The 114,446-nt window shown below is 53.5% G+C and carries 117 protein-coding genes and 3 tRNA genes (2 of these 120 cut by a window edge); 60 read left to right on the top strand and 60 right to left on the bottom strand.

From position 1 onward, the window contains the following. A protein-coding gene (locus tag PED39_07910; GenBank protein WII07507.1) for a replication factor C small subunit crosses the window boundary here: on the bottom strand, positions 1 to 742 show its 5' portion. Its footprint begins 218 nt before the window's first position; only the first 742 of its 960 coding nucleotides appear in the window; its start codon is at positions 740 to 742; its stop codon lies off the left edge, out of view. 111 nt (positions 743 to 853) lie between these two features. Here PED39_07910 and PED39_07905 point away from each other — a divergent pair, with 111 nt between their 5' ends. Together PED39_07905 and PED39_07900 are read left to right on the top strand one after the other, a co-directional pair. After that, entirely contained in the window at positions 854 to 2,041 is a 1,188-nt protein-coding gene (locus tag PED39_07905; GenBank protein ID WII07506.1) for an AAA family ATPase, read from the top strand. After that, positions 2,031 to 2,951 carry a TIGR00269 family protein gene (locus PED39_07900; GenBank protein WII07505.1) on the top strand — a complete coding sequence of 307 codons (921 nt, stop codon included), beginning with the start codon at positions 2,031 to 2,033 and terminating at the stop codon, positions 2,949 to 2,951. The genes PED39_07905 and PED39_07900 overlap by 11 nt, the downstream gene beginning before the upstream one ends. Positions 2,952 to 2,959: 8 nt before the next feature. Here PED39_07900 and cysS read toward each other — a convergent pair whose 3' ends face one another. After that, entirely contained in the window at positions 2,960 to 4,429 is a 1,470-nt protein-coding gene (gene cysS / locus PED39_07895) for a cysteine--tRNA ligase (protein WII07504.1), read from the bottom strand. An 87-nt stretch (positions 4,430 to 4,516) separates the two neighbouring features. On the opposite strand from cysS, the gene sstT reads away from it, so the two are divergent. After that, positions 4,517 to 5,755 carry a serine/threonine transporter SstT gene (gene sstT, locus PED39_07890; protein ID WII07503.1) on the top strand — a complete coding sequence of 413 codons (1,239 nt, stop codon included), beginning with the start codon at positions 4,517 to 4,519 and terminating at the stop codon, positions 5,753 to 5,755. 52 nt (positions 5,756 to 5,807) lie between these two features. Here sstT and cysE read toward each other — a convergent pair whose 3' ends face one another. The 6 genes from cysE to PED39_07860 form a co-directional block, all read right to left on the bottom strand. Continuing rightward, complete coding sequence (gene cysE, locus PED39_07885) at positions 5,808 to 6,440, bottom strand: serine O-acetyltransferase (GenBank protein ID WII07502.1); 633 nt, start codon at positions 6,438 to 6,440, stop codon at positions 5,808 to 5,810. Positions 6,441 to 6,495: 55 nt separating this feature from the next. Next, positions 6,496 to 8,067, bottom strand: a complete 1,572-nt coding sequence (locus PED39_07880) for an AMP phosphorylase (GenBank protein WII07501.1) — start codon at positions 8,065 to 8,067, stop codon at positions 6,496 to 6,498. A 7-nt stretch (positions 8,068 to 8,074) separates the two neighbouring features. Then, the gene (locus PED39_07875) at positions 8,075 to 10,006 is read right to left on the bottom strand and encodes a phosphoadenosine phosphosulfate reductase family protein (protein WII07500.1); all 1,932 of its coding nucleotides are present in this window, start codon (positions 10,004 to 10,006) and stop codon (positions 8,075 to 8,077) included. A gap of 74 nt (positions 10,007 to 10,080) precedes the next feature. After that, on the bottom strand, positions 10,081 to 12,834 hold the full coding sequence (locus tag PED39_07870; protein ID WII07499.1) for an InlB B-repeat-containing protein: 2,754 nt from the start codon (positions 12,832 to 12,834) through the stop codon (positions 10,081 to 10,083). A 115-nt stretch (positions 12,835 to 12,949) separates the two neighbouring features. Beyond that, complete coding sequence (locus tag PED39_07865) at positions 12,950 to 14,212, bottom strand: UbiD family decarboxylase (GenBank protein ID WII07498.1); 1,263 nt, start codon at positions 14,210 to 14,212, stop codon at positions 12,950 to 12,952. Positions 14,213 to 14,295: 83 nt separating this feature from the next. Then, the gene (locus PED39_07860) at positions 14,296 to 14,580 is read right to left on the bottom strand and encodes a hypothetical protein (GenBank protein ID WII07497.1); all 285 of its coding nucleotides are present in this window, start codon (positions 14,578 to 14,580) and stop codon (positions 14,296 to 14,298) included. A gap of 161 nt (positions 14,581 to 14,741) precedes the next feature. On the opposite strand from PED39_07860, the gene PED39_07855 reads away from it, so the two are divergent. Then, complete coding sequence (locus tag PED39_07855; protein WII07496.1) at positions 14,742 to 16,421, top strand: glutamate--tRNA ligase; 1,680 nt, start codon at positions 14,742 to 14,744, stop codon at positions 16,419 to 16,421. Positions 16,422 to 16,493: 72 nt separating this feature from the next. On the opposite strand, the gene PED39_07850 is transcribed toward PED39_07855, so the two are convergent. The 3 genes from PED39_07850 to PED39_07840 all read right to left on the bottom strand — a co-directional run bounded on the left by PED39_07850 (position 16,494) and on the right by PED39_07840 (position 20,687). Continuing rightward, positions 16,494 to 18,449, bottom strand: a complete 1,956-nt coding sequence (locus PED39_07850) for a leucine-rich repeat protein (GenBank protein ID WII07495.1) — start codon at positions 18,447 to 18,449, stop codon at positions 16,494 to 16,496. Between the two features lie 191 nt (positions 18,450 to 18,640). Then, positions 18,641 to 19,297 carry a metal-dependent transcriptional regulator gene (locus PED39_07845; GenBank protein WII07494.1) on the bottom strand — a complete coding sequence of 219 codons (657 nt, stop codon included), beginning with the start codon at positions 19,295 to 19,297 and terminating at the stop codon, positions 18,641 to 18,643. A gap of 103 nt (positions 19,298 to 19,400) precedes the next feature. After that, positions 19,401 to 20,687 (bottom strand): serine hydroxymethyltransferase, encoded by a 1,287-nt coding sequence (locus PED39_07840; GenBank protein WII07493.1) that lies wholly within the window; start codon positions 20,685 to 20,687, stop codon positions 19,401 to 19,403. 191 nt (positions 20,688 to 20,878) lie between these two features. On the opposite strand from PED39_07840, the gene ribB reads away from it, so the two are divergent. Genes ribB through ribH form a run of 4 tightly spaced genes read left to right on the top strand, consistent with a single transcriptional unit; the run spans position 20,879 to position 22,896 of the window. Beyond that, a complete protein-coding gene (ribB, locus tag PED39_07835; protein ID WII07492.1) occupies positions 20,879 to 21,586 on the top strand; it encodes a 3,4-dihydroxy-2-butanone-4-phosphate synthase in 708 nt (235 codons plus the stop codon). Position 21,587: 1 nt separating this feature from the next. After that, positions 21,588 to 22,013, top strand: a complete 426-nt coding sequence (locus PED39_07830; protein ID WII07491.1) for an FAD synthase — start codon at positions 21,588 to 21,590, stop codon at positions 22,011 to 22,013. After that, entirely contained in the window at positions 22,010 to 22,480 is a 471-nt protein-coding gene (ribC, locus tag PED39_07825; protein WII07490.1) for a riboflavin synthase, read from the top strand. Before PED39_07830 ends, ribC begins: the two co-directional genes overlap by 4 nt. Positions 22,481 to 22,485: 5 nt before the next feature. Then, on the top strand, positions 22,486 to 22,896 hold the full coding sequence (ribH, locus tag PED39_07820; GenBank protein WII07489.1) for a 6,7-dimethyl-8-ribityllumazine synthase: 411 nt from the start codon (positions 22,486 to 22,488) through the stop codon (positions 22,894 to 22,896). A gap of 54 nt (positions 22,897 to 22,950) precedes the next feature. Here the strand turns inward: ribH and PED39_07815 are convergent, their stop codons facing one another. Then, positions 22,951 to 23,352, bottom strand: coding sequence for a hypothetical protein (locus tag PED39_07815; protein ID WII07488.1), 402 nt, complete (start codon positions 23,350 to 23,352; stop codon positions 22,951 to 22,953). A 258-nt stretch (positions 23,353 to 23,610) separates the two neighbouring features. On the opposite strand from PED39_07815, the gene PED39_07810 reads away from it, so the two are divergent. After that, positions 23,611 to 24,171, top strand: coding sequence for a manganese efflux pump MntP family protein (locus PED39_07810; protein ID WII07487.1), 561 nt, complete (start codon positions 23,611 to 23,613; stop codon positions 24,169 to 24,171). On the opposite strand, the gene PED39_07805 is transcribed toward PED39_07810, so the two are convergent. Both PED39_07805 and PED39_07800 read right to left on the bottom strand, forming a co-directional pair. Beyond that, the gene (locus tag PED39_07805; GenBank protein WII07486.1) at positions 24,157 to 25,161 is read right to left on the bottom strand and encodes a hypothetical protein; all 1,005 of its coding nucleotides are present in this window, start codon (positions 25,159 to 25,161) and stop codon (positions 24,157 to 24,159) included. The genes PED39_07810 and PED39_07805 overlap by 15 nt on opposite strands. A 90-nt stretch (positions 25,162 to 25,251) precedes the next feature. Further along, positions 25,252 to 26,466, bottom strand: a complete 1,215-nt coding sequence (locus tag PED39_07800; GenBank protein WII07485.1) for an FprA family A-type flavoprotein — start codon at positions 26,464 to 26,466, stop codon at positions 25,252 to 25,254. Positions 26,467 to 26,554: 88 nt separating this feature from the next. On the opposite strand from PED39_07800, the gene PED39_07795 reads away from it, so the two are divergent. Genes PED39_07795 through PED39_07785 form a run of 3 tightly spaced genes read left to right on the top strand, consistent with a single transcriptional unit; the run spans position 26,555 to position 28,296 of the window. After that, positions 26,555 to 27,370, top strand: coding sequence for an EFR1 family ferrodoxin (locus PED39_07795; GenBank protein WII07484.1), 816 nt, complete (start codon positions 26,555 to 26,557; stop codon positions 27,368 to 27,370). A 4-nt stretch (positions 27,371 to 27,374) separates the two neighbouring features. Beyond that, positions 27,375 to 27,764 carry a hypothetical protein gene (locus tag PED39_07790; GenBank protein ID WII07483.1) on the top strand — a complete coding sequence of 130 codons (390 nt, stop codon included), beginning with the start codon at positions 27,375 to 27,377 and terminating at the stop codon, positions 27,762 to 27,764. A gap of 52 nt (positions 27,765 to 27,816) precedes the next feature. Continuing rightward, positions 27,817 to 28,296, top strand: a complete 480-nt coding sequence (locus PED39_07785; GenBank protein WII07482.1) for a DUF308 domain-containing protein — start codon at positions 27,817 to 27,819, stop codon at positions 28,294 to 28,296. 49 nt (positions 28,297 to 28,345) lie between these two features. Here the strand turns inward: PED39_07785 and PED39_07780 are convergent, their stop codons facing one another. Next, positions 28,346 to 29,230, bottom strand: coding sequence for a hypothetical protein (locus tag PED39_07780; GenBank protein ID WII07481.1), 885 nt, complete (start codon positions 29,228 to 29,230; stop codon positions 28,346 to 28,348). Between the two features lie 44 nt (positions 29,231 to 29,274). Here PED39_07780 and PED39_07775 point away from each other — a divergent pair, with 44 nt between their 5' ends. Beyond that, positions 29,275 to 29,835, top strand: coding sequence for a hypothetical protein (locus PED39_07775; protein ID WII07480.1), 561 nt, complete (start codon positions 29,275 to 29,277; stop codon positions 29,833 to 29,835). Between the two features lie 57 nt (positions 29,836 to 29,892). Here PED39_07775 and PED39_07770 read toward each other — a convergent pair whose 3' ends face one another. From PED39_07770 to PED39_07750, 5 genes are all read right to left on the bottom strand, one after another. Next, a complete protein-coding gene (locus PED39_07770) occupies positions 29,893 to 30,174 on the bottom strand; it encodes a peptidylprolyl isomerase (protein ID WII07479.1) in 282 nt (93 codons plus the stop codon). Between the two features lie 25 nt (positions 30,175 to 30,199). Further along, the gene (locus tag PED39_07765; GenBank protein ID WII07478.1) at positions 30,200 to 31,735 is read right to left on the bottom strand and encodes a hypothetical protein; all 1,536 of its coding nucleotides are present in this window, start codon (positions 31,733 to 31,735) and stop codon (positions 30,200 to 30,202) included. Positions 31,736 to 31,782: 47 nt separating this feature from the next. Next, complete coding sequence (locus PED39_07760) at positions 31,783 to 32,799, bottom strand: pirin family protein (GenBank protein WII07477.1); 1,017 nt, start codon at positions 32,797 to 32,799, stop codon at positions 31,783 to 31,785. 61 nt (positions 32,800 to 32,860) lie between these two features. Continuing rightward, positions 32,861 to 33,883, bottom strand: a complete 1,023-nt coding sequence (locus tag PED39_07755) for a tRNA-dihydrouridine synthase family protein (protein WII07476.1) — start codon at positions 33,881 to 33,883, stop codon at positions 32,861 to 32,863. 4 nt (positions 33,884 to 33,887) lie between these two features. Next, complete coding sequence (locus PED39_07750; protein WII07475.1) at positions 33,888 to 34,850, bottom strand: hypothetical protein; 963 nt, start codon at positions 34,848 to 34,850, stop codon at positions 33,888 to 33,890. Positions 34,851 to 34,947: 97 nt separating this feature from the next. Here PED39_07750 and PED39_07745 point away from each other — a divergent pair, with 97 nt between their 5' ends. Genes PED39_07745 through PED39_07730 form a run of 4 tightly spaced genes read left to right on the top strand, consistent with a single transcriptional unit; the run spans position 34,948 to position 37,790 of the window. Beyond that, complete coding sequence (locus PED39_07745; GenBank protein WII07474.1) at positions 34,948 to 36,099, top strand: homocysteine biosynthesis protein; 1,152 nt, start codon at positions 34,948 to 34,950, stop codon at positions 36,097 to 36,099. A 1-nt stretch (position 36,100) separates the two neighbouring features. Next, positions 36,101 to 36,505 (top strand): 4Fe-4S binding protein, encoded by a 405-nt coding sequence (locus PED39_07740; GenBank protein ID WII07473.1) that lies wholly within the window; start codon positions 36,101 to 36,103, stop codon positions 36,503 to 36,505. Continuing rightward, positions 36,502 to 37,197 (top strand): UPF0280 family protein, encoded by a 696-nt coding sequence (locus PED39_07735; GenBank protein WII07472.1) that lies wholly within the window; start codon positions 36,502 to 36,504, stop codon positions 37,195 to 37,197. The genes PED39_07740 and PED39_07735 overlap by 4 nt, the downstream gene beginning before the upstream one ends. A gap of 47 nt (positions 37,198 to 37,244) precedes the next feature. After that, positions 37,245 to 37,790, top strand: coding sequence for a flavodoxin family protein (locus PED39_07730; protein WII07471.1), 546 nt, complete (start codon positions 37,245 to 37,247; stop codon positions 37,788 to 37,790). A gap of 41 nt (positions 37,791 to 37,831) precedes the next feature. Here PED39_07730 and PED39_07725 read toward each other — a convergent pair whose 3' ends face one another. After that, positions 37,832 to 38,500 carry a hypothetical protein gene (locus PED39_07725; GenBank protein ID WII07470.1) on the bottom strand — a complete coding sequence of 223 codons (669 nt, stop codon included), beginning with the start codon at positions 38,498 to 38,500 and terminating at the stop codon, positions 37,832 to 37,834. Positions 38,501 to 38,687: 187 nt separating this feature from the next. Here PED39_07725 and PED39_07720 point away from each other — a divergent pair, with 187 nt between their 5' ends. Next, complete coding sequence (locus tag PED39_07720; GenBank protein ID WII07469.1) at positions 38,688 to 39,479, top strand: universal stress protein; 792 nt, start codon at positions 38,688 to 38,690, stop codon at positions 39,477 to 39,479. 73 nt (positions 39,480 to 39,552) lie between these two features. Here the strand turns inward: PED39_07720 and PED39_07715 are convergent. After that, a tRNA-Thr gene (locus PED39_07715) sits at positions 39,553 to 39,629 on the bottom strand. Positions 39,630 to 39,808: 179 nt separating this feature from the next. Here PED39_07715 and PED39_07710 point away from each other — a divergent pair. Next, complete coding sequence (locus PED39_07710; protein WII07468.1) at positions 39,809 to 40,507, top strand: peptidylprolyl isomerase; 699 nt, start codon at positions 39,809 to 39,811, stop codon at positions 40,505 to 40,507. An 82-nt stretch (positions 40,508 to 40,589) separates the two neighbouring features. Here PED39_07710 and PED39_07705 read toward each other — a convergent pair whose 3' ends face one another. Both PED39_07705 and PED39_07700 read right to left on the bottom strand, forming a co-directional pair. Further along, entirely contained in the window at positions 40,590 to 40,736 is a 147-nt protein-coding gene (locus PED39_07705; protein ID WII07467.1) for a hypothetical protein, read from the bottom strand. A gap of 152 nt (positions 40,737 to 40,888) precedes the next feature. Beyond that, positions 40,889 to 41,701: a DUF6293 family protein gene (locus tag PED39_07700; protein ID WII07466.1), complete on the bottom strand. Its 813-nt coding sequence runs from the start codon at positions 41,699 to 41,701 to the stop codon at positions 40,889 to 40,891. Positions 41,702 to 41,999: 298 nt separating this feature from the next. On the opposite strand from PED39_07700, the gene PED39_07695 reads away from it, so the two are divergent. Further along, positions 42,000 to 42,077 (top strand) — tRNA-Arg (locus PED39_07695). Between the two features lie 55 nt (positions 42,078 to 42,132). Here PED39_07695 and PED39_07690 read toward each other — a convergent pair. Both PED39_07690 and PED39_07685 read right to left on the bottom strand, forming a co-directional pair. After that, the gene (locus PED39_07690; protein ID WII07465.1) at positions 42,133 to 42,798 is read right to left on the bottom strand and encodes a hypothetical protein; all 666 of its coding nucleotides are present in this window, start codon (positions 42,796 to 42,798) and stop codon (positions 42,133 to 42,135) included. Between the two features lie 4 nt (positions 42,799 to 42,802). Further along, positions 42,803 to 43,801 (bottom strand): hypothetical protein, encoded by a 999-nt coding sequence (locus tag PED39_07685; protein WII07464.1) that lies wholly within the window; start codon positions 43,799 to 43,801, stop codon positions 42,803 to 42,805. 50 nt (positions 43,802 to 43,851) lie between these two features. On the opposite strand from PED39_07685, the gene PED39_07680 reads away from it, so the two are divergent. The 3 genes from PED39_07680 to PED39_07670 all read left to right on the top strand — a co-directional run bounded on the left by PED39_07680 (position 43,852) and on the right by PED39_07670 (position 45,499). Then, a complete protein-coding gene (locus PED39_07680) occupies positions 43,852 to 44,889 on the top strand; it encodes an NAD(P)/FAD-dependent oxidoreductase (protein WII07463.1) in 1,038 nt (345 codons plus the stop codon). A gap of 71 nt (positions 44,890 to 44,960) precedes the next feature. After that, positions 44,961 to 45,182, top strand: coding sequence for a YdbC family protein (locus PED39_07675; GenBank protein WII07462.1), 222 nt, complete (start codon positions 44,961 to 44,963; stop codon positions 45,180 to 45,182). 137 nt (positions 45,183 to 45,319) lie between these two features. Then, on the top strand, positions 45,320 to 45,499 hold the full coding sequence (locus tag PED39_07670) for a hypothetical protein (protein WII07461.1): 180 nt from the start codon (positions 45,320 to 45,322) through the stop codon (positions 45,497 to 45,499). Positions 45,500 to 45,524: 25 nt separating this feature from the next. Here the strand turns inward: PED39_07670 and PED39_07665 are convergent, their stop codons facing one another. From PED39_07665 to PED39_07655, 3 genes are read right to left on the bottom strand one after another with little or no spacing between them, the layout of a single operon-like run. After that, positions 45,525 to 45,731, bottom strand: coding sequence for a hypothetical protein (locus tag PED39_07665; GenBank protein ID WII07460.1), 207 nt, complete (start codon positions 45,729 to 45,731; stop codon positions 45,525 to 45,527). Position 45,732: 1 nt separating this feature from the next. After that, entirely contained in the window at positions 45,733 to 46,131 is a 399-nt protein-coding gene (locus PED39_07660) for a pyridoxamine 5'-phosphate oxidase family protein (GenBank protein ID WII07459.1), read from the bottom strand. 5 nt (positions 46,132 to 46,136) lie between these two features. Then, positions 46,137 to 46,502 carry a PAS domain-containing protein gene (locus PED39_07655; protein WII07458.1) on the bottom strand — a complete coding sequence of 122 codons (366 nt, stop codon included), beginning with the start codon at positions 46,500 to 46,502 and terminating at the stop codon, positions 46,137 to 46,139. A 124-nt stretch (positions 46,503 to 46,626) separates the two neighbouring features. Here PED39_07655 and PED39_07650 point away from each other — a divergent pair, with 124 nt between their 5' ends. The 9 genes from PED39_07650 to PED39_07610 all read left to right on the top strand — a co-directional run bounded on the left by PED39_07650 (position 46,627) and on the right by PED39_07610 (position 57,237). After that, positions 46,627 to 47,562 (top strand): NAD(P)/FAD-dependent oxidoreductase, encoded by a 936-nt coding sequence (locus PED39_07650; protein ID WII07457.1) that lies wholly within the window; start codon positions 46,627 to 46,629, stop codon positions 47,560 to 47,562. A gap of 38 nt (positions 47,563 to 47,600) precedes the next feature. Then, positions 47,601 to 48,653 carry a deaminase gene (locus PED39_07645; protein ID WII07456.1) on the top strand — a complete coding sequence of 351 codons (1,053 nt, stop codon included), beginning with the start codon at positions 47,601 to 47,603 and terminating at the stop codon, positions 48,651 to 48,653. Position 48,654: 1 nt separating this feature from the next. Continuing rightward, complete coding sequence (locus PED39_07640) at positions 48,655 to 49,092, top strand: universal stress protein (GenBank protein WII07455.1); 438 nt, start codon at positions 48,655 to 48,657, stop codon at positions 49,090 to 49,092. Beyond that, complete coding sequence (locus PED39_07635; GenBank protein WII07454.1) at positions 49,093 to 49,932, top strand: CBS domain-containing protein; 840 nt, start codon at positions 49,093 to 49,095, stop codon at positions 49,930 to 49,932. Between the two features lie 5 nt (positions 49,933 to 49,937). Beyond that, positions 49,938 to 51,638: a glycine--tRNA ligase gene (gene glyS / locus PED39_07630; protein WII07453.1), complete on the top strand. Its 1,701-nt coding sequence runs from the start codon at positions 49,938 to 49,940 to the stop codon at positions 51,636 to 51,638. A gap of 156 nt (positions 51,639 to 51,794) precedes the next feature. Continuing rightward, the gene (locus PED39_07625) at positions 51,795 to 52,970 is read left to right on the top strand and encodes a CBS domain-containing protein (GenBank protein WII07452.1); all 1,176 of its coding nucleotides are present in this window, start codon (positions 51,795 to 51,797) and stop codon (positions 52,968 to 52,970) included. A gap of 78 nt (positions 52,971 to 53,048) precedes the next feature. Continuing rightward, positions 53,049 to 53,588, top strand: coding sequence for a GNAT family N-acetyltransferase (locus PED39_07620; protein ID WII07451.1), 540 nt, complete (start codon positions 53,049 to 53,051; stop codon positions 53,586 to 53,588). 60 nt (positions 53,589 to 53,648) lie between these two features. Next, a complete protein-coding gene (locus PED39_07615) occupies positions 53,649 to 56,258 on the top strand; it encodes a valine--tRNA ligase (GenBank protein WII07450.1) in 2,610 nt (869 codons plus the stop codon). 34 nt (positions 56,259 to 56,292) lie between these two features. Then, the gene (locus PED39_07610; protein WII07449.1) at positions 56,293 to 57,237 is read left to right on the top strand and encodes a DUF1848 domain-containing protein; all 945 of its coding nucleotides are present in this window, start codon (positions 56,293 to 56,295) and stop codon (positions 57,235 to 57,237) included. A gap of 2 nt (positions 57,238 to 57,239) precedes the next feature. Here the strand turns inward: PED39_07610 and PED39_07605 are convergent, their stop codons facing one another. The 3 genes from PED39_07605 to PED39_07595 form a co-directional block, all read right to left on the bottom strand. Beyond that, positions 57,240 to 57,869, bottom strand: coding sequence for an endonuclease III (locus PED39_07605; GenBank protein ID WII07448.1), 630 nt, complete (start codon positions 57,867 to 57,869; stop codon positions 57,240 to 57,242). A 35-nt stretch (positions 57,870 to 57,904) separates the two neighbouring features. Beyond that, positions 57,905 to 59,317: a DEAD/DEAH box helicase gene (locus tag PED39_07600; GenBank protein ID WII07447.1), complete on the bottom strand. Its 1,413-nt coding sequence runs from the start codon at positions 59,315 to 59,317 to the stop codon at positions 57,905 to 57,907. A gap of 118 nt (positions 59,318 to 59,435) precedes the next feature. Further along, positions 59,436 to 60,947, bottom strand: coding sequence for a DEAD/DEAH box helicase (locus PED39_07595; protein ID WII07446.1), 1,512 nt, complete (start codon positions 60,945 to 60,947; stop codon positions 59,436 to 59,438). Positions 60,948 to 61,054: 107 nt separating this feature from the next. On the opposite strand from PED39_07595, the gene PED39_07590 reads away from it, so the two are divergent. Further along, positions 61,055 to 61,129: transfer RNA gene (locus tag PED39_07590), tRNA-Gly, on the top strand. A 16-nt stretch (positions 61,130 to 61,145) separates the two neighbouring features. On the opposite strand, the gene PED39_07585 is transcribed toward PED39_07590, so the two are convergent. The 5 genes from PED39_07585 to PED39_07565 all read right to left on the bottom strand — a co-directional run bounded on the left by PED39_07585 (position 61,146) and on the right by PED39_07565 (position 66,858). Next, positions 61,146 to 61,397: an ACT domain-containing protein gene (locus PED39_07585; GenBank protein WII07445.1), complete on the bottom strand. Its 252-nt coding sequence runs from the start codon at positions 61,395 to 61,397 to the stop codon at positions 61,146 to 61,148. A gap of 180 nt (positions 61,398 to 61,577) precedes the next feature. Beyond that, positions 61,578 to 62,318, bottom strand: coding sequence for an amino acid ABC transporter ATP-binding protein (locus PED39_07580; GenBank protein ID WII07444.1), 741 nt, complete (start codon positions 62,316 to 62,318; stop codon positions 61,578 to 61,580). Further along, positions 62,305 to 64,929 carry an ABC transporter permease subunit gene (locus PED39_07575; protein WII07443.1) on the bottom strand — a complete coding sequence of 875 codons (2,625 nt, stop codon included), beginning with the start codon at positions 64,927 to 64,929 and terminating at the stop codon, positions 62,305 to 62,307. Before PED39_07575 ends, PED39_07580 begins: the two co-directional genes overlap by 14 nt. After that, entirely contained in the window at positions 64,874 to 65,425 is a 552-nt protein-coding gene (locus tag PED39_07570) for a transporter substrate-binding domain-containing protein (GenBank protein WII07442.1), read from the bottom strand. Before PED39_07570 ends, PED39_07575 begins: the two co-directional genes overlap by 56 nt. Before the next feature lie 209 nt (positions 65,426 to 65,634). Beyond that, entirely contained in the window at positions 65,635 to 66,858 is a 1,224-nt protein-coding gene (locus tag PED39_07565; GenBank protein WII07441.1) for an isocitrate/isopropylmalate family dehydrogenase, read from the bottom strand. A gap of 146 nt (positions 66,859 to 67,004) precedes the next feature. On the opposite strand from PED39_07565, the gene PED39_07560 reads away from it, so the two are divergent. Further along, entirely contained in the window at positions 67,005 to 67,406 is a 402-nt protein-coding gene (locus tag PED39_07560) for a pyridoxamine 5'-phosphate oxidase family protein (GenBank protein WII07440.1), read from the top strand. A gap of 36 nt (positions 67,407 to 67,442) precedes the next feature. Here PED39_07560 and PED39_07555 read toward each other — a convergent pair whose 3' ends face one another. From PED39_07555 to PED39_07540, 4 genes are read right to left on the bottom strand one after another with little or no spacing between them, the layout of a single operon-like run. Further along, entirely contained in the window at positions 67,443 to 67,607 is a 165-nt protein-coding gene (locus tag PED39_07555) for a hypothetical protein (GenBank protein ID WII07439.1), read from the bottom strand. Next, positions 67,607 to 68,974: an adenylosuccinate lyase gene (gene purB, locus PED39_07550; protein WII07438.1), complete on the bottom strand. Its 1,368-nt coding sequence runs from the start codon at positions 68,972 to 68,974 to the stop codon at positions 67,607 to 67,609. The genes PED39_07555 and purB overlap by 1 nt, the downstream gene beginning before the upstream one ends. A gap of 54 nt (positions 68,975 to 69,028) precedes the next feature. Beyond that, entirely contained in the window at positions 69,029 to 70,531 is a 1,503-nt protein-coding gene (locus PED39_07545; protein WII07437.1) for a PH domain-containing protein, read from the bottom strand. Between the two features lies 1 nt (position 70,532). Beyond that, on the bottom strand, positions 70,533 to 71,051 hold the full coding sequence (locus tag PED39_07540) for a PH domain-containing protein (GenBank protein ID WII07436.1): 519 nt from the start codon (positions 71,049 to 71,051) through the stop codon (positions 70,533 to 70,535). A gap of 268 nt (positions 71,052 to 71,319) precedes the next feature. Between PED39_07540 and PED39_07535 the strand changes: the two genes are divergently transcribed. The 5 genes from PED39_07535 to PED39_07515 all read left to right on the top strand — a co-directional run bounded on the left by PED39_07535 (position 71,320) and on the right by PED39_07515 (position 76,426). Further along, complete coding sequence (locus PED39_07535) at positions 71,320 to 72,303, top strand: phosphoserine phosphatase (GenBank protein WII07435.1); 984 nt, start codon at positions 71,320 to 71,322, stop codon at positions 72,301 to 72,303. A gap of 364 nt (positions 72,304 to 72,667) precedes the next feature. Further along, positions 72,668 to 74,029: a signal recognition particle protein Srp54 gene (locus PED39_07530; protein WII07434.1), complete on the top strand. Its 1,362-nt coding sequence runs from the start codon at positions 72,668 to 72,670 to the stop codon at positions 74,027 to 74,029. Continuing rightward, positions 74,026 to 74,619, top strand: coding sequence for a tRNA (pseudouridine(54)-N(1))-methyltransferase TrmY (trmY, locus tag PED39_07525; protein WII07433.1), 594 nt, complete (start codon positions 74,026 to 74,028; stop codon positions 74,617 to 74,619). The genes PED39_07530 and trmY overlap by 4 nt, the downstream gene beginning before the upstream one ends. After that, a complete protein-coding gene (yjjX, locus tag PED39_07520) occupies positions 74,585 to 75,574 on the top strand; it encodes an inosine/xanthosine triphosphatase (GenBank protein ID WII07432.1) in 990 nt (329 codons plus the stop codon). Before trmY ends, yjjX begins: the two co-directional genes overlap by 35 nt. After that, the gene (locus PED39_07515; GenBank protein ID WII07431.1) at positions 75,575 to 76,426 is read left to right on the top strand and encodes an FAD-binding protein; all 852 of its coding nucleotides are present in this window, start codon (positions 75,575 to 75,577) and stop codon (positions 76,424 to 76,426) included. Between the two features lie 3 nt (positions 76,427 to 76,429). Here the strand turns inward: PED39_07515 and PED39_07510 are convergent, their stop codons facing one another. The 5 genes from PED39_07510 to PED39_07490 form a co-directional block, all read right to left on the bottom strand. Beyond that, a complete protein-coding gene (locus PED39_07510; GenBank protein ID WII07430.1) occupies positions 76,430 to 76,897 on the bottom strand; it encodes a peroxiredoxin in 468 nt (155 codons plus the stop codon). 8 nt (positions 76,898 to 76,905) lie between these two features. Further along, entirely contained in the window at positions 76,906 to 78,564 is a 1,659-nt protein-coding gene (pheT, locus tag PED39_07505; GenBank protein WII07429.1) for a phenylalanine--tRNA ligase subunit beta, read from the bottom strand. 64 nt (positions 78,565 to 78,628) lie between these two features. Beyond that, on the bottom strand, positions 78,629 to 79,783 hold the full coding sequence (gene hmgA, locus PED39_07500; GenBank protein WII07428.1) for a hydroxymethylglutaryl-CoA reductase (NADPH): 1,155 nt from the start codon (positions 79,781 to 79,783) through the stop codon (positions 78,629 to 78,631). Positions 79,784 to 79,843: 60 nt separating this feature from the next. Next, positions 79,844 to 81,646 carry an AAA family ATPase gene (locus tag PED39_07495; protein ID WII07427.1) on the bottom strand — a complete coding sequence of 601 codons (1,803 nt, stop codon included), beginning with the start codon at positions 81,644 to 81,646 and terminating at the stop codon, positions 79,844 to 79,846. A gap of 26 nt (positions 81,647 to 81,672) precedes the next feature. Continuing rightward, the gene (locus tag PED39_07490; GenBank protein ID WII07426.1) at positions 81,673 to 82,710 is read right to left on the bottom strand and encodes an ATP-binding protein; all 1,038 of its coding nucleotides are present in this window, start codon (positions 82,708 to 82,710) and stop codon (positions 81,673 to 81,675) included. Between the two features lie 209 nt (positions 82,711 to 82,919). Between PED39_07490 and PED39_07485 the strand changes: the two genes are divergently transcribed. Beyond that, on the top strand, positions 82,920 to 83,525 hold the full coding sequence (locus PED39_07485) for a MarR family winged helix-turn-helix transcriptional regulator (protein ID WII07425.1): 606 nt from the start codon (positions 82,920 to 82,922) through the stop codon (positions 83,523 to 83,525). Here the strand turns inward: PED39_07485 and PED39_07480 are convergent. Then, on the bottom strand, positions 83,500 to 83,913 hold the full coding sequence (locus PED39_07480) for a hypothetical protein (protein ID WII07424.1): 414 nt from the start codon (positions 83,911 to 83,913) through the stop codon (positions 83,500 to 83,502). The two genes, PED39_07485 and PED39_07480, sit on opposite strands and share 26 nt — an antisense overlap. A gap of 58 nt (positions 83,914 to 83,971) precedes the next feature. Here PED39_07480 and PED39_07475 point away from each other — a divergent pair, with 58 nt between their 5' ends. After that, a complete protein-coding gene (locus tag PED39_07475; protein ID WII07423.1) occupies positions 83,972 to 84,601 on the top strand; it encodes a hypothetical protein in 630 nt (209 codons plus the stop codon). On the opposite strand, the gene PED39_07470 is transcribed toward PED39_07475, so the two are convergent. Next, entirely contained in the window at positions 84,602 to 85,093 is a 492-nt protein-coding gene (locus tag PED39_07470; GenBank protein ID WII07422.1) for a hypothetical protein, read from the bottom strand. 78 nt (positions 85,094 to 85,171) lie between these two features. Between PED39_07470 and PED39_07465 the strand changes: the two genes are divergently transcribed. From PED39_07465 to PED39_07440, 6 genes are all read left to right on the top strand, one after another. After that, the gene (locus tag PED39_07465; GenBank protein ID WII07421.1) at positions 85,172 to 85,462 is read left to right on the top strand and encodes a hypothetical protein; all 291 of its coding nucleotides are present in this window, start codon (positions 85,172 to 85,174) and stop codon (positions 85,460 to 85,462) included. Positions 85,463 to 85,466: 4 nt separating this feature from the next. After that, the gene (locus PED39_07460) at positions 85,467 to 87,215 is read left to right on the top strand and encodes a hypothetical protein (GenBank protein ID WII07420.1); all 1,749 of its coding nucleotides are present in this window, start codon (positions 85,467 to 85,469) and stop codon (positions 87,213 to 87,215) included. A gap of 66 nt (positions 87,216 to 87,281) precedes the next feature. Next, entirely contained in the window at positions 87,282 to 87,878 is a 597-nt protein-coding gene (locus tag PED39_07455; GenBank protein WII07419.1) for a TATA-box-binding protein, read from the top strand. A 271-nt stretch (positions 87,879 to 88,149) separates the two neighbouring features. Then, on the top strand, positions 88,150 to 88,548 hold the full coding sequence (locus PED39_07450; protein ID WII07418.1) for a hypothetical protein: 399 nt from the start codon (positions 88,150 to 88,152) through the stop codon (positions 88,546 to 88,548). A 100-nt stretch (positions 88,549 to 88,648) separates the two neighbouring features. Then, positions 88,649 to 89,572 carry a hypothetical protein gene (locus PED39_07445; protein ID WII07417.1) on the top strand — a complete coding sequence of 308 codons (924 nt, stop codon included), beginning with the start codon at positions 88,649 to 88,651 and terminating at the stop codon, positions 89,570 to 89,572. A gap of 104 nt (positions 89,573 to 89,676) precedes the next feature. Then, entirely contained in the window at positions 89,677 to 90,033 is a 357-nt protein-coding gene (locus PED39_07440) for a hypothetical protein (GenBank protein ID WII07416.1), read from the top strand. Here the strand turns inward: PED39_07440 and PED39_07435 are convergent, their stop codons facing one another. Genes PED39_07435 through PED39_07425 form a run of 3 tightly spaced genes read right to left on the bottom strand, consistent with a single transcriptional unit; the run spans position 90,034 to position 92,940 of the window. Further along, positions 90,034 to 90,828 (bottom strand): hypothetical protein, encoded by a 795-nt coding sequence (locus PED39_07435; protein ID WII07415.1) that lies wholly within the window; start codon positions 90,826 to 90,828, stop codon positions 90,034 to 90,036. It abuts the gene before it with no gap. A 20-nt stretch (positions 90,829 to 90,848) separates the two neighbouring features. Further along, complete coding sequence (locus PED39_07430) at positions 90,849 to 92,054, bottom strand: aminotransferase class I/II-fold pyridoxal phosphate-dependent enzyme (GenBank protein WII07414.1); 1,206 nt, start codon at positions 92,052 to 92,054, stop codon at positions 90,849 to 90,851. 43 nt (positions 92,055 to 92,097) lie between these two features. Continuing rightward, the gene (locus PED39_07425; protein ID WII07413.1) at positions 92,098 to 92,940 is read right to left on the bottom strand and encodes a Fic family protein; all 843 of its coding nucleotides are present in this window, start codon (positions 92,938 to 92,940) and stop codon (positions 92,098 to 92,100) included. Between the two features lie 352 nt (positions 92,941 to 93,292). Here PED39_07425 and PED39_07420 point away from each other — a divergent pair, with 352 nt between their 5' ends. After that, the gene (locus PED39_07420) at positions 93,293 to 95,521 is read left to right on the top strand and encodes an adenosylcobalamin-dependent ribonucleoside-diphosphate reductase (protein WII07412.1); all 2,229 of its coding nucleotides are present in this window, start codon (positions 93,293 to 93,295) and stop codon (positions 95,519 to 95,521) included. 15 nt (positions 95,522 to 95,536) lie between these two features. Here the strand turns inward: PED39_07420 and PED39_07415 are convergent, their stop codons facing one another. From PED39_07415 to PED39_07400, 4 genes are all read right to left on the bottom strand, one after another. Next, positions 95,537 to 95,923: a DUF2085 domain-containing protein gene (locus PED39_07415; protein ID WII07411.1), complete on the bottom strand. Its 387-nt coding sequence runs from the start codon at positions 95,921 to 95,923 to the stop codon at positions 95,537 to 95,539. Between the two features lie 198 nt (positions 95,924 to 96,121). Continuing rightward, a complete protein-coding gene (locus PED39_07410) occupies positions 96,122 to 97,507 on the bottom strand; it encodes a hypothetical protein (protein ID WII07410.1) in 1,386 nt (461 codons plus the stop codon). A 1-nt stretch (position 97,508) separates the two neighbouring features. Further along, positions 97,509 to 99,149, bottom strand: coding sequence for a type II/IV secretion system ATPase subunit (locus tag PED39_07405; protein ID WII07409.1), 1,641 nt, complete (start codon positions 99,147 to 99,149; stop codon positions 97,509 to 97,511). A 72-nt stretch (positions 99,150 to 99,221) separates the two neighbouring features. Beyond that, positions 99,222 to 99,719: a hypothetical protein gene (locus PED39_07400; protein ID WII07408.1), complete on the bottom strand. Its 498-nt coding sequence runs from the start codon at positions 99,717 to 99,719 to the stop codon at positions 99,222 to 99,224. 114 nt (positions 99,720 to 99,833) lie between these two features. On the opposite strand from PED39_07400, the gene PED39_07395 reads away from it, so the two are divergent. From PED39_07395 to PED39_07375, 5 genes are all read left to right on the top strand, one after another. Then, a complete protein-coding gene (locus PED39_07395) occupies positions 99,834 to 101,732 on the top strand; it encodes a U32 family peptidase (GenBank protein ID WII07407.1) in 1,899 nt (632 codons plus the stop codon). Positions 101,733 to 101,802: 70 nt separating this feature from the next. Next, entirely contained in the window at positions 101,803 to 101,985 is a 183-nt protein-coding gene (locus tag PED39_07390) for a transcriptional regulator (protein WII07406.1), read from the top strand. Between the two features lie 88 nt (positions 101,986 to 102,073). Then, positions 102,074 to 102,466 carry a hypothetical protein gene (locus PED39_07385; protein ID WII07405.1) on the top strand — a complete coding sequence of 131 codons (393 nt, stop codon included), beginning with the start codon at positions 102,074 to 102,076 and terminating at the stop codon, positions 102,464 to 102,466. A gap of 11 nt (positions 102,467 to 102,477) precedes the next feature. After that, complete coding sequence (locus tag PED39_07380) at positions 102,478 to 102,888, top strand: hypothetical protein (GenBank protein WII07404.1); 411 nt, start codon at positions 102,478 to 102,480, stop codon at positions 102,886 to 102,888. Between the two features lie 34 nt (positions 102,889 to 102,922). Then, positions 102,923 to 103,708: an alpha/beta hydrolase gene (locus tag PED39_07375; protein ID WII07403.1), complete on the top strand. Its 786-nt coding sequence runs from the start codon at positions 102,923 to 102,925 to the stop codon at positions 103,706 to 103,708. A gap of 29 nt (positions 103,709 to 103,737) precedes the next feature. Here the strand turns inward: PED39_07375 and PED39_07370 are convergent, their stop codons facing one another. From PED39_07370 to PED39_07350, 5 genes are read right to left on the bottom strand one after another with little or no spacing between them, the layout of a single operon-like run. Beyond that, positions 103,738 to 104,262 carry a 2-oxoacid:acceptor oxidoreductase family protein gene (locus PED39_07370; GenBank protein WII08390.1) on the bottom strand — a complete coding sequence of 175 codons (525 nt, stop codon included), beginning with the start codon at positions 104,260 to 104,262 and terminating at the stop codon, positions 103,738 to 103,740. A 5-nt stretch (positions 104,263 to 104,267) separates the two neighbouring features. After that, positions 104,268 to 105,023, bottom strand: a complete 756-nt coding sequence (locus PED39_07365; GenBank protein WII07402.1) for a thiamine pyrophosphate-dependent enzyme — start codon at positions 105,021 to 105,023, stop codon at positions 104,268 to 104,270. Next, entirely contained in the window at positions 105,023 to 106,084 is a 1,062-nt protein-coding gene (locus tag PED39_07360) for a 3-methyl-2-oxobutanoate dehydrogenase subunit VorB (GenBank protein WII07401.1), read from the bottom strand. The genes PED39_07365 and PED39_07360 overlap by 1 nt, the downstream gene beginning before the upstream one ends. Before the next feature lies 1 nt (position 106,085). Next, a complete protein-coding gene (locus PED39_07355; GenBank protein WII07400.1) occupies positions 106,086 to 106,295 on the bottom strand; it encodes a 4Fe-4S binding protein in 210 nt (69 codons plus the stop codon). Then, positions 106,296 to 106,970, bottom strand: coding sequence for a hypothetical protein (locus tag PED39_07350; protein ID WII07399.1), 675 nt, complete (start codon positions 106,968 to 106,970; stop codon positions 106,296 to 106,298). Between the two features lie 90 nt (positions 106,971 to 107,060). Here PED39_07350 and PED39_07345 point away from each other — a divergent pair, with 90 nt between their 5' ends. The 7 genes in view from PED39_07345 to PED39_07315 are tightly spaced (at most 10 nt apart) and all read left to right on the top strand, a layout consistent with a single transcriptional unit that may run on beyond the window. After that, positions 107,061 to 107,615, top strand: a complete 555-nt coding sequence (locus PED39_07345; protein WII07398.1) for an XRE family transcriptional regulator — start codon at positions 107,061 to 107,063, stop codon at positions 107,613 to 107,615. 9 nt (positions 107,616 to 107,624) lie between these two features. After that, positions 107,625 to 109,289, top strand: a complete 1,665-nt coding sequence (locus tag PED39_07340) for an AMP-binding protein (GenBank protein ID WII07397.1) — start codon at positions 107,625 to 107,627, stop codon at positions 109,287 to 109,289. A gap of 10 nt (positions 109,290 to 109,299) precedes the next feature. Further along, positions 109,300 to 109,875, top strand: a complete 576-nt coding sequence (locus PED39_07335) for a helix-turn-helix domain-containing protein (protein WII07396.1) — start codon at positions 109,300 to 109,302, stop codon at positions 109,873 to 109,875. Then, a complete protein-coding gene (locus PED39_07330; protein ID WII07395.1) occupies positions 109,872 to 111,512 on the top strand; it encodes an AMP-binding protein in 1,641 nt (546 codons plus the stop codon). The genes PED39_07335 and PED39_07330 overlap by 4 nt, the downstream gene beginning before the upstream one ends. Continuing rightward, positions 111,509 to 112,948 carry an MBL fold metallo-hydrolase gene (locus PED39_07325; protein ID WII07394.1) on the top strand — a complete coding sequence of 480 codons (1,440 nt, stop codon included), beginning with the start codon at positions 111,509 to 111,511 and terminating at the stop codon, positions 112,946 to 112,948. Before PED39_07330 ends, PED39_07325 begins: the two co-directional genes overlap by 4 nt. Before the next feature lie 4 nt (positions 112,949 to 112,952). Next, complete coding sequence (locus PED39_07320) at positions 112,953 to 113,522, top strand: XRE family transcriptional regulator (GenBank protein WII07393.1); 570 nt, start codon at positions 112,953 to 112,955, stop codon at positions 113,520 to 113,522. Continuing rightward, positions 113,519 to 114,446, top strand: the 5' portion of a protein-coding gene (locus PED39_07315) for an AMP-binding protein (GenBank protein ID WII07392.1). 749 nt of this gene lie beyond the right edge of the window; the window shows 928 of its 1,677 coding nt (coding positions 1-928); its start codon is at positions 113,519 to 113,521; its stop codon lies beyond the right edge, outside the window. Before PED39_07320 ends, PED39_07315 begins: the two co-directional genes overlap by 4 nt.

Here is a 114,446-nt window from a genome sequence, read left to right as displayed (position 1 = left end):
GCATGTCACGGGCCTTGATGAAGTTCCCGTCGAGCGCTGTCTCGATCATCTCCTTGACCGCCTGAGGGTTGGCCATTCCGGTCGTCTGGTAGATGACGTCGAGGTCGATCTTCTTTCCGAGGGATGCGGCCACCTGGAGCGAGTTGACGGCACGCCTCATGTCCCCTCTCGCCACGTGGATGAGCCCGGTCATCGCATCGTCGTCGATGTTCACGTTCTCGTTCTTCACGATCATCTCGAGGAACTCCTTCACATCATCCGATGTGAGGGGCTTGAACCTGAACACCGCGCACCTGGACTGGATAGGGTCGATGATCTTCGATGAATAGTTGCATGAGAGGATGAAACGGCAGATGCCTGAGAACTTCTCCATTGTCCTCCTGAGAGCGGCCTGTGCATCCGATGTGAGAGCATCGGCCTCATCCATGAAGATGATCTTGAATTCTGCTCCTCCGAGCGGAGCGGTCCTCGCGAACTCCTTGATCTTTCCGCGGACCACATCGATTCCCCTCTCGTCGGAGGCGTTGAGTTCGATGAAGTTGCCCTTCCACTCGTCCCCGAACATGGATTTGGCCAGTGCCAGAGAGCATGTCGTCTTCCCAGTTCCGGCAGGGCCGGTGAAAAGCAGATGGGGCATGTTCCTGGACTCGACATAGGCCTTGAGCCTCTCGGTCACATGCTTCTGTCCGACAACATCGTCCAGGTTCTTCGGCCTGTACTTCTCCGTCCAAATCTCATTCATCGGAATCATCTACCCATAGCAGAGCTTATAAAAGATTTTATTGGGCGAAGGTATGGCAGAGCCAATATCAAAGTGGGTTCCTAGCAGCAACAAACCATGGAAAGGTGCAAAATGTTCGAGAAATCCTCCACCATCATCAGGGATGCTTCCAAGTTCGATTATGACTACGTTCCAAAGAACCTGGTCAAAAGGGAGGGACAGATGCATGAGCTGGAGAAGCTATACCGCCCCTTCGTGGAATCCGGCCGTGCCTGCAACGCATTCCTGATGGGTACGGTGGGAACTGGTAAGACTGTCACCGCCAGGAAGTTCTGCCAGGAGATGACCGAGTACTGTAAGGGAAAGGGCATGCAGCTGGACACGATCTACATCAACTGCAGGAGCAACAACTCCGAGAACGCAGTCCTGCTGACGCTCATCCGCCATTTCGATCAAGGCCATCCGGACAGGGGATTCTCCAACGAGGAGCTGGCCCGCACACTCAAGGTCCACCTCCTGAAGAACAAGAGGCCCATAGTTCTTATCCTGGACGAGGTAGACATCCTTCTGAAGAAGGGCACCGTCGACCTGATCTATCAGATAACAAGGCTATCGGACGAGGTGGAGAAACCTGCGCCTGTGTCGCTGATCCTGATCTCACAGGAATCGATATTCCCGCTATTGGACGATGCCTCTGTATCCACATTCCGCCGTGCATCGACCGTCAAGTTCAACAAGTACGTCTACGACGAGCTCAGGCAGATCGCATCCGAGAGGGCCGATGAGGCACTGTATCCCGGTAAGATATCCGATGATGCTCTCGACCAGATAGCCGAGAGCTCAGAGGACTACGGCGACGCCAGAATGGTGATCGAATTGCTGGAGAAGGCTGCGGTCATAGCTGAGGATGATTCCCTCGGAGAGGTCACGGTGGAGAATGTCCGTGCCGCCAAGGCCCTGATCTACAGCGTCGTATCGGAATCGAAGATCAGCACACTGGACATCAATAGGAAGGTCGTTCTTCTGGCGGTCGCCCGTGCGATGAAGCAGAACGTATCCATCCCGATCACTGCCGCAGAGAAGACCTATGCCATCGTGTGCGAGGAATACGAGCTCACGGCCAGGAAGCACACCCAGTTTTGGATCTACATCCAGGACCTCGAGAAGGTCGGACTAGTTCGCACCAAGGTCTCTTCGGACGGAAAGAGCAGGACAACGCTGATCTCCTTGCCGGATATCCCTTCAAAGGCACTGGCGGCGAAGGTCGCTGAGATCATAGACTCCGAATCCGGAGGCCGCGGTGAATTCTATGAAATGTGACCAGTGCAACGCCGAGGCCGTGACTTTCATCAGATACAACGGCATGCATCTATGTGCCCAGGATTTCTCCAGATTCGTCGAGAAGAGAGTTAAGAGGGAGATCCGCAAGCAGATCAAGGTCTATCCCGGGGACAACATCGCCGTAGCGGTGTCCGGAGGGAAGGACAGCATGGTCACTCTCAAACTGATCTCCGATGTCTTCGGTCCCCGCAACAAGGTCACCGTGCACGCCATAGTCATCGATGAGGGCATAGATGGATATCGTCCTCCCAGCGTGGAGATCGTGAGGAAGTTCTGCGAAGGTACGGACATCCAATTCCATCTGCGTTCATTCTCGGAGCTGGGAGTCACAATGGATGCCATCGCGCCGCTGTCGAGGGACAGCAGCCCGTGCACTTACTGCGGGGTATTCCGCCGCAGGCTCATGAACGATGAGGCCAGGAAGATAGGGGCCAAGTATCTGGCGACAGGACATAATCTGGACGACATGGCTCAATCGATAATGATGAACTTCGTCAGAGGGGATGTCGAGAGGCTTGCCAGGATGGGTCCCCATGAGAGGGTGCAGCCCGGGCTCATTCCGAGATTCCTTCCGTTGAGATTGATCCCAGAGAAGGAGAGTCTCCTCTACGCTCTGGTCAACGACATAGAGTTCTGGGATGGCGAATGCCCATATTGGCAGGAGGCGCTGAGGAATCAGTACAGGAGCATCGTGGATGAGCTGGAGGACAGGTCTCCCGGATCCAGGCACAGCATAGTGTCCTCATATGATACGCTGCGTCCGATGCTCTACAAGGAGTACACTACATCGAATCTGCACATGTGCAAATGCGGAGAGCCTACCGTAGGTAGGAGATGCAAGTCATGCGACCTGCTGGCCGATGCCCAGAAGAAGATCGCAAAGCTCTGAATCCGATATCAGATCTTCTTCCACTTGGCCCCGTCCTTGGAATCCTCAAGGACCACGCCTGCATCCTTCAGCCTGTCACGGATCATGTCGGCCAGATCGTACATCTTGTTCTTCCTGAGCTCTGCACGGAGGTCGATGAGGATGTTCATAACATCGTCCAGGGTACCGTCGTCGGCACCGTCTTCCGCGGGGATGATGTTGAGGATACCGTTGAACTCGTCCAGGAGCTTCAGGTGCCTCTCGGCTGCCTTCTTGCTAAGGGTCTTCTCGTTCATGGCCTTGTTCAAGGCCCTCACCATCTGGAAGATGACCTCTATCGCCTGGCGTGTGTTGAAGTCATCGTCCATGGCATCCTTGAATCCCTGCCTGTAGGACTCGATGGAGTCGCAGCAGTCATCTGCCTCGGCATCTCCTTCGGGAGCTGTCTTGATGTAGGATTTGAGATCCTTGTAGCAGTTGATGATCCTGGAGTCCGCCGCTTTGGCCTCCTCCAGCATGTCCTCTCCGTAAAGAAGGGGACTCATGTAGTGGGTGTTGAGGAAGTAGAACCTGATGGTCTGCGGATCGTACTTGGCCGCGACATCCTTGACCGTGAAGAAGTTGCCAAGAGATTTGGACATCTTCTCCTCCTTGGTCATGCCGTGTCCCTTGACCTGGAGCATACCGTTGTGCATCCAATAGTTGGCCAGGGGTTTGCCCGTCACCGCTTCCGTCTGGAGGATCTCGTTCTCATGGTGGGGGAAGATAAGGTCGTTGCCTCCGCCGTGGATGTCGATCTGCTCGCCGAGATACCTGCCGATCATCGCAGAGCATTCGATATGCCATCCGGGCCTGCCCTTTCCCCAGGGGGAATCCCAGGAGCACTCTCCGGGCTTGGCAGCCTTCCATACGGCGAAATCCATGGGATTCTTCTTCTCCTCGTCCATCTGGACGCGTCCAGAGGACGACATGTCCTCGAGTTTGGATTTCACGAGCCTGCCATAGTCCTTGACCTTGTCGATTGAGAAGTACACGCTTCCGTCGCTGGTGACGTAGCCGAATCCGTTGTCGATGATCTTCTGGACCATCTCGATGATGTCTCCGATGCACTCGCTGGCCTTAGGATAGATGTCAGCCTTGTTGATTCCCAGCTTGGCTGCGTCCTCGAAGTACTTGTCGATGTATCTTGCCGACAGCTCCAAGGGATCAATCCCCTCCTTGGCCGCCCTGTTGATGATCTTGTCATCCACGTCGGTGAAGTTGGTGACGTGGGTGACCTGATAGCCCTGGTATCTGAGGTAGCGCACAACGGTGTCGAACACGATCATGCACCTCGCATGGCCCATGTGGATGTCGTCGTACACGGTGACTCCGCACACGTACATCTTGACCTTGCCCGGTTCTATCGTCTTGAACTCCTCTTTGGAGTTCGTTAGTGTGTTATGGATCATCAAAGACATCTGATCGATGTGGTATCCTGAAAGAGGTACATAACTCATTTGACGGTAGGAGATGGTTCCAGATACTGAATCTGTTATACCCGCCAACGGGGAAGTTTATATTATAGCATAAGACCGTTACAATCCATGGATTTCAAGGCTATTTGGGAAAAATGGACCTCTATCAGCCTTATTCTGCGTATCATCGCTGGATTGCTGGTAGGTATCGCCTTGGGATTATTGATTCCCGGGCTCCCTTACATAGACCTTCTGGGAGTGGCATTCGTTCAGTCCCTGAAGTCAGTGGCACCGATCCTCATCATGGCGATCATCATCACATCGCTGATCACCAGGAGCACAGGTCTCGGTTCCAGATTCAAATCTGTTATCGTTTTGTATTTCCTCAGCAGCGTAATAGCGGCAGCGGTATCGGTCGTCGTGTTCTACATAATGCCCGTCGCGCTTCCTGTCATCTCTGAGGAACCTGTAGGAGCCGTAACAACATTCGAAGCATTCCTGGACAGCATCATCAGGAAGATCCTGGTGAACCCCATCGATGCGTTGGCCAACACCAACTATCTCGGTATCCTGTTCTGGGCCGTGCTCATCGGTATCCTCATGAAACCGATCGCGACCAAGCACACCGCTGATCTGAGTCAGAACATCACGGATATGCTGTTGAAGGTTATCTCGATCTTCATCCAGTTCGCTCCCTTCGGAGTACTCGGATTGATCTACGAGGCGCTGTCCAACAACGGACCCGAGCTGTTCGTCGATTACGGGGCATTGATCCTGATCATCGTACTGAGCATGGTCTTGGTCATGTTCGTGACCAACCCGCTGATCGTGGCAGTGGCCGGAAAGAGGAATCCGTATCCTCTTCTGCTCACCTGTCTCCGTGGAAGCGCAATCACCGCATTCTTCACCAGGAGTTCTGCCGCTAACGTGCCCATCAACCTTGCACTCTGCGAGGAGATGAAACTCGACAGGGACTTCTATTCCACGTCGATCCCTCTGGGATCCGCCATCAATATGTGCGGTGCGGCAATCACGATCAGTATCCTGGCCCTCACAGCGGCATACAGTATCGGAATCGCAGTCCCGATCGAGCAAGCCATCGTCCTCTGTATCATCGCTACGCTTTGTGCATGCGGTAGTTCCGGAGTCGCAGGAGGATCCATCCTTCTGGTCCCGATGGCCTGTGCCATCCTGGGAGTGCCTGACGATGTGGCCGCTTACATGGTCGGAGTCGGATTCATCATCGGAGTCATCCAGGATTCCCTTGAGACCGCTCTCAACTCCTCTTCGGATGTTCTGTTCACCGCCACGGTCGACGCGAACAACAAGAAGAAGGCAGCCAAGGCTGAAGAAACTGCTACAGAATGATTAAACCGGCCTGCCAGCAGTCCGCTGGCGGGCCATCTTATTGTTTTAGAACTCACTTCTTGAGCTCGGCGATCTGCTTCTTGAGTTCCTCGATCTCCTTGCGGAGCATGACGATCTCATCCTCTTCCGGATCCGGAAGGTCGCAGTGCATGAGCTCGCAATTGACCTTGACTCCCTTGTGCCTGACCACTTTACCGGGAACTCCAACTACTGTACAGTCGTCAGGAACATCGTTGAGGACGACAGAACCCGCACCGATACGTACGTTGTTCCCGATGGTGATATTTCCGAGAATGGAAGCGTTGCACCCGATAACTATGTGGTTACCGAGGGTGGGGTGCCTCTTGCCTTTGTTGGTGGAGACTCCGCCCAGTGTGACTCCCTGGTAGAGGGACACATCATCACCGATGATGGTGGTCTCTCCGATGACGACCCCGGTCGCATGGTCGATGAAGAACCTCTTTCCGATGGTGGCTCCGGGGTGAATGTCGCATCCCGTCAGCTGGTGGGCCTTGTAATTGATCTCTCTGGCCTTCTCCTTCTCGCCTTTCAGCCATAGCTCGTGGCTCTCCCTGTACATGCTGACTGCCTGGAGTCCGGTGTGGTATTTGATCGCGTCGTTCTCATCGATGAGAGCGGGATCATTCTCCATTGCCGCCGCAAGGTCGTCGGGGTCTACTTTCATGAACTGGTGTATCACGGTTCAGATTATAACGTTTGATGGGCGATTCCGACGGATTTCAACAAGAGGATTGCTGATCTCTGTAGCGGATAAGGTCCAGAATCTCTTTGGAAGGTATTCTCCTGAGGATGATGTCCGATGGTACGCTGGACACAGGACGGTCCCTGACCTCCATTGGACGGCGCGATCTTGCCGAATCGATGGCGCGGTTGAGTTTGGATTCGTTCTCCGCATAGATGCGGAACAGGACATCGCCTTCCTTGACCTCATCACCGATCTTGTGAAGTATCTCTATGCCGGCCCCCAGGTCCGCAGGTGCTCCTGCTCCTTTCGCTATCGCCACCATACTTGAATTGTCGACGAACTGGACACGGCCGTTCCTCTTGGCATGGACATCCTTGACGAACTTTCCAGGGGACAGGTCGTCTGATTTCAGATCCGGGCGGCCCTTCTGTGCCTCAACGATCTCCAGGAATTTCCTGTGGGCGCGACCGGATCTGAGGATCTCCTCGGCCATAGCTCTTCCGTCCCTGCAGCCCTTCATCTCCATCAGTATGCCCGCGATGCCGCAGGCCTTCTCTGCAACCGATCCTTCGACAGTCCTGTCCTCGAGTACCTTGATGCACTCCTTGGCCTCCAGGATGGGGCCGATGCAGCTGCCGATCGGCTGGTCCGCATAGGTGATCGCGCACTCCACATGCATCCCCAGGATCGTACCGAGGTCGATCATATCTTTGGCCAGACTCTCCGCGGTCTCCATATCAGGGACCTTGGCTCCCTTTCCGGTCGGGATATCTGTGAGAAGATGCGTGGTGCCTATGGCGACCTTCTTGCTCATGATGGATGCCATCATGGTCGGTCTGGGGTCGATCCCCATGGGACGCTCGGCCTTGATGATGAAGTCGCCGACTGGAGCGTAGTCTTTGTTACCGCAGGCGAATACTCCGCCGGTCTTTGCCATAGCGGATTTCAGTTCCTCGTCATTGAGTTCTACGTCGCAGAATGTATCGACGTAATCGGATGTTCCGCAAGCGCTGCTTATGGAACGCGATGAGAATTTGGGAATGATCATTCCACTGCTGGCCACAATTGAAACTACTATGGGGGTGATCTTGTTTCCAGGAACCCCTCCCAGACTGTGGAAGTCAAAAACGGTCTTGGAACCGAGGTCGACCGTGGTGCCTGTGGCCGCCATCGATCTGGTCAGATAAGCTACCTCAGAGAGGTCCGAATTGTTGACGTTGAATGATGAGACGAAGGCGATTATCTCCTTCTCAGAAAGGTCTCCGTCCATGATATCCTGGACGATGGAGTCTATCTCCTCCCTGTCCAGTTTTCCACCATTGATTTTCTTGCGTATGGAACGGGCGGATTCCGGCATCGGGGAGTAAACGACCTCCACCTCGTCTCCGTCCTCCGCATCGCATTTCTTCATGAAGGTCGCAGGCATCATGACTACGCCTTTCTGGATGTACGTGTCCGTGATGACGACGGATGTGACCACTGAACGGTTGCTGGTGATACGTACGCGGTCTTCAGGTCCGACACCGAGCTTCAGGCAGTCCTCGGAGTGCATCATCACGGTCGGTTCGGAGACCCAAATATCTGATGTGTGGGCGGTAAGCTTCATGTCACATTCACTGCTCGAACTCCTCTCCCCTGGCAAAGTTCACCGAGGGGCATGGTCCGAAACATTCTCTGCAGAATATGCATTCGTCTTCGTGTATGTGGACCTTTCCGTCCTCCATGTAGAGGGCTTTAGGTCTGCATCTGGCAGCGCACAGTCCGCATCCTACGCACTGCTCTCCGCGCATGATCAGCTGGAAGACGTGGTCTATCGTTCTCCTCGCATCGAGTTCGGATCCGGACTTGCTGATGATGGATCCTTCCGCGTAAAGGGTGGCCCCGCCGAGCTCCAGGTAGTCGCCCTCCACTTTGTCGGGGACGATCCAGGTTATGGCGTGGCAGAACGGACGGACCTTCTCCAGGTCGATCGGTCTGGATAGCGCTGCCTCGATGCTGTATCCGATGACGCAGGGGGAGTAACCGTCCTGCACCTTGATCGTTATGGGGCCCTTCTCGGGCGCCTTAGTCTGTTTGGTCAATTCCGATACCTCCTTTCCTGAGACCCTCTGGACTTCCTCCTTGATCGAGTTGGGGGCGCTCTTCCACCTCCAAAGACCGTACTCCTTCCATTCCTTGGGGAGGCCGCGGTCGTTCATGTACTCGTCCAGGTACTTGTCCCACTCATCCCATCTTTTGCTGTTGCCCTTGACCGCATCGAATTCTGCAAGGTCCGAGGCTGGGCATAGGAAGCAGCCTATCCTGTCCAATCCTCTGGTGTACCATACGTTGTAGGGCTCTTTCTTGTAGAAGATGTAAAGCCATACGTGCATAGCGCTCCAGTTCTGGATCGGGGACGCTCCTACCTGTCCCGGAGTCCAGGGGTTCCTCCAGACCCTAGGTTTGGAGTTCCTCTGTTCAGATTCGTATTTCCTCTGGCCGATGAAAGACAGGACACCGTCGGGATAGTGTTTGTTGATAGCGCCCACGGTGGGGCCGAGCTTGTTGGTCTTGCAGCACCATCTGTAGTCCTTAGCAGGAGGTCCGAAGTACACCAGGTTACCGAAGAAGGCATCTGTGGGAGCCTTCTCCTCGATCAGTTCGAGGCCGTGCCTCTCGCAGACCTCGTGGACATGCTGTACGGTCTCGTCGAATTCGAGACCCGTGTCGACGAACAGAACCGGAAGCTTCAATCCGGCATCCAGCGTGAGCAAAAGCGATGCGAGGCTGTCCTTGCCTCCGGAGAACGAGACCATGGCGGGAAGGTCGTTCTTCTCGATGGTTTTCTTGATGAAACTCGTGGCCTCTTCGACTCTTCTCTGGATGACCCCTTCGTTAGCTTTGACCGCTGCATCCCATGAGTTGGGCTTGTCGGTGAGGTCGCGGAACTCTTCTGGTCTGTACCATCTGGTCCTGACAGCCACACCTTTAGTGGATTCAACCATCTCAGGACCTGTCATCTTCGCCATTCCGGTGGCGATGACCTCCCTGTCTGGTGTGACGATGATTATCTCGTCACCGAACTTGATATCGGGATCAGCATCGACCACTCCAGGCGCCATGAGGTTCTTGCTCTCCCTGATGAACGGAACGGCCTCGGGATCGCATACGACGTATCCTTTGGAGTAATTCTTCCCGATGCGGTATGCGCCCTGCATCCTGGCAACGAACTTCCATCCTGATCCCATGTCGTATCTGAACGATGCTATGACAGCACCGTCGATGACGACCTCATCCATCCTGTCCAGGGACGGGGCCTTGCTCAGGATAACCACATGTCCGTCAGGGATGACTGCCATGCCGCATCCCTGTCCGTAATCGCGATCCAGGATGCTCCTGAGAAGATCAATGTCATGCTGGAAGGCGGGTCTTGAATCCCCGGGGGGCGTGAGAACGACTTCTTCCGTGGCAGATCCGCAGACCGGGCATTTCTCCTTCTCCATGATGGGGAGGTTGCATTCAAAGCACCACCTAAGGTGGTTCTTACCCAGTCTGATCGCTGCCATATCGCTCAGCGTCCCCTAGGGAATGGGGGTATAAAGCGTTTGCATGGTATCCTGGACCAGCCAGGATAACGTCTTCAAGCCCTACGGATATGCATCACGAGGACAGTCGATATAACGACCGCAACTATCGCGGCAGCGCCTATCGTCAAGGTTCCTTTGCTGACCCCTTCGGAGGGCGTATCGCTGAACACCGGCAATCCATCGTCGGAATCGGGTACGACCACCATGCTGGATCCAAGAGGCTCCCATACGGCATAGAGCTCAATATCGGAATCTATCCGGAGCATGTCGTCCACGATCTCCCCGTCAGCTTCTGTGCTCCATCCCTTGAAGGCGTAACCCTCTTTCTCCAGTTCATCCAGCTGCACGGTTTCGTTCATCGGATGGTACTCGCTCTCGACATTGCTGCCGTCATGCAGCGTCAGTTGCATCATCCTCTCCCAAACGGTATAGAGGATGGTGTTCTGAGAGGGTGCGACCGCGTCATTGATGGAGTATTCGGCAATCTCAGCTGTGCTGTCGCTGCTCCATCCCAGCAAACGGTACCCTTCCTTCTCGGGGACGAACACGGAGCTCAGCTGATAGTCCGAGCCGGATTGGACATTGGTGTTGCTCAGGGTTGTCCTGCCATCCATCAATCTCAGGGATACCGTGGTGATGACCGCGCTCTGCGGCATTACAGGAGTCTCTGAAATCTCTGTCTGGGCTGCAACGGATGAGGACCGTACGGTCCATACGTCATAGAGGTCTATGCTTCTGTTGACGGCGATGGTGTCTCCCGCGACATAGTTGGAATCGCCTCCCGAAGTCAGTGACCATCCGTTGAAGGTCGCCTGTTCTCTGGCCATTCCGTTGGGAACGGTGTAAGATTCTCCGGGGCTGACAGATGTGGATGTGGTCCTGCCGTTGTAGTAATGCAACGTAACAGTGTATCTCCCGTTCTCAGTCCAGACTGCATACAGGTCGGTATCGGCTGTGATCTGCAGAGAGCTTCCATCCCCGACCTCCGCTGCACCGTTGAGGGTCCTCGACCATCCCGTGAGTGAGAAGCCCTCCTTCACCGCATTGTTCGTCCCTACAGTGACCACGGTCCCCCACGCGACGCTGCTGTTCTCCAAGTACACATGGTGATAGGAGAGGCGGAGCATGACATTTCCCCAAACCGCATTCAGGTATACATCTCCGCTGAGCGGGACGGTGTCGTTCTTGTAGTATTTCGTTCCTATTTCCTCTGCCAGCCATCCCTGGAAGGTCTTCCCTTCCGCGGAAGGATTGTTCACCGTTATGACGATCGATCTGCCGTCGTATCCGGTTATAGTGTCCAGCACTTCTGGCCCATCCATGAATCTGACCGTCCACTCCGTCCTGTCCTCGAATATCGGGTACAGGGATGAATCAGAACTGATCGTCGGGTCTGAGGTCAGAACGGTCCCGTTTTCAGTGAGGCTCCATCCGAGCAGCCTCTTGCTCTCTGGTTCGGTCACCGAGAGTGAGGACAGCGATACAGTTGTGCCTGGGGACAGTGTCCGGGTGGATGATACGTTTCCGTCCGCAGACATGATATTCAGAGAGCAGGTGGTCGAATTCCATACGCTAATCGCTGTATGGTCGGAGTACGTGGTGATCGCATCTCCGGCACCGAAGAACACGCCGTTCACCTCCCATCCGGAGAACTCGTATCCTTCCATGTCATCCAGAGCGACATAGGCGTCACCAACGGTAAAGTCCATGCCTGTAGGCAGTGACGAAGCTGCAGCTGTTCCTGATACCTGGGTGTGGCTGTAGGAGACATGCCTGGTGGCGAACACAGGATTGAGCGTGAACTCCCTATCAAGTGTCTGGAAATCGGTCTCCTTTATCGTAGTGACCGCATCGGTACCGTTACCGATCACCCATTTCTCCAGCATCCCCGCTCCAATAGAAGGTGCCGGGATAGTGTATGTGCCGGAACCGCTGATGTGCGTCACATCAGCCATGTTCAGCACGGGGTTGAAGTGTATCGTCGTAACGCGAGGTGTGATCTCGATGTCCTCCCCGTTGAGCGGTATGCTGCATCCCCTGTTCATAGCCGCCAGACCCTGGAACGAACTCATCACTTCTGTTATCCCGTTGCTGTCAGTAAAGGTCAGCGTCGTACCGGAAGGAGCTTCGAGAAGAAGCTTGTGGTTATTGTTGATTGATGTGTACAATATGGTGCCGGGAGTGAAACCGGTGAGGACTATAGAGGCGACACCGGCTACCTTGACAGTCTGATTCTTGTTGATTATCTGACCTACCAGGCTGGATCCGGAGAATGCGGAGTCTGTTATACTCGTCACGTTCCTCAGGTCCTCTACCAGCACGCCGCTGTTCTTGAATACGCCTTCTCCTATGGCCGTCACCCCGGTGCCTGTGAGCAGGGGTTCGGTCAGGTAGTTGCATCTCTCGAAGGCATACGCGCCTATCGATGTGAGTTTGCTGGAGAAATCAGCCGTCTTCAATTTGGATTGTTTGAACGCATAATCTCCGATGGAGGTGAGCTCCGTACCTTCGATGTACGTCATACTCGTGCATCCCTCGAAAGCGCTGTTGCCTATCGTCTTGACGTTGCCGCTGAGGTATACCTTGGTAATTGTGGTGCAACCTTTGAAGGCATCATCGCAGACACTTGCGCAGTCTATGTAGATCACGGTGCTGGTCAGATCCGAATCGGCATAGGTGTTGCTATCCGCATCCGTGATGGTCATTGACCCTGAAGGGACCGCACCATCAGTGACATCCATGCCGACCAGATAGAATGCCGTGACCATGCTTAGGACCACGGCTATCAAAGCCATTGTTTTATTCATCATTCATCACCCGCAGCCATTTTCATGGTCTGCGGGAATGATTCGGGATGCGAATATTTGACCTATCGTCAGCTTTCTAGGCTCTATAGATTGCGACCCCGATTTTGTCCACAGGTCACAATTTAATCTTTTCGAACAGGGACCTATCGGCATCCATCGGGATGGTAGCATCGTAGCCGACCTTCCATGTGGTCTTGCCGTGGGAGCTCGGGTCCAGCGAGGATCCTGCCGCTCCGGGGATCTTGATGATCCTGTCCGCCTGCATCCTGGTGGCCACTGCCCATTCGACCTCACGGTCGTTGAAGATGTCCACGTCATCATCGACAATGATGACGCTCTTCATGGACGGGTGCCCTGTGAACGCCGCCAAAATGGCATTGACGCCGTCCCCTTCTTTGTTCTTCTTGATGGAGACCACTCCGTTAAGCCAGCAGCATCCGCCTTCCGTCAGACGGACGTTCTTGACCCTAGGTACCGCCTGTCTGACGGTCTTGAGGATCATCGGTTCCCTGGGAAGGCCCATGAGCATGAAGTGCTCATATCCTCCGGGAAGCAGGAGATGGAATACGGGATCCTTGCAGGTCCAGATCTTGTCAATCTCGATGACCGGCTGCTGCCTCTCGAAGTCGTATGTTCCGGTGATGTCGACGAAGGGGCCTTCCTTGGTCTCCTTCAGCGTGATCCTTCCTTCGAGAACGTAATCCGTGTCTGCGGGCACAAGTATGCCGTTGTCGCACTTTCCCACCTTGAGCGGGCTTCCATGGCCTTTGATGCACATGGCCGATGCGACCTCGAGCTCGTCTGCTCCGAAGTCCATCGAAGTCGCAGCTGCCAGCAGGACCTCTGCCTGGGCACCGATGCAGATGGAGATCTTCAGCTCCTCGCCTTTCTCCTTCGCCATGTTGAATATCGTGAAGAGATGCCTGGGAACCAACCTGACCGCGATATGTCTGTCATCCATAATCATCATGCGGTGGAAGGAAACGTTCTTCTTCCCTCCGTAGTCGGTCACTATCACGCCAGATGTCACATAGCGTCCTCCGTCGCCCGGGAAGTATTTCGGGATAGGGAGCTTCATGAGGTCCGTAGGGACTGTGCACTCCTTGAACACCGGGTTGTCGACGGTCTCGCATCCCTTAGGAGAGTTGACGGCATCCAGGAGATGTGTGACGATGTCCTCCTTGGGGATGTTCAGCGCCTTTGCGATCTTCTCTCTGGTGGAGAATATGTTGCCTGCGGCCCTTCCTCCGTTGAGGTCTTCGAAGACATATGTGGCGTTCTGGTCCTCCAAGAGTTTGGCTGTGGCATCTCCCTTGTCGGGATCGATGTGTGACTCGACGGTTTTGATTTCGCCGAAAAGCGAATCTTTGACAGACATGGAGAGGGGGATGGCGTTTCAAAATAATAACTTAGAGTCCGACTTTTGCCGAATGAAAAGGATGTTTGGGGGATGTCCCCCATTCATTCGTTGAGTTTCTTCTTGTACTCTTCCTGTTGGCCCTTGAGCTCCTCGATCTTCTTGCGGGACTCGAGAATCTTGTTGTAGAGTTCCTTGATGGATTCATCTTCCACGGTCAAGCCGTTGTCCATCGCCTCGACCATCTTCTTTCCGATGTCACGGGTGTTCTCGACTATCTTGACTTCTTCCTTGTTGATGTCGACTTCTGCTTTTCCGCCATCGACAACCGTTTCGAGTTTGTCATCTACCTTGTCGAAACCTTGTTTGAGCTGATCCATAAGACCCATGTTCTCACTTCCTTGAGCTTGCCACATAATAGGTCGGTCGGGCTTAATTCTTTCCTTTGCCCGTTAGAACGAAACTAATCCCGCTGGAATCCCTGCTGTTCTTTCCCTAACGGGCGCGCCCGCGATGATATCTATATACTGCCTAAAGATTCGGAAGTCCCATGTCCGACGAGATCGAGCAGACGATCAGAAAATTCGCACTGCAGAATGCGGTGTTCTTCAAAGGTACAGCCAATCCGAAAGCCGTCGTGGGAAAGATCCTGGGCAGTTGCCCGGAGCTCAGGCCTAAGGCAGGAGAGATCACACCCTTAATCAACCAGATCGTGGAAGATGTCAACAAGATGGGTTTCGAGGCACAGAAGAAGGCCCTTGAGGAGATAGACTCATCACTGCTCGTGAAGGAGAAGAAGGAGAGGAAATACGAGCTCCCTGACCTGGAGAACGTGAACGGCAAGGTCGTGATGCGTATCGCCCCCGGACCTTCTGGACCTCTTCACATCGGTCATACCCGTGTCTCCATCCTCAACGATGAGTATGTCAAGAGGTACGGCGGAGACCTCATCCTCAGGTTCGAGGACACCAATCCTGAGAAGATCGATCCCGACGCCTACGATATGATCCCGGAGGATCTCGACTGGCTCGGCGTGAAGTGCAACAAGCAGTACATCCAGTCGGACAGGTTTGAGATGTACTACGATTACACCAGGAAGCTCCTCGAGATGGGCCACGCATACGTCTGCACATGCGACGGTGACGACTGGAGGAAGAAGAAGGAGAACAAGCAGAAGTGCCCCTGCCACGACCTTCCTGTGGAGACGCAGCTGGACAGGTACGACAAGTTCCTCGCCGGCGATTACCAGGACGGAGAGGCGGTCGTTGTTGTAAAGACCGACATCTGCCATCCCAACCCTGCGGTCAGGGATTTCGTCGCACTCAGGCTCGTAAGGACCCCCCATCCCCGTACCGGACAGAAGTACATCGCTTACCCCATGATGAACCTCTCAGTGGCCATCGATGACCATGAGATGGGAATGACGCATGTCATCAGGGGAAAGGACCATCTCAACAACACATTCAGGCAGGAGTACATCTTCGACTACTTCGGATGGAAGAAGCCCGAGTACTACCATTACGGTCTCGTCAACATCCCTGACACCGTTCTGAAGACATCGATCATCAAGCAGAGCATCAAGGACGGAGAGTACACCGGATGGGACGATGTCAGGACCGGAACCGTCAGGGCCATGAAGAGGCGCGGAATAAGGCCGGAGGCCATCAGGAGATACTGGGTGGAATCCGGAATCAAACCTGTGGACATAGAGTTCTCCTGGCAGAACCTGTACGGAATGAACAGGGACATCATCGACACCGATGCCAACAGATACTTCTTCGTCAGCGACCCGGTCTCGTTCGATATCGACGGAATCGATGTGATCGACGGAGTCGCACCCAAGCATCCCGACCATCCCGAGAGGGGCAACAGGGGTTACAGGATCGCTTCGCCCAGGACCGTTTGCCTTGCGGCAGAGGATTATGCACTGTTCGAGAAGGACGGCCAGATCAGGCTCAAGGATCTCTGCAATCTGCAGTTCGGAAAGCCCGCCAAGTACAATGGAAACGATGTATCGATCCTCAAGAAGGGCGTACGTGCAGTCCAGTGGGTAGGCGCTGACGGTCTTGATGCATCTCTTGTCATGCCTGACGGCAATGTACTCAACGGAAAGATCGAGACCGCGATCTCCGCAGAGGCCAATGATATGGTCCAGCTGGAGAGGATCGGTTTCGTCAGGGTCGAGAAGAAGGATCAGAAGTCCGTATCGATGATCTTCTCTCACCGCTGATAATTTTCAATCCCGTCATCGACGGGTTCTTAACAAAAAAATAGCCGGGGGATCGCCCCCGGTTTTTAGGTTTCAAGGCTTGTTGATCGGTCTGAGAGGGGTGACTCCGGTTTTACCGTTGCCACCGTTCTTCTTCTTTCCGCCAAAGCCTCCGGAGCCTCCGAGGGTTCCGGATTTCTTGAGGTAGAACACAGCTCCGATTGCGATCAGCGCCACTACGATGACCACTATGATGATTATGGTGGTGGAGCTCAAGACGCTGTCAGTGATGGTAACTGTGCAGGTTTTGGTGAATCCTCCGTCGACGGTCTCGGCAGTGATGATAACCTCGCCAGCCTTCAGAGCTGTAATCTGTCCGTTGCTATCGACTGTAGCGATGTCCGTATTGCTGCTGGACCAGTTGATGGTCTTCACATCTGCATCGGCAGGGGCAATCACAGCAGACAGTGTGAGCTTTCCGCCCGTGTTCATGCTAGCGGTGGCATCCATTGTAAGTCCTGTGACCCTTTTGGTAGCTACCGTGACGGTGCATGTCGCGGTCTTTTCACTGACAACGGTCTTGACGGTGATTGTTGCGGTACCTGCGGCGACAGCTGTAACGACTCCGTTCTGATCCACGGTCGCTATGGTAGTTGCGCTGCTCTCCCATGTGACTGTCTTGACATCGGCAGTGGTGGGAGTTACGGTCGGCGTCAGAGTTACTGTGTCCCCTACTGAAAGGATCGCGGTCGTCTTGTTCAGAGTCACGCTTTCGATGGGCACATGCTGGACAGTTACATCGCAGGTAGCGGTCTTTCCGCCGTCGTTAGTTGTGACGGTGATTCTGGCCGTTCCGGTCTTTACCGGAGTCACATTTCCGCTGTTATCTACGGTGGCGACTGTATTGTCGCTGCTGCTCCATACGACTGATGGATCAGTGGCATCCGCAGGTGAAACAGTTGCGTTCAGTTTAAGGGAACCGCCCATGTTGACGGTTGCCGATTCTTTGTCGAGTGTTACACCGGTTACTGATTTCGCTGTATCCCAGAGAGCATAGACAGTCTTGTTCTCGGTGAATACGGTGGAAGTAGAGATGATGGATCCGCCTGTGCTGGTCATGAACCATCCGTCGAAGTGCTTGGTGCCGTAAGTGGCGGTAGGCAGGGAAGGTAGTTTGCCTCCCACGGTCGCCATAGTGGAAGCAGAGGATACTCCTCCCTGTGCATTGAATGTGATAATGAACTCTCCAGTAGAACCGGAAGCATACAATTTTCCATCACCGGATCCCATCCAGGTTTTTCCCTTCAGGTTGGCAACTGTCTGTTCGACCTCTCCAGTGCTGGACATGAATTTGATTCCCGCGAATGTGCTGGGGTAGATCGTTGCAAGCACGCTACCAAAGTTGATCTGGGAGATCTTTGTACATCCAGAGAATGCGTGGTTACCTATGGTTGTGATTCCGGTCGGCAGGTATACGTTTTTGAGATTCGAACAACCCTCAAAAAGATCTGCGGGCAGTGCTGATATGCCCGAGGGGATAGTAATCTGATCAAGCGATATGCAGTTGTAGAAAGCTCCACTTCCCAGACCTGTCAGGGTTGCTGTGTTCAGATTGATGCTGTTGAGGGCAGAGCAATTACTGAATGTGTACTCTCCGATTGTTACGTTATCGCTCGTGGCCACAAATGTGACGGTTCTAAGCGCTGTACATTTGGCAAACGCGTTATTTCCAATGGTGGCGATGCTGCTGGGGAATGTAACTTCCGTCACTGCGTTCATGCCATTGAATGCATTGTTTCCGACGCCCGTGACACCAGTTCCGATGGATATGCTGGTTGCAGTGTCTTTGTATGCCGTGTACCAAGGCCTAGTCTGACTGTCAGTATAGTTTGGGATCGAAGTCACCGTGGATGACGATGAAGCATCGACCCAAACGCTCAGCTGATTTGTTGTACTTACTTCCCACTTGAGAGCCGTTCCTTCGATGCCGCTTGCTACTGCATCAACATCTTCTGAAACGGAAGCAGAAGGTACAACTGCAGCAATCAAGGCGAATGCGATAACCGCTAATGCTAGAGTGCCTTTGAGGCACTTTTTCGATGATGTAATATCGAGTTGCAGGTTCCCACCCTCTTAATATTAAAAAGGGTATGGTTTAGAACATTTTTAAATACTATCTGAGCCAGTAATGCTGATTTCGCTAAAATAAAAGCTATCAGCTAAAGCTAGATAAAATCGGATCAGACCACGTCTACGAAAACCGCAGAAGCAAGGTCGTAACTCAGGGCGATCATGTTGTCGCCGATTTTCACGACCCTGTCGCCGCCGTCCTGCAGTATCGATTCGATCTTGATTTCTCTTCCTGGAACGAATCCGATAGAGTTGAGCCTGCGGATGGTCTCGCTGTCTTCGCTCTTGATGTATGCGATGGATCCGGCCTTGTTCTTCGCCATCTTGTTCAACTGGACGATATTGGTGGATCCCTGACTGTAGCGCTTGCAGGGCTCGGAGCAGTAGGCGCAGTCCTCATCGACAGGGTTGCCGATCATGTTGCAGATCCTGATGCTGGTGTTGTCAGATATGGAATGCTCTATCTTGTGGGCCTCGTCGTGAGCATCCTGATGATCCATTCCGAGACAATCTGTCAGAAGGTGCTCGATGACATGGTGCTTTTTACGGAGCTGACGGGCAACGGTCGCTCCCTCTTCGGAAAGGCGGATGCCCTTGTATCTCTCGTAGATGACCAGGCCGTCGTTGGCCAATGTCTTGGTCATCTCGGTGACGCTCGCGGGGGAAACGTTCATGAACGAGGCAAGCTCGGTAGTCTTGACGTTCCTGTCGCCATCGCTCAGCCTCAGGATGCTGATGAGGTAGTCCTCGCGGTTGTCAGATGTCATCGTAGCCTGTATGGGCTTGGCATTATTAAAAAAAGCACTCTGAATTCCAAAGACTGACTGAATGATAAGTCCAGGCAGGGGCTCCCTGCCTGGTTTGATGGTTTCAGAAGTCCACGAGGTCGTGGTAGCTGTATGCAGGCTCGCCCGCATTGAAGCAGTACTGGATGGTGGTGAAGTTCTTCTTGAGCTCCTTGACGTCCTCCTTCACCTTCGCGGGATCCTCTTTCTTCTTGACGACCCTGGCGATGAGTTCGGCGACCTCCATCATCTCGCTCTCCTTCATTCCGAGACGGGTCATCTCCTGTGATCCGAGCCTCAGTCCTGACGGGTTGACGGCGCTGGTGTCCTTGGGGAGCATGTTCTTGTTACAGATCAGGTTGGCATCCTCGAGGAGCTGGGCGCACTTCTTTCCACCGCCGAATTCAGACACGTCGACGGCGATTGCGTGGGATCTAGTGAATCCGTGGTCCGGGCACAGTACAGGTACTCCGAGCTCGTAGAGGGCCTCACCGAGAGTACGTGCGTTCTTGCATGCCTGTGCTGCGTAATCCTTCGCGAAGACCTCCATCTCTGCAAGCGTGATTCCCAAAGCGGCCATCGCATGGAGGTGGTGGCTGGAGGTGACTCCGGGGAATGCTGCGTGCTGAAGCTTGCTCTGCTCCTCCTCAGTGATGTTCTGGCCCAGGAGGATTCCGTGGTTAGGTCCGGGGAACGTCTTGTGGGTGGAAGCGGAGATGATGTTGACTCCTTCCTTGAAGGGGTCCTGGAATTTCTTTCCGGCTATGAGTCCGAGGACGTGCGCGCAGTCCTCCCAAACGAGGCAGTCGATCTCGTTGAACGTGTCCTCGAGCTCTTTGAGCGGTGGGGGGAACAGGAAGACGGAGAGACCGAACTGTGCGACCTTGGGCTTGGCTGCCTTGAGCACCTTGATGGTTCCGTCGACATCCAGGTTCATGTCGTACTCGTTCCACGGGTAGTTGACCGAGTGAACTCCCCTCTGTCCGAAAGCACCGAATTCGCAAGTGGAGATGTGCGCACCCTGGTCCAGAGAGCAGGTTGTTATGATATCTCCAGGCTTGGCGAATGCCATGAGGACCGCCATGTTTGCGACCGTACCGGATATAGGCCTGACGTCAGCGAATCCACACTCAAACACCTTCTTGGCCAGTTCGAGCACTCTCAGTTCTACCTTGTCAACGTAGATGTTTCCCTGATAGTAGCGCTTGCCAGGTAGGCCTTCTGCGTACCTGTCTGCGAAGTCTGAGATCAGCATCTCCTTTGCCAGAGGGCTCATCAGGTTCTCGGATGCGATCATGGGGATGCACTCCTCGAACCACTTGTTGTGGGCCTTGACGTTGTTTCTGATGAATTTGGCGTCCTCTAGTGCCATGTTATCGTCTGACCGTATTGAGGTGGGGATAATAACTAACTTCCGTTTAAATAAGGTCCAGAACAGCTCCGTTTTGTCAGCTATTGTCGAACATTTATCAAAAAATGAGTAGATTTGAATTATTCTACCAAAATAATTGTAGATGCCCACCCTATATTAAAGCCTCCAAAGATTCAAACCGTAGTGTTCATATGGAATTCGAGAGTATCCTTGAGGATATCAGAAAAGGAAAACCGATCCTCGTCTACGATTTCGACGATAGGGAGAGGGAATGCGACCTCACAGTCGCCTCACAGTTCGTGACCCCTGAGATCATCCAGATGATGAGGAAGGATGCAGGAGGGCTCATATGCGTGACGACGCCCTACAAGACCGCGATGGATGTGGGGCTGCCCTTCATGTCCGACGTTTATTGGGACGATTGCGAGAAGTACCCGCTCCTCAGGGCTATGGCGCCTACGGACATCCCCTATGACAGGACCAAGTCGTCCTTCGGTCTGACGATCAACCACAGGAAGACCTATACGGGAATCACAGACAAGGACCGTGCCTTGACCGCCAGTGAGTACGCCAACATCCTGTTCTCCGGAAAACCCATCGAGGAAATAAAGAAGGAGATCGGAGTGAACTTCAGGGCACCGGGGCACATCCACCTCCTGAATACCTCGGAGAAGATCCTCGAGTCCCGTTTCGGCCACACTGAACTGTGCACCGCCCTGATGTACATGGCGGGAGTGAAGCCGTCTGCAACCATCTGTGAGATGATGGGGGACGATTTCGGCTCGAGACCCAAGGCCAGTGTCAAGGAATATGCGGACGCCCATGGAATCCAGATCATCGATGGCGATGAGGTCATCGAGAAGTGGAAAGAGTTCAAGAAGGATCATCCGGAGCTTTGAAATGACAAGAGTAATGGCCTCAGGAGTGTTCGATCTCATTCATCCGGGTCACATATCATACCTCAACCAGGCCAAGGCCATGGGAGATCACCTGACGGTGGTCGTCGCCAGCGACTCCACGGTGAGGAAGAACAAGCATGAGCCTGTGACCCCCGAGGCTATGAGGGCGATGATAGTCGGTTCTCTGAAGCCTGTCGATGAGGCCATCGTCGGCGGTCAGGGCGACATATTCGAAACCGTCGCCAAGGTGAAGCCGGACGTCATAGTCCTTGGATATGACCAGAGGTTCGACGAGAAGGATCTCCAGGCCCAGCTCGAATCCAAAGGTATGGGGAACATAAAGGTCGTGAGGGCCAACGAGTGCGCCGACGACCTCAACGCCACCAGGCGCATTGTCGCCAAGATAAGGGAGATGGGTTCCCAATGAAGATCATCGGCATCGCGGACACCACGTTCGCAAGGTACGATATGGGGCACTCAGCCATAGACGAGCTGCAGCATGCAGGCACTGGTTTCAGGATCGTAAGGTACACTGTGCCCGGTGTGAAGGATCTGCCTGTCGCATGCAAGAAGCTCATCGAGGAGCAGAATTGCGATATCGTCATGGCCCTGGGAATGCCTGGGCCGATGCAGAAGGACAAGATGTGCGCACACGAGGCCTCTACAGGCCTGATTCGTGCGCAGCTGATGACGAACAAGCACATCATAGAGGTCTTCGTCCATGAGGACGAGGCCAAGGATGACGCGGAGCTAGCCTTCCTTGCAGACAGTAGGGCCAGGGAGCACGCGCTCAACGTTTACGATCTACTGTTCCGCCCCGAGAGTCTGACGAAGAGGGCAGGTACAGGTCTTAGGCAGGGATTCGCCGACAAAGGTCCCGTTAGATATAGGTGATAGAGATGAAAAAGTACAAGATCGGAGCAGTGATCGCTGAGTTCAACTACGAGGTCACATCGCTCATGCTGGAGAGGGCCAAGGCCGAGGCGGATTTCCTGGGAGTCGAGATCACTAAGCAGATCAAGGTCCCCGGATGCTTCGAGATCCCTATGGCGACGAAGAAGCTCCTGGAGATGAAGGACATCGATGCTGTCATCACGCTCGGTGCAGTCATCACCGGAGAGACCAAGCACGATGAGGTCGTGATCTCACAGGCATCAAGGAAGATCATGGATCTCGGACTGGAGTACGGAAAGCCCGTCGGATTCGGTGTCACCGGACCCGGAATGACCGAGCTCCAGGCAATGGACAGGATCGAGAAGGGCAGAGATGTCGTCGATGCTGTCGTGAAGATGCTCCAGAGACTGGAGTGAAAACATTAATTCCCCGGTTTTTCCGGGGAGATTATTCTTTTTTGATTTGCGGATTTACATCCTGGGTTGACGGCCGTCGCATACGGCTATCTTAACCACATCGATGACGCTGGACAGCGCTACACCGGTACTCATGGCGATCGATACGCAGCCCTTTCCGTGAAGGTACATGTCGATGATCGTCTTGACATTGCTATCCTCGGTGTCGATGCTCTTGGGGTTGAACCTCCGGGGTCCGTTCTGCCAAGAACGTGTTTTGCATTTCGGGCACCTCATAGGCGTCCTAGTAGTGCGGGAGAACCAAGTGTGTCCGCAAACGAAACAGCTGTAGGATGTGGATTCGCCGTACCAGTGATAAGTGCCGCAGTGAGGGCACCTTGCAGGCATGTCAATTCCGCTTGTCCATTCATGCCCGCACCTTCCGCAGCGTTTCTCTGTCAGTTCCTTCGCTTGCATATCTCACACCATTGGATTATACATCCAACATCATTTCCAAGTATATAATGAAAATGTACGCTGGTGGCAAAAAGAGAATTATCCAAGGCAAATTTTGAAGAAAAATATTCATCTATTGGATATCCAACGATGGATAAAATTGCTGATAATGGCGGTGACATTTTCCTATTTTATATTGTCTTTTTTCATTACGGTTCGTCATATTCTTGACGAGTTTTCTCCGACAATCAATTAATTATAACCTCTCCATTTCGGCCTATGGACCTACTCACGGTGACCCTAATCGGTATCGGGCTCGCTATGGATGCCTTCGCCGTCTCCATCTGCAAAGGGCTCGCTATGAGGAAGCCGAAGGCCTCTTCTGTGATCATCATAGGTTTCTGGTTCGGATTCTTCCAGTTCATCATGCCGATAATCGGCTATTGCCTTGGAGAATCGTTATATTCATACATCTCCGAGGTCGATCACTGGATCGCATTCGGATTGCTCATATTGATCGGTCTCAACATGATCCGTGAATCGATGTCGTTGGACGAAGAGAAGATCGACGACAGCTTAGGTTTCAGGATAATGTTGCTGTTGGCCATCGCCACGAGCATAGATGCATTGGCTGTTGGGATATCTTTGGCCATGGACGGTTCAGACATCCTGATGGATGCCGTGCTGATCGGAGTGATTACCTTCTTCATATCGGCAGCCGGAGTCAAGCTGGGCAGCGTGGTCGGCGATCGTTACAGCAGCAAGGCGGAGCTCTTCGGCGGAATAATACTGATCGTGATAGGCACGAAGATACTGTTGGAGCACTTAGGCTTCCTTTGACAGGTCGTTCCCATCCTTATCCAGAAGCAGGAATTTCCTTGCGTAATCCTCAACAGCCTGGTCAAGGTCGTAGCCTTCCTTCTCTGAAGACACGAGGTCGTGGAGCTTCTGAAGCAGGCTGACATCCTCCAGGGAATCGATGAGCTCGGTCATCCAGTACTCCAGCTCATACATGTTCTCGTCATTCCAGTGCCTGAAGATACGGGTGATGTGCTCATCGGAGAAATCCTTTGACAGGGTCAGATACTTCTGCCTGAGGAGGTCCGAGAGATGCAGCTTGAGGTTGTCATCCTCTATGTACGTGTCCGGGTTGTAGTGGAAGTCCTCCAAGGCCTCCTCTATGATGTCACATACCGTACGGAAGTTGCGGCCGTAAACAAGGATCCTTCCGATCAGTTTGGATATGATCGTGCTGTAGACATCATCATCGTTCTCCAGAGTTCCTCCCTGGATGGCGATCCTGAAGATCCTGTAGGTCGTGATGTAGAATATTCCCCTTGTAGGCGCTTCGCACTTCAGTGAGAATTCCGTGGAGATTGAATCGATGTATTCGCGAGGGTTGAATTCGATGAATTCCGTTTCCTTCAGGTACATGATCTCCATTATGCTCTTGCACACGGGGATGATGTACGCATCGATGAAGCGTACGTCCTGGAGGAGCTCGAGCCCTTTCTTCCAGTCTATGTGGGCCTTACCATCCTCTCCGAGCTTCGCGAATACGAATCCGCGGGTGAAGAACATATCCGCGTCCGGTTCCTCTGCTTCGGTGATGATCTCTTCGATCATATCAAGGGCCTTCTCAGCACTGATGTCGGCCGTATCGAGGATTTTCTTGTAGTCTTCCTCGTATGGCTTGTTGAGAAGATACGCCATAGAATTGGTCCTGGACCTGTACGTACGCTTCTCGCACTCCTCGCAGACGTAGTAGCCTGCCTCGTCGGAGTTGATGGCTCCACCACAGTAGGGGCAGAGTCTTATGCTAAAGGCCATGTGATGAGGATTCACCGCCCGCTATAATAGGGTTGCTGGTGAATTCTGTACCAACCCAATTAATGTTAAGCTATGTGCTTAACTTGAAGGTCACTGCATGGAGGCAACTATGTCCGCTGCCAACTTCTCCAAATCGGGAATCTGTTCCGGTTTCATCGATGATTTTATCACGAAAGTTTCCCCGACCTTGATCATGTCTTTCATGGCCAGCAGTCTTTCCTCGATGATCTTGGGAGATTGAGGCGCCCATGATCCGTTACCGATTACCGAGAACTTCCTGTTCTGGACGGTCATAATATCCATGTCCTCGAGGACTGCGGACATCGTAGGGTGCAGATTGTTGTTGTACGTGGGAGCGGCAAGGACGATGTTGCTGAACCTGAAGGCATCGCCTACTACATAGGACGGGTGCGTTCTGGTGACATCGTACATGTTCACCTTCTTGACACCCTTGCCTTTGAGGAGTATCGCCAGGCGTTCAGCTACTGCAGCTGTGTTGCCATACATCGATGTGTAGGCGATGACCACGCCCTTCTCCTCCGGCTCGTAGGAGCTCCAGATGAAGTACTTCTCCATGATGTATCCGATGTGCTCCCCTCTCCAGATAGGTCCGTGGAGCGGGCACACCATATCGATGGGGACGCCATCCAGCTTTCCGAACACCGCTTGGACCTTGGAACCGTACTTTCCTACGATATTGGCGTAGTATCTCCTGGCTTCGTTGAGGTAATCTTTGTCAAAATCCACCTCATCGGCATACAATGCGCCTGAGAGCGTCTTGAAAGTTCCGAAGGCATCGGCAGAGAATAGGATCTTGTCAGTCTTGTCGTAGGCGAACATGACCTCTGGCCAGTGCACCATGACCGCGAATATGAACCTGAGCGTGTGCTTTCCGAGGCAGAGTTCTTCCCCCTCTTTGACCTCCAGCTTGTTCTTCGGACTGAGCTGGTAGAAGTTCTGGAGCATGTCGAAGGTCTTGCTGTTGCCGACGACCGTTACGTCAGGATACGTCTCCAGCACCTGGACGATGGCAGCGCCGTGATCGGGTTCCATATGGTCGATCACAAGGTAGTCCAGCGGTCTGCCGCCAAGGACGTGGCGCAGGTTCTTCCAGAACTTGGATGCTATGGATGCATCGCAGGTGTCCATAAGACAGGTTTTCTCATCCATTATCACGTACGAGTTGTACGACACACCTTCTGGTATGGGGAAGGAGCCCTCGAACAGTCCTGCTGTTCTATCGTCTCCGCCTATCCAGTATATGTCGTCCTTGATCTTGATCTCATTCTCGTTCGCGATTGCCATGCTCCCGTCATCGTTTTCTTAATAAAAAGTACTTCTTGGCGGGCCAGGATGACCGCATGGTTATATCCGATGACCCTATAGTACGTTCATGATTTTCGTCTTCTCCGGGACAGGCAACTCGTACCACGCGGCAAAGCGCATAGCAGCGGCTTTCAAGACCGACATGGTGGACATCGCAGCCGCAGTCAGATACAAGCGCAACTTCTACAATGCTGAGGGCGGCGATGTGGGATTCGTGTTCCCAACTTATTTCGCAGGTCTGCCGACGGTGATGGAGGAGTTCCTCCAGACAGTTGAGATCAGGAACCCTGGTTACGTGTACTGCATCTCCACCTGCGCAGGTGGATCCGGAAGGGCATGTGACCAGGCTCAGGAAGTCCTCGGCAAGAAGGTGAAGATCGATGCATGCTTCGATGTCCTGATGCCTGAGAACGCGGTGTTCTACGAGGATGTGCCCAGCAAGGAGGAGGCCAAGGAGATCAATGATGCAGCCGACAAGAAGATCGACAGCATCATAGAGTCCATCAGAAAGAAGGAGAAGGGCGATTTCCGCACGATGGCATCCCAAGAAGGCTTCGAGGAGGCCAGGGAGGCGTATGAGGCGCTCAGGGACACCGAGGGATTCTGGGTCGACGAGAACTGTATCGAGTGCAGGATATGCGAGAACGTATGTCCGGAGCAGGTCATCAAGGTATACCACAGGAAGCCTGTATGGGACGAGGCGCAGTGTTCTTTGTGCATGAGTTGTCTTAACATGTGCCCCAAGAAGGCTCTCCACTTCGGTGAGAGCACAAAGGGACGCGGAAGATACTTCCACCCGGAGTACTACATGTGGAGCCTCGGGGTGAACCCGCCTTACAAGCATGAAGATTTCGAGAAGTATGATAACGGGATGAGGTACTGATAGCATGGCAGTTTTGGGATTCACAACGGTCGGAAGCTTGCTGAAGGACCAGTCAGAACTGGTCAAGGCCAAAGACATAGAGGCCTTCGGAGTCATGGTCATAGATGATGCCGAGGGAAAGCACGATGTCATCAAGACTAGCAACGCACAGCTCCACCTCTTTATGCAGCTCAAGAGGGGCAACGTCACCCACATGCTCTTCCAGTCTGCGGAGCAGGTCGACATCTTCTTCGCAAACATCGAGGCATACTACGGGAAGGAGAAGGCAGACGGCATCATGGAGAACGTGAAATACATGTCTCTGGGGGATGCAAGATCAGCGCTCGAGTCCCGCGGTATCAAGGATATAACCGACTCGCAGACCTTCGAAGATGCTGTTTCATCCGTAAATTAAGTCAGTCAGATTATTAACCAGTAATTCCATTCAGGGTTCAGAGGTAATTCTAATGGAAGTTATTGCCTACCAGGACAAGACAACTGCGATGATCTACTCAGCTCTGATGATCATCGTCGGTCTCTTGTTCGTTCTGAATAAGGATCTGGCCCTCTCCTGGGGATTCATCATCGCAGGAGTATTCCTGATCATTGCGGGAATCATCCCCATGATTGCGGCCAAGAGCATTGATCTGATGGGACTCATCATGATCGTGCTTGGAATAATCTTGATTGCTGCTCCTCAACTCTTCGCAGGCATCACGGTTCTGCTCATCGGAATCATCGCAATCCTGCTGGGAGTCGTGTGGATCTACGGTGCTTCTACCAACCCTGACGGCAAGGCAAGAACCATCGGCATCATCGTCGGTATCGTCATTCTCGTTGCAGGTATCGCAACCTTCATGGGCAATGACTTCGTGTTCATCGTCTTCGGTATCCTGCTCATCGTTGCAGGTATCATGAACATTGCCGGTGTGACAAAGAGCAGTTGAAATCCTTTACCGGCCCAACGGCCGGTCATATCTTTTTTAGAATTGGATTTCAAAAGAACAGGCGCTCTATGAGACCTTTGAGCCCATTGTCGTAATGCCTAGGAGTGAATTCGACTCCAGTTGCACCCTCTTTATCTTTGATCTTCTTGAGCAGCCCATCTTCATATGTCTGCTGCCTTGCGATGTGTAGATTCATCGTATGGATGGACCAGACGGCAAAAATGAATGCATAGATGGTGAGGGTCACCACTATGAGTATGAGATGGGGCCAGAGCTTTCTGCGCTTAATACCGGTCTCCATCGGTTCCACTTCGAGGTCGTACTTCATCAATTCCGACCATACGGTTGTGTATTCGCACTGCAGACGGTCATGCTTGCGGATACAGACGAATACGTAGGATCCCCCGATGCAGAGCAGTATCGTTACGGAGAAGGAGATTATGCTGGAAGCCGTCGCGACCACTTCTGTAGTCAAAGAATTGATGCTGAGGAAGAATGCCTGTAGGGAGTTGATTACCAGTATGAGGAGGAACAATGCACCGAAGGCCCTGGAGAGCACTTCTGCCTTGTTGTTGACCATCTCCTCGCCGATTTCTTCCAGCCTGGCGGTTTCATGCCCGTAGGATTTCGCATATTCCGTCAGGGACAGCGTCCATTCGGTATCACGCAGCTGGTGTTTGTAATAGCTTTCCACCATCCTGAAGACGACAAACGCCTCCAGGATGCCCAAGAACAGGATGATTCCTGCAAAATCATTACCGTCTATCACGATGTCTCCGATATCCAGCAGGATCATGAAAAGAAGTAGGAAACCGATGACGGACATAGGAACGATGGCGACAACCAGAAATACGCTACCTACACGCATGATCTTGTCTTTCTCGGTACGCCTCATGATGCAGGTAAGGAATCTGTCAGCGGCCTCGTTTCCCATATTCGAGCAATCGTTTTTATCGATAAAAATAGTTCGTAGTGACGATGTTCAGTCTCGAGAGCAAGGATGAAAAAAGGCTCAGAAGCATGAAGCCACCAAAGATTCTGTTCTTCAGTCAGCTGTTGCTGTTCCTCATCCTGTTCCGTTACGCTATCAACTTCCTGTTCATCACGTATCCTGAGGATGTCGGGATGTTCAAGCTGATCCTCAATTTCCTGAACATAGGATATATGACGATCATGGGAATTCTGGCGGTTGAAGCGCTCCTAGGATTGACATCGGCGAAGCCCCAGTCTTGGCGTAAGGTTGTCAGATCGGCATTGATCATGACGCTGAGCGCGATATTCGTAGAGGTCCTGAAGTACTTCGAATTGTACATGTCCTCATTAAATTTCGGTCTGCTGATCTCCGTAGCAATGACGGTGATGGTGCTGCTGATAATGTTCCTCCCGCATGTCAGGAGATTCTACATACCGTCAGAGATGGATGTCCCTCCAGTGAAGGATTGGATCATGTTTATCTTCGATAGGCCGATCGTCACCGCCGAGACATACAGATTCACATACGATGTGGACCAGATAGCAGAGGCTGAATCGGAACAATGATATGTTCAGATCATGAGGTCTGATGATAGAAAGACCGGCCTTATGGCCGGAAGATGATCATTTCTGATCGTTTATCATTATGATATGGTAGCCGAATTCCGTCTTGACGGGTCCGACGACCTGGCCTTTCTGTCCTTCGAAGCATGCCTTCTCGAACTCGGGGACCATCTCGCCTTTGCCGAACCATCCCAGGTTGCCACCCTTGGACTTGCTGGGGCACTTGGAGAATCTCTTCGCCAGTCCCGCGAAGTCCTCGCCCTTGGAAAGGCGAATCATGATTCCTTCTGCGTCCCTGGCGTTGGATACCAGTATGTGTGATGCATTGACTGATTTGACCATGATGCATGCATCCCCTTCTAGTATATCAGGGCGACGGGATGATTTCGGTCAGCTTCTTGTCGACATGGCCGACGATCCACCAGACGGGCTTCATGGCTGAGGCGCAGCTGCTGCCGTGTGAGCATACCGAGAAGTACTTGACCTCGGTGAACAGCGATTCAACCACGCGGACGAAGTTCTCCTCTCCGTTGTCTATGAGGAATTGGCGCACATCATCGTCACCGAGCTTGGGGCTCACCAGATCCGATTTGGTCGCGACGACTGCGAAAGGAACGTCAGTGACGGTGCCGGGACCGATGTTCCTGATGGTTGTGTAGATGTAATGGAAGCAGTCGAAGACGTCGTGGGGCATCTCCCTCTTGACCTCCCTGTTAAAGGACATGGGATCGAATGTGAAGATGAATCCGTTGGTGTAGTTGTAGTACTCCTCGAAGATGACCTTGTTGACCGAGGGCTGGAATTCGACTCCGGAGATATCGTTGAAGATGATCTCCCTGTCCTGCAGTCCTAGGGACCTCAGGAATATGACTTGTGAATCCTGCTCTCCGGGGACGGTCCTCGGAGCGTAGTCCTTGGCTGCTATGGCATCCTTGGACAGTCCCGCTGACGGGCTGTCCACGGTTATGTCCACGATCCTGGCGTTATGCGTTATCGTCTCGACGGCAGCCAGCATGAGCGAGGTCTTCCCGGTTCCTGTTCCCCCTATGAAGGAGATGGTTATGGGCAGTGCCTCTCTTGTCTGGATTTGCTTCCTGCAGTGGGGGCAGAGCGTAGTGAGGTTGCCTCTCTTTCCGCTCTCGCATGATATGTCATGGCCTTTGTTGCAGGTGTGATACTTGTACCCATAGATGTTAGGAACAGGATAATCCAGCAGCAATCCGCATCTGCATTTCACGATAGGCCTGTCGAAGGCCATCTTACAGTGGGGGCAGACACCGTACTCGGTGTTCTTCTTGTACTCCTTCTCCTCCTTCTTGGCGTAGGTGTTGATCTTCGACGAGATCACCATCTTCGCTACCAGGAATGGGATGATGAGATAGATCGAGATCATGATCGACCAGGGCAGGTATATGAATATGGGCAGTATCGGCAGTATGACCAACGGTTTGGACTTGTTCCAAGCTCCGATGATGAGTCCCCAGGGCTGAAGCACGCACTTGAGGAGCGCACGGGGCCTGTGGGTCCAGAGGTACTGCGCCGGGTTGGTGTCGCCGCTGCAGTCATTTATCGACTTGGACATGAAACCGAACGTGGCTAGAATGAATCCGAAGAGGATCATGACCATCTTGATGTAGAACGCTACACCGCCGAGGCCAGGCACATAGCCCAATAAGGTGTCCAAGACAGTTTCGTAAAGGCCTTTCTCCATCGATAAGGAATCGATAAGTGCCTTGGTCAGATCTATGCCCAGATTGTCCAGGCCCATAGGCGCGAATATGAAGATATGTATGCTGTGGTCCCCTACCACATAGTTCTGCAGCGTCAGAAAGAAGCAGAGTCCAGCATACACGAGTGCAATTGCTGAGACGACCGATGAGATCGTCTTGTTCATCCCATTCATGCGTTCTGTATTAGGGAGGGAGTTTATATTAGGTGGGTGAGGTCGGTTCAGGGCCTCTCAACAGAACCGTCGGGTCTGTGCAGTTCCCTGCCCATTTCTATGGGGTTGGTGACGTCCATGATCTTCCAGGGCCATTCCTGGAATTCGTTGATCCTGATCTCATCCATGGACTTTCTGACTGTGTCGAGATCCTCCAGGATGACCGGTCCGAATGCCGCCTGCTTCTCGCCGATGGGTTTCCCTTCGAGTATCCAGATCTCGGATTCCTCTTCGCCGTTCACCACTCTCAGATCGGTGTTCGGTTTCATCTTGAACCTGAGGTTCGGCTTCACCTGAGTCTCGTCCAGGTCGATGGTCTTTCCGGAAAGGTAGTACAAGTTGCGTCCGATATCCCCATCCAGCTTATCCAGCTCGAATACGGATCCGGGCTGCATGATGACCTTCATGATCCTGACGGAGTTCTCCGCCTTGGCCCAGGAGCCCTCATTGGGAGAGTACAGGGATTTGCCGCAGTATTCGCCGCAGTACAGAGTCACCGTCACGCCATCCTTCTCGATAACAGGGACGGATTCGGACCATGTGTTATTCACCTGGATGCCCTTGTTCTTCCTGTCGATCGGGATGTTTACCATGATCTGCGTGATGTGGACCGGATTGTTGTTCTCCTGGTCCAGAAGGGGATACATCTCACAGTGCTCATACCTGCTCGATGCCAACGTCCACTGTATGTCTCCGTTGCCGTAGCGCCCATAGTTCTTCTCTGTATCGAAGTGGTCCACGAAACCTTTCTCCGCTATCGATATGGTCTCGTAGCCCCAGTGGGCGTGCATAGGGAATCCCGGAACCACCCTGCCGTGGTACATCCTGAATCCGTACCTTTCCTGATAGTCCCTGCCGAGGTTCCTGCCCCTTATCATCTCCAGCGGGGGAGCCATCTGTGCGTTGCCCTTGGGATACTCATCGTGGTGGTGCGAGACGAATGTGAAAGGATCGTCACCGGACCAGTGGATGTTGATATCCACGATTTTCTGGACCGTTTTGGGCTTCTTCGATAGCAGGAACATGACAACCGCATGAACTATTCAGGATAAATCCGTTGTCGCTGGACCAAGGAAATGGAAGGGATCAGTCGAGGTTGTAGTAGGTGCGTCTGCCGTCCATGTTGATCCTCTCAAGGCCCATCCTGGAATCGATCTCCTCGAGGATGGAGACGAGGCTGTCGCGGTCATCGGTCTCCGTGGCGAGTCTGAGCCTGTATTCGCGGCAGCGGTGGCAACCGGAGACGAACTTCGGCGCTATGCTCCTAAGTTTCCTGATCCCGGTATCCTCACCCTTCTCCGCTATGATGGCATCCGCCAGCTGTATGCACCATTCGATCTGCTGGTGGACGGTGGGATTCTCCAACCTTTTCCCGGTTCTGTAGAACTCGTCTATCTGGGTGCAGAGGAAGGGATTGCCGACCCCTCCCCTTGCGACCATCACGGCAGTGGCCTTTGTCTTCTCCATCGCGTCGACGGCATCGTCCAGCAGATAGATGTTGCCTGATATGATCAGCGGCACGGACATACGTTCCTGCAGTCCTGCGATGGTTTCGAAATCAGGTTTCCCGCTGTATCCCTGGTCTTTGGTGCGAGCATGCACGGTGACGGCATCCACATCAGCGGATTCCAGTTCCGAGATGACATCCACGTAGTTCATATGTCCACGGTCTGAACCGAGGCGGATCTTCGCAGTGACCGGTTTTCCGGTGAGTTCCTTCACCTTCCTCACGATCTCACCGCACAGTTCCGGATCCTTCATCAGCACCGATCCAGCTCCGCTGCGCAGTATCTTGTGAACCGGACATCCCATGTTGATGTCGAAGAAATCAATGTTCTCGTTGTGATCCAGGGCCTTGACGGCAGCCTTGGCGATGTCATCCGAGGAATGGCCGAAGAGCTGGAGTCCAGTAGGATAGTTCCTTCCGAACTCGACGTATTCGGATGTTTTGAGATCAGAGTTAAGAAGACCGACAGCAGACGTCATCTCCGTCATAGATATGGCAACCCCGAAGGGTTTCATGAAGTCCCTGTAACTGCTGGATGTGTATCCAGACATCGGCCCCAGCACCACTGGGCCATCGATCCCGATATCTCCGATCTTCCACATCGTATCAGTTTCTGCTGAAGCGTGTGAAGCCGGAGCAGGGAATCACTTCGATGCCCTCCTTCTCCCACAGGTCGCATATTAGGTTGACACCTATGGAGTCGGAGCACATGTGGCCTGAGATCACCAGGTTGATGCCTGCCTCCTTGGCAGCATCGTAATGCTCATCAGGATAGTGCATCGCAACGATGGTGTTAACTCCTGCATCGGCGAGGGACTTGTAGGTCTCTTTGGAGAACGAGGTGCCTCCGTTCATCTTCACCATGATCTTACCGCATTCATCCTCCGGAGATCCTCTCAGTATGATGGGCGGACTGTTGCATCTGGCCGCTTCGCGTGCCTCGGGTTCCTTTAGAAGTGAATCGATGATATCTCCGAGGGTTGCGGGCTGTTCCTCCCTCATCTTGTTGACCATGAACTCCTCCACCATGTTGTCGGCGGGAGCGTGTATGTTGAACAGCGGGATGTCCAGTATTCTGGCCGCATCAGCGGCCTGGTTGTAGTTGTATCCCTGCATCCCTCTCAGGACGTGTTCCATCCTGTCCTTCACCAGTTCATAGGCCTTGTCCTTCGGTACGCCCATGTTCTCGAACATGGCAGTCATCTGCATCATGACTTCGGGGAAGCATGTCTTCGAGGTCCCCAACGGGTGATGGGCGACGACCGCATCGATCCTTTCCCCTCTCTCCCTGAGCCTGTCTGCTAGGAGTATCTCGGAAGGAGTTATGTCGATTCCCCACATGAAGCGTTCGGCATCCAGTTCCTTGGCCTTCTCGGCACCGACCGAGAACCTTGAATCCGCATAGGGATTCCACAGCCTTTCCTGGTCGAACAGCTCCTTGAAGCCGTCGGACATGGACCCATAGCATTCTCTGGCGTCCGAAAGGATCCTCTGAACTTCTTCCCGAGGACGCAGGTCCCTCTTCATCCCGGCTTCGACGCCCATCCTGTAGGCCTCGTAGATCTTCATGCGCTCTGGAATGGGCAAGGACCGTTTATAGCTTGGCTTGTGTTCTAAAATATTATAATAACGTCCAGCGATACACACTTCCGTAACAGGTGAGCGTATGTCCAAGACGTATGAGCAGATTAACGAGAAGATCCGTTCCGGCAAGGCGGTGGTCTACACCGCAGAGGAGGTCATCGACCTCGTTAGGAAGAAAGGATCCGAGAAGGCAGCTGAAGAGGTAGATGTTGTAACCACCGGAACCTTCGGCGCCATGTGTTCATCCGGAGCATTTCTCAACTTCGGACATGCAACCCCGCCCATACGCATGGCAGAGATAAGACTCAACGACGTCCAGGTGGACGGAGGTCTGGCCGCAGTGGACACGTTCATCGGTGCCACAGCCACGGTACCGGGAGCCGCCGGAGGGTACGGAGGAGCTCACGTCATCGAGGACCTCATCGCAGGTAAGAAGATCCATCTCCATGCGTGGGGACCTGGAACCGACTGCTATGTGAGGAAGGATATCGATACCTACATCACCCTCGATGACATCAACGACGCATACCTGTACAATCCCCGCAACTGTTATCAGAACTACGGGGTGGCAACCAACACTTCGGACAAGACCATTTACACCTATATGGGAAAGCTTCTTCCCAAGATGAAGAACGCTTCCTACAGTTCCGCCGGACAGCTGTCCCCGTTGCTGAACGATCCCCATCTGGAGACCATCGGAATGGGAACGAGGATCTTCCTAGGGGGAGGAGAGGGATACGTGGCCTGGCCCGGAACACAGTTCAAGACCAATGTCGAGGAGGTCAACGGAGTTCCGATCGCAGGTTCCAGGACGCTTGCTCTGATCGGCGACATGAAGCAGATGGACTCCAAGTACGTCCGCGGACTGGACATTACCGGATACGGAGTCTCCATGGCAGTCGGTATCGGTGTACCGATACCAATCCTCAACAAAGGCATCATCGAGCGTTGCGCCATATCCGACGACATGATCTTCGCGGACATGGTGGACTACAGCCAGCCCATCGACAGGCCGCCCATGGCCAGATACAGCTACGCACAGCTCAGGTCGGGCAAGGTGGAGTACGAGGGCAAGACCATCAGGACATCATCCATGTCCTCCTACGCCGGCGCGAAGGAGGTGGCGGCGAAGCTGAAGGATTGGATAGAGCACGGCGAGTTCCTGCTCAACCAGCCCTGTCTTTCGTTCCCAACGGATGTGAAGCTCAAGAAACTACAGGAGAGGGGGTGCTGAAATGGATAAGAAGTACAAGATCGAGTTCGACGACACCAACGTCCAGCAGTCCGTCGCTTACATTCTAGTCACGGAGTTCGACCTCAAGCCGAACGTCCTGAAGGCCGAGATCGACGGAGACGGAAGCGGAGTCATGATCCTGGCCCTTGAGGGGGACGAATCGAAGCTCAAGGCAGCAGAGAACAGGCTCAGGGATGAAGGCTTCACCATCAGCGAGATGGCAAAGCGCATCTCCCGTGACGAGGACAAATGCTGGAGCTGCGGCGCATGCGTCTCCATCTGCCCGGTCATGTGTTTCGAATTGGACCCTATCACCTGGGAGCTCAAGATCGATAACAGCAAGTGCATCTCCTGCGGATCCTGCATCAACGCCTGTTCCGTCCACGCTCTGAGCCTCCACATATGAGGACAACATTCCGGTACAAGGAGACGATCGTCACAATCGTCTGTGAACAAGAATCCGTCAAGGTCGCCAAGGATGCCATATTCGAGGCGAGGTCGATCATTGAATCGAAGGTCGCGGCCGATCCTTTCTTCCAGCTTACCTACGACCCCTATCCAGTCGATCCCGGGGATGATGAGCTGATAAGGAGGATGTCTTCCGCATCCGTTCTCTCGGGCGTGGGGCCGTTCGCCGGAGTTGCCGGTGCTGTAGCTGTTCATGCTGTCGAGATGATGAGGGACGCTGGGGCTTCCGAGGCCATTGTCGAGAATGGAGGCGATATAGCATTCCTTTCGGACAGGACCGTACCCATAGGACTCTTCGCCGACCACCCTGTGCTCAAGGATGTGGCTTTCAACATATCATCCGAGGGGATAACAGGCATATGCTCCTCATCCGCAAAGATCGGGCCGTCGGTCTCCCTTGGGAACTCCAATGTGTGCACCGTATTCTCGGACGATGTCATCTTGGCGGATTGCTGTGCAACGGCACTGGGCAACCTCGTTAAGGACGAAACGTCTCTGGCGGAATCGCTAGAAACCATTGGTTCCATCGAAGGCGTCAAAGGATGCCTCGCATGTGTGGGCGACAAGGTCGCGATGTTCGGAGACGTGCCTGAGATGATTAAATCCAAGGTCAATGTGGGCCAGTCATAAAGGGAAAACTAAATACCTCCATGTTCTCAAAAGGACGAGGTTACATTATGTCAAAGATCGTAGCAGTGGTTTCGAGCCCCAGGAAAGGAGCCAACTCCGAGACAATCCTCAATGCCATGGTCGATGCAGCGAAGGGAAAGGGACACGATGTCCAGGTCTTCAACGTTGCGTCGCTCAAGGACAGAAGGGGATGCATCGCATGTATGGGATGCAAGAAGGCAGGAAAGTGCGTTCTCAAGGATGAGCTTACCCCCGTTCTCGACGCCATCAGGGAAGCTGACGGAGTCATCCTTTCGACAGCCGTCTACTTCGGACAGCCCACAGGACAGTACAGGCTTCTGGAGGACAGGTTCTTCAGTTTCATCGACGGATCCTTCAACCCCAACATCACACCCAAGAAGCTTGCAGTAATTGTTACCGCAGGATCCTCTGGAGCAGAGGACCTGGCCAACCAGATCACAGGACGCATGGTGTCATACTTCAAGTTCGAACCCATCGGCAACGTGACAATGGTAGACGCAAACCCTCCGCATGCAGCTGAGCAGAACCCCGAGATCCTTGCCAAGGCTGGCGAGATCGGAAGTAGGTTCTGATAACAATCATTTACGTGCCTTCGGGCACGGTCCCCTTTTTTTTAGGAATGATCCTTCCAGGTCTGCCAATATATGGCTGTACCCTGACCATCCTTCGGTTCGGGCGTAGGATAAGAATCAATCTTGATCGTAGCAACCTGAGGGAACTTGTTCCTTCTGGAGATCATGAACTGGTTGAGCGGTGCCGGCTCGGTGGTCAAGGCCCTGCCGTCCATCATAATCTTGGCGCACCCAGCGTTGAGGTCCACGCCCAGCATCGAAGAGATCTTCTGCCCCAGCTGGTCACCCCTTTCCGTGGCTGCCATAGCAACGACCGCAGGCGAAACGCGGTCGATTATGTCGCAGAGGGTAATGGAGTAGACGTTGGAGTCGTAGCATTCAGAGTCCTTGTCTCTGACGTGGTAAATGCTTCCCACACCGCAACCGAAGATCTTCGGATACAACGATTTCAGTTCCGGCCCACCGAACAGCACTGCGAAGGTGCGTCCCTTGTTTATTCTGCATACCTCGTCGAGTACCTGCATGCTGGCATCCGATATCCTGGCCCCGTCGGGGCAGTGATAGACCTCAAGCCAGACAAGGGCGCCATCAGCTACGGATTGGTCAAGGCTGTACCTATCCAACATGCCTGGCGGCAATTCGTTGTCGTCCCTGCCGTCACCGGTAGAGCATGAGGAACACGAGGAACAGGATCCTCCGCTGCAACCCATCTCAGGCCCTCCCAGAGGTAAAGATGCCATTCATGCTGGAAACATATCCGTTTCAGTATTTCTACGATGAGGTAGCATCTATTGGAATCAACTGTTACCTATTATGTATCCAGTTTTAACAACGTATAAAAGCGTAGCAACGCAATCCGATATACGTTCTGATATCGATTATCAGGGGTGTCAACTGATGAAATTCGAAAACGTATTGGTCCCCATCGATGGTAGCCCCCTTTCAGAGGTGGCAGTCGATTTGGCAGTTCATTCTGCAGGCACTTTCGCCTCTCACATAACCTTTGTCTATGTTGTTGATGTCACAGAGTACAACAGATTCGGTAACATCGATGGTGGGGCGATGATCTCATTCAGGATGAAGACTGAAGGTAACATGTTCCTCGAGAATGCAGCCCATGTAGCAAGGCAGGCCGGTCTGGAGGTTGATACCAAGCTCATCGAGGGCGTTCCAGAAGAGATCCTAATCGAGCTCTCCAAAGAAGTCGATATGTTGATCATGGGAGTCACCGGAAAGAGTTCTGGATACGGCCGTGTCGGAGGAACTGCGAGAAAAGTCATCGAGGGTGCGTACTGCCCCGTGCTGACATTGAAATCAGGATCCAAGAGGATCGAGGAAGTTCTTCTTCCCGTCTCTGGAACGCACGCTGCAGCCATCGATATCGCAATCGAGACCGTCAAGCGCATCAATGGAAGGCTGACAGTATTCTCTGTCAAGCACGGCGATTATGATGCAGAGTCCGTGGTAAAGGAAGTTGCAGATAAATGTTCAGCTGCAGGCGTCAATGTCGCGACCGAGATCGCTACCGGAGATGCTGCCGATACGATCATCTCCAAATCCGGAATGTATGACCTGGTCATCATGGGTACGGATGGACGCTCTGGACTGAAGAAGATCCTGAACGGAAGTATTGCCGAGAAGGTCATGATTCATGCATCATGCCCCGTGACGATCATCAGAGAGAGGTAAAACCAATTCCCCGGTCCTCCGGGGTCTTTTTTTTTTGATGGCTCCAGCTGTTCCCAGATGGATTTGAAGAAAGTGGAGCCGCCTCTGAGATTCGAACTCAGGACCTGCTGATTACAAGTCAGCCGCACTACCGGGCTATGCAAAGGCGGCAGGTAGTATTGCATGGTATAGACACCTTGTTTATATGGCTTTGCACAGAATCCAATATTGTTATTGATAAAGCATCGGGAGCATCCAGCATGTCCATAGCGGATGTTTTCCTTATACGATACTTATTTAATAGGCGACGCTATCGGCGCAGGTAGTTAATACCAATCACGGTGAACATCATGGCAGACGCAAAGAAGCTCGTTCGCCTTTCCTATAAGGCATATCTCGCCGACGCTGACGAGAGACTGTACGACACAACAGACGCAGACGCAGCCAAGGAAGCTGGAATCTTCAACGAGAAGGTCACCTACGCCCCTATGGCATACCTCTTCGGATCCAACACACTCTTCCCCGCACTCGCAACAGCAATCGAGTCGGCAGAGATCGGAAAGGAGACAACAATCACAATCCCCTGCGAGGATGCAGCTGGAGCAAGGAACCCTAAGCTCATCGAGCTCCACCCCCTCAAGGAATTCTACAAGCAGGAGATCAACCCCTACCCCGGAATGAGTGTCTCCCTTGGAAACAGGAACGGAGTCGTCATGTCCGTCGCAGCAGGACGTGTAAAGGTCGATTTCAACAACCAGCTCGCTGGTCACGACCTGAAGTACACCTTCACAGTCACCGAGGAGATCACCGACAACGTGGCAAAGGCACTCGCAATCATCGAGCTCACCTCCGGAACATCCGAGGGATTCGCCGTTGCAGTTGAGGCGGACAAGGTCGTCGTTACCGAGGCCGAGGTCTGCAAGTTCGACCAGAACTGGGCAATCGCCAAGTACAAGATCGTCGCCGACCTGAGGGCAGCCTTCGGAGTCGACCGCGTCGAGTTTGTCCAGGTCTGGGATTCTGCAAAGAAGGAAAACAAGAAAGAGTGACGTTGGGGTTTGCACCCCAACTCCCCCAAAACTCTTTATCGCCCTTTAGGGCAAGTTTCTAACAAGTTTGATCCATCCATCATCAGTCGAAGAACGCCACTATGGTGTTCAGCTCTCTGTTCCTATTACGATCGATACGGCATCCGTATTTGTCGTACTTCATGTAGTTCTGCTCTCTGATCCTGCTTGCAGGAAGAGGGGACAGTAGGGTCTGCTTGTAGCTACTCATTTTTTTTCACCTGCAGTCTTGGGGGCTGCAATTACTATATCGGCGAAGAAATATAATAACATCAAATTGTAATTGTTGTAATTGTTGTTATTATTGTATATTGAGAGCGTGTTCAGAGCCTATGCTACAATAGGAAAGAAAAAAGGCGAGGATCACTCGGTGTAGAAGGTGCTGATGATGTTGCGTCCTTCTTTGGTCAGAACGTACTTGGAATTGAGATCATCCTTTTCGACCCATCCATTCTCAAGCCACTTCCAGATGAAATCCCTCTGATAATACACCGCTTCGGTTTGGCGTTGAGTTGATTTGCGGTTGGGGTCCTTTATTTCGGTATCTCTGTACCAAACACCCGCTTCCTTCAAGGCAGCGATCATCTTTCCACTGGTGACGGAGAGCCTTTCGTTGTTGCGGGTATCTAGTATCCTAAGTCCGCGAACGAGACGCTCATCAGGGATCTGTATCGAATAGCTCGGCAGCTGTCTTGGATCGTACGTTTCCTTCGTGAGGCCAACCGGTTTGCCGTCGATGAAATAGTTGCGGCGAACACCCTCATCGTTCACAGTGTAGGTCTTGGTGCCTACTGAGAAAGGAATCGTGCCGGGGACCATCATGGATGCGATAGCGGAAGCCGCCGCATATTCAGGCCCACCGGACGATATATTGACATAGATCTCGCATTCCTCTCCGGATTCCAAGGCCGTGGAGTGTTCGGTCTGGATGATGTCCAGAACGGTCTTCAGCATCAGGGAGAAATCCGAGACCTTCTCAACGTGTTCAACGATCTCTACGGGGCGCGGCGACTTCTCTTTGATGATCTCGTTGACGCGGTCGTAGAATTCCTGATACACGTTGTTGCTCTGGCTGGTCGGGTCCCTCACATAGTGTATGATGTGGGCCCTGTTGATCTCATAGAATAAGATCGGATCGGTAACCTTGGTTGTCTCAAAGGTAACACAAGCCACCATTATCCTTTCTTTACGACCAGACTGCAAAGCGCATCCCTATCTGTATGAATACATTGCAGGTATATAATAACATTTATTACGTAATTTACAATCATTACAATTTAATGTTTATTTATTGCGGAGGCGCATATGATTTTTGCCGAAAGGCACACGCATCCAAAACCACTTAACCCGGTCTTCAGGACCGGGCGTGCATCACCCATCCACTCCCTACAAAGTGGGGAGTCTTTCTCCAATGTTCAGTCGTCTGTGAGCTACCAAAATGCTTTTATGCGACTCTCATATAGTGGCATCCAACGGACAGGTGGCCTAGCTTGGATATGGCGGCAGCCTCCTAAGCTGCAAGCCGAGGGTTCGAATCCCTCCCTGTTCGCCATTTTACTTTCTAAAAAATAATGGATAGATCGACGCCATGGGAGGCGTCGATTTGGTCATTGAGACCAGTTGAAGTTTTCCTTGCCGGCTCCATACTCGAAATGGAACTTTACGATTCCGGCATCTATCTCTGCTAGGGTGCTGGATCCATGGATCATCTTGACTCTATTGTCGGTCCTTTCGAACTTGAACCCCTGTTTGTTCATTCCGGTGGGCGCAAGCATAGCGTACTCAACACCTTTCACGAACCACTGAGGAGCATCTTCGAGGTCAGCTATCTCAGAGACAGGTTTATTCTTATGTGGGCGACCAGGATCCTCAGGATAGCCTATGGAAATAAGGATGACTGTCCTATGTCCAGAGGGAATATCTTTGCTGGATTCCTTTTTTCCGGCCATCAGCGCCCAACAGGTCCCGAGGCCCAAAGTCTGGGCGAAGAGAACAATACGCTCCCCATAGTATCCTGCATCGATGTTCAGGTTATCTGAATCGGGTCCGCTGATTGCGAGGTAGTTCACTGCATTCTTGAACTTGACCACCGTCTTCATGAGAAGTCCGCTGAAAGCTTTGGGCTCGTTCAGAACCAGGCGTATCGATAACCCGCTCTCTTCATTTACACGAGTTATCTCGTCCTCCAAGGATTTGAGGACATCCCCTTCAATCTTCTGATTCGTATAGAGTCTAACAGAATGGCGCTCTTTGATCGCTTGATCGAAATCCATTGGATCACCCCCTGTATTTGGCCAGGGCTTCGAGATTGACGTTAGGGGTCTGAGGAGGCACGCCGCATTCAGACATGATTACAGGGTATCCGGCATCAACAGCCTTCCATGCAGCATCTCTGATATCATCTGGTGTTCCCTGCAAGAGTGTGCTGATTGCTCCTATGCCTCCTGCCAGGACAACCTTGTCCCCGACACGATCGAACACAGACTGGGGATCTCCGTGAGATTCAACGGAGAGGATGGTGGATCCCAATCCTGCAAGCTTCTCTAGGATGTTCTCGGTTATTCCGCACACGTGAGCTGTGGAGAAAGAGTTCTTGATACTGGTGAAGACTTGCCCCTCGTAAGGTGTGAAGGTCCCAAAGGTATCGGGATCCATGACGTCCTCTGCACCCTCCGTTATGATGAAGACGTTATCAGAGGCTTCCGAGAGCGCCTCGGCATAGGCGCATTGATAGGGGGTCATCTTCTTCACCCAGTTCATGACCCCGTCGGGATTCATGAAAGACCCCATGATGAATTCTTCGAATCCGACCATAAGGCCAGCTAATTCTACGGGCCCGATGGTACACGAGGTAAGGAAGAGATCAGGATGTTCTTTGGCGATCCTTTCGGCCGTACGGATGTACATCGCAGGTCTTCCGCCGGAAAGGAACTCGTCTACAGGCATGAGATCCGGCGGATCGCCTATTTCCCCAGTCTTACAAGGGGAATTGGAAACAGAAGGCTGTCTGCTGTTGTCCCCTTCGAAGACCTCGCATCCAAGCCTTTCAGCCTCCGCCGTCATGTCGAACGGAATCCTCACGGTGGCAAAGCCAAACAGTTCAGAGGGTTGAAGAGCGAGCTTGATCATGGCATCCTCGGAGTAGTTCGCCTCCGGCCAAGATGATCCGCATACCGACATCATCTCAGTGGTTCCTGTCTGCGTGAATAATGCGGGCGGAGCAGCACCTTTGTTCTCGCGGTTGATCGCGTCCACAATCTCCTGCTTTGTATTCATAGTACAATAATGTGCATTCAATTTTATAAACCAACGATATTAGAACCTTAATGATCGAGTGCAATGTCCTTATCGTTGGGTGCGGTCTGTCTGGTGCTTCTGCCGCATATAGCCTGACGAAGGCAGGCGTGAAGGACGTTGTAGTCATTGAAAGAATGTCGGGTGATGCCTATTCGCATTACCATCGCACATGTGGCGAGGCTGTTAGCGATAGGATGATCGACGCATCAGAGATCCCTAAGGACTGCATCGTCCGTGCTGTCAGCAGGATCAGGCTGATATGCGGAGACACGGTCATCAATGTCCCTGTGAAGGGGAGGATAATCGATCGCAACAGCCTTCTGAGTACATTGAAGGGATTGAGCGACGCATCCTTCGTCAAAGATTCGGTAAAGAGCGTCAGAAAGGACCCCAGGGGCTTCGTGGTTACTTGTGCCGATGGCGAGTATCTGTGCAGATACCTAATAGGCGCTGACGGGGCCTTCTCGGCGGTAAGGAAGGAGCTGTTCGATGTCAGACCTGAGATGTGCTTCCCTATCGTCAACAACCTGGTATCCGGAGACTCTGATACGGAAGACCTGATCTTCGAGGTCTCGGATAAGTATCCGGGCACATACAGATGGGATTTCCCTTCAAAGGATGGTCTCAGATCAAAGGGGTATGCCTTAGGAAACGATGATATCGGAGACTATTCGGAGAGGGGGATCCGTTTCTTCGTCTCCGGGAGCTCCCGCAGGGTCGTAGACGGCAATTGCTGTCTTGTCGGGGACGCAGGCATGCTTGCCAATCCTCTTTGCTTCGGAGGCATCGGCATAGCCCTTTTGACTGGGAAGAAGGCTGCCGAATGCATCTCAAGAGGGGATCTGACGCAATATCAGAGGTGGGTCAACAAGGATGTCATCTTCGACCATCACTACATGGCGGCCCATGAGGAATTCTCACAATGGACAGGCCCACAGATCGTTGACGCTGTGAAGCCACTCTCCAAAGGCTATTCTGTTCTAAGGGGAGCATACGCCATTTTGCGCAGACCGCGCTGGGCCAATGTCTACATGTCCTTATGGATGGCTTTCCGTCACGGTTGGTGAGGGTTTCCTTATTTTGCGCGCGTTCTTTTTATTTTATATAATAATAAATGAATACAGGCTCAGTTGATCTCATGGTAGACTTTAGTTACGAAGTTACGGAGAAAATCGCTGTCCTGTCCGAATCATCCAAGGGCTGGACAAAGGAATTGAATCTGATCAGTTGGAATGGAAGGGAACCCAAGTATGACATCAGGGAATGGTCCCCTGATGGAAGCAAGATGGGAAAGGGCATCACGCTCTCCGACGAGGAGGTCGAGGTGCTCAAGAAAGCCCTTAATTCCAGAGATATCTGAATCTCTGGCCAATAAGCGGGGATAGATCCCCGCAATTTTTTACGATTCTTTTAGAAATTAGTCTAATCGGATAGACATTGATATACGTGGTCGCAGATACATGTGGCATCAAATCTGATGTAAATGATGTGATTCACATGGCATACGGCGGTTACAGAAACGATAGGGAAAGGCCCAAGGAATTCTTCAAGGCCACATGCTCAGATTGCGGACAGGAATGCGAGGTCCCTTTCAAACCAACGGAAGGAAGGCCAGTCTATTGCAGGAACTGCTTCTCCAAGCACAAGCCTGTCGAGCGTGACAGATCCAAGTTCTGAAACCATTCGGGGCTATGCCCCATTTTCATTTCAATTCCTTTGATGCCGTGATCATCATCAGGATGATAAAAGCTGGAAGAGAGATCAGGCAGAGTGCGCAACCTACGATCAGTAAGACAGCGCCGGCCGTATTCATAGAGAGGCCGTACATCAGCACGACTCCGAAGAAGGCCGCGATGATGCCGACTAGCATCATTACCTCTGCCAGAAGTTTGTATTGTCTAGGTTCCATCTCAGGCCACTTTTTCCCCGGCCTTCTTCGAGGCGCTCTCATCCCAGATCTCCAGGACTTTGAACTCCCATACGGCCACGGTTGCCAGGTTGTACCTGTCCATGGCTGCCGACATCCTGTCGAACTCAGGTCCCTCCACCAGCCTTCCAGTGGTGACGGCCTTGAGAGAATAACCGTTCTTTCCCTGCCAAACCAGGACCTCTACGTTGGGATTGGTCTTCAGGTACTCGCACGTCCTGTGCATGAAAACCTCGGCCACCAATATGGTATCGTCTCCTGAGAGTGCAAGGCTGGCACAGACGATCGCATGGGGCTTAGAATCGGGCGACACTGTCGTCAGGACCTTATGCGTGTCCGGGTGTTTGATCATCCTTGCAACGGGTTCGGGTATAGCTACCATAAGATTCACTCCTCGTTTTTCACTGGACGGAGGCATTGGATAACGACCTCCATCTTGCCGTCCTTGTAGAAGGGAACGGTCTTGCATTCGACGGTGGTCCCGGTCGTGGGAATGACCTTCTTCCTGACGGGGTTGGTCGGTTCACCGATGACGATGGTTCCAGCGTCGCAGTCGGCACAGGGGATGGAATTCTTGAAGAGCTCATGGCATTTCATGGTCAGAGCCTTGTCGACCCTGATACCGAAAGCCTGCTCACCAGCATGATTCATCCAAAGGATGTTGTGGTCTGCATCGTGTATCACGATCACTTCATCGATGGTGTCTAGGATGAGGTTCATCAACTTCTCGCTGTAAATCTCGGATCTTTCCATGTTTATCCCCCGTAGTTTTGGTATCGCTCTAGGGATAGATAAACCGCGTGCTTCTGGGAGGGATAAAAAGAGACCGACATCCGACCTACTCCATTTTATACGGTGATTTTTATTAAGCAGGACAATGAGCTATGACGTTGTGATTATCGGCGCAGGACCTGCGGGATTGACAGCAGGCATCTATGCTAGATCTAAGGGCATGGAGACGTTGCTTCTGGATTCCGGCCGTGTCGGTGGACAGCTAGTAAGCCTCTATCCGGAGAAAGGTATCCACAACTACCCTGGTTTCGAGACTATCCAGGCCAGGAAGCTCTCCGATAAGCTGTATGCACAGGCCGAATCGATGGGCTGCGACATCAGGGAGAACGAGAAGGTCGAGGAGATCAACAACGGAGAGGAAGAGCTCATCGTAGTCACTGCCAAGGGAGAGTATCACGCCAAATCCGTGATTATCGCCATCGGAATGGGAAGCTTCAAGCCCAAGAAGATGGGATGTCCGGGAGAGGATGAGCTCTTCGGAAAGGGAGTGACCTACATTCTGCCGGCCAAAGAAGAGCTGGTCGGGAAGAAGATCACCATGTTCGGAGGCGGAAACAGCGCCATCGACATGGCCCTCATCGCAAACAGCGTCGCGGAGACCACGCTCGTGCACCGCAGGGCGGAGTTCAGGGCGGACGAGTCCACCGTGAAGGAGCTCACTCGCAGCGACGTCAAGACGATCATGAGTGCGAACCTCGTGTCCATCAACGGAAAGGATTCCGTCGAGTCGGTGACCCTCGACCAAGAGGGCAAGCAGATGACTATCCCCACGGACATGGTCGTCATCAATATCGGAATATCTGCGGACCTCGACGACCTCAAGAAATGGGGAATCGAGCTTACGGAGGACGGTCTGGTCAAGGTCGGCTTCGACATGTCCACAAACCGCCCTGGCGTATTCGCTTGCGGCGATGTAGTTTCCTACGAGGGCAAGTACAAGCAGATAACGACCGCTTGCGGAGAGGCCACCACTGCAATGATGATGGCCTACAAGTTCGTCAAGAAGCCCTACTGGGCATGAGTCGTTCACATTTTATCCCAATTATGCGATGACCCTTCATGCGCATCGACAGGAACGTTTCCGATTTCATCGCAGGAGGTTTCATCCTGGAGCACGGAACGTTCGAGCCGTGCACCGTGATATGCGAATCAGGTGTGGCGAAGGTTGAGCACACCATTCCCGACAGATGCGATTTCAAAGCATTGTTCATCAAGGACATGGTCAACGTGCACACCCATTGCGGTGATTACGGCCTCGATGTGAAGCCCGGGATGACTCTCGAGGAACTGGTGGCTCCCCCGAACGGTCTGAAGCACAGATATCTGGCCGAACTGACCGATGACGGTCTGAAGGACAACATCTCCAGATTCGACGTAGCGTCGGCATCATACGGTTCCGCCTCGTTCATAGATTTCAGGGAAGGAGGCGTAGAGGGATGCAGGATGCTGCGCGCATGCAGCAAAGACGCAGTAATCCTCGGCAGACCGGTATCGAAGGAATACGATCCGCAGGAGATCCACGATATACTGGAGGTCGCAGACGGAATAGGTCTTCCCAGCATCTCCGACATGCCGATGTCCTACATCGAATCGGTCGCGGACGATGTCCGCAGGGATAGGAAGATATTCTCGATCCATGCGAGCGAAAGGGTCAGGGAAGACATCGATTCGATCCTGTCATTGGATCCCGCGTTCGTCGTCCATATGTGCGAGGCGACCGATGGCGATCTGGCCAAATGCGCTGAGGCGGAGGTGCCCATAGCTGTGTGTCCAACATCGAACGGGTACTTCGGGAAGCAATCCCCGGTGGGAAGGATGATCGATAACGGAGTTGACATAGGGCTCGGAACGGACAACGGGATGCTCTGCGAACCCGATCTCGTCTCGGAGGCATCGAAACTGTCTAAGATCCTCACCATCCAGGGGTACGATCCCAACGAAGCTTGGAAGGCCCTTTCCAACTTCGGGGGCAAGTTATTATATCGCACGAAACAAATGGAGGAAGGAGCACAGAACAGCTATCTTACCGTCATTCCCAGTTGGGAAAACGGAATGTCCGAGGGAGGACCTGAAAGAGCGTTCCGTGCGATAACCAAGAGAGGAGTGGATTGAGATGGCATTCGGCAAGATCCTGGTACCCACAGATGGAAGCGAATACACAAAGCCAGCGATCAAACAGGCTGTTGAGCTGGCCAAGTTGACAGGAGGAGAGATTACAGCATTGTATGTTCTGGACCAGACAGTCCTTACGAACATGCCGATGGACACAGCGGTCATGAACGTCTACAAGACGCTGGAGAAGGAAGGACAGGAGGCAGTGGACTTCGTGCTCAATGAGGCGAAGGAAGCAGGCGTCCCCGTCACAGTGGCCGTCAAGGAAGGAACCCCTGTCAAAGTGATCCTCGAGGAATCTCCGAACTACGACGTAATCGTGATGGGAACTCTGGGAAGGACCGGAATGTCAAAGCTCCTCATGGGAAGCGTGGCAGAGAGGGTCGTTAGAGCCGCATCATGCCCCGTCATGGTCGTAAGAGCCCCGGAGGCTAACTGAATGAGTAAAACGGTAGCAGACATCATGGTGCCCGCACCCATCGTGGTCGAGGTACCCGGAACACGCAGCGATGCCATCAACATGATGGTGAGGAACAAGCTGACCGGTCTTCCGGTCGTCCGCGAGTCGGACGGACAGCTCATGGGAATTGTCTCCAGGAGGGACATCTTCCGCAAGTTCGAGGAGGACCAGCTCTCGCTCATCATGAAGAAGGAGATCACCACGATCACTCCCGACACCAGCATCGAGGAGGCAGCCAGGATATTCTACGAGAGAAGGTTCCACAGGCTCCCCGTCGTCGAGGACGGAAAATTGGTCGGAATCATCACACCCACCGACCTCCTGAAGATCATCAGCGGCATGAAGACCACTCTCACGGCAGAGGATGTCATGAACACCACCTGCGTCACAGCTTACGAAGAGGAGCCTCTGACATACACGATCCCCGCAATGAGGGTCAGCGACGTCACCGCACTTCCTGTGCTCGATGCTCACGGCGTATTGGTCGGAATCATCACGGACCGTGACCTCTTCGATGACCAGATCAAGGATGACGAGGCCCTCAAGGCACTCGGAATCACAGATGAGGACAACCTCGCAGGCTACAGGAACGTCCTGCCGCTGTTCTATGCGGCCACGGACTCCAACCTCCTGGAGGGCAAGCTGGTCAAGGACTTCATGGTCTCCGATCCTCTGACGATATTCAAGAAGACCACTCTCTCAGAGGTGGCGACAGTCATGCTCAACCACGACTTCGGACAGGTACCGGTTCACGGAACCAAGGACGAGCTCGAGGGAATGATCTACGACGTCGATGTACTCAAAGCCCTTCTGAAGTGATTCCCTTGGCAGACAACAGCAGCAACGATCTGATGTCGGTATGCAAGCGCAGGGGATTCATCTGGCCCTCGTTCGAGATGTATGGCGGAGTCGCCGGTATGTATGACTACGGCCCGTTGGGCTGCGCCCTGAAGAACAACATCGTGGAGATGTGGAGGTCCATATACAAGGGAAGGGAAGGTTTCGTCGAGATCGATTCCGAGACCGTCAACCCCAGGGAGGTCTTCAAGGCCTCCGGTCACCTGGACAATTTCGCTGATCTGATCACATACTGTCAGAAATGTCAGGCCCCCTATAGGGCCGATCAGATGGTCAAGGATTTCTACGACAATCCCGACATCCTCACCCCCAAACAGCTGGAGGAGGCGTTCGTGGAGCACAAGATCAAGTGCCCCGCCTGCGGAGGAGAGCTCGGACCCGTCGAGGAGTTCAACCTGATGTTCAGGACGAACATCGGACCCGGGAACGCCCGTGTCGGATACATGAGGCCGGAGACGGCCCAGGGTATATTCGTCAACTACTCCAACCTGTACCGCTACAACAGGGAGAAGCTCCCCATGGGAGTCATCCAGACCGGTAGGAGCTACAGGAACGAGATCGCACCCAGGCAGGGTATGATCCGTATGAGGGAGTTCAACCAGATGGAGGTCGAGCTTTTCGTCGACCCTGAGGACAAGGACTGGACCAGATTCCCCGAGATAGAGAACGGGATGCTGGACCTCATCCCCAACACCACGCTGAAGCTTACGACGATGTCCGTCAAGGATGCCGTGGAGAAGGGCGTGATCGCCAACCGTGTTCTCGCTTACTTCGTGTACACGACAAAGCAGCTCTTGCTGTCCCTGGGAATCGATGAGAAGAGGCTCAGGTTCAGGGAGCACGAGAAGGACGAGATGGCCCACTATGCGGCCGACTGCTGGGATGCAGAGGTCCTTCTCTCCTACGGTTGGACCGAGATCGTCGGTATCGCCGACAGGGGCAACTGGGATCTCTCCAGGCATGCCCAGTTCTCCGGACAGGACCTTTCGCATTTCAAGAAGTACGACGAGCCCAAGGAGATGGAGGTCGAGAAGATCAACCCCAACAGCAAGCTCCTGGGCCCCACGTTCAAAGGCAAGGCCAAGGCAATCTCCGAGGCCATCAGCGCACTCCCGCCCTCTGCCATCCAGGACGGTAAGCTGAAGGTCACGGTGGACGGCGAGGACATCGAGCTCACGAGCGAGTACTTCGAAGTCGTCAAGAGGGTCGAGAAGGTCACTGGCGACAGGGTCATCCCGCACGTCATTGAGCCGTCCCACGGGCTCGACAGGATATTCTACTCCGTCCTGGAGCACGCGTACACCTACGACGAGAAAGAGGACTACGTCGTCCTGAAGCTGGCCCCTGCGGTCGCACCGATCAAGGTCGGAGTCTTCCCCCTCATGGAGAAGGACGGTCTGGACACCGTTGCGAAGCAGATCTACGAGAGCATCCACAGCAGCAGGGTCGAGGCATACTATGACGGATCGGGAACCATCGGAAGGAGATACGCCCGCATGGACGAGGTCGGAACGCCCTGGTGCATAACCGTCGACTACGACTCGTTGCAGGACAATACCGTCACCATAAGGGACAGGGACACCACGGAGCAGAAACGCATCAAGATCGCGGACGCCCCGAGGATCGTCGACGAACTGCTGGCAGGGAAGTCCTTCGACCAGCTCTGATATTTAATGATTCACCGAGATCGATAGATCCTGGTGGATCAAAACCCCCTTTTTTGTTGATTTATCTACATTTTCGTCTATCGTACGATCAGCATCGACCTTCTTTCACCACCCTTTATATTATCGTTAATACGATTCAATATACGAGGTGTAAATATGGGTGTAAAGGACCTAGAAGATCTGAAGAAGCTATCCATGTTGAGATCGCAGATCGACGGCATTTCCGTCGAGAAGATTATGTCCACAGAATTCCCGACCATCGATTCTAACTCCTCCATCGCGAACGCACTGTCCGTGATGAAGGAAACCAAGTACCAGGACCTCCCGGTAGTTGACAACGGAACCTATCTCGGCGTAGTGACATATTCCTCGATCCTCAGGAAGAAGAGCGTGTCTTTGGATGCAAAGGTCAAGAACCTGATACGCAACATCCAGACTGCAACCGTAGAGCTCGAGATAACCAAGCTCGCGGAGATGTTCATAAGCAACAACTGCAGACAGATCCCGATAATGAACGGGAAGAAGATCATCGGAGTGGTTCAGAGGAACAAGATCATCGATATCGTCAGGGACATCAAGGCCCTGAAGGAGATCAAGGTCTGGGAGATCATGACCAACCCGGTCGAGGCCGTCAAGGTCCATGACCTCATGGACGATGCGCTCGACATGATGATCAACGAGGACATCAGAACGCTGCCAGTCATCGATGAGACCGACCGTGTGGTCGGAGTCGTCGGAATGAAGGAGATCATCGACAACAACTGGAAGAAGGACAACAAGACCATCGGGGACCTGGCGAAGAGCTCAAGATCGCAGATCACCGTTGAGTCCATAGCGACCACCAGTGCGAAGACCATCGAGTGGGATTCGGACGTGGCCGAGGCCGTTTCGATAATGGTGGAGAACGGATTCTCCACCCTGCCCGTTGTCGAGAGCAATGCACTGGTCGGTGTGATCACCGAGTACGATGTGCTAGAGTTGATCTCCGCATGCAGGGAGAGGGACATGCTCTTCGTGCAGATCAGCGGTCTGGAGGATGACGAGAAGGATTACACTGACGCCATCTACAAGGACATCGAGGCCATGATCTCGAAGGTCTCCAAGATATACAAGCCGGAGTCCCTCAACATCCACGTCTCGAGGTACAACGAGGTAGGAGGCAACCCCAAGTACAGCATCACCGCCAGGCTCTACGTGAACGGCACTGGTATCATGATGAAGGAAGTGGGATACGACCTCACCAAGACCATGTCGGACCTGATCAAGAAGCTGGAAGCAGCAGTGGTCGACATGAAGGAATCAAAGGTATCCTTCCGCAACAGAAGGAAGTAAAACTATTCAGCCCCCGCAAGGGGGCAACCCCTATTTCTGAACCAAAACGATATATCATCTGTCACACTGGATGGTGTCATGCAGCTCAGCACCCCCCGTCTGATCCTGAGGCCTTGGGTCGTCACCGACGCAGAGGCCCTTTATGAGATGGCAAGGGACCCCTCGATAGGCGAGTTGGCAGGGTGGAAGCCCCACGAATCCATCGAGGAGAGCAGGGAGATCATCAACACTGTTTTCGCGAAGCCTTTGGTATTTGCAGTCGTTCTCCGCAATATGAACAGGCCCATCGGGTGCGTAGGTCTGGACAAGGATCCGAAGATCCTCAGGAAAGGCCCCAAGGACGCCGAGCTGGGCTATTGGATCGGACGCAGCTACTGGAACCACGGCTACGCCACCGAGGCCATCATGGAGGTCCTGCGTCTCGCATTCGAGGATGAGGGAGTTTCGAAGGTGTGGTGTCAATCCCTTGATGACAACGCCCAATCCGCCAGGGTCCAAGAGAAGTGCGGATTCGGTTTCGACCACAGGGGGGTCTTCGAGAATCCGTACGTAGGCGAAGTGGTGACCTGCGTATCCGTACTGTCCAGGAAGGACTGGGCCAAGTCCCGCACCAACTGACCTCAGTCTCACGTGCGCGTATGCTTATATAAGAACAGAGGTTACGCGGAATCGTTAGCCATGGCATACGATTCAGCTTCTATTGAAAAGCATTGGCAGGATGTGTGGAGGGACGACAAGCACTACCGTTTCGATCCCAAATCAGACAAGCCTGTCTTCAGCATCGACTGTCCTCCCAGATACACATCCGGACCGCTCCATCTTGGACACGCGACCGGATACTCCATGATCGACTTCGCAGCACGTTACAAGAGGATGAACGGATTCAACGTGTTCTTCCCTCTCTGTTTCGATGTCAACGGAACCCCGATCGAGGTCAAGGTCGAGAAGAAGCACGGAATCAACAAGCTCGACACTCCTAGACAGGAGTACAGGAGGCTTTGCGAAGAGTTCGCCAACGGCTTCATCGAGCAGATGACTCACGATTATGAGATGCTCGGGGAATCCATGGACCCCAGCATCTACTACCAGACGGACGCCCCTTACTACAGGAGGATCACTCAGCTTTCCTTCGTCAACCTGTTCAAGAGGGGACTCGTCTACAAGGCTAACTTCCCTGTCAACTGGTGCCCCAGCTGTATGACCGCTCTGGCGGATGCTGAGGTCGAGTACAAGGACAACGTGAACAAGCTGAATTACATCAAGTTCTACTTCGCCGACAACAAGGACGAGTACATGCTCATCGCCACTACCAGGCCCGAGCTGCTCTGTACCTGTAAGGCCGTGGCGGTGCACCCCGACGACAAGGAGAAGTCCAAGCTCGTCGGCAAGGAGCTGGTAACGCCTCTGTTCGGCAGGAAGGTCAAGATCATCTCCGACCCCAAGGTCAAGATGGATTACGGAACCGGAAACGTCATGATCTGTACCATCGGAGACAAGGACGATCTCGAATGGACCATGAAGTACAAGTTCGAGATGGAGAAGGGAATCGACGAGCAGGGCAAGATGACCGAGCTCGCCGGCAAGTACTGCGGCATGCCTGTTTTGGAGGCCAGGGAGGCCGCCATTCAGGACCTCAAGGATCAGGGATTCATGGTCAAGCAGGAGGACAACCCGCAGCAGGTCTCCATCTGTTGGAGATGTCACACACCCATCGAGTTCCTGCAGGTCCCCCAGTGGTTCCTGAAGACCACGGATTTCAAGGAGCAGGTCCTCAAGAGGGCGGACGAGATCAACTGGTTCCCCGAGTTCATGAAGGTCAGGCTCCAGGACTGGACCAACTCCCTCAGCTGGGATTGGGTCCTAAGCAGGCAGCGTGTGTTCGCCACGCCCATCCCCGTTTGGGAGTGCGAGAAGTGCGGCCATGCCGTATGCGCTACAGAGGAGATGTGCTACTGCGACCCCACACTGGATGATGCCCCTGTGGACAAGTGTCCCGAGTGCGGCGGAAAGATGATCGGATGCACCGATGTGTTCGACACATGGATGGACTCTTCCGGATCATCCCTGTACAACACATTCTGGGGAAGGGACGAGGAGCTGCACAAGAAGCTGTTCCCCATGAGCCTCAGGCCCCAGTCTCACGATATCATCAGGACATGGGCATTCTATTCCATACTCAGGGCAGACCAGATCGAGAACTCGATCCCCTGGGAGAACATCATGATCCACGGATTCATCATGGCTCCAGACGGAACCCCGATGCACTCATCGATCGGAAACGTCATCGACCCCATACCGATCCTCGAGAAGTACGGAGCAGATGCTCTGAGGTACTACGTCACCACATGCTCCCTCGGAATGGACACGGCCTTCAGGGAGAAGGATGTGATCCGCGGAAGCAAGATATGCAACAAGGTCTACAACATCGGCCAGTTCGCATCCAAGTTCATCCACGACGTGCCGGAGAAGTGCGATTCGCTTAGGCTCTCGGACAGGTGGATCATCAGCAAGTACTCCAAGACCGTGAAGGAGGTCACCGACTCCATGGAGGTCTACGAGTTCGACAAGGCCATGAGGGTCCTCGAGGACTTCATCTGGCATGAGCTGGCTGACAACTACATCGAGATGGTCAAGGGAAGGGACGACGACGCTGTCAGGTACACCATCTACAATGTCCTGCTAGGAAGCATGAAGCTCCTGGCCCCTATGATGCCCTTCATCTCGGAGGAGGTCTACCAGTCGCACCTCAGGCAGATCGACGGCGGAAAGTCAATCCACCTGACCTGCTGGCCCAAATCCATCTTCATCGACGAGCAGGCCGAGGCGGACGGAGAGAAGCTGGCCGAGGTCATCGCCCAGATCCGTGCATGGAAGGGAGAGAAGAAGATCCCGCTCAACCAGGAGCTCGCGATGGTGGAGTTCGTCGGAAAGGACCTGAAGTTCCTCGAGAGCTCAGTCCAGGACTTGAAGGACACCACCAAGGCCAAGGATGTCAAGGTCGAGGCCGAGGCGAAGCTGTCCGAGGAGGTCATCGCTGTGAAGCCTGTGCACGCCAAGCTCGGTCCCGCATACAAGGGACAGGCCAAAGCGATCGTGTCCGCAGTCGCGGCGATGGATGTCAAGGATGCAGCTGCAAGGCTCGAGTCCGGCGCATTGGAGATCGAGGCGGACGGAGAGACTCTCACCGTTCCGGCCGAGTTCTTCCAGCTGGAGAAGGCCCTCATGCTGGAAGGAAAGTCCGTCGAGACCATCCAGATCGGCGACGTGCTCGTTCTCATCGAGCAGTGAAACATTTCAGCCGGGGGACACCCCGGCATATTCTATGATAATCAACACCGGCGGAAGGACTGACATCGTCCAGTACTTCACCCCTTGGCTCCTGAAGAGGTTCGAGGAAGGATATGTTCTGTCCAGGAACCCAAGGTTCCCGGATACGGTAAACCGTTACGAGCTAACTCCTGAAAAGGTGGACTGCGTGGTGTTCTGCTCCAAGAACTATGAACCCATCCTTGACGATCTCCATAAGATAACCGACCGCTTCAACACCTACTTCTTCTACACCATAACCGCCTACGGCAAGGACGTGGAGCCGGGAGTACCTTCGATAGAGGACAGCATCCGTACGCTGAAGCGTCTATCGGAACAGGTAGGGAGGAAGAGGGTGGTGTGGAGATACGATCCCGTTCTTCTCACAGAGAAGTACACCATCGAGAGGCATCTGGAGACATTCGGACAGTTGGCAAAGGAATTATCTCCATACGTCAGCAAATGCATCTTCAGCTTCGTACAGTATTACGACAAGGTCCCGTTCAACATGCCCGAGCTAATCCCATTCAGAGGGGATGACAGAGAGCGTATAGCAGAGGGCCTGGGCCGGATAGCTGAGCAGAACGATCTCCCGATACAGGCATGCCTGTGCGAACTCGATCTTAGCCGCTTCGGAGTAAGTCAGAAGGCCTGCATGACCTTGGACGAGATGGGAGAGGCCAATGGAGTGGAGTTCCGTAACATCCCTCATAAGGGCATGAGGAAGGGATGCCATTGCATCGAGAGCAGGGACATAGGCTGGTACGACACCTGTCTGAACGGATGCAAGTATTGCTATGCCAACAAGGATCCCAAGAGAGCATCAGACAATTACAAGGATCATGACGTGGATTCGCCGTTGCTCTTAGGGCATCTAAAGGAGAGCGACAAGGTGCAGGACGGGAATCAGGATTCCTTCTTGAAGAAGAGGCCGAATCTCATAAGCTTGGACGATTTCTGAGGTCAGCAGTTCTCGCACAGGTCAGATACCGGGCAGTTGCCGCAGTCAGGATTCTTCGGACGGCAGCATGTTCTTCCTAACACTATGAATGCGATGTCCAGATCATCCCATCTATCTTGAGGGACGGTCTCCATGATGGCCTTCTGAGTGTCCTCCGGTTTCTTCGAATCGGAGATCCCCAGCCTTTGGGAGACACGGTTGATATGGGTGTCGACGATTACGGAAGGCTTGTTGTAAGCATATCTCATGACGCATGCAGCGGTCTTCTTGCCGACACCGGGAAGGCTCATCAGATCCTCAGCGTTGTCGGGAACATCGCCATCGAATTCCTCGACGATGGCCTTAGTGACAGCCTTTATGCATCTGGTCTTCTGCCTGTAGTATCCGGAGCTGAACACCAGCTCTTCGATCCTCTCGGGAGATGCGTCATAGACCTCCTGAGGGCCGGGACATACAGCGAACAGCTTCTGTGAAGCCAGCCTGCTGTTGCGCTCGGTAGTCTGCTGCGACAATATGGTCGATATGAGGATCTGGTAAGGGGTGGATCCCTCATAGCCGATTCCCTCGAAATCCTTCAGTTCGAAATGGTCGAGGATGGTATCGATGGCCTTCACGGCTTCTTCAGAATTCATGGAAAATCCGGTGCCGGAGCACCGGTAAATGATATTCAGTCCTGGATGACGCGGACGGTGATCTTCTTGGACTTGTACTTGGCCTTTGTTAGGTCCATAGTCATCCTGTTACCGAAATCCTTGTGGACCTCGACGATGGACGACTCGTCACCGAGCTCGATCTTTCCGATGGAGACGTCTCTGATCCTGGCGTTGCGGATGATGAAGTCTGCAAGGCTGACCTTCTTGAAACCGTCCTTCTTTCCGAGGTTTATCTCGAACTTGCACATTCCGAACACATCGGAAATCTGGTCGTAATCCACGACCTTCCTGATGGTGTCCTTGGTGCCTTCCTCGGCCTCGGGAACATCCCTCTTCTGGATGTCCATTCCGGTACGCATCTCGAACTCCTTTACCAGGTGCTGCTCCTCGGATGTGACGAAGGATACCGCTGTACCCTCCTTTCCAGCCCTTCCAGTCCTTCCGATGCGGTGGATGTAGGTGTCGATGTCATCGGGCATGTCGTAGTTGATCACGTATGTGATGTCATCGATGTCCAGTCCCCTTGCCGCAACATCAGTTGCGATGAGGACGTCCACTCCGTCTCCCTTGAAGTCCTTCAGGACCCTCTCCCTCTTGAACTGGGGCATGTCTCCGTGGATCGCCTCGATCTTGTAGTCGAGCTCCTTGAGCCTCTCCTCCAGCACGTCGACCATCTTCTTGGTCTGACAGAAGATGAGAGCCTTGGGATGGTCGATATCCAGGATCCTGCAGAGAGCCCAGGACTTGTTCCTCCTTCCTACGGAGATGTAATACTGCTTGATGTTGTCGAGAACGACCTCGTCCTGAGAGACGGAGATCTCCTTGGGCATGTTCATGTAGTCGTAGGCGAGCTGCTTGACATTCTCCTGCATAGTAGCGGAGAAGAGCAGCGTGTGCCTCTTGGATGGCATGGCCTTGAGGATGTACTCGATGTCATCGATGAATCCCATGTCCAGCATCCTGTCCGCCTCGTCGAGGACCATTGTGGTGATCTCGGTGAGGTTGAGGACTCCCCTGTTGACCATGTCCCTTACACGTCCGGGGGTTCCGGCGACGATGTCGCAGCCCTGTTGGAGTTTCTTGATCTGTCCCTCGATGCTTGCTCCACCGTAGATGGGGAGTGTCACATGGTTCGTGAATTTGGACAGCTTGGTCAGTTCCTCAGCGACTTGGTTGGCCAGTTCCCTGGTGGGGACGAGGATGATAGCTGAGGGCACCTGCTTCTGCGCAGGTATTGTACCTAATACGATTGAACCGTAGGCACCGGTCTTTCCGGTTCCGGTCTGGGCCTGGGCGAACATGTCGAATCCTTCGAGACCCATCGGCACCGCGCTCACTTGGATAGGTGTGGGTTCGGACCATCCCATTGCGTCCATTGCCTTCGCGATATCTTCCGGTATGCCTATTTCTGTGAAATTTGAGATCATTTGAATCACTGATCTGAAACAACTGCCTGTGACTGACACAGACAACCTTTCTTTTCTGATTGGCGCATCTATTTATAATATTTAAATAAAAGGAGGAATCGGAGCTGAAATGCCCCATTCACTTCTTCTTGGCGAGCTTGTCCTTGCATCTCTCCTTCTGGGGAGCGTAGCCCGCCTTGACCTTCTTTCCGTCCAGCCTCGAGGAGTTGACAGCTCTGATGACATCATCGGCACGGGATGCGTCGACTTCGACGAAGGAGGCCTTGGTGGAGATGCCGATACGGCCTACCATATCCTCAGGGATGCCCGCCACACCGGTTATGAACGATACCAGTTCCGTACGGTTGATATCGGCGCTCTTACCGACATTCAGGGAGAGGACTACCATATCGGCTTTGATGGTGACATCCTTCTTGATGGTGGCATCGATCTTCTTCTTGTGGGAGACTGCAGGCTGTTCCCTGATGACCTCGTCGGCATGGAGGGCCTTGAGCTCAGGGTTGTCTATCCTCAGGTGCGGGATCTGCTTTCTGGTGACCCTCTCCACCTTCTTGCCCATGAATTCCTCGTATGCGGGGATCCTGCGGTCCTCCTTGTTAGAGATGAACGTTATCGACACTCCGGTCCTGCCTGCGCGTCCGGCACGTCCGATGCGATGGGTGTATGTCTCCGGATCTATTGGCGCGTCGTAGTTGACGACGCATTCGATATCATCGATGTCCAATCCTCTGGCTGCGACATCCGTGGCCACCAGTACCTTCATCCTGTTGTTCTTGAAGCCCTTGATGGTCTTCTCCCTTCTGAGCTGAGGCATGTCGCCGTGGATGGCTCCGATCTTCATCCCTTCCTTGCTGAATCCTTCGTAGAGGTCATCGACCATGATCTTGGTGGAGCAGAACACGAGGATCTTGGGATCGCCGTTGGCCATTATGTCCCTGAGGATGTCGATCTTCTTGTTGCGGGGCGTCTCGATGTAGTACTGCTTCACCAGGTCGGTGACGATCGCATCGCGGGATACCGATATCTCCAGCGGTTCTCTCATGGAGTTGCTGGCGATCTCACGGATCTCGTCATCCAAAGTGGCTGAGAACATGAGCGTCTGTCTGGAGGACGGGGTGAGTGAGATTATGTTCTCGATATCCTCTCTGAATCCCATGTCCAGCATCCTGTCCGCCTCATCAAGGACGAGCTCCTTGATGCTGGTGAGGTCCAGTATCTCTTTTCCGTGAAGATCGAGTATCCTTCCGGGAGTGCCGACGACAACGTCGCATCCGTTCTCGAGGACATCTATCTGCTTTCCGTAGGATGCCCCTCCGTAGATCGCAGTGACGACATGTCCGGTGTAGCGTGAGATGTTCTTCATCTCCTTGGATACCTGGTCTGCCAGCTCCCTTGTGGGTGCCAATACGATCGTGGAGGGCTTCTCGTATTTGGCCTTGGTACGGCCGAGCGTGATGAGTGCATAAGCACCGGTCTTCCCGGTTCCCGTCTGGGCCTCACCGAAGAGATCCCTGCCCATGAGGCCTTCAGGGACCGAACTGCTCTGTATCGGAGTAGGGGTCGTCCAACCCATCTCCGCAACAGCCTTGCATAGCTTCTTGTTCAGTCCAAGATCCTCGAAACCGGTCATGATAGAACATTCTCCACGTTATCTTGGCCTATGCAACGGGCTTTATAAACATGTGGATTAGGCATACCAATAAGGTTTAAATGGAATCATACAATCAGTGGCTTGCTGCGATGGTGAGCTAGCGGTTAGACTCCTACCTTGCCAAGGTAGGTACTCGGGTTCGATTCCCGGCCATCGCACCACTTTTCCATTCTTCACTCAGAGAACCTGATATCCATTGTCCCTCAATGCGGTCAGCGCGCTCTCCAGGTCCTTTTCCTTGACCAGTATGTAATCCGTGTCAAAGGTAGAGATGGCGAAGATACCGATGTTCTCGCCAGCAAGAATCCCGGTAATCTTGGAGAGTACCCCGACCATGGAGAAATCCAATGTCCCCTCGATCCTGAACGCTCTCCAGCCTTTCTCTTCGTTGAGGATATCGGCAGGCACGTTCTCGGTCAGACAGACCAAGGACAGTTCGTTGTCGGTCCTGCTTAGGAAGAACGGTTTGCTGCAAAGCTCTGTCTACTTCAGAGAATCGATCTTGCAGACGGACAGATGCCACGGGAGCACTTCCAGTTTCATGATCTGAGAATCTGCGAGATAGAGAAAAAAGGTATGGTCCAGCCCGGAGGCCGGACCATTTGTGTTTCAGAGCAGGTGCGCGAGGAATTCCTTGACCTGCGGGTTCTCGTGTCCACCGAAGAACTTCTGGGGTGAGCAGTCCGCCTCAACGACACCGTTGTGGAAGAGCATCACACGGTTGGCGACCTCTTTGGCGAAACCCATCTCGTGGGTGACGACAATCATCGTCATACCGCTCTCTGCAAGCTCTCTGATGATCCTCATGACCTCTCCGACCATCATAGGGTCCAGAGCAGAGGTGGGCTCATCGAACAGCATGATGTCGGGGTTCATGGCGAGCGCGCGAGCTATAGCGACACGCTGCTGCTGTCCTCCGGACAGTTTCAGGGGATACTCGTTGGCCTTGTCTGCCAATCCGACCCTGGCTAGCAGTTCGTCAGCCCTGGCAGACGCCTCAGCTTGAGACATGACCTTAAGCTTGACGGGCGCCAGCATGATATTCTCCTTCACTGTCTTGTTCGGGAACAGATTGAACGATTGGAACACCATTCCGATCTTCTCTCTGAGCTTGTTCACATCCGTGGATTTGTCAAGGGTGTTCTTTCCCTCGAACAGAATCTCTCCGGATGTGGGTGTCTCCAGGCGGTTGAGGCATCTGAGGAATGTGGATTTACCGCATCCAGACAGACCGACGACCGCAACCACCTCTCCCTTCCTGACTTCGGTGGTAATTCCCTTCAGCACTTCGAGGTCCCCGAAGTACTTGTGCAGGTCCTTGACTTCCAACAACACTTCATCTGTAGGCATCGTTCAACCTCCTTTCCAATAATCCGACAAGGTACTGCAGTATCAGGACAATCACCAGATAGATCAGCGCGACACCGATGAGCGGTACGAACGCGCTGTAGGTCTGTGACCTGATAAGCATCGCTGCCTTGGTGACATCCACGATTCCGATGTAACCGGCGATTGAGGTTTCCTTGAGCAGCGAGATTCCCTCGTTACACAGTGCAGGCAGGATGTTCCTGATGGCCTGCGGGAGTATGACCGTGAACATGGCCATGTTGAAGTTCATTCCGAGACTCTCAGCGGCTTCAAGCTGTCCCTTGGGAACCGCATTGATTCCGGCACGGACGATCTCGGCCACGTACGCTCCTGAGTTGATACCGAATGCTATACCTGCGATTATGATCGAATTCAGTCCGGATGAGGCGAATACGATGAAGTAGATGATCAGCAGCTGCACAAGCAGAGGAGTACCGCGTATGATTGTGATGTACACCTTAACAATGGCATTCAGGATCTTGAAGTTGCCACGCAGATCATGGAACGACCTCACGATGGCGCTCAGGATACCGATCAGCAGACCGAGGGCCAATCCGATGATGGTGATGTACACCGTGTTCTGGAGACCCATTATGATGAGCTGGTAACGGTCCTTTTCGACGAAGTTCTTTATGATCTCGTCCCAGAACGACTCCAGCCATCCTTTGCCTTCAGTACCGCTTCCTGGGTCCTCAGCTGTGTAGTGGTCGATGACCTGTATCGCAGCGAGTGCCTCAGGGTGGGCGGAGAAGTATCCTACGACCTCAGGATCGTAGCTGATGCTTCCGTAGTATGCGAAGATGTCGTCGATGACTCCCGTGTCCTTGAGGTAGATCATGGCGGTGTTGATGTACTCGAGGAGTCTGGTGTCCGCCTTGTTGAATACGAATGCGTATTCCTCAGCCTCAGCTCCGGGGAGCGCGACCTCGAGGATGAACAGTTCGTCCGGGTGAGCCTCTACGTACGATACCGCAACGAGGTCGTCCAATATGGCATAAGCATCGTGACCAGACAGGACACTCTGCACGACCTCTGTGTACGTGTTGTAGGGGTGGACGTAGGAATCGCCGAAATCATCCGCCGCCAGATAGTAACCGGTGGTACCGGATTCGACGGCTATGGTGACGTTCTTCAAATCCTCCCACGATGTGGCTGTCGCCAGGGGGCTGTCCTTCAGCATCAGTACCTTCTGGTAAGCGACAGCATAGGTCTCGGAGAAGTTGATCATCTCCTTCCTTTCCTCGGTCACGGTGAATCCAGAGGCACCGACGTTGAATTTCTTCGACTCTATCGCATTGATGATGGAGTCGAACTCCATGTAGTTGAAGTTCACATCGAAGTCCAGGGTTTTTCCAAGGGCCTTCCAGATATCCATGTCGATTCCTTCGAAGCTACTGGATACCATGTAGTCATAGGGAGGGAAATCGGGATTGGTAGCTACTTGAACGGTCTCCTTCATCTGTCCGGGGACGTAATGGACGAGAACCTCCAGTTTCTTGAGAGCCTCAGGGTGGGCGGAGAAGTACCCCTCTACCTCAGGATCGTAACTGATGCTCGCGTAGTAAGCATAAATGTCGTCGATGATGCCCTTCTCTTCAAGGTACGTCATCGCCTTGTTCGTGTAACCAAGGAGTTCGGTGTTCGACTTGTTGAATACGAAGGCGTACTGTTCCTCTTCGGCTCCGGGGAGCTCAACATCGAGGATCATAAGTTCGTCCGGGTGAGCCTCTACGTATGATATGGCGACGAGGTCATCCAGTACAGCGAATGCCGAGTATTTCGTCAGGACGCTCTCGATGACATCGGTGTATGTGTTGTACGGGTAGACATAGCTGTCTCCGAAAACATCAGCGGCCAGATAGTATCCGGTGGTTCCGGATTCGACCGCAACAAGGACATTCTGGAGCTCCTCCCACGATGTGGCTGTGGCCAGAGGGCTGTCCTTCAACATCAGGACGTTCTGGTGGGCTACCGCGTAGGTGTTGGAGAAGTTGATCATCTCCTTTCTCTCGTCGGTCACGGTGAATCCTGAAGCTCCGACCTCGTACCTTCCAGTCTGGATGGCGTTGATGATGGAATCGAACTCCATGAAGTTGAAGTTGATATTACAGTCAAGCACATATCCGATCGCCTTCCAGATATCCATATCGATTCCCTCGTAGTCACCGGATACGGTGTAGTCGTAGGGAGGGAAATCAGGGTTGGTTGCGACCTGGATTGTGTATTTGTCGGTCGGTTGGTACTTGACCACGACATCGATCTCTGCCAGTTTCTCAGGGTGTGCAGAGAAGTAACCCACCTGCTCGGGGTCGTAGTTGATGCTCGCGTAGTATGCGAAGATATCATCGATGACGCCCATTCCCTGAAGGTACTCCATCGCCCTGTTTGTGTATTGGAGCATCTGGACATTCTGCTTGTTGATCGTGAATGCATATTCCTCTATCTCATCACCAGGGATCGAGACATCGAGGATCTTCAGTGTTCCGTATTTGTCGGCGAAGGATTCGGCCACAAGGTCATCCAGTACAGCGAATTGGTCATATCCGGAGACCAGGCCCTGTATGACACGTGTATGTGTTGTACGGGGTGACATTCTCTTCTCCGAAAACATCGGCAGCCAAGTAGTATCCGGTGGTTCCGGACTCAACGGCCACAGATTTGTTCATGAGTTCGTCGGCGGTCTTGGCATTGGCGAGTGGACCGTCCTTGAGGACGAGAGCCACCTGGTGGGCCGTGGAGTATGTCGTGGAGAAGTTAATCTGTTCCTTCCTCTCCTCGGTCACGGTGAATCCAGAAGCGCCAACGTCGAACCTTCCGGCCTCGATCGCATTGATGATGGAATCGAAGTCCATGACATTGAAGTTGACGTTGCAGTCCAGTGCCTGCGCGATCGCCTTCCAGATATCCATATCGATTCCCTCGTATTCTTCCGACACCAGGTATTCATATGGTGCGAAATCGGGGTTCGTGACCACTTCGATGGTGTACCTCTGGTCTGCATCGTCCTCCTGGGCGATAGCTGTCAGTCCGAACAATACGACCAATGTGAGCAATACAGCCACGAATTTGATCTTCTGATTCGTATTCAAGTTATCTCAACCTAATCCATTAAGGCGGATTGAATGACTGGCAGAAATTTGTTCTAAACTAATAATAGTAGCGGACAGAAACAAGATATCTAACTGTCATAAAGGCGAGTATACGCTCGCGAGTAAGGGCCAGCAGAGCATGATTACAGCGTTTTGATCCCGGAAAGAATGTGAAAAGGATCTCCCCCGGAGGGGAGTAAGGATTTTGATCAGTTCTTCGCGTTCGCGATGGACTCGTCGATGTAGTTCTGCCAGACCTTCTCTATGTCGGGTCTGGCCATGGTGTCAAGGACGTACTGGGCGAACTCGTCTCCGGTTGCTCCAGTGTCCCTTCCGGTCATGACGAGCTTCTTCTCGAACTGAGTGGTGATGTCAAGGGCCATGTTGAGCTTCTTGGCCTTCTCGACCTCTCCGATATGCTCCATCATCATGGCGACCGCCTTGATCATGCTGCAGGGATCGGCATACTGGGCACGACCATCTGTGACCATCCTGGGTGCGGAACCGTGGATGGCCTCGAACATGGCGTACCTCTTTCCGATGTTGGCTGAACCGGCTGTTCCGACACCGCCTTGGATCTGGGCAGCCTCGTCCGTGATGATGTCTCCGTAGAGGTTGGGCAGTACGAAGACCTTGAAGTTGCTCCTCCTTGCGGGGTCAATCAGCTTCGCAGTGGTGATGTCGATGAACCAATCGTCCCACTGGACCTCAGGATAGTCCTTCGCAACCCTCTCGGCGATGCTGAGGAACTTTCCATCGGTTGTCTTGATGATGTTGGCCTTGGTGACAAGGGAAACGTAGTTGACCCCGGTCTTCTTGGCGTGCTCGAAACCTGCACGGATGATCCTCTCGGTTCCCTGTGTAGTGGCAACGCAGAAGTCCATTGCGAGATCGTCGGTGACGTTCACTCCGTCGCTTCCCAGGGCGTAGCTTCCCTCTGTGTTCTCCCTGTAGAAAACCCAGTTGATACCGAGCTCGGGGACCGAAACAGGCCTGACGTTGGCGAACAGGTCGAGTTCCTTCCTCATGGCGACGTTGGCGCTCTCGATGTTCGGCCAGGGATCTCCCTTCTTGGGTGTGGTCGTGGGACCTTTGAGGATCACGTGGCATTCCTTCAGGGCAGCCAGTGTGTCATCGGGGATCGCCTTCATGACCTCCACACGCCTCTCGATGGTCAGACCGTCGATCTGCCTGATCTCGACCTTGCCGGCCTTGATCTTGTCAGCGAGGAGTGTCTCCATGACCTTCTGGGCGGATGCGCAGATGTAGGGTCCGATTCCGTCCCCACCGCAAACGCCTATGATCAGCTTGTCCAGTTTGGAGTAGTCTGTCCAGTCGGGTTCGTTCTTCAGAACCTCGACCCTCTCGAGCTGCTTCCTCAGCAGGGCACCGAATTTCTCCTGTGCCGCTTGGATTGCTTTCTCGTCTACCATTGTTATCGTGCGTGTGATGGATAACGTCAATAAAAAGGAATGTCCACGTGCTCGGGCTATTTCAGCCATCTGAAAGGGACTTAACCCCCTTTAATAACCGGATCGTCTCCGACGGTGTTTTATCGTGCTAAATGGATTCTCAGTGCATGGCGCAGATGACACCAGAGATGCTGGAGGAGATGAAGGCCACAGGCATAATCTCTTTCGCAACGGCATCCAAGGACGGAACTCCCAACGTCGTTCCGGTAGGTATGATCTTCATGGGAGACGACGGGAACATTTGGCTCGTCGACAACTATCTGAACAAGACATTGGCCAACCTGAAGGAGAATCCCAAGGCAGCTTTCTACATCTGGACTAGGGATTACACGGAGTCCTACCAGATCAAGGGATCGGCAACCATCGAGAACTCCGGGGACGATTACATGAAGGCTGTGGCAATCGCTCACTCCAAGAAGGAGACCTATCCTGCCAAGAACCTCATCAAGCTGAAGGTCGAGGAGATCTACTACGTTACACCTGGCGATCACGCCGGAAAGAAACTTTGAAATTGTTTTATCCCCCGGAGACGGGGGAATCGTTTTTCATTCGTCCTTCGGCTTCAAAAACCACGGACCGGCACCCATAAGAGCCGCGAACGGGACAAGAAGGAAGTTGAACGGATTCTGGTTCTCCATGTAGAAGTACAGCGCGAGCATGAATCCCACGATCGCACCGAGGATAAGCCCGAAACGAAGTTGGGGATGCATCACTCCACCTTCTTTTCCAGGATGTTCTCTGCGGCCTCGACCATCTTGTCGACGATCTCCCTTGCACCACCCACATAGTTGGCGGCGTCCATGGTGGCCACGATCTCCTCTTTGGTAAGCACTCCTTTGAGGTCCTCCCTCTCCATGAGCACATCCCTGAGATGCCTCTTCTGGTCCTCTGCTACCATGGATGACTCCCTGATGATCTCGTGGGCGTCCTGCCTTCCGATTCCCTTCTCGGTGAGCTTCATCATCAGAGGTTCGGCCATGACGAGTCCCCTGGAGGATTCGATGTTCTCCAGCATCTTGTCGGAGTGGACCTCGAGTCCCTCGAAGATCCAATTCATCTTCTTCAGGATCTCATCGGTCAGGATGAACACGTGGGGCAGGGTGAATCTCTCGGTCGATGAGTTGGAAAGGTCCCTCTCATGCCAGAGTACCTGACTCTCGAAGGTGGGGGTCACGAATCCCCTGATGACCCTGGCCAGACCGCAGCAGTTCTCCGAGTTCATCGGGTTGCGTTTCTGAGCCATGGTGGAGCTTCCTACCTGTTTCTTCACATCGAAGAACTCGGATGCCTCTCCGATCTCGGACCTCTGGAGGTTCCTGACCTCCGTTCCGTACCTTTCGATGGATGTGGCGATGTTGGCCATCAGGCAGATGACCTCCGTGTACCTATCCCTTCCGACAACCTGCGTCGCGGCGGGTTCATAGGTGAGTCCGAGGTCATTCATGACTCTCTTCTGGATCTCGAAGAAGTTCTTTCCCAAGGCTGCACCTGTACCTACGGCACCAGCCATCTTTCCGGCGCATGCCCTGGGCATGCACTCGATGATCCTCTCCCTGTGCCTGATCATCTCAGCGATGTATCCGGCGATCTTGAATCCGAATGTGATGGGGATTGCGAACTGAGCATGCGTCCTTCCGATCTCGAGGGTGTCCCTCTCCCTCCTGGCGATGACCGCCAGTGTGTAGATGAAGTCCTCGACATCCTTCAGTATGATTTCCATGGCAGCTTTTATCTGCAGAGCGGTGGCGGTATCGACGATATCGTTGGAAGTGGCTCCGAGGTGCACGTACTTACCCGCATCGCCCTTGCACTGTTCCGTCATGGCCTTAACCATGGCCATGAGGTCGTGCCTGGTCTCGCTCTCGATCTCTTTGATCCTCGCTACGTCGACTACATCCAGGCTCGCAACGCGGGTGATCTCCTTAGCATCCGCTTCGGAAATCGTTCCCAGGGATGCGTGGGCCCTTGCCAGTGCGGCTTCTACGTTCATCTGGTTCTGGATACGGCTCTCTTCGGAGAAGACAGCCTTCATGTCGGCACGTCCGTACCTGTAGTCGAGGGGACAGCTGTTGCTCATTGAAATCGGTACGGCGATTGCAAGGTTCACTTATAACTGTATCCACGCACGCGCTTACAGATAACGGCGGTAGTCATACCTTCCGTCCCTGATCCTGGCCATGACCTCTTTGCCGATGAGTTCCAACTCCTCTTTGTTGAAGATGCCCGAGGTGATGCTCTTCGCACCCATGGCGGACATCATGGATACCCTGGCGGTTCCGACTCTGTAATGCCTTTGGATAGGACCGGCCGAAACCGAGCAGATCTGGACCTTGTCATACCTGATGAAGTCCCTCTGCCTGTCATAGGCTCCGGTGATGAACATGAACGTTTCATCCCCCATCCCGAATTCCCTGTTGCCCTGGGCAAGAACACCGTGCAAGATCAGCAGGATAGGTAAGACGACCCCGAAGAATGCTGCCAGGGTGTATATGACCAAGGTTCCCAGATCCCCTGTCTCTTCCGCGTAGCGGAACGACCAATAGAGGAACATGGCTGCTGTGGCCGCTGCTATGATGGCCGCAAAGATGGCCTTGTATGCCACTGTAGGCACCAAGGCCTGTCTGGGCTGCTTGTGGTTGGTCGTATCGAACAGGAATTCCGGTACAAGCGTTGCTGCAAGTCCGAGGACGGTGCCCCTTCCTTTGAGAGGGCAGAGAAGAGGCAGCCCGTTGCTGTCCGCAAGACCTACGACCTCGGCCTCCAGAAGGGATTTTCCCATGATGCGTGCGAGCAGCGGCTCCCTTATCCTGACGCAGTTTACCTTGTTGATGTTGAAGGAGCTGCGGTAAGTGCTTATGAGCCCGCTCTCCACCGTGATGGTGTCCTCGACACGGTAGATGCGGTAGTTGTAGTATCTCAACACGGTCCTGACCGAAGGAAGCACCACGCTGAGGAAGAAAAGGAACAGACCGAACAGTATTCCGTTGGAATCGGTGACCGCTGCGAATATGGAATAGGCCAGTGACGCCAATCCAACAAGCGAAGATAAGGTGGGCTGACCGAAGATTCCATGGAGTATGACATCGAAGTTGGTGATCTCAACCATGGTGTCCATCTGTTGCTCGACTTTGACCTCCATCTCCTTGTTGAATATCCTGCTTGAGATGATCTCCCTCAGCCTGTCCGCTTCGTCGGATTTCAATGTGAGCGTGGCCTCGGCATTGTTGGAGTTGACGGACGAGTTGACGTTGAACAACAGAGTGGTCGATCCGAAGATGCGGTTGACGATGGTCCTCCTGACATTGACCGAGGCCATCTTCGAGTATTGGATCTTTGTCTCCTTCTTGAAGTATGTGTTCCTGAATACGTAAAGCTCGGTGGGTCCGAATGTGTATGTGGTCAGAATCCACATCCTGATATAGACGAACATCAGGCCTACGACCAGGATGATTATCGCATAGGACCATCCGACCAGGACGAAACCCTCGTCACGGTTGGAGAAGTAGTTGATGAGCAGGATCAGGCCCAGTGTGAGGATCAGCGATACCAGATTCTGTATCACGTAGGAATAGTGGTTCCTGTAGACCATCGTCTCTGGCTGGGAGACGGTTTCCTGTAGAGGTTCACCTTCCATTTCAATCACGGTCTTTCAGGAGCTTGACGACGCACTCGTTGAGCCTAGATGCGATACTCTCGGCGGTGTCCTCGTCTAGGAACTCCAGAGTAGTGACCCCTCCAGCAGTGGTGATGACGACGTTGGCCAGTCCGAACATCCTGTTGATGGGCCCTTTGCTGACCTCGACCTGATGGATCCTCTCGATGGGGACCATGGAGTGGGAGATGGTGATGATTCCGCGCCTGATCTCAGCCTTCTCGTCGTCGATCCTGTAGCGGTAGCGCCTGTAGAATACCTCGGGACCGACGATCCAGTATGCAGCGAGAATGATGAACAGCGCATACAAAATCATGCAGACGGTGTTGTAATCGTTCTCCAGTACGTCCTTTCCGAAATGCGATACTGCAAAGCATATCGCAGCCAGCACAGCCAGCTTGATCAGGTTGGCGATGTACATCGACTTTTTGCTGTCCTTCGAAAGGATGTGGTATCCGTCGGCAGTAAGGCCGTTCTCGTCCACTTCGAACTCCTTGCTCATGTCATGACCATAGTCGATTGGGATAAAAGTAGTTGCTCCAGTTTAGTTCACGAAAGAGAAACTATTCGCAGAAGTTGTTATGGAATCAGACTTGGACGGCATAATCTGTAAGTGCAGGTATACGTTGTCTGAGGTTGGCGGAGATGTTTAAACTCGTCAAATGACCGATATACTCCCACAAACCTTTATTAATAAGGTCTTATTATGCACGATTAAAGTGGGCCATGCTTATCTCATGGTCAATGCGAACATAGTGAGTTGAACATTTATGGAAGATTTTGTGGAGGATATTCAGCAGCAGGATTCTCAGGAACAGCAGGCGCAGGTAGAAGAGGTCATCGAACAGGTGACCGAGACCGAAGAGGAGACAACCATCACCTCTGAGGAAGGCCTCGCAGCAATGGAAGAGAAGCGCAGCATCGTCAATGAGGATGCTGAGAAGCACAGGAAGCTCAGGGACGAGCTCAACAACCAGACCAAGGAGTGGAAGTCCAAGAGGGACGCACTCAACTCCCAGGTCAGGGAGCTTGTGGACCAGGCCGGAAAGTGCAGGGAAGAGCGTGACTCTTACAACCAGAAGGTAAGGGAGACCAAAGAGCTCAGGGACGAGTGGAACCAGAAGGTAACCGCTCTCAAGGAACAGCTCGCACCTTACAGGACTGAGAAAGCAGAGGAGAAGGACCAGGTCCCCCTCAAGCAGCTGAAGAAACAGCTCCAGGATCTTGAATACATGCAGCAGACCATGCCCCTTGGAAAGGACAAGGAGAACGGCATGGTGAAGCAGATCTCCGTTCTCGCGAAGCAGATCGCAGAGAGGGAGAAGACCTACGAGCAGAACGATGAGATCAAAGGCCTCGTAGCACAGCTCAGGGAGGCAAAGGCTCAGGCAGAGACCTACCACCACCAGGTTTCCGAGTACGCGGAGCAGGCACAGGCCGCCCACGACAGGATGATCGGCTACTACGAGCAGGCAGACAAGCTCAGGAAGGAAGCTGACGCAGCCCAGGCCAAGTTCATCGAGTGCAAGCAGGCAGCCGATGAGGAGCACAAGAAGCACATCGAGCAGATCAAGTCCGTCCACGAGATGGACAAGGACGCCGCTGCCTTCAAGAACAAGAAGAACAGCGTCAAGAAGAAGAAGATCGACGAGTCCGGAAAGAAGGAGGCAAAGGAGATCTTCGAGCGCTTCAAGGCTGGAGAGAAGCTCTCCACCGAGGACCTCATGGCCCTCCAGAAATCAGGTTACCTCTGATTCAAACTTTTGGGGCTTCGGCCCCACTATCTTTTCACAGTTATTTCTCAACAGATAGGCCAGTCAATTTTGACCAGTTTATGCTGGAACGACTTTTTGTTTAGGTATAACATAAACTGAGTTAAGTCGAAACATTGAGAAAAATCGAGGGAATGATTATATACTTCATGAATGAATATAAGGTCTGCAGGGATTCGGTCAGGCTGTAGAGTGCATCCCATCCCTTCTTATTGCTGACCGGTCCCCCAACCTTCATCATTCTCTGTGACATCCTTCGGGTCGTTCACGTTTAGATCGTTCACAATTTCACTGAGTTTACTGCAATATCCTTTTTTACGCGTGCGCATATTGCAAGGCGTTTACCATGGTCATGGAAGGATTGGGAAAATCCCTTAGGGACGTTCTAGGACGTGTAGGGAAGGCATCCATCATAGACGAGGAATTAGTCAAGGATCTCTGCAAGGACCTGCAGCGCGCCCTGCTCGAGGCCGATGTCAATGTCAAATTGGTGCTCGAGGTTACCAACAACGTCAAGGACCGCGCCCTCAACGAGCCCCCGGAAGCCGGAAGGAGCATGAAGGATCATGTCACCAGGATCATCTACGAGGAACTGGTCAGACTGGTCAACAACGGCGAGGGTCTGCATCTCAAGCCCCAGACCATCATGATGGTCGGACTGTACGGACAGGGTAAGACCACAACCACGGGTAAACTCGCATTATACTTCTCGAAGAAGGGATTCTCCGTCGGACTCATAGGAGCTGATGTATACAGGCCCGCAGCTCTCGATCAGCTGAAGCAGCTGGGAGAGAAGGTAGGGGTCGAGGTCTACGGTGAGCCCGGAGAATCGGACGCACCCGGCATCGTCGCCAGAGGAAAGGAGTTCTTCAAGAACAAACAGATCATCATCATCGATACCTCTGGACGTCACGCCCTTGAGGACGATCTGATCGATGAGATCAAGCAGATCGCCAAGGTGGCCCAGCCCGAGGAGAGGATCCTCGTCCTGGATTCGCAGGTCGGTCAGCAGGCAGGACCTCAGGCCGAGGCATTCCACAACGCCGTAGGGGTCACCGGAGTCATTCTCACAAAGATGGACGGTACCTCTAAGGGAGGAGGAGCGATCTCAGCCATCCAGAAGACCAACGCAAGGATAGTCTTCCTGGGAGTGGGAGAGCACATCCGCGACCTGGAGCCTTTCGACGCCAAGAGGTTCATCTCAAGGCTGCTCGGTATGGGAGATCTTTCAGCGCTCATAGAGCTGGCATCACAGGAGATCGATGACCAGGAGGCTATGGAAGAGGTCGCCCGCCACATGATGTCCGGACGCTTCACTCTCAATGACATGTACTACCAGATGACGGCAATGAGCAAGATGGGAACCCTTGAGAAGCTTATGAGCCTCCTGCCCGGAATGAGCTCGATGAGCGACAAGGTCGACTATGAGGCCACCCAGCAGAGGCTCGGAGTGTTCAAGGTCATCATGGACTCCATGACAAAGGAGGAGAAGGATGACCCCGCGCTCATCAAATCAAAGCGCATCGACAGGATCGCCGCAGGTGCCGGAGTCACATCACATGATGTCAAGGAGCTTCTGAAGCAGTACACCAACAGCAAGAAGATGATGACCTCAGTCACAAAGGACCGTAAGATGCGCAAGCAGCTCATGAAGCAGATGGGCGGCGTCGACATGGACGCCCTCAAGGACCTTCAGGGATCCGAATGAGATACTTCGTAATCACAGGCCACAAGGCCGTCACGACCGGGGATTTCAAGCTTGACGATATAGCTGGAGGTGCCGGAAGGCTCGACGTCCTAGTGAGGTGTGTCAATTCCGCATTCTTCCTCAGCCATGACCTACGCAAGGATGTCGAGATCTATCTTGTGCTGGAAGGGGGCGAGGATGCACCCAAGACAGTAGTTTTCAAAGGAAAGGAGCTCAGGTACCTGAACCCGGACGAGAGGAGCACATCATCGCTCATCCGCAATGCTCTGCTCAAGAAGGTCTCCCCAGGTGAGGAGGTCAAGGCATCGCCCGGAGTCTACAACACCCGTATGTCCTTCGCCGACGTGCTGGAGAAGCTATCGAAGGTCGGATCGTTCGTCTATCTGAAGGAGGACGGTACCGACTGCAGGGAATACGAGTTCCCTACCGACCCCATATTCGTACTGGGGGACAACCACGATCTTACCGAGGAGGAGGAACAGCTTCTTCTCTCGTACGGTCCAGACAAGATCTGCATAGGGCCGCACAGCCTGCATGCCGATCATTGCATGATCATTGTTCAGAACGAAGTCGACCGTAGGTCTCCGTGAGGGATGGCAGATGATCGCCGCTGTAGCCGGAACGTTCAACATCATCCACGACGGGCACCTGTCATTGCTGAAGAAGGCGTTCGAGGTGGGCGATAAGGTACTCATCGGTCTGACTTCAGACGAAATGGCATCAGCCGGCAGAGACGCCTTCACATTCTATGATATCCGTAAGAGAGAGCTCGAAAGGACAGTCGAAGGCTGGGGAGATTACGAGATCTTCCAGATAGACGACATATACGGGCCCAGGGAGATCATGGATGCCGTGGACATCCTTGTGGTCTCGGAGGAGACCCTTCAGAACGGTCACAGGCTGAACGAGGAGAGGGCATACAGAGGAGTAAAGCCCCTGGAGCTCGTCGTCGTACCATTGAAGATGTCGGACAAGGGTGAGAAGATCAGCTCTTCCTCCATCCTCAGAGGAGACTACGGACGCGACGGCAATTCAAACGTTCTCGAAATAGCCGTTGGTTCTGCCAATCAGGTGAAGGTGGCCGCTGTCAGAGCTGTTATGGAGAAGATCTACGGCAACGTCAAAGTCATCCCTGTGGAGGTATCCAGCGGGGTGCCGCCTCAGCCGTTCGGCGAACAGACGCACCAGGGTTCCGAGAACAGGGCCAGGGCCGCTTTGGGGGACCACGACATGGCAGTGGGCATAGAGGCCGGCGTGTTCGAGATGCTCGATGGGCTGTACGACATACAGCATTGCACGATCATAACGAAGGACGGCAGGATCACATACGGTCACGGAATGGGATTCAGGTACCCGGACAGGATTGCCGAGCTGGTCCGCAACGGTATGACAGTCGGTGAGGCCATGAAGGAAGTCTACGGCAGCACCGAAATAGGGAAAAAGCAGGGAGCAATCGGACTCCTCAGCAAGGGTCTGATAGATCGCGAAAAGCTGACCGAGCAATCGGTCACTGCGGCCATGATACCGCGTTTGTGGGATGAGTGAATGTTCCTAAGAGAAAGGATCCAGGACGGTTCGAGGTACCTAAACGACAGGTCCACCCTCAGGGGGCATGCCAAGAACGTCATCCTCCCCAACGACGAGACCGAGCTCAGGGAAGGTATCAGGTACTCCAGCAAAGGGAACACCAAGGTCACCATATCCGGCAGCAGGATGGGCTCCAGGGGCGGATCCGTACCCACAGGCGGAGACGTCATGTCCATGGAGCATCTCAGCGGCATCATAGGGGTCGGCAAGGATGAGACCGGGCCATATCTCAGAGTTCTTCCCTGCACAACCATCTCGCAGTTCAACAATGCTCTGTCCGTTGGAGGCATCGCACCCCTTGTGGAAGGGGAGGAAGTGGACACAACGGGTAAAGTGTTCCCCGTGTCAGTCAGCCTTGAGCATAGCGTAGGCGGAACGGTTGCGATCAACCGTTCGAACATCCGTCCTTACGTAAGGAGGATCAAGGTCGTCTTCTCGGACAGCACCTTCATGACCATGGAACGCGGAGAGTACAAGGCAGAGGGAAGGCGCATAATGTTCCCTGCTGGAAGGAACTACTTTTCCTTCGATCTCCCCGAATTCGATTCGACGGACGATTACGGCCCCAAGATCTCCGCTGGCATGGATCTTCTGGACCTCTTCATCGGATCCGAGGGTATTTTTGGAATAATTACCGAAGCGGACATCTATCTCTCCGACAGGGTCGAGGAGAACCCCACCATCGAGTCCGGTAAGATGGATAACGGTAAGATAGTGGAGAAATACGGCCAGAAGGCCGAAGATGATTTGCGCCGTATCAAGGAGATCCTCGATACGAATTACATCCTGAATATCGGGAATCTTCTCTGATGTTCAGCAGTTCGACAGGCTGCAGGCCTGGTCGTAGACCTTGTCTACGTGGCCGTCGACCTTGACTCTCTTCCAAACCGCTTCGACCTTTCCGTTCTCACCGACGATGAATGTGGACCTGATGGTTCCGGTCGTCTCCTTGCCGTACATCATCTTGGTCCCCCATGCACCGACCTTCTCCATGAGCACATGGTCGGGGTCGCTGAGCAGCTTGATCTTCAGGTTCTTGGACTCGATGAACTTCTGATGGGATGCCACGGAGTCCTTGCTGACTCCGATGACCGGTATGTCAAGGGCCTTGAACTTCTCAATGGACTCACTGAAGGCCTGAGCCTCCCTGGTGCATCCAGAGGTGTTGTCCTTGGAGTAGAAGTAGATGATGTACCTCTTGCCTTTCATCTGCTTGCTGCTGAACTCGTTGCCCTGGTCGTCGACCAGTTTGAAATCCGGGAACTTCTCTCCTTTCTCCATTTTATCCCTCAGAACATTGTCTCCTTGCGGTCCTCGATTATGGGCTCCAGATCGATCTCCAAGAACGCTATCGGGTGGGTGATCTCGTATCCGGTGACGACCTCGATGGCCATCTCTCCGAACATTCCGATGGGCTTGCCCTTGTAGTAGACCTCTGCACCCCTTCCGTCGATGAATGTCTTGATGTCCGTAGCCTTGAGCTCGTACTCGCAGCCCATCTCCCTAAGGGCGGACTCTGTGATGGACTTGATCTCTGTGAATGATACCTTGGATGCCGTGTACATCGCACACAGGTGCATCTTGGTCAGGTCATCGCGAACCACGTATCCTACCTCGAAGATCTTCTGGGGCAGGTCGCGGTGCTTGTTGTGCTTGAGGATGTTGACCAGGCTGGGCATCAGGTATGACCTGAGGCATGTGATGTCCTCGGTGGCCGGGTTCAGGACCTTGACGTTCTCGAAGTACGGCAGCTTGGAGATCTCGAACTCGTCCCTGTCGTTGATCAGGGTCAGAGTCATGACCTCCATGAATCCGAGACCGATCATAACGTCCCTGACGCTCTCTGAGAATGAGTTGACGGGCAACAGTCCTCCAGATGTCTGGGTGAGGGAGTAGTCGCTTCCAAAGTTCTCGAATCCGTATCCGATTCCGATATCCTCGAAAATGTCCACCTTGTGCATGATGTCTAGTCTGTATGTCGGGACAGTAACGCTCAGGATATCCTCCTCAGCGGTGGCATCTAGACCCATCTTCGCAAGGGCCTCCACCATCTCAGACGGTGTCAGCTTTGTGCCTAGGTACCTGTTGCACTCCTCAGCGGAGATGTTGTAAGTGGCGGGTGTGAAATCGGGCGACTGGAAGGTCTCTCCTTCCGAGTGCATGGTGACGGACTCGATCTTTCCTCCACGCTCGGCCAGGGCTGTACAGACTATGTCCAATGCTCCCTTGACGGCCTTACGGTCGAATCCAGTGACGTCTATGAACAGGTTGCGGGTGTTCGTCGTGACCGTGGTCAGCGAACCGTTGATGATCGGGGGGAAGGACAGCACCTGGTCATCCTTGTCCAGGATGATGGGGTACTGAGTGTAGCCCTTGAGGAGGTGGGCATAGTCCCTTCCCTTCTCGTGTTTGGTGAGGATCTCCTCCATATCCATCTCTTCGGTCTTCGCCAGGGGGACGAAGCGTATGGAATGGGGCTCCGCAAGCCTGTATGTGAACGGAGCGTTTACCTTGTCGAGATCGTGGATTCCGATGGCGAGCTTCTTCCTCTTCCTTCCGATGGTGGTATGGAGTTTCTCCTGCATCTCCATGATGGATTTGAGGGTGTTGTCGTCGATGTCGACTCCTTTGACGATACCGCATAGGAAATAGGGTCTGACGTCTTTGACGGATGAATTGATGTAAACATCAAGTCCAGACTCTTCGACCTCGTAGGTCTTCATTCCGGTCTGGAATCCCAGGAAGGCCTTCATTCCCCTGGCTGTCCCCTCGACGCTGTAAAGGTCGGGGCGGTCCGGGAAGAACTCGACGGACATATCGTCGTCTCCAGGCTCTGCGTGCTCTATATCGGCACCGATCATCGGGATTCTGGCAGCGAGAGTCTCCATTGGGACGTCCATGCCCATGATGGAGCACAGGTCGCTGTACTTGAAGTTTATAACAGGCATGAGACCTCGATGCCCACTCCCTAATAAATAATGTCGCGTGTGCGACCAGCGGTTCAGGAGGAATTCACCTTCCCAATGCCTTGTGGGCCTGACCTAGCTGACCTGCGGCCTGAGCTGCGAGCGTGGAGAGTTCTCCGGCCAGAACTGTGGATGCAACGATCTCTGCCAGCTTCTTGGCCTTGCCGGAACCTTGGCAATCGATCATCTTCAGGGCCTCCGATTGGCAGGGCAGAGATGTTCCTCCCCCGACGGTCCCCACTTCAACTGTGGGCATACGGACGCAGATGTAGAGTCCGTCATCATTGGCCTCACAGGTGGTGATGGTCATGCTTCCTCCGACGACCTGTGCAGGATCCTGGCCCGTGGCGATGTACAATGCAGCCACCATGTTGGCCGCATGGGCATTTGCTCCCAGCGTACCCGACATGCTGCTGCCGACCAGGTTCTTCCTGATGTTGGTATCGACGATGCTCTCTGGTGACGCATGCAGCTTGCTCTCCACGATATCGCGGGGGATGGTGGCCTCAGCGAGGACGGTCTTGCCCCTTCCAGAGATCATATTGATCGCTGCAGGCTTCTTGTCTGAGCACATGTTGCCTGAAACCGATACCATCGTCGCTCCGGTCTCCTTTTCGATGAGCCTGCATACGGCTTCCGATGCCAGAGTGGCCATGTTCATTCCCATGGCATCTCCAGTGCTGAATGAGAATCTGAGGTATAGGCTGTTGCCATTGGGGAAAGGCTCGATATCGATCAGTTTCCCATGGCTTGTGGTTCCTTCCACCGCCTCATCGATCTCCTTCTTGTGGGAGTCGATCCAGGCGATCACCTCTTTGGAATGCTTTATTCCGTTGACCTTTAGGACGGGAGCGCGGGTCATGGCGTCGGCCAGCACAGCTGTCCTGATTCCTCCCGACTGATTGATGACGGACATTCCTCTGGAAATGGATGCTACCAATGCTCCTTCGGTGGTTGCGAGAGGGATCAGGTACTCGCCGTCAGCATACTCTCCGTGAATGGCGACCGGTCCCGCATATCCCAAGGGGATCTGCACTGTGCCGATCATGTTCTCGATGTTCTTCGAGGCCAGTTCGGGCTCGAATCCGTATCTGGAGATGCTGTCTAGCTTCGTGCCGGTGAACTCTTCGGCAGCTTTGCGGCGATCTTCTGTATCCGCTTTGGTTTTCCCGCGGTTTTTCAGACCAGTGGTATCAGTCATCGCTCGGGGGATGCTGTTATCCGTTAATAAGTAGGATGTTCGACAAAGAGAGAAGGAAAGTCAGTTGAGGATGTCGTTTGAGGACCTCAGGTCCTCGATCTTGTAGTAGGGAGCGTCCAATGCCCGCGCCAGCCCCTTGGCCTTCTCGTTGATCACGGAGGACACTTTGATGTCCACAACTACGCACTCCATCCTCTCCAGCCTGAGATGGGATGCTATCTGAAGACTCTCTTCCAACGGATCGTTGCCGGGAGTCATGGCGACGTTCGCTCCAGCATCCGTCATGAGGACGACGAAGGCCATGTCTCCGGGGTGCTTCCTGAGATACTGACCGACATACGTGTGCATGAATGACAAGGCCTCGCTGAGAGGGGTCTTCATCCCCACAGGGATGTCCTCGATGATTTTCTGAATCCCTCCTACGGAACGGGTGGGCGGTTGGAGCATTCCTATGAAATCCTGATTGAACGTCATTATCGCTACGCTGTCCCTGCGCGTGTAGTGGTCTCCGAGCATCGACAGTATGGCGGCCTTCACTGCCCTCATTCTCGACCTTAGGACCAGCGAACCGCTGTTGTCCACCATGAAGAAGTACAGGCAAGAGGTGCGCTTCTCCCTTATCTTCTGCCTGAGATCTGACGGGAGGATTATCACACCATCCTTACCAGAGTTCTCCCTGCGGCGTTTCTGATACGGTGCAGCGTAACGTACGGTGGCATCAATGGCCAGATCCGTCAGGTCATCGTCTGCCGGTTTGGAGGAAACGTAGCGTCCGTCCTCACCGACGTCCTTGATGTACCTCCTCATGAGCTGTGTGTCAACGTTGCTCCTCTTACGGCGGCTGTCATCCAGCAGGTCGATTGTTTCGAATACCTTCTCCATGTCAAGAATCAGGAACTCGTCCTCTTCATCATCCGGCCTTTTATCGTCCGCGTTCTGGTCATACTCCAGGTCAACATCGGCCTCCATGGCCTCCTTTAGACTGATCACTTGTGCTTCGACCTCCCGCTCCTGCTCCTTTTCCTCATGTGTGTTGAAGAGCATGACATGGTCCTCGGGCTCCTTGGTGACTATCGAGTGGCGTGTACGGCGATGCGGGATGCAGACCTTCAGTGCGAAAGCAAGATCATCCTCGTTTACCATGGTGCGACCGTCCAATGCCGCTGAGGCCTTGCAAACCCTGGTAGCTGAAAGCTCTCCGCGTACTCCGTGCAGACCGTACTTCTTCCCGGCATCGACTATGGCCTTCAGTACCATGTCGGGAACGAACACTGAATCGATGAGGGACCTTCCTTTTTCTATCTTGGCCACCAGATCTTTATCCTGAATGTCTTCGAAGCCTCCCTCGGAGAGAACCGCCTGCATGATCTCGACACGTTCGGTCCTGTTGGAATCACGGGGCAGTACAACGCATATGTCGAAAAGATCCATCACGGCTGAAGACAGCGGTTGCTCGCGGTCGTTGACAGTGGCCACGACGCTAACAGAACACGGATAGGTCATCGACACTCCCTCACGCTCAACATGCACGCTACCTCTGTGAACGGAGTCCATCAGGGTCAGGGAGGTGTTCTTCGGAAGGAGGTTGATATCATCGACCAGAATGATCGGATCATCGCCACCGAGTATCCCGGGCTCGAAGGCCATGTTTCCGGTGGACAGCACTTCTTCCAGATCTATGGTGCCGAACAGCTGTTCGTCGGTGATGTTCTGCGGGATGACCTTCGCCCTCTTCCCAGTAAGGGCGGCGGAGAAAGAATGGATGATGGCGGATTTGCCTGAACCCGCCGGACCTTTGATCAGCACACCGTGCAGGTGCGGATCGACCAGCAAACAGGTCATGGAGCGGACAGCATCTTCCATCCCCACGAACTGTTCGGGTTTGAGTATCAGATATACCCCCTGAGGACATTATCGAGCTCGCTCTGACGGAACGAAGCCTCTTCGAACGGTCCAGATTTGATACGGTGCCTCAGGATCAGCGGGGCAGTTGTAGAGATGTCCTTGAAGGTGATCTCCTCTCTGCCTTCCAATGCGGCATTTGCTTTGGCGGCACGGATCATCGCTATGTCCGCGCGGTGCCCTTCCATCTTATAGTGGACGGAGACCATGGCTATCGCCAGCAATACCTTGTCAGTGACCTTTACCTTGTTGACAAGCGCTTTGGCCTTGGCGATCCTCTCCCTGAGATCATCGGTCTCCTTTTGGCATTCTGCCATGAATCCTGCAGGATCTGCATCGAAGGCTAGTCTCCTCTTGATAACCTCGATCTTGATGTTAGGATCGGATTCTGTGGAGATCTCCACGCACATTCCGAAACGGTCCATAAGCTGGGGACGGAGCGTTCCTTCCTCTGGATTCATCGAACCAATGAGAACGAACCTCGCAGGATGCGAGTATGAGATGCCCTCCCTCTCTACGAAGTTCCTGCCCATCGCAGCGGAGTCCAGGAGCAGATCGACTATGTGGTCGTCGAGAAGGTTGACCTCATCGACGTACAGGAGGTTACCGTTGGCCTGGGCCAGCACACCTCCCTCGTATTTCCTCTCCCCCGTTCTCAGTATGTGCTCGATGTCCAGGCTTCCGGAGATACGGTCCTCCGTGGCGTTGAGTGGAAGCTCCACGACCCTCATGCTGCGCATAGTCGTTTCAAATCCGCCCTCTGCCACTTTCTTCTTACAGTCCTCGCAGAGGTCCCTGACCTTATCCGGATTGCAGTGGAATTGGCAGCCGCTGATGCAGCTGACCTTAGGCAGGATCTGTTCCAATGAACGGACGGTTGTGGATTTGGCGGTCCCCTTCTCTCCTCTGAGAAGAACTCCTCCAATCCCCGGGTCGATGATGTTCAACAACAGGGCGCGCTTCATCTCCTCCTGTCCCACGATCCTGACGAATGGGAACTGAAGACTGACATCTCCGTCCGACATGATTCTCAACTTCCAGATGATGACCTACACGCTCCGTCGTGGGCCATTTTCCTAAAGAATGTATCGTAAAGCAGCTAAAAAACAATATTGAACGCTAAAACTTAGCTCAAATAAATATCGACTTTGTCGGTGTTAAATTTTTAACAACGATTTACTAACGAGCACAAATTGATTACATATAAATCCAACCAGTAAATCATCGTATCTGAATGTCTGACGGCGAAGATGTCTATTGGAATTCATTCCTGCCCGCTTTCTTTGACAGGATGAGTCTCGTGATGCGTAAGAACATGTCTGCCTTGGTCGAGGACCATGGGTTGACCAGCGCTCATGCGGTCTATCTGATAGCATTGGAGATAAAGGACGGCCAGACCCTGGTTAGCCTCTCCCGTTTCTTGGATCTTGACACAGCTAACACTAACCGTGTCATCAAAGTGCTCAGGGAGAAGAATCTCGTGTACGACGATAGGAAATCCGAGAGTAGCAAGAAGTACAGCATTTACCTCACCGAAGAGGGCCATGCTCTTGCAAAGAAGGTCATGGATGGCATCGTCGAGCTCAACAACAGCTATTTCCGCGACATTCCGCAGGATGAGATTGTCCAGATGAGGAACACCCTCCTGCATGTCCTCGACAACATGAACGTTGACTTCGAGGGCTACATGAACTCCAAGTACGAGGATCCCTTCTACACCCATCTGCACGTCATACCGGCAGATGCAGATTATGAGATGGTGCCGCTGCGCATCGACACAAGGAAGAAGTCCAAGTCCTTAGTGACTGAAACAATCACTTCTTCTTCCTCTTCTCCTTGATCTTCTTCTTGAATTCCTTGACATCTTTCTTGGCCTTCTTCCTCGCTCTGAGGGGAATGGTCACAATGAATGCCACGGTAACCGAGATCAACGGGATGATTGCGCCCTCGATGTTGCCCATCAGATAATAGGCGACGACCATTCCGAGCACTCCGAAGATTCCGCACCATCTCAGGATGGCGCCTCCTCCGAGGAGGAACATGAAGATCAGCATCACTAGGATGATGAGAAATTGGATCAGGGTCTGGGAACCGAAGAACAGGAAGGTGTTGTCCCCCACGGCCTCTACAATGTAAGGTGTGATGTAGGTATCTGTGATGTAAGGCACCGCGATGACGTAGAAGAGCGTCATCAGGATTCCTGCTCCGAATTTGGCGGCTATTCCCATGTTAACACCGGAAAGAACGTTGCAATAATAGTTTTATCCATATCGTCATTCACGCTCGATGTCCAAGGATTTGGAGTACGACGCCTGTAGCAAGGCGAAGAGGCAGTATGAGAGTGGCAACTACCAGGGGGCAGTGAACACCTTGGAGGATTATCTCAAGACCGATCCCCACAACTGCAAGGTAAGGCTCCAGCTGGCCCAGCACATCATCCACGGACTCAAGGACATGGACTACGGGATGATGCAGTTGGATGTCATCCTGGATATCGATCCCGGCTATATCGATGCCATCAAGGCCAAGGCTACCATTCTCTCTGAGGACAAGAAGAACAACAAGCAGGTGGATGAGCTCTTCCAGAAGCTCATAGAGCTTGACCCCTCGGCGGAGATGTACAATTACTACGCCAGATTCCTCAGGAACCAGATGGTGGACTTCAAAAAGGCCGGCGAGTACTATGAGAAGGCCATCGAATTGGAGCCCAACAGGTACGAGTACCACCAGAATTATGCGGCCCTTCTCCTCAATGACCTCAAGGATTACGAGAAGGCCAAGCAGGAACTCGAGATCCTCATGGATCTGAAGCCCGGAGACTTCAAGGCCAAATCCAACTACGACCGTCTGATGCGTGAGAAGTTCGACAAGAACGGGAACGTGAAGAAGCAGAGGTTCGGATTCCTGAGGCGCTGATCACAGCCTCTTGTCGCAGTGGATGCACTTCTTGGTCCTGCGGTTGATGTAACCGCAATTCTTGCATTGGGGGAAGCCCTCGACGTTGAGAGGATTCAGTCCGTCGCCTCTCCAACCGGATCTGGTGATGGCCGAGTTGATCTCGTTGATGTCGGTGCTGAGCTTGTTGTTGTATCTCAGCATGTCTTCGTTGAACATGAGGATGGCATCGTCCCTCTCATGCTCCAGGATATCCTTCTTGTCATAGATGTCCAGCAGTTTGTCGACCTTCTGCTGTGTTTTCACACGGACCATCTCGACAGGTTGTGTCTTCAGCACGCGGTTGAGCTTTTTGAGCTCCACATCCATCGCTGCATGGAGTTCATCCAGGGTGAAGTCCTCGAAGGGGCTCAGGCCCAATAGCCAATACGTGTTGAACCTCCTATCGGTGTACAGTTCGCTGCCACCCTGGGGCAGTTCGACCTCTTCCTTCTTCCTGGTGAAAAATCCCATGTGTCACTAGAGGATATACGGCCGTATAAAGACTGCGTCCACGCATCCCTATTTATAGTGGACAGCAATCGCATAATCATGAGCGACATCCCCTTCAACAGTCCTAAAGCGGTCTGCACGGCTTCACAGATCAGGTCCAAACTCGAGCAGTTGCTCAAGAAGATGCTCGGCGAGGAGAGGCTCGTAGGCCCCTTGGATCCCTACGTGGTCCGTGCTTACGAGGCCGGAAAGATCGATGAGGCGACGAAGGACGAGTTCGTTCACATCGCAATGTATTGCGACAAAGTCCTTTTATCTTCAGATTTCACGGAGATACCTCCGCTCAAGAAGCTCACCGAATGGTCGAAGATGATCGACGAGCTGAGATGATCACATGGCTTACGAGAAAGGCGACCGCAAGGACGGAGACAGGCCTCGTGGACGCAGAGGTCCGCGCAGTGGGGACGGCAAATCCCAGAATAGGGGCGGTGACAGGCCTTTCAAGAGCTCGGACAAGAGAGGATTCAAGCCCCGCAGGAAAGATGACGGGGATTCCAAACCTCGCAGAACCGGCGACAGGAAGGATTTCAAGAGGTCCGGTGGAAGGGACAGGAAGGATTCCAGATCATCAAGGGGCGGGGAGAGAGGCAGGCCAAGGCGCGACTCCAAACCCTTCAACGAAAGGAAGGGCGAGAGCCGTTTCGAAAGGAAGCCCGAAGAAGAGGTACGCCAGGATGAGCCCAGGAAGCTGCTGCTTCCCCAGGATGCATCCAGACTTCTGTACAGAGGTATAGACTGCCAGGTCAACGGCAACGACAACCTGGCCATGATCATGTTCCTCCACGGATCGGTCATGATGAGTGAGGGATGCGAGAACAACGCGGACCGCATCCTGAAGGAGAAAGGAAAGGCCAATTTCGCAACCATCAGAACCGAGATAGGGCCTAACTGTTCCGAGGATGCCCTGACCGAGTTCGATTACCTTTGCATCAAGCGCAACAAGGACTACGACCGCACGTTCTTCGACAACGAGTATGCCAAGGGCAGCACCCATGCCATCTACCGCAGGATATGCCTCGAGGAGGTCGAGGGCGATGATCCAATCATCGACGTGTTCGTGTCCAGATATCCGGACGACGACAAGAAGGTCGTCAAGGGATTGGAGATACTCAAGAGGAAGAAGGACTCCGAGATCGCCGAGAAGCATCTGATCAGGATCGATGAGTCGGTGAAGCTCAAACAGTCTGTATACGTGATGTTCACACGTGCCATGAACGGTGACGCCAGAGCTGTTCAGGAGCTCAAGGAGAACTCCAAAAAGGTCCCTGAGGCTGCGTTCTTCAGCGAATATCTCGCCGCCAAGGCAGAGGGGACCAATGTAGAGTGGCTCCGCGCCAAGTATCCCCAGTACAGGGACCTCATAGTGTCCAGACAGGGGGAGTTCAAGATTCAGGACACACCCTTCGGAATGTTCCTCAAGGCCAAGAACCTGGAGATGAAGAAGGAGGAGTCGATGTCCGTGATGATGAATGCCGCCAGAGCGGGTTCTCAGGAGGCGATCGACGAGCTGTCTGCCAAGATGTTCAGGAACGATGTCAGGAAGTGCCTGGCAGGCATCTATCTCAAGGACAATGACCTGGACAACCTGATGATAGTCTACCAGGCCGGACTAGATGACATGTATTACCTCGATCAGTACTGCGGAGCGGACCGCGACCGCATATTGGAGGTAGGCAAGAACCTCGGGAAGCAGAGCGTCGGAAAGGAGATCGATTGGCTGAAGGACCATTATGACAAAGACATGGAATTCTGTAAAGATGCGCTCATCAAGAGGTCATCAGACGAGTTCTACCACTCCAAGAGGATGATCTACGCCCTCCACGACGTCGGAGCCGATATGGAGGCAGCCAAGCTGTACTTCGAGATGGAGGGTGATCCTGAGGCGCCTTCCGTCAAATGGCTCAAAAAGGTCTGCGGAGAAGAGGACGTCAAAGAATACGTCCGCGACCATTACGTTTCCAAGGGCCAGGAGGACGTATTCGAGTCCATCTTCGCCGAGGATGGTTACGAGAGGCGCCCCAAGAGGCAGTCTGCCGGCGGAAGGAGAGGTTCATTCGGAAAACCGAGGCGCCGCGAAAGATGATGATTTTGACCATCGTCGTAGTAAATCAGAAATGAGTTTATATACTGATTATAAATGCCCTGTAGCATGAAGGACCAAGCACAGAACATTTCACAGGTTTCTGATTCCAAGGATCGTTGGAACCTTCACGTGCAGAACATCGTCGCATCCACACAGCTTTCGGATGGATTTGATCTCAACAAGATCATGGAGGGCCTTAACGATTCCAAGTATGACCCCCACACATTCCCCGGACTCGTGTACAGGGTCAAGGAACCCAAGACTTCCGTCCTCCTCTTCAGGTCAGGAAAGGCTGTCTTCACCGGATCCACGGACCTCAAGATGCTCGAGGCATCGGTCAAGAAGGTACTGTCCGATCTCAAAGCAATCGGCCAGGACGTCTACGACAACCCCAAGACCGAGATTCAGAACATGGTCTCTTCAGCCGACCTCAAGGCAGAGGTCAATCTCAACACCACAGCGATCACACTCGGTCTGGAGAAGGTCGAGTACGAGCCCGAGCAGTTCCCCGGTCTCGTCTACAGGATCAATGACCCCAAGGTCGTCATCCTGCTCTTCGGCTCCGGAAAGATCGTCATCGCCGGTGCAAAGCAGCTTGCCGAGGCCGAGAGGGCCGTCGATAACCTCGCAGATGAGCTCAGAAGCGCTGGGCTCCTGCCATGAATAATCCTTCATAATTTTCCAAGGCTGCCTTCCAGGCAGCCTTTATTTCCTTTGTTTCAGAGTGAAGATAAGTTCACAGTTGAAAAGAACGGAAGGAGCTAAAGAATCAAACGCACTATCAGTCCTCTCTGATGCGTGAACGCGTTCGTTCGGAGGGTTAATCCAATTTTTTGAAATCATAGCCGTTTTTTGTCCGTGAAATTCTCATTTTCCTGAAATTAGTTCCTTTTCTCCATACTATTTTATAAATGTAGAATGGCATTGCGCAGTCATGTCTGAGAAAAAGACGCCAATTTTGATCGCATTAATAGGAGTCCTTTTCTTCATTACGGGTATCATATGCTTCGTGGTGGGGATTCTCGGTCTTGTATTGCCCGAGTTCGAGGACATCATAGCAGACATCCTGCCCGATTTCGATATCGGAGCACTGCAGACCTCAGCAATTGTGAACACTGTCGTTGGTTTCATCTCCATGATAGTCGGATGGGGATTCCTCAAAGGCTGGAGTGTATTCTGGTACCTCGGAGTAATCGTCTCCGTCCTCGCCCTGATTATGGAGGCTTACAACGTGTATCTGGGAGCGTATCCCACCATAGGCCTGATAATCGTCAACCTCTTCATCCTACTGTACCTATTCTCACCAAAGGTGAAAACGTATTTTCTCGAATGAGGGGGCGGGCCGTGAGGCCCTCCCCAATCTATTCCCTTCCCCAATCGGACGGCGGCCCTTTTCTATAACTATTTGAACTTCCAAGCACATCTCCAAAACCATGTGGGATGCCAGGTTTGACAGTATCAGGGACCGCAAGCTGAACGAGACTGTTATCTTCGCCTCTATGATGCGTACGGATCCCGCAAATAGGCATGAGTATCTGAAGATCATCGATATGCTGGGCAAGGATTTGGATGTCCTCGAGGCTCTTCTGGATGATTTGCCGGTCCCCGAATCGGAGCCGATCATGTCCGTGCATTATCGCGGCAGACTCTCCAAGTATGAATCGTTGGATGAGTACGTCATGGACGAATGCAGGAAGTTCACAGGCAAGGAAGACATAGAGAGGATCACCTCGGCGATGAGGCTGTCCGCACCCAGCAGGCTCTCGACACCGGAGAGGCTGTCGGGACCACCTGAGAAGGCGAGGATCAAATCGCCCGATGAGAAGCCCAGGCTGCCCCCGTCGGACCAACCAGAGAGGATAACCTCCCCGCCGGATTCAAAGAGGATCGACGCACCTGAGGAGCATCCAATGGTAGAACCGCCCAAACCCAGGAATGATTCCGTGTTTGAACTCCTGGTCTCGGTGGATGACGCCGTCACACTGAAAAAAGTCAGGTCTATGAAGGATTCCAAGATCGACCATTTCATCGATCAGGAGATGAACGGGCACATCAAGGACGAGGCCTGCGAGGGGATCATATCCTTCCTCAAGACCGATACCGAGCTCATCGACAGGATACTTGCGATAAACATCACCAGCCTGACCTCCATAGAGGAGAGCATCAAGGACATAATAGATTTCGTGGATGCCGCCGAAGAGCCCAAGTATCAGAAGGTTTACCTGAATTCGCTCAATTACGGTGAGAAGGAACTCGAGGCTGAGTACAACGAGGTTCTGAAGAGGTTCGAGAAGGTCATTCACGATCGTTACTCACACATCCTCGGGAACACCCATTCCGTATTTTTCGAAGAATGAGTATCGGGCTGAGAGGGGGCCCACCTTCCCTTTTGGCCATCATCCTGCATATTCACGCAAAATACAAAAAACACTTATCTACCCGTCTAGGGTATAACCGTTTCATGGAAGAGCAATCCAAGCAGAAAATGAGCAAGCACGTATGTGCTTGCGGATCGTCCCCATTGGCATCATTCACCTCCGATCCGGTTTTTGAGATCGTAAAGGCTCTGGATGATGAGGATGCTCTGACCATTCTCAGGGAGCTCACGAAGAAAGAGATTCGCTCCCCCTGGCCTAACGGTCTCTTCGGTATGGACGAACAGAGGACCAGCAAGGCGATGAGGAAACTGCTGGTCTCCGGGCTCATCAATTCCAGGATAGACGGTGCCGACCACATCTATTTCATACACGTCCAGAGGTTCAAACCCCTCAAGGATCTGGTCGACAGCTGCGTCAATAACAACGCAGAGAAAGCCTGATCATCTGTAAAGTTCCGGTCTCCTTCTGTCGTAGTAGGAGATGTTGGACATCGTCTCCGGTCCGTCCCTGGGCAGTTTTCCGCCGATGACTGCTGTAAGGCAGTGCTCGTCGGTACCGTAGTACTCGTCGATTACCTGGCCCTTCGGATCTATGAGGATCAGCCCGCCTCCGAATTCCGCGCCCTGACCGTTGCTCCCTATGGCGCTGCATGCCGCGACGTAAAGACCATTGTCGCTTGCTCTGGCCGGCAGGTAGGAATACCAAACGGCACGCCTCCTTTCACCGGTGATGCCATTGGCGAACGGTGTGAGGACAAGCTCGGCGCCCTTCGCCCTGAATGTGGAGCAGATGTCCTGAATGTGGGATTCGATGCACAACTGTATCCCGACACATACTCCCTTGACATCGAACACCGGAAGGTCATCTCCAACGGCGAACACCTTCGATTCGGCAGTTCCCAGATGAGTCTTCCTGTACAATTTGGGATCATCCGTTCCGTCAGCTATCTCCTGACTCATGTACGGCTTCTCGCCGTTCTCCTCGAGATAGCCGAAGACTATGCATGTCCCCGTCTCCTTCGCGAGATCGCGGACCTTGAGAATGTATTCGTTATCAGGCGACAGAGCGAATCTGCGCGGGTCGTTCGTACTGTATCCGGACAGGCACATCTCATGGAAGCAGACGATATCCGAATCGGTATTGTCAAGGACGATCCCCTCCATGCGACGGAAGTTGCCTTCAGTATCGCCTGCGATGCTCTGTATCTGAGCGATGGTAAGACGGATCTCTCTCATCGTTCCTCTGTTCAAGACGTTCAGGTGCGTCTCTTGATGAACTTCTCCACTTTATCGTATGCCTCATCCAGGGTGTCCAGGGGAGCGAGCAGGATCGAGCGGAAATGGTCCCTTCCGAACTCCTCGCAGAAACCGCTTCCGTGAACGAACACGACGCCCTCTTCCTTGATGAGGTCGAAGACGAAGTCCTTGTCGTCCTTCCAGGGTGTTCCCCTGAGGTCGATCTTCGGGAACATGTATAGTGCTCCTTTGGCCCTGCGTGTGGAGATGAGGTCGATCTCGTTGAGCCTCTTGTAGCTGTAATCGGCCCTTTCCTTCAGCTTCCTGTTCATGTCGACGATGTAGTCCTGGGGTCCCTGGAGCGATGCCTGGGCGGCAGCCTGGCAGGGGACGTTGGGGCAGATCCTTGCCCTGAACTGCTTCATCATTCCGAGGCGGATCTCGTCCATGAGGCCCTTCTCATCCATGAAGTAGCAGTAACCCATCCTCCATCCGGGCATGAGGTTTACCTTGGAGAATCCGTTGAGGATTATCCTGGGCACATCGGATTTCAGCCTGGATGCGGAGTAGAATTCTCCGTCGAAGACTATCTTGTCGTAGATCTCGTCTGAGATAAGCGGAATGTCGTACTCGGCCGCGATGTCGCCGAATTCAATGATATCCTTCTTGTTGTAGACAGCACCGGTGGGATTGTTGGGGTTGATGAGGACCATGGCCTTCGTCCTGTTGGTGATCCTCTTGCGGATCATGTCCATGTCGGGTCTCCAGTCCTCCTCCTCGATCTGTCTGTACGGGACGGTCCTTCCTTCGAAGAAATGTATGTACTGCATGTAGGAAGGATATCCGGGTCCGGGAACGAGGACCTCGTCTCCGGGCTCCAAGAAGGTACCCATCATCACCTCGATGCATTCGCTCACACCGGCCGTGACGTAGACGTCATCCGTGGAGATGGTGATCCCGTTCTTCTCCTTCTCCCTGTCGACCACGGCGGTCCTGAGATTCATCTCTCCCTGCGAGTCGCCGTAACCGTTATCGACCCTGTCCACAGCCTCTCTTAGAGTCTGCTTGAAGTACTCAGGCGTCTCGAAGTCCCATTTGTTGGGGTCACCGATGTTGAGCCTGTAGAGCTTCTTTCCGGCCTTTTCAGCCTCTGCGGCGGGAACGATGACCTCGCGTATCGCATAGTTCATTCCCAATGACCTTCTAGACGCTCTGATAGTCTTCATGATATCATCCCTGTTCAGTACGACTTAGTATATATTTGTTGAATCAGATCAGGATGTATTTCGCATCTTTGAATGTTCCGAGCTTCTCGATCTTGTTCTGCTCGAGGAGGTCGGAGAGCACGACATCGGCCGTCCTGATGCTGACGTCTGGGATGCATGCGCAGATGTCCCTCTTCTTCAGCGGAGCGGGGGAGGTCTCTATGATGTGGAGGATCCTGTCCCTCTTCTTCACCTTGCGGTTGTCGACTATCGGATACCTTCTGTCCAGTTCGTTGTAGCTGCTGACAAGGGCCTCCAACAGCGGCAGGCTCTCATCGAGACCGACGTAGATGTGCGCGTGGTATCCGTTCTTGAGAAGAAGCAGTGTGGTCACCAGGGATCTCATCCTCTTGTTACCGTCCCTGAAGGGCTCTATCTGGGAGAACCTCTCCATGAGTCCGGGGATATAGGCCAGGGCTTCCGTGGTCTGAGATCTGTAGCTTTCGAACAGGTAGGATATCGCATTCTCCGATCCGATCCTGAACTTACCTTTCTCGCAGAGGAGATCGGAGAACAGAATCCTGTGGATGCTGAGAAGGCTCTTCTCGTCGAAATCCAGGCGCTCGTAGTCGCGTATGATCATGCGCATGGCCCTGTCGTATCCTGCGATTAGATGCTCGCTGTGCGATAGCGGTTGGTCACCGTCTATGATGGATTGGATACGGGTCTCGCCTACAGGGATGCTCTCTTTGTCGTGGAGGATGGCGTTACCGATACGGACGCCTCTCTCGGCAGCTTCGAGTTCCTTGCCGTAGAATGAGCTCCTGATCCCATCCAAGGCGCTGACGGTCCAGATTTCCTTCATCAGGTCGAATTCGGCCTTGTCAAGAGATTCATTCGATAGCATGTTATCGAAAATGAATGTATTTCTTACTATAAAAGACTATTTTTTAGTAAGAAATCGATTCTTCATACGAAAGTGTCGGCGATTTAGTATGTAACGGAAAGATGGCGGAGAACACGGGACCCGGTCGCTGATCCCTTCAGAAATGGTATGTCCGAAGTGCAAGTTCGACGTGAAGTGGACATAACTGGCCAGTTAATGTTTGACCTTAACAAAATTCATCAGCAAGCCATCTTTTTAGTATCTATTGGACTATACATCCATTATTCGGGATTGCAAGTATTATTTACTCACGAACCTTGACGAAATGAGTAAAGAGGGATGCAATTGCAATCACCTCGGTTGGGGGAAAAACATGGAGATCAAAGATTGGCTAGGAGAAGACAATCAGCTCGGTATAGACATATGGACGAAGAAGTACTGTCATGACAACGAGACCTTCGATCAGTGGCTAGACCGTGTGAGTGGTGGCAATAAAGATATCAGAAAGATGATCGAGGAGAAGAAGTTCCTCTTCGGAGGAAGGATCCTCGCTAACAGGGGTCTTGAGAAGACCGGAAGGAAGATCACCCTTTCCAACTGTTACGTTCTGACGCCGCCAGAGGATTCCATCGAATCCATTTTCGAGACGGCAGGGAAGCTAGCACGTACCTTCAGTTACGGCGGAGGAGCGGGAATCGATATCTCGAAACTCGCCCCGCGCGGTGCGAAGATCAACAACACTGCTTCTCAGACCTCGGGAGCAGTATCTTTTACCGACCTTTTCTCCATGGTCACTGGACTCATCGGACAGCATGGACGTCGCGGAGCTTTGATGCTCACCATCTCTTGCGATCATCCTGACCTCGAGGAGTTCATGAACGTCAAGACAGATCTCGAGAGGGTAACCAAGGCAAATATGTCCATCCGCGTTACCGACGAGTTCATGGGATGCGTCAAGCAGAGGACGATGTTCACTCAGAAGTTCGACCGTCCCGAGAGCAAGGAAAACATAAGGAAAGAGCTCAATGCGGCGGAGTTCTTCGAGAGGCTCTGCTACACCAACTGGGACTATGGAGAGCCGGGATGCCTCTATTGGGACAGGATCTCCAGTTGGAATCTGCTCAGCGAGTTCCCCAACTATTCATATGCAGGTACCAACCCCTGTGCAGAGGAGCCCCTTCCCGCTGGAGGAAGCTGTCTTCTCGGTAGCATGAACCTAGCCAAGTTCGTCAAGGACGGAAAGTTCCTCAACGATGAATTCGTAGAGGCTGTGAGGATATGTGTCCGCGGACTCAACGACGTACTCGAAGAGGGATTGCCTCTGCACCCCCTGCAGGAGCAGAGAGATTCCGTCAGCCAGTGGAGGCAGATCGGTCTCGGAATCATGGGACTGGCCGATATGCTCATCGAACTCGGATACACTTTCGGATCCGAGGAATCGGTAACATTCTGCGACAAGCTCGGAAAGCTCATGGCAGACACCGCACTTTACGAGTCTGCAATGCTGGCGAAAGAGAAGGGAATGTTCGAGATGTGCGTTCCCGATCAGATCATCGCTTCGCCTTACTTCAAGCTCAACGCATCTGAAGAGACCACAGAGGCCGTCAGGCAGTACGGACTCAGGAACTCCCAGCTGCTCACCATCGCACCGACCGGAACCCTGTCGACGATGCTGGGCATCTCAGGCGGAATCGAGCCCATCTTTGCCCTTTCCTACGAGAGGAGGACAACCTCACTCAACGGGGACCAGGACAAGTACTACAAGGTGTACACACCCATCGTCCAGGCATATATGGACAAGCATCTTGACATCAAGGATGAGAAGGACCTCCCCGAGAGGTTCATCACCGCACAGAGTCTCGATTACGTGAAGAGGATCGATATGCAGGCCACATGGCAGAAGCACATCGATGCATCTATCTCTTCCACGGTCAACCTGCCTGAGCAGTTCCCTGAGAAGGACGTATACAACATCTACATGTACGCATGGGAGTCTGGCTGTAAGGGAATAACTGTCTTCCGTGACGGATGCAAGCGTCTCGGCATCCTCTCCACCAAGGAGAGCAAGAAGGCCGAGGAAGAGCCCAAGGAGGAGAAGAGGGGAGTCGTCGAGGTCGTCGAGGATAACGTCATCGGAAAGAAGAGGAAGCTCATGACGGGATGCGGTTCGCTGCACTGCACGGCATTCTTCAACCCCGACACAGGAGAGCTCGTGGAGGCGTACCTCAACAAGGGATCCACTGGAGGATGTAACAACTTCATGGTCGGACTCTCAAGGATGATCTCGTTGGCTGCGAGGTCTGGATGCGGAATCGAGGCCATCGTTGACCAGCTCAAGTCCACCGGATCATGCCCCTCCTACGTGGTCAGGACGCATACAAAGAGGGACACCAGCATGGGATCGTGCTGTCCGATGGCCGTCGGATGGGCATTGACCGACATGTACAAGGAGATGCAGGCCCAGCTCAAAGGTATCGCTACAGAGGAGCCCGAGGAGCCCAAGAGGGAGATCATCAACCCCTGCCCTAAGTGCGGAGCGGAGCTTGAGTTCCAGGGCGGATGCAACGTCTGCAAGTCCTGTGGATGGACCAAGTGCGAGTGATCGCACAGATAAACTTCAATGCAGGGCCTCTGGCCCTGCCGTACTTCTATAGGCCGCCCAGGCCACTATTATCGCAGCACCGATTCCGGACACTATGGCCAGTATCATGCGGATCTCGGGCATATCAGCATGAAATGCTCTTTCGCAAATCCATTCCAGAAGCGTCAGCAGAAGCAGAATGATTCCTGCGAACAGGTGCTTGCGGTCCAGTACCTTCTCTGATACCTTCAGGCAATAGACTAGACCGATTACGAATCCTATCAGAAGACCGATGTCCCTTATGCATATCGGCATCTGAGATCCGTTCAGGATTATGGATCTACTGAACGACTGATGGCAAAGGAAGTCGCCAAGGGCATAGACCAATCCCCCCAATCCAAAAGAGGACCAGTCATGGTCCATATGTGCGGGGCTGCCGTCCAAATAGACAAACGTGCCCTCAGGATAGCAGAACGGGACAGCAAAAAACAGTGCAGATAAGATGACTGAAAGCACGAACAGGCCTAGCAGAAGCGTTCTTTGATCCACGTTTCAGCATCATTCGGGTGGTTTATCATAGTTTTCCAAGCTCCGTCTAGCGATAATCCCGTATCCTCTGCCTCAAAGAGAGAAGGATGAGCACACCAGGAACACCAACAAGGATTCCGGACACATTAAACAGAATCTCCAGATGATGCTGGTCAGACGTTCTCCGCTGCCAAGGCTCGAGAGAAGGACGGAGATCAGTGCGCAGAGCTCGATAAGGTAGATGTTCAGAATGGTCGACGTGTTGGACAGCGCAGATGAGCCCGATATGCGCGACACAGGTTCCAACATCGAAACGCTCATCCCCAGGACTATCGGGGCGAAGAACATGCAGGTTCCGATCATCATGTCGGTAGTGGACTTCAGCCTGAGCTCCAAAGTTCTCCTTATCCTGTTGCGGTTTTGGAACTGCTTCCCGAGATTCACAGCCATGCGTCCAGCATCGTCATTGTTCTTTTCGGAGCATACCAATATGTCTTCCAGAGCTATCCCCATCTCCCTTGAGATCGGGGCGATCGATCTATGCAAGGCAGAGCGCACATCCCCTCTGCAGACGTTCATCTCCCTGGAGATCCTCTCGGAAAGTTCTATGGAGCCTTCCCAGGACGAGGTCGCTGAGATCACCGAAGTCTCGAAGTTCTCACCTGATACCATCCTGTTCCCGATATCGAATACGCTATCCATGATGGCTTGCTCGCATTTCCTGCGTTTCCTATCGTTGTTCATGTCGTTCATCATGAGGATCATTGTAGCGATACAGGTCGGAGCCAAGGACAGGATGAATAAGCTCTCGATCCCTCCGAAAAAGTAACAATGGGAGATGGCAAGGGGCAATGTTCCCAGCAGAGGAAGGGCGCACTTCAGCTCATTCAAGGACAACGATTCCGACAGGAATGGATTCCTGTGCCTTACAAGGACGGATACCGCGAGTATCACGGCAGGAACTATCACCAAAGTGATCAGAACAATCGTCCCCTGATCTATGCTGCGAGAACCGAATATCCCTCCGATACTGAGCATCGGAAGGATGCTCATCATGATCATGGGCACCATTATCCCGATCCCGAACACCGCCATGCATGGTGCGGTCAACGATTCCCCGTAGGATTCGCCCATCTCCTTGACAGCTTCGAGGGCCAGGTCAGAGGCATCATCAAGCAATCCGTTCCTGGTGGTATCGTCAGTGGATTCAGAGGCGGATATCACCATCATAATTGCACGGTTGTATCCAGAAGCTTCCTTCGGAAGAGCGGATGCCATGGAGACCAGCCCCTCCGATATGGATGGGAATTTCTTCGTGTCGGTCCGTCTCACCACATCCTCGAACAGCTTCCTTGACAGACGGGGTCCGTTGACAGCAAGGGAACGTACCGTCGAATCCAAGGATCCCCCGGACTGGAGTCCGGCAGAGAGCATCCCGACCACCGAGGGACATTCGTTGACGAGTCTCCGGTAATCCATGTCAAATCCTCACGGTATCGATCTCATCCTGCAGTTTCTGCGCTATGGATTCTGCGGATTGATTCATATCGGACCTGGACAGGATGTCGTTCGCCCTCAGTATCCATTCGGGACCGAGGAACCGCTCATCATCTCTCCCTGCTGCCGCCAGGAGGGACCTCATCAGGGATCTGGCCCTGATATCCTTGGAGATCTCCTTTCTTCCCAGCTGTGACGATCTCATCGCACGGGCCATGACAGAAGATTCGAACAGCCTATCGATATCCGTGATGTCCTTGAACTCCCCGGGGACATCAGAGGTGCAAACCATCTCATTCATCCTCCTTATGAGGCGTCCGGTCCTCCTGTCCTTCACGGTGCCCAATGTAACAACCACATCGGTGGCCATGAACGAATCGGGAGATACTCCCAAATCCTCAACCACCCTTTTGTACGCGGATTCAGCGGAGTCCCCGTGTATGGTCCCCATGATGGAGCTTCCGGCCCTTCCCGCTCTCATGCTCTGGTAGAGCGTCCTGGCTTCCTCACCGCGCACCTCTCCGAGAATTATCGCGGATTCTCCCATCCTCAGCGATACCCTCAATGCCTCGTCCGATCTCGATTGCTGGTCGCCTCCCAGTCTGTCATCCACGAGCATCGTCTGCACCTTGTATCCCATCCTTCTCATCGACTCTCCAGGAAGCTCTATGGTGTCTTCGATGGTGAGTATCCTCTGTTCCTTGGGGAATTCGAACATGAGGGCGGACAGCAGCGAGCTCTTACCGGCACCTCTGGGGCCGCAGATCAGGAATGTGCATCTGTTGTCCACAAGGAAAGATAGGATGCCTGCGGACCTGGGATCCACCGTGCCGTTGAAGATCAGCCTGCTCAGGGTCCACATCCTCTCTGAATGCTTCCTTATGGCTACCGCTTCCCCTTTGGGGCTCATGGGAGGTCCGATCACTGTGGCCCTGGCATCGAGGTCTGGGAAGTCCGTCTCCAATATCGGATTGGAATGAGCGAACCTCAGTCCGCTGGACCGCTTCAACATGTTGATGAGATTGGATACCTCGCGTTTCTCCACCATGACGTTGGTCCTGCAGCGCATATGTGAGTTGAACCCCTCAATCCCGTTCACGGTGACGTAGATCCTGTTGGATTCGCAAGGCGCATCCAGAAAGACATCCTCGATATGGGGGTCGGTCAGTAGGATCTCGAATACCCCTGCACCCACCGAATGCCTGTAAACCACGCTGCTGAGGTCGTTAAGCACACCTCCCAAGTCCGAATCTGGCCCGCACGCATCGGATATCTCCGAGAACGACTCGAGGAGCAGTTTCCTGGCATTGCCTGTTACGCTGTCCCTGTCCAATCTCCCTCCGGTGTCCAGATGCTCCTTGCGTATCTTCTCTATCGTTCCGGCGACAACACTGTTCAGAGCATCCGGATAAGCGTATTCGAGGGGCAGGACATCGTACTCCAGTTCTCCGTCGCCAGGATCGCATATCGATACACCGCAGTAGGGGGTACGGTAGGCCGCCAGGATCCTAGCATCCGCTGGCGGGGCCAAAACCCATGAGTCCGTGTAGGAAGGCTTGGACCGGATGTCATTCTGCACCAGCCTACTGAATAGAGAAGGGAGGTCGTCTGCGATGATTTCCACTGGCGGAGGAGGTATCGGAATCGGTTTCATATCGGAAACCTAGAAGGATGCTATCTTGGAACCCATCGACCGTCACCTCATCCTTCTGGTGATGGCGTGCATGTCCTCTTCCAATTGCTCTATGGCGGCCACAGAGGCCCTCATGCATCTAGAGCACTTGTCGTCGGCATCAGAAAGGGTCAGCATCTGCTTGGCTTTGGTAAACTCCATGCAGGGGAAGTCTTTCCATACGACGTTCATTACGGCCAATCTGTTCTGGCTGCACTTCCTGCATGCACGGTCCATCATCTCCCCTGATGTGGTCCACCGTTTCAGAGAGGAGATGTTCTTGATTACAGCGCTCGATCTCCCCGAGACCTCAAGATCCCTCCCGGTCCTCAGGATGATCCTGTCGGCGCTTCCGTAACGGGACATCCTGTCCACCATGCATCTGAAGCATTCGTTGGATCCCGCTTCAGGGACCAGTTCGCACTTGCTGCAGTCGATGATCAGGGAATCCCTGATAATGGAGCAAGGCTCCTCTTTCTTCTTGGTCTTCTTGTCTTTCATTTCGTTGAAGAAACGGTTCATGGACGATGTTTTCATCTATCAGTATAAGAAACAGTGCCGGCCCCGTTTCTGTTACTGCATACTGACTGTTCTTCCTCCATAATCTCTTTAAATAGCGTTACGATAGGACGGAACATGGAAATCCTATCGCCGGCAGGTTCGCCTGACAGTCTCGTTGCAGCGGTCAAGGGCGGATGCGACGCCGTATACTTGGCGGGTAAGAGCTTCGGAGCCCGTGCATTCGCAGGCAATTTCAGCGACGGCGAGCTCGAGGGAGCGATAGGATACGCGCATGATCACGGCGTCAAGGTTCATGTCACCGTGAATACGCTGATCAAGAATTCCGAGATGGAAGAGGCCGTGTCCTTCGTGAAGTTCCTGAAGGACATAGATGCAGACGCGATCATCATTCAGGACCTGGGGCTTCTCAAGCACCTCACAAATGTGGATATCGCCAAGCATGCCTCCACCCAGATGCAGATCCATTCTCTGGAAGGCGTCAAATGGTGCGCCGAGAACGGATTGGACAGAGTCGTCCTTGCCAGGGAGCTCACTATGGACGAGCTTTCAAAGATAATCCCCGAATCCCCCATTGAGACGGAGGTATTCATCCAAGGTGCGCTCTGCTACTGCATGTCCGGAGGATGTCTCCTTTCTAGTTTCATCGGAGGCCGCAGCGGCAACAGAGGATCTTGTGCCCAGCCCTGCAGGAAGAAGTACGAGCGTGACGGCCAGTCGGGCTATTTCATGAGCTGTGCGGACATCTACGGCATGGACTATCTCAAAGACCTTTCCGATCTCGGAGTCACATCCCTGAAGATCGAGGGGAGGATGAGGTCCCCTCCATACACCTACCTGGCATCCAAAGCCTACTCCATGGCCGTCAAGGGAGAGAAGGGTAAGGAGCTGGACGAGACCTTGGAGCTGCTGAGGACGGTCTTCAACAGGGGGACCTGCAGCGGATACCTTGGAGGCGTCGTCTCCCCGGTCCAGTCATTGTACCCTGACAACAGGGGATTCTACATCGCCGATGTGAGGATAGAGGACAAGACCATAGTCACCGAAATCCAGGAGCCTGTAGGGCTCAAGGACGGACTGTCAATATTCAAAGGCGATGAGAAGATCGGAGGGTTCAAGGTCATGGATCTGGACCCCATCCATGTTCCGTTCAAGATCCCCGATGGCAAATATCAGATCTACCGTACTTACGATCCGCGTATCGATGTCATCAAGAACGATATCGGGAACACCCCCAGATTCAGAGGGGAGACGGAAAGGCCAGCGGTCCACATCAAGATGGAGAAGCAGCCTATCAGGAGCTACGAACCCGAGTTGTCATTCTACGTAAGCTCGATAAAGAACCTGGAAGCGGCACTTCCCTATGCTGACAGGATATATTTCGACAACATGGACAAGATCGATGAGGCCATTGAGGCCGCAGGGGACACGGAGTGCGTAGCACTGCTCCCCAGATTCGATGCTCTGGACGAGTTCAGGTTCACAGACCGTCCGGTCATGGTTAACAGTCCGGGACAATACAGGGCGTGCAAGGGTGCTCCGAGGATCTACGGCAGCAACATCCTGAACATGTTCAACTCATCGTTCCCATTGAATCTCTATCAGACCACGCTGTCGGTGGAGCTTTCGAGGAACGAGGTCTCCAATCTCATGGCCTACTATCCTGGGCGTACCGAGGTCATGGCCTTCGGAAGGACCGAGCTGATGTACACCAGGGATCCCGGCATGGAGAGCGGTACGCTCACAGACGAGACCGGTGCGGCATTCCCCGTCTACAAGGACCACAGGGGATTCTCCCACATACTGAACTCTGTCGAATTGGATCTTCTGGACCTCATCCCCGAGTTAGGACGTTCAGGAGTGTCCTCGGTGGGACTGGACCTCAGGAAGAGACCCTCGGGACTGGTGAAGACCGTGGGTGAGGTTTGCAGGAATCCGACCGACAAGATGAAGGCCCGTCTCAAGGAGATGTGCGGCGGAAAGACCACCCGCGGATTGTATGCCCGTAAGGTCTGACCGTTTCGAATCCTACCTGAAGCACAATAATAAGGCATAACTGCCTTCTGGGGTCACAGGAGATATTTTCATGGATCCTAAGGAACAGATTCTGGAAGCGATGAAGAAGGCAGGAGAGCCTTTGAACGCCGGAAAGGTAGCAGAGCTCACAGGACTCGACCGTAAGGTCGTCGATAAGGCATTCGCCGAGATGAAGAAGGACGGTACCATCGTCTCTCCCGTCAGGTGCAAATGGGAGCCTGCCAAGAAATGAAGGGGTGCCTCCGGGCATCCTCCAAACGCCTTAGTCAGCATGCAGTCTGCATGCTTGTTTTTTAAACTGAACAAACGAAACCTGGCCCATGATCAGAAACTGTCATGGGGATATGGGGTTCATGGAGGCAATGGTGTCATCCATATCGGTGATGACCGTACTTTGCGTCTACCTGGTGTTCGTTGCGTCAAACATAGGTGCATTCTACGATCCACTGGAGGATTTCGATCCCGGATCGATTGAGTTGGAGACAGTGGATGGTATCACGTATTCAGAACCTTATCTGTACTCCTACATGGAATACAAAGCCCTCAAAGGCATCCTGGTGGACGTCTCCGTCCTCGGCTTTTCAGAGGAGCCGTTCAGCATAGGCCTAGGTCAAGATGAGGGGATGGAATTCACTAGAGACTACGTTCTGATCCTTGACTATGACAACGGAAGGAAAGTCCCCGTGAAGGTGGAGGTGACGGCATTCGCCTGAACCGCGGTGGGATGACCGCATTCATGGATGCCATGATATTCCTTATGGTGATCATGATCGCTATCGGCACGACCGCGCAATATATGGGTTCGGAGCATGAAATCATGGATCCCGATCAATTCCTCAGGCAGCTGTCGGGCATCGAGGTCAGATTATCGGATTTCACGGATCTGGAGGACGACTCCCTAGTCTTCCTCTCGGATGTGATGGCCTATTCTGTGGATAACGATAGCTCCGTAGGAATGTATCTGGAATGCCTGTTGTCGGACATATTCGGAGAGCACAGGTTCCTTCTCACATACACCTATGGAGACAGCATCGTAGAAGTGGGCGACATGCATGACTACTATCGTTCCAAGGCATATCTGGACATCCCCGTTTCGAATGGCGGCCGTATCAACATTTCGTTAAGTATCCTGTGATTATTTTTTATCTGATGGGCAGAATCACAGTAGCATGTTCGCTGAACTTCAGGACGTGAAGATGTACTACGAGGAGGAAGGCTCGGGAGAGCCCGTAATCCTCATCGCTGGTGTCGGTGCAAACCACCGTTTCTGGAAGGGCATGGTTCCCTTGCTGAAGGGATACAGGGCAATCACATTGGACAACCGCGGGGTCGGAGAGACCGAGTACAACGGAGAGGTTGAAGTGGACATTATGGCGGACGATGTCATTCACCTCATGGATCATCTCCACATCTACAAGGCTCACATCGTCGGATGGTCAATGGGATCGCTCATAGCCCAGTCATTGGCATTGAGGTACCCCCAAAGGCTCCAGACGCTCACACTCGTGTCTTCATACCAGTTCAGACCCCACAGGTCTGCCTACTTCATGTATCAGGTCACCAGTGCGGCAGCCAGGGGAGAATGCACCATGGATGTCGTCAACATCGTTCTGAACTCCTTCTGCTTCCCAGAGTCCAAGTTCGATGCCTTGGCGAAAAAGGACATGGTGATGCCGGTCCCCAAGCACCCGGAGAAGGCCAGCGAGGTCCTGAAGCAGATGGTCTCCATGAACAATTTCGATTCGACCGACAGGACGAAGGACATCACCACACCGACCCTCGTAGTCCACGGTGCACTGGACATAATGGTGGAGCCTCTGAAAGGAAGAGCCGTAGGCAATTCCATCCCTGGATGCAGGTACATGGAAGTCCCTGGCGAAGGCCACACCATCGCCCCTGAATTGTATATCGACGCTCTGAAGAGCCTGCTCTCAGAGCACAAGATGCAAAATTGAAAGGAAAATGGCCCGTAAGGGCCATGTTTTCAGTTCTCTGTACCGAGTTTGATACAGAGCCTGTTCTTGTCCAGAAGATCCATCTTCTTAGGAGGTATGGTCTTCTGGAGTCCCTTGTCAAGGTTCTCTGGCGAACAGAACGAGGTCTCCTTGAACAGCTTGCCCAGGATGACCATGTTGGCGGCACCCTTGATGCCTGCTTTCTCGGCGATCTCCGAGGCAGGGATGTAGATGGTCTTCACATCGGTGCGCTCGACCTTCTTCTTGATGATCGAGCTGTCCACGATGATCAGTCCGCCGGGAACGACATCCTTCTCGAACTTCTCCAGCGAGGGGAGGTTCATGGCGACCAGCACATCAGGGTTGGTCACCAGGGGCGAACCGATCTTGTTCTCGGAAAGACAGACGCTGCAGTTGGCTGTTCCGCCGCGCATCTCGGGTCCATAGGAGGGAAGCCATGAGACCTCCATGTTCTCCATCAGACCGGAGTAAGCGATTACCTTTCCGGTGAACAGGATACCCTGTCCTCCGAATCCTGCCAGGAGGATGTTCATGTCGGTCACTGCTCTCCCTCCTCTCCGACGTCCTTGTAGACTCCGAGCGGGTAGTAGGGCAGCATGTTGTCCCTGAGCCACTGGAGTGCATCTCCGGCAGACATTCCCCAGTTGGTGGGGCAGGTGGAGACGACCTCCACGATGCAGTATCCTTTGCCGGCCATCTGGTATTCGAAGGCCTTCTTGATCGCTCTCTTGGCAGCCTTGACGTTCTTCACGCAGTCTACTGTGACGCGCTCTGCAAGGGCCACTCCCTTGACGGATGAGAGGAGCTCGCAGACCCTGATGGGGTTTCCTGCAGTGGCGGTGTCCCTTCCGTAGGGGGTGGTCTGTGTGACCTGTCCAGGAAGGGTGGTGGGTGCCATCTGACCTCCGGTCATTCCGTAGATCGCATTGTTGATGAAGATGGCGACGATGTTCTCTCCCCTTGCAGCCGCGTGGACGGTCTCACCCATTCCGATAGCTGCCAAGTCTCCGTCCCCCTGGTATGTGAATACGACGTTGTCGGGCCTTGCCCTCTTGACTCCGGTCGCCACGGCTGGTGCACGTCCGTGGGGTGCCTGGACCATGTCGCATCCGAAGTAGTTGTATGTGAACACGGAGCATCCTACCGAGGCCACTCCTGTGGTCTTTCCCTCGATGCCCAGCTCGTCGATTACCTCCGCTACGAGCCTGTGTACGATACCGTGTGTACATCCGGGGCAGTAGTGGAGCGGTACATCCAGAAGCGCTTTGGGCCTCTCTCCTAAGATCTTCGTCATCAGTAATCGCCTCCGTTGAGCTTGACGATCTGTTCAAGGACCTCTTTGGGTGTGGGAACGATTCCTCCGGTGCGTCCGAAGAATTTCACAGGCTTCTTGCATTCGACCGCCATCTTGACATCCTCGACCATCTGTCCCATGTTCATCTCGACAGAGAGGAACACCTTGGCGTGGTCTGCGTGCTTCTTGATTGTCTTCTCGGGGAAGGGCCAGAGCGTGATGGGCCTTATGAGTCCGGCCTTTATGCCCTGCTTCCTGGCCATATCGACCGCTGAATGGGCAATCCTGGAGGATGCTCCGAATGCAACCAGCACGATCTCGGCATCATCCACGAGGTATTCCTCTGCCCTCTGTTCGGTCTCTTGGATCTTCTTGTACTTCTCGAATCTCTCGAAGTTGAGCTTCTCGAGTTCGCTGGGGTCTATGTAGAGGGAGTTGACGACGTTGTGCTTCCTCTTGCCCTGGTGGCCCCTTACGGACCAGTCCTTGTCATCTGTGGGCTCCTTCGTCTCAGGCAGCACTACGGGCTCCATCATCTGTCCGAGCAGTCCGTCGGACAGGATCATGGTGGGCATCCTGTACTTGTCGCCGAGGTCGAATGCATCGGAGATAAGATCTACCGTCTCCTGGACGGTGGAGGGTGCGAACACCAGAAGGTGGAAGTCACCGTGACCGGTAGCCCTGGTTGCCTGGAAGTAATCTGACTGGGAAGGTTGGATTCCTCCGAGTCCGGGTCCTCCCCTCTCGACGTTGACAATGAGGCAGGGGACATCGGAACCTGCGATGTACGAGATTCCCTCGGCCATGAGGCTGATTCCCGGGGATGATGTGGACGTCATGACCCTGACTCCGGCAGCACCGGCTCCGAGGACCATATTGATCGAAGCTACCTCGGACTCTGCCTGAAGGTAGACTCCTCCGATCTTGGGAATCCTCTTAGACATGTATGCCGCCACCTCGGTCTGAGGGGTGATAGGGTATCCGAAGAAGTGCCTGCATCCTGCTGCGATGGCGGCCTCTGCGATGGCCTCGTTTCCTTTCATGAGGACTTTTTCTGCCATCTCAATCCACCTCGATCCTTATGGAGCAGTCGGGGCACATGATGGTGCATGAACCGCAACCAATGCATGCCGACTCGTCGGTCACATGTGCTGGATGGTATCCCTTGCTGTTCGTAACAGAGGGGTCCAGAGCCAAGATCTTCTTCGGGCACGCGATGACGCACATCTCGCATCCCTTGCATCTTTCGTTGTCAACGATAACTTTGGGCATTCAATTACCTGCCTTTTCCCAGGGTGCCTTTACATAGACACTTATAGGGTACAATAATGGTATTTTATTTAAGAGGGCAACCCCGACAGGTGTCGTAGTAAATCTGATGGGAAGCCCAGTGAGCTTGGACACCTCCTCCACGAAGGGGAGGGAATCAAGGATAGTCTGTTCCGTGGTGAGGTCTTTTAGATGGGAATTGTTGGCGATGCAGGTGGCCTTTATCTTGGCGGCCCTCTCGATCTCTCCTAGTATCTCCACGGCTTCCTCTGGTACAGTGGTCTGCGAGCGGTATTTGTTCACCACGTAGATCACGTCGGGATCTGCGTTCGACAGTTGTCTACTGTAGACTCCGAGGGCCGTAGCTCCCGCATCATCACCGCCGACATCGATGATGACCCTCTCGCCCTCGGATATCGCATTGCCTATGGCAGCCGGAAGCGAAGGGGTGTCCAGATTCGAGTTGGCGAAGTTAGGGCCGAGGACACGTACGCCCTTCTCTGTCAGGACATCCGCGTAATCCGACGATCTGAAGTAGGGGTTGACAACGTCCATGTCTATGAGCGTCACCTTATCTCCGCGTTCAGCAGCGTCGATGGCTAGGTTGATGGAGAGGTTGGTTTTCCCCGTACCGTAATGTCCGCAGACGACAGTGACTCTCTTGGTCAGACAATCCATGGGCTGGCATATTCGTAATCGGTTTAAAATTAGTTTGTAGGCCCAAAATGTTTATTAAATACGCATAATACAGGTGGTTGAGGCAAAAATATGGCCGACATGAACAAAGTTGGAAAGAGAATCTGCAAGTACAGGGAACAGATGGGTCTCTCTCAGGAAGAGCTATCCGTTAACTCCGGTATTAGTTTGCAGTCCATTCAGGAGTACGAGAGTGGTATCGCATACCCGCCCATCGGATCCTTGATTAGGCTTTCCCGTTCGCTCGGCCAGAGGGTCGGCACGTTCACTGACGATCAGTTCAACCCCGATCCAATCGTCGTCAGGCTCAACGAGAGGGAATCAGAGCCCTCATCCCACGGGGACAAGGGAGACTACCTCTACTACCCCCTCGGAAAGGGAAAGACGGACAGGCACATGGAACCCATGTTCATACGTGTGGGAGAGGACGACACCCCCGAGCTCAGCACCCACGAGGGCGAGGAGTTCATCGTTGTCGTTTCCGGAAAGATCCTGTTCATCTACGGAAAGGAGAAGAAGATCCTCGAGCCCGGTGACAGCGCTTATTACAATTCAGTCGTCCCTCACTACGTGGGGGCAATAGACGGACCTGCGGAGATCTACGCGGTCCTCTACACGCCGCTCTGAGGTGAGAACTTGGTCTGTGTTCCAAGACAGAACATCACAAGCGACGAGAGGTTAGGAGACCTCCTCGACAAGTGCATAAAGAACCATCCAGACAACGATGCCATCGTCTATGTGGACAGGGAGCTCCGTCTCTCCTGGGCACAGTGGGGTGTCGAGGTCGACCGTGTGGCCAAGGGCCTCATGGCGATGGGAGTGGAGAAGGGAATGAAGGTCGCCGTCTGGGCCACGAACGTGCCGGATTGGATCACCCTCATGTTCGCCACCGCTAAGATCGGGGCCATCCTCCTCACGATCAACACCAACTATCAGAAGGACGAGCTGGACTACGTCCTCAAGCAGTCCGACATGGATGTGCTCTTCCTCATCGACGGTGTAAGGGAGACAGACTACGTGCAGACGGTCTACGACCTCGTACCCGAGCTCATGACCATGCCCAGGGAGAACTTCCACAGCGAGACGTATCCTTACCTGAAGAAGGTCATCTTCCTCGGTCCCGTCAAGCACCGCGGAATGTACTCCATGAGCGAGGTGAAGTCCCTCGCGGTCACCATCAGCGATGCCGAGTACAAGGCCAGGAAGGACTCGGTGGACGTTCAGGACGTCACCATGATGCAGTACACCTCGGGAACCACCGGATTCCCCAAGGGAGTTATGCTCACACACTTCAACATCGCCAACGACGGATACTGGCTGGGAGCCAACATGAACTATGGTCCCACCGACCGCCTGTGCATCAACGTGCCCCTGTTCCACTGCTTCGGCTGCGTGCTCGGAGTCATGGCTTGCATCAACCACGGGGTCACGATGTGCTTCTGTGAGGTATTCGATCCCATCAAGGTCATGACCACGATCGAGGAGGAGAAGTGCACATCAGTGTACGGAGTGCCGACGATGTTCATCAACATCCTCAATCACAAGCTGTTCAACAAGTTCGACTTCTCGTCCCTCAGGACGGGAATCATGGCTGGATCCCCCTGTCCGATCTCCGCAATGCATGAGGTCGTCGACAAGATGAACATGAAGGAGATCACCATCGTCTACGGTCTCACCGAGGCCTCGCCCGGTATGACGCAGACCACATACGATGAGCCCTCGATCGAGAAGAAGTGCTCGTCGGTCGGTAAGAAGCTCCAGGGAGTCGACACCGTCATCCTGGACCCCGAGACCTACGAACCCTGCGCTGATGGAGTCATCGGAGAGTTCTGCTGTAAGGGATACAACGTCATGAAAGGGTACTACAAGATGCCCGAGGAGACCGCCAAGGTCATCGACAAGAACGGATACCTCCATTCCGGAGACCTCGGATACAGGGATTCGGAGGGATACTTCTACGTCACCGGAAGGATCAAGGACATGATCATCCGCGGAGGCGAGAACATCTACCCCAAGGAGGTCGAGGACTTCCTCTACAAGTGCCCTGGAATCAAGGATGTCCAGGTCGTCGGAGTGCCCAGCGCCAAGTACGGCGAACAGCCCGGTGCGTTCATAGTGAAGCATCAGGGATACGATGACATGACAGAGCAGGACGTCATCGATTTCTGCCGTAACAAGATCGCTTGGTACAAGACGCCCAAGTACATCGCGTTCGTGGATGACTTCCCGATGAACGCGGCCGGAAAGATTTTGAAATACGAATTAAGGAACATGGCTCACAAATTGTGGCCGGATGCATGAGGTGAATGAAATGGAACCCATAGTAGCTGAAGTAGCGGAGCGTGTCAAAGCGATGCGCGAGATGTGCGACATATCGATCGAGGAGATGGCCGAGGTAGTCGGAAAGACTCCCGAGGAGTATATTGTCTACGAGTCCGGTCAGATGGACTTCTCATTCACTTTCCTCTACAAGGTCGCAGAGAAGTGCGGCATAGACATGGTTGAGCTCCTGACAGGAGAGAAGCCCCATCTGGCGGAGTGCACCTTCGTCAAGAACGGAAAGGGATTGCCGATCAACAGGCGCCTCGGATTCAAGTACGAGCACCTCGGATACACGCTGACAAACAGGCTCTCGGAGACCTTCGTCGTCACAGCGCCCTACATCGAAGGCGACAACGACGAGAACGTTCACCTCTCCTCCCATGCAGGAAACGAATTCGATTACGTCCTGGAGGGAAAGATGAGGTTCGTCCACGCAGGTCACTTCTATGACCTGGAGCCCGGGGATTCCGTCTACTACAACAGCGGATTGCCCCACGGAATGTATGCGACGACCAAGAACGGATGCAAATTCATAGCATCCGTCATGAAGGGTGAGGAGAAATGAGGAACCTCAACATGAGGTACGTCGACGAGACGTACGGTGAGGACGGAATACTCCAGAAGGTCACATACCACTATCCCGACAACTACAACTTCGGTTACGATGTCGTGGACGAGATCGCCAGGGAGGAACCTAACCGTCTGGCCATGATCTGGACCAACCCCGCTGGAGAGGAGAGGAAGTACACATTCGGCGACATCAAGAGGATGTCCGACAAGACTGCCAACTACCTTATGTCGCAGGGCATAGGCAAGGGGGACATGGTCATGGTCATCCTCAAGCGCCATTACCAGTTCTGGTATACCATCGTCGCCCTCCACAAGATCGGAGCGGTCATCGTTCCCGCGACGTTCATGCTCACCAAAGGTGACGTGGAGTACAGGGTCAGGTCAGCATCCATCAAGGCGGCGATCTGTACGGACATGAACGGGGTCTGCGAAGCAGTGGACTCCGCCGAGGACATCCCCTCGCTGACGATCAAGATGGTCGTGAACAGCAAGAGGGACGGATGGCTGCAGTTCGACGAGGGAGTCGAGGCTACATCCGAAAAGCTCGACAGGGTAGAGACCAACGTGAAGGAGCCCATGCTCATGTACTTCTCGTCGGGAACATCAGGATACCCCAAGATGGTCCTCCACGACCACCTCTACAGCCTCGGACACCTGTCCACAGCAAAGTACTGGCAGAACGTCGACCCCGAGGGAGTGCACCTCACCATAGCAGACACCGGATGGGGAAAGGCAGTGTGGGGAAAGCTCTACGGCCAGTGGCATATGGAGGCCGCGGTGTTCGTATACGATTACGACAAGTTCGAGCCCCATGAGATACTGCACATCATCGAGAAGTACAGGATCACTTCCCTGTGCTGTCCCCCTACCATGTTCAGGATGTTCATCAACGCCGGACTGGAGGGGCATGACCTCTCGTCACTGAAGTACTGCTGTATCGCAGGAGAGGCACTGAACCCCGATGTGTTCTACAGCTGGCAGAAGGCAACCGGTATCAAGCTCATGGAAGGTTTCGGACAGACCGAGACCACCTGCACGGTATGCAACATCGTCGGAATGGAGCCCAAACCAAGCTCTATGGGAAAGCCCTCGCCGCAGTACACGGTAAAAATTGTGGACCAGAATGGGGAGGAGTGCCCCAACGGACAGACCGGAGAGATCGTCATAGCCTGCGATCCCAAGCCCCCAGGACTCATGATGGAGTACTACCGCGATCCCGAGAAGACCGCCAAGGCGATGCACGACGGATGGTATCACACCGGGGATGTCGCATGGAGGGATGAGGACGGATACTATTGGTACGTCGGAAGGAACGACGATGTCATCAAGTCCTCAGGATACAAGATCAGTCCCTTCGAGATCGAGTCCGTTCTCGTCACCCACCCGGCAGTGCTGGAGTGCGCGGTCACAGGTATCCCGGACCCCGTCAGGGGACAGCTGGTCAAGGCCACTGTGGTGCTGAGGGAAGGATACGAGGGCACGGAGGAGCTGAAGAAGGAGCTCCAGAATTTCGTCAAGCACGAGACCGCCCCATATAAATATCCTAGAGCTATGGACTTCGTTAAGGAGCTTCCTAAAACGGTCAATGGAAAAATCCAGCGTGCCGAGATCAGGAAGAAGGACAGTCAATGACAGAGGAGCCGGTGAAGCGTACCTACACCACGAGGACCCCGGACAGGCCGGGAGCATTCATGCGTGCGTGCAAGGTCATCATGGAGAACGGGGGAAACATCACCCGTGTCAGCTACAAGAGGGGAGGCCTCAACCTTTTCATAGAGGTTGAAGGGACCAGGGCAGAGCTCAATTCCATCGAGAAGGGATTGAGCGAGATGGCCTATGTCGATGCCGAGGTCAAGGTCCCCACGGTGCTGGTCATGGAAGTGAAGATCCCCAACACGCCTGGTATGCTGTTCCCGGTACTGGAGATCATCGACAAGTACGAGGTCAACATCTCCTATCTGAACTCCAGGGAGGAGAACAGGGGATTCCAGAACTTTAAGATTGGAATGGAGGTCAGCGACCCCACCGTGTCTAAGAAGATTCTGGACGAGGTGTCTGAGATCTACCTCCTGAATGTGGTGTCCTACAACGGCAACTACGATGTGCTCGACACCACTGTAGGGTACATCCGCCTCGCCAGCCAGATCCAGAAGCTGTTCAGCCTCGGGGATGACAGGGTGAAGGAATTCGTATCGGAGTGCAGGGGAGTCACAGAGATGCTCCTGCAGAGGGGCCAGGATCCCTCCATAATCTTCGACAAGGTCCACCAGCTGGCGGAGTTCATAGCGTTCCACAGGGACCTCAACTTCAAGCCCAGGATCACCACCCATCAGATCACAGAGGAGACAACCCTCACGGTCATCGAGCCGCCCTGCGGCAGCAACACATATGTCCTGAGGAACGACGACAGCCTGCTGTTCATCGACTCCGGAATGGGAATATTCTCGGACGAGATGATCACAGAGCTCAGGGAGATGTTCCCTGCGTTCTTCAGCATGACCAAGACGATGCTGGTCACCCATGCCGATGCAGACCACTGCGGACTCTTGTCGGTCATCGACAACGCCGAGATAGCAGTGGACAAGAGGACAGCGGACAACCTGTTCGACATGGCCAGGCCCACAAGCGATTCAGATGCGTATGACTACTGCTACGGACGCCTCTGCAGGATCATTACCGATTATGAGGCACCAGAGAAGGACCGCATCAGGATAATCGGCGAAGCACCGGAATCCCACGAGGATTTCGTCCTGCTCAGCAAGATAAAGTTCGGGGATATCGAACTCGAGGTATTCGAGGGCCCCGGTATTCACACGAAGGGACAGACCGTCATAATCTGCAGGCAGCCCAAGCTCCTGTTCACCGGCGACCTGTACTCCAATGTGAAGGACGTCACCCCCGAGAGAGGGGAGTACAACCAAATCGCCCCCTACCTGTCCAAGGACTCGGAGGAGGATCTGGCAAGACTTACGGATACCCGTTCCAAGCTCGGTGCCATCATGGATACCATCGGCAGGAGCGGTATGATCGTCTGTGGCGGTCACGGGAACATAAAGGCCTTGAGGTGATGGAATGAACAGCAACTACATTTCGGACCGTATCCAGGCAATGCGCGACCTCGTCGGCCTCTCCACAGCGGAGATGGCAGCGGCCACCGGAGTCTCCGAAGAGGAGTACATCAGGTGCGAGAACGGCGAGCAGGACTGCACATTCACATTCCTCAGCAAATGTGCCGACAAATTCCAGGTCGACCTCGTCGAGCTGATCACCGGCGAGAATCCCCGTCTCAACGACTACATCGTCGTGCAGGACGGAATGGGCCTGCCGATCAACAGGCGCAAGGGACACGAGTATTACCATCTCGCCGCATACTTCAAGGACAAGCTGGCAGAGCCCTATCTTGTCAACGCCCCCTATGACGAGTCGGAACAGGATGCGGAGATCCCCACCTCGGTCAACGACGGTCAGGAGCTGGTGTACGTCATCAGCGGAAGCATCAGGTTCGTCCATGACGACCATGAGGAGAACCTCATCGCAGGTGATTCGGTCTACTACGATGCGACCAAGCCCCACGGCATGATAGCCACCAGCAAGGACGGCAGCACATTCCTGGTCGTCTCTGTGAAGGGAGGCAGCGCATGACCAGGGACATCAACCTCCGCTACGTCAACGAGACGTACGACGAGAACGGTCTCCTGAAGACATACAGCGTTCACTACCCCGACAATTTCAACTTCGGCTACGACATCGTAGACGACATCGCCATCAACGATCCCGACCGCAGGGCATTGGTCTGGTGCGACGACAGGGGACACGAGAAGGTGTTCACGTTCGCCGACATCAAGCGCCTGTCCGACAAGACTGCCAATTACCTTACGGCACATGGCGTCAAGAAGGGAGACATGGTCCTTGTCGTCCTGAAGCATAACTACCAGTTCTGGTATGTCACCGCAGCCCTCCACAAGATGGGCGCAGTGGTGATCCCAGCCACATTCATGCTGAAGAAGCATGATATCGAGTACCGTATCAACTCCGCTTCCATCAAGGCGGCCATCGTGACATCAGATGCACCCGTGTGGCAGGAATTCGATAAAGCCGAGAACATCCCCACGCTCAAGTTCAAGTGCATGACCAACTCGCAGTACAACGGCCCCTGTCCTCCCGGATGGGATGACTTCGATGCCGGAGTCGAGGCCGCTTCAGAGGATTGGAAGAGGGTCCCCACTCACGTCAGGGACATGATGCTGATCTACTTCACATCGGGAACCTCAGGCAACCCCAAGATGGCCGTGCACGACCACTCGTACCCCATAGGACACATCCTCACCGCCAAGCATTGGCATTGCGTCGTTCCCGATGGGCTTCACTGGACTGTCGCCGAGACTGGATGGGCTAAGACCGCATGGGGAAAGCTGTACGGCCAGTGGATCATGGAGGCCGGACTGTTCGTGTACGAGCACAACAAGTTCGACCCCGTGGCTGTGCTGAATCTCATCGAGAAGTACAGGATCACAACATTCTGCTGTCCGCCCACCATGTTCAGGATGTACTGCAACGCAGGACTGG

This window comes from Methanomassiliicoccales archaeon LGM-RCC1, assembly GCA_030168575.1.
GTDB lineage: Archaea > Thermoplasmatota > Thermoplasmata > Methanomassiliicoccales > Methanomethylophilaceae > Methanoprimaticola.
Note: the sequence above shows the minus strand (reverse complement) of the source record. Positions and strands in the feature narration are given on the sequence as shown.

Bases quoted from the DNA above. Each gene is read 5' to 3' on its own strand.
- PED39_07905 (WII07506.1), top strand. From the start codon at position 854: ATGTTCGAGAAATCCTCCACCATCATCAGGGATGCTTCCAAGTTCGAT.
- PED39_07900 (WII07505.1), top strand. From the start codon at position 2,031: ATGAAATGTGACCAGTGCAACGCCGAGGCCGTGACTTTCATCAGATAC.
- cysS (WII07504.1), bottom strand. From the start codon at position 4,429: ATGAGTTATGTACCTCTTTCAGGATACCACATCGATCAGATGTCTTTG.
- sstT (WII07503.1), top strand. From the start codon at position 4,517: ATGGATTTCAAGGCTATTTGGGAAAAATGGACCTCTATCAGCCTTATT.
- cysE (WII07502.1), bottom strand. From the start codon at position 6,440: ATGAAAGTAGACCCCGACGACCTTGCGGCGGCAATGGAGAATGATCCC.
- PED39_07880 (WII07501.1), bottom strand. From the start codon at position 8,067: ATGAAGCTTACCGCCCACACATCAGATATTTGGGTCTCCGAACCGACC.
- PED39_07875 (WII07500.1), bottom strand. From the start codon at position 10,006: ATGGCAGCGATCAGACTGGGTAAGAACCACCTTAGGTGGTGCTTTGAA.
- PED39_07870 (WII07499.1), bottom strand. From the start codon at position 12,834: ATGAATAAAACAATGGCTTTGATAGCCGTGGTCCTAAGCATGGTCACG.
- PED39_07865 (WII07498.1), bottom strand. From the start codon at position 14,212: ATGTCTGTCAAAGATTCGCTTTTCGGCGAAATCAAAACCGTCGAGTCA.
- PED39_07860 (WII07497.1), bottom strand. From the start codon at position 14,580: ATGGGTCTTATGGATCAGCTCAAACAAGGTTTCGACAAGGTAGATGAC.
- PED39_07855 (WII07496.1), top strand. From the start codon at position 14,742: ATGTCCGACGAGATCGAGCAGACGATCAGAAAATTCGCACTGCAGAAT.
- PED39_07845 (WII07494.1), bottom strand. From the start codon at position 19,297: ATGACATCTGACAACCGCGAGGACTACCTCATCAGCATCCTGAGGCTG.
- PED39_07840 (WII07493.1), bottom strand. From the start codon at position 20,687: ATGGCACTAGAGGACGCCAAATTCATCAGAAACAACGTCAAGGCCCAC.
- ribB (WII07492.1), top strand. From the start codon at position 20,879: ATGGAATTCGAGAGTATCCTTGAGGATATCAGAAAAGGAAAACCGATC.
- PED39_07830 (WII07491.1), top strand. From the start codon at position 21,588: ATGACAAGAGTAATGGCCTCAGGAGTGTTCGATCTCATTCATCCGGGT.
- ribC (WII07490.1), top strand. From the start codon at position 22,010: ATGAAGATCATCGGCATCGCGGACACCACGTTCGCAAGGTACGATATG.
- ribH (WII07489.1), top strand. From the start codon at position 22,486: ATGAAAAAGTACAAGATCGGAGCAGTGATCGCTGAGTTCAACTACGAG.
- PED39_07815 (WII07488.1), bottom strand. From the start codon at position 23,352: ATGCAAGCGAAGGAACTGACAGAGAAACGCTGCGGAAGGTGCGGGCAT.
- PED39_07810 (WII07487.1), top strand. From the start codon at position 23,611: ATGGACCTACTCACGGTGACCCTAATCGGTATCGGGCTCGCTATGGAT.
- PED39_07805 (WII07486.1), bottom strand. From the start codon at position 25,161: ATGGCCTTTAGCATAAGACTCTGCCCCTACTGTGGTGGAGCCATCAAC.
- PED39_07800 (WII07485.1), bottom strand. From the start codon at position 26,466: ATGGCAATCGCGAACGAGAATGAGATCAAGATCAAGGACGACATATAC.
- PED39_07795 (WII07484.1), top strand. From the start codon at position 26,555: ATGATTTTCGTCTTCTCCGGGACAGGCAACTCGTACCACGCGGCAAAG.
- PED39_07790 (WII07483.1), top strand. From the start codon at position 27,375: ATGGCAGTTTTGGGATTCACAACGGTCGGAAGCTTGCTGAAGGACCAG.
- PED39_07785 (WII07482.1), top strand. From the start codon at position 27,817: ATGGAAGTTATTGCCTACCAGGACAAGACAACTGCGATGATCTACTCA.
- PED39_07780 (WII07481.1), bottom strand. From the start codon at position 29,230: ATGGGAAACGAGGCCGCTGACAGATTCCTTACCTGCATCATGAGGCGT.
- PED39_07775 (WII07480.1), top strand. From the start codon at position 29,275: ATGTTCAGTCTCGAGAGCAAGGATGAAAAAAGGCTCAGAAGCATGAAG.
- PED39_07770 (WII07479.1), bottom strand. From the start codon at position 30,174: ATGGTCAAATCAGTCAATGCATCACACATACTGGTATCCAACGCCAGG.
- PED39_07765 (WII07478.1), bottom strand. From the start codon at position 31,735: ATGAATGGGATGAACAAGACGATCTCATCGGTCGTCTCAGCAATTGCA.
- PED39_07760 (WII07477.1), bottom strand. From the start codon at position 32,799: ATGTTCCTGCTATCGAAGAAGCCCAAAACGGTCCAGAAAATCGTGGAT.
- PED39_07755 (WII07476.1), bottom strand. From the start codon at position 33,883: ATGTGGAAGATCGGAGATATCGGGATCGATGGCCCAGTGGTGCTGGGG.
- PED39_07750 (WII07475.1), bottom strand. From the start codon at position 34,850: ATGAAGATCTACGAGGCCTACAGGATGGGCGTCGAAGCCGGGATGAAG.
- PED39_07745 (WII07474.1), top strand. From the start codon at position 34,948: ATGTCCAAGACGTATGAGCAGATTAACGAGAAGATCCGTTCCGGCAAG.
- PED39_07740 (WII07473.1), top strand. From the start codon at position 36,101: ATGGATAAGAAGTACAAGATCGAGTTCGACGACACCAACGTCCAGCAG.
- PED39_07735 (WII07472.1), top strand. From the start codon at position 36,502: ATGAGGACAACATTCCGGTACAAGGAGACGATCGTCACAATCGTCTGT.
- PED39_07730 (WII07471.1), top strand. From the start codon at position 37,245: ATGTCAAAGATCGTAGCAGTGGTTTCGAGCCCCAGGAAAGGAGCCAAC.
- PED39_07725 (WII07470.1), bottom strand. From the start codon at position 38,500: ATGGGTTGCAGCGGAGGATCCTGTTCCTCGTGTTCCTCATGCTCTACC.
- PED39_07720 (WII07469.1), top strand. From the start codon at position 38,688: ATGAAATTCGAAAACGTATTGGTCCCCATCGATGGTAGCCCCCTTTCA.
- PED39_07710 (WII07468.1), top strand. From the start codon at position 39,809: ATGGCAGACGCAAAGAAGCTCGTTCGCCTTTCCTATAAGGCATATCTC.
- PED39_07705 (WII07467.1), bottom strand. From the start codon at position 40,736: ATGAGTAGCTACAAGCAGACCCTACTGTCCCCTCTTCCTGCAAGCAGG.
- PED39_07700 (WII07466.1), bottom strand. From the start codon at position 41,701: ATGGTGGCTTGTGTTACCTTTGAGACAACCAAGGTTACCGATCCGATC.
- PED39_07690 (WII07465.1), bottom strand. From the start codon at position 42,798: ATGGATTTCGATCAAGCGATCAAAGAGCGCCATTCTGTTAGACTCTAT.
- PED39_07685 (WII07464.1), bottom strand. From the start codon at position 43,801: ATGAATACAAAGCAGGAGATTGTGGACGCGATCAACCGCGAGAACAAA.
- PED39_07680 (WII07463.1), top strand. From the start codon at position 43,852: ATGATCGAGTGCAATGTCCTTATCGTTGGGTGCGGTCTGTCTGGTGCT.
- PED39_07675 (WII07462.1), top strand. From the start codon at position 44,961: ATGGTAGACTTTAGTTACGAAGTTACGGAGAAAATCGCTGTCCTGTCC.
- PED39_07670 (WII07461.1), top strand. From the start codon at position 45,320: ATGGCATACGGCGGTTACAGAAACGATAGGGAAAGGCCCAAGGAATTC.
- PED39_07665 (WII07460.1), bottom strand. From the start codon at position 45,731: ATGGAACCTAGACAATACAAACTTCTGGCAGAGGTAATGATGCTAGTC.
- PED39_07660 (WII07459.1), bottom strand. From the start codon at position 46,131: ATGGTAGCTATACCCGAACCCGTTGCAAGGATGATCAAACACCCGGAC.
- PED39_07655 (WII07458.1), bottom strand. From the start codon at position 46,502: ATGGAAAGATCCGAGATTTACAGCGAGAAGTTGATGAACCTCATCCTA.
- PED39_07650 (WII07457.1), top strand. From the start codon at position 46,627: ATGAGCTATGACGTTGTGATTATCGGCGCAGGACCTGCGGGATTGACA.
- PED39_07645 (WII07456.1), top strand. From the start codon at position 47,601: ATGCGCATCGACAGGAACGTTTCCGATTTCATCGCAGGAGGTTTCATC.
- PED39_07640 (WII07455.1), top strand. From the start codon at position 48,655: ATGGCATTCGGCAAGATCCTGGTACCCACAGATGGAAGCGAATACACA.
- PED39_07635 (WII07454.1), top strand. From the start codon at position 49,093: ATGAGTAAAACGGTAGCAGACATCATGGTGCCCGCACCCATCGTGGTC.
- PED39_07625 (WII07452.1), top strand. From the start codon at position 51,795: ATGGGTGTAAAGGACCTAGAAGATCTGAAGAAGCTATCCATGTTGAGA.
- PED39_07620 (WII07451.1), top strand. From the start codon at position 53,049: ATGCAGCTCAGCACCCCCCGTCTGATCCTGAGGCCTTGGGTCGTCACC.
- PED39_07615 (WII07450.1), top strand. From the start codon at position 53,649: ATGGCATACGATTCAGCTTCTATTGAAAAGCATTGGCAGGATGTGTGG.
- PED39_07610 (WII07449.1), top strand. From the start codon at position 56,293: ATGATAATCAACACCGGCGGAAGGACTGACATCGTCCAGTACTTCACC.
- PED39_07605 (WII07448.1), bottom strand. From the start codon at position 57,869: ATGAATTCTGAAGAAGCCGTGAAGGCCATCGATACCATCCTCGACCAT.
- PED39_07600 (WII07447.1), bottom strand. From the start codon at position 59,317: ATGATCTCAAATTTCACAGAAATAGGCATACCGGAAGATATCGCGAAG.
- PED39_07595 (WII07446.1), bottom strand. From the start codon at position 60,947: ATGACCGGTTTCGAGGATCTTGGACTGAACAAGAAGCTATGCAAGGCT.
- PED39_07580 (WII07444.1), bottom strand. From the start codon at position 62,318: ATGCCTACAGATGAAGTGTTGTTGGAAGTCAAGGACCTGCACAAGTAC.
- PED39_07575 (WII07443.1), bottom strand. From the start codon at position 64,929: ATGTCACCCCGTACAACACATACACGTGTCATACAGGGCCTGGTCTCC.
- PED39_07565 (WII07441.1), bottom strand. From the start codon at position 66,858: ATGGTAGACGAGAAAGCAATCCAAGCGGCACAGGAGAAATTCGGTGCC.
- PED39_07560 (WII07440.1), top strand. From the start codon at position 67,005: ATGGCGCAGATGACACCAGAGATGCTGGAGGAGATGAAGGCCACAGGC.
- PED39_07555 (WII07439.1), bottom strand. From the start codon at position 67,607: ATGCATCCCCAACTTCGTTTCGGGCTTATCCTCGGTGCGATCGTGGGA.
- purB (WII07438.1), bottom strand. From the start codon at position 68,974: ATGAGCAACAGCTGTCCCCTCGACTACAGGTACGGACGTGCCGACATG.
- PED39_07545 (WII07437.1), bottom strand. From the start codon at position 70,531: ATGGAAGGTGAACCTCTACAGGAAACCGTCTCCCAGCCAGAGACGATG.
- PED39_07540 (WII07436.1), bottom strand. From the start codon at position 71,051: ATGAGCAAGGAGTTCGAAGTGGACGAGAACGGCCTTACTGCCGACGGA.
- PED39_07535 (WII07435.1), top strand. From the start codon at position 71,320: ATGGAAGATTTTGTGGAGGATATTCAGCAGCAGGATTCTCAGGAACAG.
- PED39_07530 (WII07434.1), top strand. From the start codon at position 72,668: ATGGTCATGGAAGGATTGGGAAAATCCCTTAGGGACGTTCTAGGACGT.
- trmY (WII07433.1), top strand. From the start codon at position 74,026: ATGAGATACTTCGTAATCACAGGCCACAAGGCCGTCACGACCGGGGAT.
- PED39_07515 (WII07431.1), top strand. From the start codon at position 75,575: ATGTTCCTAAGAGAAAGGATCCAGGACGGTTCGAGGTACCTAAACGAC.
- PED39_07510 (WII07430.1), bottom strand. From the start codon at position 76,897: ATGGAGAAAGGAGAGAAGTTCCCGGATTTCAAACTGGTCGACGACCAG.
- pheT (WII07429.1), bottom strand. From the start codon at position 78,564: ATGCCTGTTATAAACTTCAAGTACAGCGACCTGTGCTCCATCATGGGC.
- hmgA (WII07428.1), bottom strand. From the start codon at position 79,783: ATGACTGATACCACTGGTCTGAAAAACCGCGGGAAAACCAAAGCGGAT.
- PED39_07495 (WII07427.1), bottom strand. From the start codon at position 81,646: ATGGAAGATGCTGTCCGCTCCATGACCTGTTTGCTGGTCGATCCGCAC.
- PED39_07490 (WII07426.1), bottom strand. From the start codon at position 82,710: ATGTCGGACGGAGATGTCAGTCTTCAGTTCCCATTCGTCAGGATCGTG.
- PED39_07485 (WII07425.1), top strand. From the start codon at position 82,920: ATGTCTGACGGCGAAGATGTCTATTGGAATTCATTCCTGCCCGCTTTC.
- PED39_07480 (WII07424.1), bottom strand. From the start codon at position 83,913: ATGGGAATAGCCGCCAAATTCGGAGCAGGAATCCTGATGACGCTCTTC.
- PED39_07475 (WII07423.1), top strand. From the start codon at position 83,972: ATGTCCAAGGATTTGGAGTACGACGCCTGTAGCAAGGCGAAGAGGCAG.
- PED39_07470 (WII07422.1), bottom strand. From the start codon at position 85,093: ATGGGATTTTTCACCAGGAAGAAGGAAGAGGTCGAACTGCCCCAGGGT.
- PED39_07465 (WII07421.1), top strand. From the start codon at position 85,172: ATGAGCGACATCCCCTTCAACAGTCCTAAAGCGGTCTGCACGGCTTCA.
- PED39_07460 (WII07420.1), top strand. From the start codon at position 85,467: ATGGCTTACGAGAAAGGCGACCGCAAGGACGGAGACAGGCCTCGTGGA.
- PED39_07455 (WII07419.1), top strand. From the start codon at position 87,282: ATGAAGGACCAAGCACAGAACATTTCACAGGTTTCTGATTCCAAGGAT.
- PED39_07450 (WII07418.1), top strand. From the start codon at position 88,150: ATGTCTGAGAAAAAGACGCCAATTTTGATCGCATTAATAGGAGTCCTT.
- PED39_07445 (WII07417.1), top strand. From the start codon at position 88,649: ATGTGGGATGCCAGGTTTGACAGTATCAGGGACCGCAAGCTGAACGAG.
- PED39_07440 (WII07416.1), top strand. From the start codon at position 89,677: ATGGAAGAGCAATCCAAGCAGAAAATGAGCAAGCACGTATGTGCTTGC.
- PED39_07435 (WII07415.1), bottom strand. From the start codon at position 90,828: ATGAGAGAGATCCGTCTTACCATCGCTCAGATACAGAGCATCGCAGGC.
- PED39_07430 (WII07414.1), bottom strand. From the start codon at position 92,054: ATGAAGACTATCAGAGCGTCTAGAAGGTCATTGGGAATGAACTATGCG.
- PED39_07425 (WII07413.1), bottom strand. From the start codon at position 92,940: ATGCTATCGAATGAATCTCTTGACAAGGCCGAATTCGACCTGATGAAG.
- PED39_07420 (WII07412.1), top strand. From the start codon at position 93,293: ATGGAGATCAAAGATTGGCTAGGAGAAGACAATCAGCTCGGTATAGAC.
- PED39_07415 (WII07411.1), bottom strand. From the start codon at position 95,923: ATGGACCATGACTGGTCCTCTTTTGGATTGGGGGGATTGGTCTATGCC.
- PED39_07410 (WII07410.1), bottom strand. From the start codon at position 97,507: ATGGATTACCGGAGACTCGTCAACGAATGTCCCTCGGTGGTCGGGATG.
- PED39_07400 (WII07408.1), bottom strand. From the start codon at position 99,719: ATGAACCGTTTCTTCAACGAAATGAAAGACAAGAAGACCAAGAAGAAA.
- PED39_07395 (WII07407.1), top strand. From the start codon at position 99,834: ATGGAAATCCTATCGCCGGCAGGTTCGCCTGACAGTCTCGTTGCAGCG.
- PED39_07390 (WII07406.1), top strand. From the start codon at position 101,803: ATGGATCCTAAGGAACAGATTCTGGAAGCGATGAAGAAGGCAGGAGAG.
- PED39_07385 (WII07405.1), top strand. From the start codon at position 102,074: ATGATCAGAAACTGTCATGGGGATATGGGGTTCATGGAGGCAATGGTG.
- PED39_07380 (WII07404.1), top strand. From the start codon at position 102,478: ATGACCGCATTCATGGATGCCATGATATTCCTTATGGTGATCATGATC.
- PED39_07375 (WII07403.1), top strand. From the start codon at position 102,923: ATGTTCGCTGAACTTCAGGACGTGAAGATGTACTACGAGGAGGAAGGC.
- PED39_07370 (WII08390.1), bottom strand. From the start codon at position 104,262: ATGAACATCCTCCTGGCAGGATTCGGAGGACAGGGTATCCTGTTCACC.
- PED39_07365 (WII07402.1), bottom strand. From the start codon at position 105,023: ATGACGAAGATCTTAGGAGAGAGGCCCAAAGCGCTTCTGGATGTACCG.
- PED39_07360 (WII07401.1), bottom strand. From the start codon at position 106,084: ATGGCAGAAAAAGTCCTCATGAAAGGAAACGAGGCCATCGCAGAGGCC.
- PED39_07355 (WII07400.1), bottom strand. From the start codon at position 106,295: ATGCCCAAAGTTATCGTTGACAACGAAAGATGCAAGGGATGCGAGATG.
- PED39_07350 (WII07399.1), bottom strand. From the start codon at position 106,970: ATGGATTGTCTGACCAAGAGAGTCACTGTCGTCTGCGGACATTACGGT.
- PED39_07345 (WII07398.1), top strand. From the start codon at position 107,061: ATGGCCGACATGAACAAAGTTGGAAAGAGAATCTGCAAGTACAGGGAA.
- PED39_07335 (WII07396.1), top strand. From the start codon at position 109,300: ATGGAACCCATAGTAGCTGAAGTAGCGGAGCGTGTCAAAGCGATGCGC.
- PED39_07330 (WII07395.1), top strand. From the start codon at position 109,872: ATGAGGAACCTCAACATGAGGTACGTCGACGAGACGTACGGTGAGGAC.
- PED39_07325 (WII07394.1), top strand. From the start codon at position 111,509: ATGACAGAGGAGCCGGTGAAGCGTACCTACACCACGAGGACCCCGGAC.
- PED39_07320 (WII07393.1), top strand. From the start codon at position 112,953: ATGAACAGCAACTACATTTCGGACCGTATCCAGGCAATGCGCGACCTC.